Annotated in this window: 120 protein-coding genes (1 of these 120 running past the window's edge); 104 read left to right on the forward strand and 16 right to left on the reverse strand. The window is 41.8% G+C overall.

Annotated elements, in window-relative coordinates; translation table 11 throughout:
• The first annotated feature begins 248 nt into the window (after window positions 1-248).
• From QM968_RS00005 to proC, 15 genes are all read left to right on the forward strand, one after another.
• On the forward strand, window positions 249-995 hold the full coding sequence (locus QM968_RS00005) for a DeoR/GlpR family DNA-binding transcription regulator (protein ID WP_195623166.1): 747 nt from the start codon (window positions 249-251) through the stop codon (window positions 993-995).
• A 166-nt stretch (window positions 996-1,161) separates the two neighbouring features.
• Window positions 1,162-1,587: a galactose-6-phosphate isomerase subunit LacA gene (gene lacA / locus QM968_RS00010; RefSeq protein WP_003007724.1), complete on the forward strand. Its 426-nt coding sequence runs from the start codon at window positions 1,162-1,164 to the stop codon at window positions 1,585-1,587.
• A 16-nt stretch (window positions 1,588-1,603) separates the two neighbouring features.
• Window positions 1,604-2,119 (forward strand): galactose-6-phosphate isomerase subunit LacB, encoded by a 516-nt coding sequence (gene lacB / locus QM968_RS00015; RefSeq protein WP_414381185.1) that lies wholly within the window; start codon window positions 1,604-1,606, stop codon window positions 2,117-2,119.
• A 10-nt stretch (window positions 2,120-2,129) separates the two neighbouring features.
• Complete coding sequence (locus QM968_RS00020; RefSeq protein ID WP_324737720.1) at window positions 2,130-3,059, forward strand: tagatose-6-phosphate kinase; 930 nt, start codon at window positions 2,130-2,132, stop codon at window positions 3,057-3,059.
• 1 nt (window position 3,060) lies between these two features.
• Window positions 3,061-4,041, forward strand: coding sequence for a tagatose-bisphosphate aldolase (lacD, locus tag QM968_RS00025; RefSeq protein WP_009731213.1), 981 nt, complete (start codon window positions 3,061-3,063; stop codon window positions 4,039-4,041).
• Window positions 4,042-4,493: 452 nt separating this feature from the next.
• Window positions 4,494-5,327 carry a PRD domain-containing protein gene (locus QM968_RS00030; RefSeq protein ID WP_371610957.1) on the forward strand — a complete coding sequence of 278 codons (834 nt, stop codon included), beginning with the start codon at window positions 4,494-4,496 and terminating at the stop codon, window positions 5,325-5,327.
• Window positions 5,328-5,361: 34 nt separating this feature from the next.
• Window positions 5,362-5,679: a PTS lactose/cellobiose transporter subunit IIA gene (locus QM968_RS00035; RefSeq protein ID WP_003007713.1), complete on the forward strand. Its 318-nt coding sequence runs from the start codon at window positions 5,362-5,364 to the stop codon at window positions 5,677-5,679.
• Window positions 5,679-7,379, forward strand: coding sequence for a lactose-specific PTS transporter subunit EIIC (locus tag QM968_RS00040; protein ID WP_414381188.1), 1,701 nt, complete (start codon window positions 5,679-5,681; stop codon window positions 7,377-7,379). Before QM968_RS00035 ends, QM968_RS00040 begins: the two co-directional genes overlap by 1 nt.
• A gap of 102 nt (window positions 7,380-7,481) precedes the next feature.
• Entirely contained in the window at window positions 7,482-8,888 is a 1,407-nt protein-coding gene (gene lacG, locus QM968_RS00045) for a 6-phospho-beta-galactosidase (RefSeq protein WP_414381191.1), read from the forward strand.
• Window positions 8,889-9,015: 127 nt separating this feature from the next.
• Window positions 9,016-9,918 (forward strand): LysR family transcriptional regulator, encoded by a 903-nt coding sequence (locus QM968_RS00050; RefSeq protein WP_371610954.1) that lies wholly within the window; start codon window positions 9,016-9,018, stop codon window positions 9,916-9,918.
• Between the two features lie 3 nt (window positions 9,919-9,921).
• Window positions 9,922-10,383 (forward strand): signal peptidase II, encoded by a 462-nt coding sequence (gene lspA / locus QM968_RS00055; protein ID WP_414381194.1) that lies wholly within the window; start codon window positions 9,922-9,924, stop codon window positions 10,381-10,383.
• Window positions 10,373-11,263, forward strand: a complete 891-nt coding sequence (locus QM968_RS00060; protein ID WP_414381197.1) for an RluA family pseudouridine synthase — start codon at window positions 10,373-10,375, stop codon at window positions 11,261-11,263. The genes lspA and QM968_RS00060 overlap by 11 nt, the downstream gene beginning before the upstream one ends.
• Before the next feature lie 73 nt (window positions 11,264-11,336).
• On the forward strand, window positions 11,337-12,446 hold the full coding sequence (gene proB, locus QM968_RS00065) for a glutamate 5-kinase (protein WP_414381200.1): 1,110 nt from the start codon (window positions 11,337-11,339) through the stop codon (window positions 12,444-12,446).
• Window positions 12,447-12,456: 10 nt separating this feature from the next.
• Window positions 12,457-13,704 carry a glutamate-5-semialdehyde dehydrogenase gene (locus tag QM968_RS00070; RefSeq protein ID WP_414381203.1) on the forward strand — a complete coding sequence of 416 codons (1,248 nt, stop codon included), beginning with the start codon at window positions 12,457-12,459 and terminating at the stop codon, window positions 13,702-13,704.
• Window positions 13,705-13,707: 3 nt separating this feature from the next.
• Window positions 13,708-14,523, forward strand: a complete 816-nt coding sequence (proC, locus tag QM968_RS00075; RefSeq protein ID WP_414381206.1) for a pyrroline-5-carboxylate reductase — start codon at window positions 13,708-13,710, stop codon at window positions 14,521-14,523.
• Between the two features lie 287 nt (window positions 14,524-14,810).
• Here proC and QM968_RS00080 read toward each other — a convergent pair whose 3' ends face one another.
• Window positions 14,811-16,334 (reverse strand): ATP-binding cassette domain-containing protein, encoded by a 1,524-nt coding sequence (locus QM968_RS00080; protein ID WP_414381209.1) that lies wholly within the window; start codon window positions 16,332-16,334, stop codon window positions 14,811-14,813.
• A 318-nt stretch (window positions 16,335-16,652) separates the two neighbouring features.
• Here QM968_RS00080 and hemW point away from each other — a divergent pair, with 318 nt between their 5' ends.
• The 20 genes from hemW to ldcB all read left to right on the forward strand — a co-directional run bounded on the left by hemW (window position 16,653) and on the right by ldcB (window position 35,435).
• Window positions 16,653-17,783: a radical SAM family heme chaperone HemW gene (gene hemW, locus QM968_RS00085; protein ID WP_414381212.1), complete on the forward strand. Its 1,131-nt coding sequence runs from the start codon at window positions 16,653-16,655 to the stop codon at window positions 17,781-17,783.
• Window positions 17,784-17,786: 3 nt separating this feature from the next.
• Window positions 17,787-18,542, forward strand: a complete 756-nt coding sequence (locus QM968_RS00090; protein ID WP_414381215.1) for an acyl-ACP thioesterase domain-containing protein — start codon at window positions 17,787-17,789, stop codon at window positions 18,540-18,542.
• The gene (locus QM968_RS00095) at window positions 18,532-19,218 is read left to right on the forward strand and encodes a hypothetical protein (RefSeq protein WP_414381218.1); all 687 of its coding nucleotides are present in this window, start codon (window positions 18,532-18,534) and stop codon (window positions 19,216-19,218) included. Before QM968_RS00090 ends, QM968_RS00095 begins: the two co-directional genes overlap by 11 nt.
• Window positions 19,219-19,989 carry a TIGR01457 family HAD-type hydrolase gene (locus tag QM968_RS00100; protein ID WP_195623170.1) on the forward strand — a complete coding sequence of 257 codons (771 nt, stop codon included), beginning with the start codon at window positions 19,219-19,221 and terminating at the stop codon, window positions 19,987-19,989.
• Window positions 19,982-20,602, forward strand: a complete 621-nt coding sequence (locus QM968_RS00105) for a TIGR01906 family membrane protein (protein ID WP_414381221.1) — start codon at window positions 19,982-19,984, stop codon at window positions 20,600-20,602. The genes QM968_RS00100 and QM968_RS00105 overlap by 8 nt, the downstream gene beginning before the upstream one ends.
• The gene (locus QM968_RS00110; protein WP_414381223.1) at window positions 20,599-21,582 is read left to right on the forward strand and encodes a lysostaphin resistance A-like protein; all 984 of its coding nucleotides are present in this window, start codon (window positions 20,599-20,601) and stop codon (window positions 21,580-21,582) included. The genes QM968_RS00105 and QM968_RS00110 overlap by 4 nt, the downstream gene beginning before the upstream one ends.
• Window positions 21,583-21,787: 205 nt before the next feature.
• Window positions 21,788-22,258: a hypothetical protein gene (locus tag QM968_RS00115; protein ID WP_254732425.1), complete on the forward strand. Its 471-nt coding sequence runs from the start codon at window positions 21,788-21,790 to the stop codon at window positions 22,256-22,258.
• Window positions 22,259-22,394: 136 nt separating this feature from the next.
• Window positions 22,395-24,227, forward strand: coding sequence for an excinuclease ABC subunit UvrC (uvrC, locus tag QM968_RS00120; protein ID WP_414325718.1), 1,833 nt, complete (start codon window positions 22,395-22,397; stop codon window positions 24,225-24,227).
• A gap of 549 nt (window positions 24,228-24,776) precedes the next feature.
• Entirely contained in the window at window positions 24,777-25,517 is a 741-nt protein-coding gene (locus QM968_RS00125; RefSeq protein WP_320909117.1) for a hypothetical protein, read from the forward strand.
• A complete protein-coding gene (locus QM968_RS00130; RefSeq protein WP_024054867.1) occupies window positions 25,514-25,921 on the forward strand; it encodes a hypothetical protein in 408 nt (135 codons plus the stop codon). Before QM968_RS00125 ends, QM968_RS00130 begins: the two co-directional genes overlap by 4 nt.
• A 172-nt stretch (window positions 25,922-26,093) precedes the next feature.
• Window positions 26,094-26,891, forward strand: a complete 798-nt coding sequence (gene imm47 / locus QM968_RS00135; protein ID WP_414381225.1) for an Imm47 family immunity protein — start codon at window positions 26,094-26,096, stop codon at window positions 26,889-26,891.
• Between the two features lie 108 nt (window positions 26,892-26,999).
• Window positions 27,000-27,842: a metallophosphoesterase family protein gene (locus tag QM968_RS00140; protein ID WP_414325716.1), complete on the forward strand. Its 843-nt coding sequence runs from the start codon at window positions 27,000-27,002 to the stop codon at window positions 27,840-27,842.
• Window positions 27,843-27,991: 149 nt separating this feature from the next.
• Window positions 27,992-28,597: a nitroreductase family protein gene (locus QM968_RS00145; RefSeq protein ID WP_414325715.1), complete on the forward strand. Its 606-nt coding sequence runs from the start codon at window positions 27,992-27,994 to the stop codon at window positions 28,595-28,597.
• Between the two features lie 35 nt (window positions 28,598-28,632).
• Window positions 28,633-30,039 carry a dipeptidase PepV gene (gene pepV, locus QM968_RS00150; RefSeq protein ID WP_414381228.1) on the forward strand — a complete coding sequence of 469 codons (1,407 nt, stop codon included), beginning with the start codon at window positions 28,633-28,635 and terminating at the stop codon, window positions 30,037-30,039.
• A 51-nt stretch (window positions 30,040-30,090) separates the two neighbouring features.
• Window positions 30,091-30,684, forward strand: a complete 594-nt coding sequence (locus tag QM968_RS00155) for a uracil-DNA glycosylase family protein (RefSeq protein WP_414381231.1) — start codon at window positions 30,091-30,093, stop codon at window positions 30,682-30,684.
• A 33-nt stretch (window positions 30,685-30,717) separates the two neighbouring features.
• Window positions 30,718-31,209, forward strand: coding sequence for a prolyl-tRNA synthetase associated domain-containing protein (locus QM968_RS00160; protein ID WP_414381234.1), 492 nt, complete (start codon window positions 30,718-30,720; stop codon window positions 31,207-31,209).
• 21 nt (window positions 31,210-31,230) lie between these two features.
• The gene (locus QM968_RS00165; protein WP_414381237.1) at window positions 31,231-31,515 is read left to right on the forward strand and encodes a rhodanese-like domain-containing protein; all 285 of its coding nucleotides are present in this window, start codon (window positions 31,231-31,233) and stop codon (window positions 31,513-31,515) included.
• Window positions 31,516-31,678: 163 nt separating this feature from the next.
• A complete protein-coding gene (locus QM968_RS00170) occupies window positions 31,679-32,782 on the forward strand; it encodes a DUF6574 domain-containing protein (RefSeq protein WP_414381239.1) in 1,104 nt (367 codons plus the stop codon).
• A gap of 66 nt (window positions 32,783-32,848) precedes the next feature.
• Window positions 32,849-34,645 carry a TcaA second domain-containing protein gene (locus QM968_RS00175; RefSeq protein WP_414381242.1) on the forward strand — a complete coding sequence of 599 codons (1,797 nt, stop codon included), beginning with the start codon at window positions 32,849-32,851 and terminating at the stop codon, window positions 34,643-34,645.
• Between the two features lie 10 nt (window positions 34,646-34,655).
• Window positions 34,656-35,435: an LD-carboxypeptidase LdcB/DacB gene (gene ldcB / locus QM968_RS00180; RefSeq protein WP_414381245.1), complete on the forward strand. Its 780-nt coding sequence runs from the start codon at window positions 34,656-34,658 to the stop codon at window positions 35,433-35,435.
• Window positions 35,436-35,749: 314 nt separating this feature from the next.
• On the opposite strand, the gene QM968_RS00185 is transcribed toward ldcB, so the two are convergent.
• The 3 genes from QM968_RS00185 to coaA form a co-directional block, all read right to left on the reverse strand.
• Window positions 35,750-36,259, reverse strand: coding sequence for a DNA topology modulation protein (locus QM968_RS00185; RefSeq protein WP_414381247.1), 510 nt, complete (start codon window positions 36,257-36,259; stop codon window positions 35,750-35,752).
• 65 nt (window positions 36,260-36,324) lie between these two features.
• Window positions 36,325-36,573 (reverse strand): 30S ribosomal protein S20, encoded by a 249-nt coding sequence (gene rpsT / locus QM968_RS00190; protein WP_023023719.1) that lies wholly within the window; start codon window positions 36,571-36,573, stop codon window positions 36,325-36,327.
• Window positions 36,574-36,669: 96 nt separating this feature from the next.
• Window positions 36,670-37,590, reverse strand: coding sequence for a type I pantothenate kinase (gene coaA / locus QM968_RS00195; protein ID WP_414381251.1), 921 nt, complete (start codon window positions 37,588-37,590; stop codon window positions 36,670-36,672).
• Window positions 37,591-37,680: 90 nt separating this feature from the next.
• Here coaA and QM968_RS00200 point away from each other — a divergent pair, with 90 nt between their 5' ends.
• From QM968_RS00200 to QM968_RS00265, 14 genes are all read left to right on the forward strand, one after another.
• Window positions 37,681-38,274, forward strand: a complete 594-nt coding sequence (locus QM968_RS00200) for a class I SAM-dependent methyltransferase (protein ID WP_414381254.1) — start codon at window positions 37,681-37,683, stop codon at window positions 38,272-38,274.
• Window positions 38,271-39,548 carry a pyrimidine-nucleoside phosphorylase gene (locus tag QM968_RS00205; RefSeq protein WP_414381257.1) on the forward strand — a complete coding sequence of 426 codons (1,278 nt, stop codon included), beginning with the start codon at window positions 38,271-38,273 and terminating at the stop codon, window positions 39,546-39,548. Before QM968_RS00200 ends, QM968_RS00205 begins: the two co-directional genes overlap by 4 nt.
• A gap of 18 nt (window positions 39,549-39,566) precedes the next feature.
• On the forward strand, window positions 39,567-40,229 hold the full coding sequence (gene deoC, locus QM968_RS00210) for a deoxyribose-phosphate aldolase (protein WP_414381260.1): 663 nt from the start codon (window positions 39,567-39,569) through the stop codon (window positions 40,227-40,229).
• Window positions 40,216-40,605: a cytidine deaminase gene (locus QM968_RS00215; RefSeq protein ID WP_009731166.1), complete on the forward strand. Its 390-nt coding sequence runs from the start codon at window positions 40,216-40,218 to the stop codon at window positions 40,603-40,605. Before deoC ends, QM968_RS00215 begins: the two co-directional genes overlap by 14 nt.
• A 75-nt stretch (window positions 40,606-40,680) precedes the next feature.
• Window positions 40,681-41,742: a BMP family lipoprotein gene (locus QM968_RS00220; protein ID WP_009731165.1), complete on the forward strand. Its 1,062-nt coding sequence runs from the start codon at window positions 40,681-40,683 to the stop codon at window positions 41,740-41,742.
• Between the two features lie 129 nt (window positions 41,743-41,871).
• Window positions 41,872-43,407, forward strand: a complete 1,536-nt coding sequence (locus tag QM968_RS00225; RefSeq protein ID WP_414381263.1) for an ABC transporter ATP-binding protein — start codon at window positions 41,872-41,874, stop codon at window positions 43,405-43,407.
• The gene (locus QM968_RS00230; RefSeq protein ID WP_414381265.1) at window positions 43,400-44,461 is read left to right on the forward strand and encodes an ABC transporter permease; all 1,062 of its coding nucleotides are present in this window, start codon (window positions 43,400-43,402) and stop codon (window positions 44,459-44,461) included. The genes QM968_RS00225 and QM968_RS00230 overlap by 8 nt, the downstream gene beginning before the upstream one ends.
• Entirely contained in the window at window positions 44,461-45,417 is a 957-nt protein-coding gene (locus tag QM968_RS00235; RefSeq protein WP_009731162.1) for an ABC transporter permease, read from the forward strand. The genes QM968_RS00230 and QM968_RS00235 overlap by 1 nt, the downstream gene beginning before the upstream one ends.
• Before the next feature lie 120 nt (window positions 45,418-45,537).
• Window positions 45,538-46,140, forward strand: a complete 603-nt coding sequence (locus QM968_RS00240) for a hypothetical protein (protein WP_414325701.1) — start codon at window positions 45,538-45,540, stop codon at window positions 46,138-46,140.
• A gap of 21 nt (window positions 46,141-46,161) precedes the next feature.
• Window positions 46,162-46,797 (forward strand): copper homeostasis protein CutC, encoded by a 636-nt coding sequence (locus QM968_RS00245; RefSeq protein WP_414381268.1) that lies wholly within the window; start codon window positions 46,162-46,164, stop codon window positions 46,795-46,797.
• A 101-nt stretch (window positions 46,798-46,898) separates the two neighbouring features.
• Window positions 46,899-47,564 carry an MmcQ/YjbR family DNA-binding protein gene (locus QM968_RS00250; protein ID WP_414381270.1) on the forward strand — a complete coding sequence of 222 codons (666 nt, stop codon included), beginning with the start codon at window positions 46,899-46,901 and terminating at the stop codon, window positions 47,562-47,564.
• A gap of 1 nt (window position 47,565) precedes the next feature.
• Entirely contained in the window at window positions 47,566-49,320 is a 1,755-nt protein-coding gene (locus tag QM968_RS00255; protein ID WP_414381273.1) for an ABC transporter ATP-binding protein, read from the forward strand.
• Window positions 49,307-51,061: an ABC transporter ATP-binding protein gene (locus QM968_RS00260; protein ID WP_414381276.1), complete on the forward strand. Its 1,755-nt coding sequence runs from the start codon at window positions 49,307-49,309 to the stop codon at window positions 51,059-51,061. The genes QM968_RS00255 and QM968_RS00260 overlap by 14 nt, the downstream gene beginning before the upstream one ends.
• Window positions 51,062-51,307: 246 nt before the next feature.
• On the forward strand, window positions 51,308-51,556 hold the full coding sequence (locus tag QM968_RS00265) for a hypothetical protein (RefSeq protein ID WP_414381278.1): 249 nt from the start codon (window positions 51,308-51,310) through the stop codon (window positions 51,554-51,556).
• Window positions 51,557-51,575: 19 nt separating this feature from the next.
• Here QM968_RS00265 and QM968_RS00270 read toward each other — a convergent pair whose 3' ends face one another.
• The 3 genes from QM968_RS00270 to QM968_RS00280 all read right to left on the reverse strand — a co-directional run bounded on the left by QM968_RS00270 (window position 51,576) and on the right by QM968_RS00280 (window position 54,032).
• The gene (locus tag QM968_RS00270; RefSeq protein ID WP_414381280.1) at window positions 51,576-52,880 is read right to left on the reverse strand and encodes a PLP-dependent aminotransferase family protein; all 1,305 of its coding nucleotides are present in this window, start codon (window positions 52,878-52,880) and stop codon (window positions 51,576-51,578) included.
• Window positions 52,881-52,942: 62 nt separating this feature from the next.
• A complete protein-coding gene (gene trhA / locus QM968_RS00275; protein WP_414381282.1) occupies window positions 52,943-53,590 on the reverse strand; it encodes a PAQR family membrane homeostasis protein TrhA in 648 nt (215 codons plus the stop codon).
• Window positions 53,565-54,032 (reverse strand): DUF1836 domain-containing protein, encoded by a 468-nt coding sequence (locus QM968_RS00280; protein WP_414381284.1) that lies wholly within the window; start codon window positions 54,030-54,032, stop codon window positions 53,565-53,567. Before QM968_RS00280 ends, trhA begins: the two co-directional genes overlap by 26 nt.
• Before the next feature lie 99 nt (window positions 54,033-54,131).
• Here QM968_RS00280 and yaaA point away from each other — a divergent pair, with 99 nt between their 5' ends.
• Complete coding sequence (yaaA, locus tag QM968_RS00285) at window positions 54,132-54,857, forward strand: peroxide stress protein YaaA (RefSeq protein ID WP_414325695.1); 726 nt, start codon at window positions 54,132-54,134, stop codon at window positions 54,855-54,857.
• A 271-nt stretch (window positions 54,858-55,128) separates the two neighbouring features.
• Here yaaA and QM968_RS00290 read toward each other — a convergent pair whose 3' ends face one another.
• Entirely contained in the window at window positions 55,129-55,575 is a 447-nt protein-coding gene (locus QM968_RS00290) for a MarR family winged helix-turn-helix transcriptional regulator (protein WP_009731151.1), read from the reverse strand.
• Between the two features lie 209 nt (window positions 55,576-55,784).
• Between QM968_RS00290 and QM968_RS00295 the strand changes: the two genes are divergently transcribed.
• Together QM968_RS00295 and QM968_RS00300 are read left to right on the forward strand one after the other, a co-directional pair.
• Window positions 55,785-56,282, forward strand: a complete 498-nt coding sequence (locus QM968_RS00295; protein ID WP_009731150.1) for a DUF5590 domain-containing protein — start codon at window positions 55,785-55,787, stop codon at window positions 56,280-56,282.
• A 16-nt stretch (window positions 56,283-56,298) separates the two neighbouring features.
• Window positions 56,299-57,477, forward strand: coding sequence for a pyridoxal phosphate-dependent aminotransferase (locus QM968_RS00300; RefSeq protein WP_414325694.1), 1,179 nt, complete (start codon window positions 56,299-56,301; stop codon window positions 57,475-57,477).
• A gap of 59 nt (window positions 57,478-57,536) precedes the next feature.
• Here QM968_RS00300 and QM968_RS00305 read toward each other — a convergent pair whose 3' ends face one another.
• Window positions 57,537-58,559: a cell surface protein gene (locus QM968_RS00305; RefSeq protein WP_414381286.1), complete on the reverse strand. Its 1,023-nt coding sequence runs from the start codon at window positions 58,557-58,559 to the stop codon at window positions 57,537-57,539.
• A 317-nt stretch (window positions 58,560-58,876) separates the two neighbouring features.
• On the opposite strand from QM968_RS00305, the gene asnS reads away from it, so the two are divergent.
• From asnS to QM968_RS00325, 4 genes are all read left to right on the forward strand, one after another.
• A complete protein-coding gene (gene asnS, locus QM968_RS00310) occupies window positions 58,877-60,220 on the forward strand; it encodes an asparagine--tRNA ligase (RefSeq protein ID WP_037616614.1) in 1,344 nt (447 codons plus the stop codon).
• Between the two features lie 118 nt (window positions 60,221-60,338).
• Complete coding sequence (locus QM968_RS00315) at window positions 60,339-61,538, forward strand: MFS transporter (RefSeq protein ID WP_414381288.1); 1,200 nt, start codon at window positions 60,339-60,341, stop codon at window positions 61,536-61,538.
• 167 nt (window positions 61,539-61,705) lie between these two features.
• Window positions 61,706-63,433 (forward strand): ABC transporter ATP-binding protein, encoded by a 1,728-nt coding sequence (locus tag QM968_RS00320; RefSeq protein ID WP_414381290.1) that lies wholly within the window; start codon window positions 61,706-61,708, stop codon window positions 63,431-63,433.
• A complete protein-coding gene (locus QM968_RS00325; protein ID WP_414381292.1) occupies window positions 63,430-65,172 on the forward strand; it encodes an ABC transporter ATP-binding protein in 1,743 nt (580 codons plus the stop codon). Before QM968_RS00320 ends, QM968_RS00325 begins: the two co-directional genes overlap by 4 nt.
• Window positions 65,173-65,554: 382 nt before the next feature.
• Here QM968_RS00325 and QM968_RS00330 read toward each other — a convergent pair whose 3' ends face one another.
• Complete coding sequence (locus QM968_RS00330; RefSeq protein WP_009731143.1) at window positions 65,555-66,295, reverse strand: amino acid ABC transporter ATP-binding protein; 741 nt, start codon at window positions 66,293-66,295, stop codon at window positions 65,555-65,557.
• Window positions 66,295-68,478, reverse strand: coding sequence for an amino acid ABC transporter substrate-binding protein/permease (locus QM968_RS00335; RefSeq protein WP_414381295.1), 2,184 nt, complete (start codon window positions 68,476-68,478; stop codon window positions 66,295-66,297). Before QM968_RS00335 ends, QM968_RS00330 begins: the two co-directional genes overlap by 1 nt.
• Window positions 68,479-68,740: 262 nt before the next feature.
• Between QM968_RS00335 and QM968_RS00340 the strand changes: the two genes are divergently transcribed.
• Window positions 68,741-69,673: a CPBP family intramembrane glutamic endopeptidase gene (locus QM968_RS00340; protein ID WP_009731141.1), complete on the forward strand. Its 933-nt coding sequence runs from the start codon at window positions 68,741-68,743 to the stop codon at window positions 69,671-69,673.
• 109 nt (window positions 69,674-69,782) lie between these two features.
• Here the strand turns inward: QM968_RS00340 and QM968_RS00345 are convergent, their stop codons facing one another.
• Complete coding sequence (locus QM968_RS00345; protein ID WP_251457417.1) at window positions 69,783-70,859, reverse strand: sensor histidine kinase; 1,077 nt, start codon at window positions 70,857-70,859, stop codon at window positions 69,783-69,785.
• Window positions 70,844-71,515: a response regulator transcription factor gene (locus QM968_RS00350; RefSeq protein WP_251457420.1), complete on the reverse strand. Its 672-nt coding sequence runs from the start codon at window positions 71,513-71,515 to the stop codon at window positions 70,844-70,846. The genes QM968_RS00345 and QM968_RS00350 overlap by 16 nt, the downstream gene beginning before the upstream one ends.
• Before the next feature lie 158 nt (window positions 71,516-71,673).
• Between QM968_RS00350 and QM968_RS00355 the strand changes: the two genes are divergently transcribed.
• The 18 genes from QM968_RS00355 (at window position 71,674) to QM968_RS00440 (ending at window position 86,466) form a co-directional block, all read left to right on the forward strand.
• Entirely contained in the window at window positions 71,674-72,384 is a 711-nt protein-coding gene (locus QM968_RS00355) for an ABC transporter ATP-binding protein (RefSeq protein ID WP_251457423.1), read from the forward strand.
• 1 nt (window position 72,385) lies between these two features.
• A complete protein-coding gene (locus QM968_RS00360) occupies window positions 72,386-73,219 on the forward strand; it encodes a hypothetical protein (protein WP_251457426.1) in 834 nt (277 codons plus the stop codon).
• Entirely contained in the window at window positions 73,179-73,868 is a 690-nt protein-coding gene (locus tag QM968_RS00365; protein ID WP_251457428.1) for a hypothetical protein, read from the forward strand. The genes QM968_RS00360 and QM968_RS00365 overlap by 41 nt, the downstream gene beginning before the upstream one ends.
• Before the next feature lie 289 nt (window positions 73,869-74,157).
• Window positions 74,158-76,146, forward strand: coding sequence for an excinuclease ABC subunit UvrB (uvrB, locus tag QM968_RS00370; protein ID WP_140814053.1), 1,989 nt, complete (start codon window positions 74,158-74,160; stop codon window positions 76,144-76,146).
• 9 nt (window positions 76,147-76,155) lie between these two features.
• Entirely contained in the window at window positions 76,156-76,719 is a 564-nt protein-coding gene (locus QM968_RS00375) for a GNAT family N-acetyltransferase (RefSeq protein ID WP_414381300.1), read from the forward strand.
• Complete coding sequence (locus QM968_RS00380; RefSeq protein ID WP_414381303.1) at window positions 76,685-77,182, forward strand: N-acetyltransferase family protein; 498 nt, start codon at window positions 76,685-76,687, stop codon at window positions 77,180-77,182. Before QM968_RS00375 ends, QM968_RS00380 begins: the two co-directional genes overlap by 35 nt.
• Before the next feature lie 92 nt (window positions 77,183-77,274).
• Window positions 77,275-77,898 (forward strand): NAD(P)H-dependent oxidoreductase, encoded by a 624-nt coding sequence (locus QM968_RS00385; protein ID WP_414381306.1) that lies wholly within the window; start codon window positions 77,275-77,277, stop codon window positions 77,896-77,898.
• Between the two features lie 30 nt (window positions 77,899-77,928).
• Entirely contained in the window at window positions 77,929-78,459 is a 531-nt protein-coding gene (locus QM968_RS00390) for a hypothetical protein (RefSeq protein WP_414381308.1), read from the forward strand.
• Window positions 78,456-78,887: a hypothetical protein gene (locus tag QM968_RS00395; protein ID WP_414381310.1), complete on the forward strand. Its 432-nt coding sequence runs from the start codon at window positions 78,456-78,458 to the stop codon at window positions 78,885-78,887. Before QM968_RS00390 ends, QM968_RS00395 begins: the two co-directional genes overlap by 4 nt.
• Before the next feature lie 26 nt (window positions 78,888-78,913).
• Window positions 78,914-79,381, forward strand: coding sequence for an 8-oxo-dGTP diphosphatase (locus QM968_RS00400; protein ID WP_414381313.1), 468 nt, complete (start codon window positions 78,914-78,916; stop codon window positions 79,379-79,381).
• A 122-nt stretch (window positions 79,382-79,503) separates the two neighbouring features.
• A complete protein-coding gene (locus QM968_RS00405) occupies window positions 79,504-79,908 on the forward strand; it encodes a PaaI family thioesterase (RefSeq protein ID WP_009731129.1) in 405 nt (134 codons plus the stop codon).
• Entirely contained in the window at window positions 79,883-80,635 is a 753-nt protein-coding gene (locus QM968_RS00410) for an HAD family hydrolase (RefSeq protein ID WP_414381315.1), read from the forward strand. The genes QM968_RS00405 and QM968_RS00410 overlap by 26 nt, the downstream gene beginning before the upstream one ends.
• A 117-nt stretch (window positions 80,636-80,752) precedes the next feature.
• The gene (locus QM968_RS00415; protein WP_009731127.1) at window positions 80,753-81,088 is read left to right on the forward strand and encodes a zinc ribbon domain-containing protein YjdM; all 336 of its coding nucleotides are present in this window, start codon (window positions 80,753-80,755) and stop codon (window positions 81,086-81,088) included.
• A 43-nt stretch (window positions 81,089-81,131) separates the two neighbouring features.
• Window positions 81,132-81,767 carry a Pr6Pr family membrane protein gene (locus QM968_RS00420; RefSeq protein ID WP_009731126.1) on the forward strand — a complete coding sequence of 212 codons (636 nt, stop codon included), beginning with the start codon at window positions 81,132-81,134 and terminating at the stop codon, window positions 81,765-81,767.
• Between the two features lie 262 nt (window positions 81,768-82,029).
• A complete protein-coding gene (gene pyrR, locus QM968_RS00425) occupies window positions 82,030-82,551 on the forward strand; it encodes a bifunctional pyr operon transcriptional regulator/uracil phosphoribosyltransferase PyrR (RefSeq protein WP_009731125.1) in 522 nt (173 codons plus the stop codon).
• 39 nt (window positions 82,552-82,590) lie between these two features.
• Entirely contained in the window at window positions 82,591-83,514 is a 924-nt protein-coding gene (locus QM968_RS00430) for an aspartate carbamoyltransferase catalytic subunit (protein WP_009731124.1), read from the forward strand.
• 124 nt (window positions 83,515-83,638) lie between these two features.
• Window positions 83,639-84,730, forward strand: coding sequence for a carbamoyl phosphate synthase small subunit (locus QM968_RS00435; protein ID WP_414381319.1), 1,092 nt, complete (start codon window positions 83,639-83,641; stop codon window positions 84,728-84,730).
• Window positions 84,727-86,466, forward strand: a complete 1,740-nt coding sequence (locus QM968_RS00440; RefSeq protein ID WP_037613872.1) for an ATP-grasp domain-containing protein — start codon at window positions 84,727-84,729, stop codon at window positions 86,464-86,466. Before QM968_RS00435 ends, QM968_RS00440 begins: the two co-directional genes overlap by 4 nt.
• A 36-nt stretch (window positions 86,467-86,502) precedes the next feature.
• Here QM968_RS00440 and pepT read toward each other — a convergent pair whose 3' ends face one another.
• Genes pepT through QM968_RS00455 form a run of 3 tightly spaced genes read right to left on the reverse strand, consistent with a single transcriptional unit; the run spans window position 86,503 to window position 89,299 of the window.
• Window positions 86,503-87,723: a peptidase T gene (gene pepT, locus QM968_RS00445; RefSeq protein ID WP_414381322.1), complete on the reverse strand. Its 1,221-nt coding sequence runs from the start codon at window positions 87,721-87,723 to the stop codon at window positions 86,503-86,505.
• A gap of 2 nt (window positions 87,724-87,725) precedes the next feature.
• The gene (locus QM968_RS00450) at window positions 87,726-88,547 is read right to left on the reverse strand and encodes a Cof-type HAD-IIB family hydrolase (RefSeq protein ID WP_414381325.1); all 822 of its coding nucleotides are present in this window, start codon (window positions 88,545-88,547) and stop codon (window positions 87,726-87,728) included.
• Entirely contained in the window at window positions 88,544-89,299 is a 756-nt protein-coding gene (locus QM968_RS00455) for a LexA family transcriptional regulator (protein WP_414381328.1), read from the reverse strand. The genes QM968_RS00450 and QM968_RS00455 overlap by 4 nt, the downstream gene beginning before the upstream one ends.
• Window positions 89,300-89,494: 195 nt before the next feature.
• Between QM968_RS00455 and QM968_RS00460 the strand changes: the two genes are divergently transcribed.
• The 29 genes from QM968_RS00460 to QM968_RS00600 form a co-directional block, all read left to right on the forward strand.
• Window positions 89,495-89,932, forward strand: coding sequence for a GNAT family N-acetyltransferase (locus QM968_RS00460; protein ID WP_414381331.1), 438 nt, complete (start codon window positions 89,495-89,497; stop codon window positions 89,930-89,932).
• Window positions 89,933-89,998: 66 nt separating this feature from the next.
• On the forward strand, window positions 89,999-91,825 hold the full coding sequence (gene lepA, locus QM968_RS00465) for a translation elongation factor 4 (RefSeq protein WP_009731117.1): 1,827 nt from the start codon (window positions 89,999-90,001) through the stop codon (window positions 91,823-91,825).
• Between the two features lie 162 nt (window positions 91,826-91,987).
• A complete protein-coding gene (locus QM968_RS00470; RefSeq protein WP_009731116.1) occupies window positions 91,988-92,632 on the forward strand; it encodes a hypothetical protein in 645 nt (214 codons plus the stop codon).
• Window positions 92,633-92,745: 113 nt separating this feature from the next.
• Complete coding sequence (locus QM968_RS00475) at window positions 92,746-93,390, forward strand: hypothetical protein (RefSeq protein ID WP_009731115.1); 645 nt, start codon at window positions 92,746-92,748, stop codon at window positions 93,388-93,390.
• Window positions 93,391-93,474: 84 nt separating this feature from the next.
• Window positions 93,475-93,969 (forward strand): YkgJ family cysteine cluster protein, encoded by a 495-nt coding sequence (locus tag QM968_RS00480; RefSeq protein WP_009731114.1) that lies wholly within the window; start codon window positions 93,475-93,477, stop codon window positions 93,967-93,969.
• Window positions 93,969-94,655, forward strand: coding sequence for a YjjG family noncanonical pyrimidine nucleotidase (locus tag QM968_RS00485; RefSeq protein WP_009731113.1), 687 nt, complete (start codon window positions 93,969-93,971; stop codon window positions 94,653-94,655). Before QM968_RS00480 ends, QM968_RS00485 begins: the two co-directional genes overlap by 1 nt.
• Window positions 94,656-94,705: 50 nt before the next feature.
• The gene (locus QM968_RS00490) at window positions 94,706-95,446 is read left to right on the forward strand and encodes a hypothetical protein (protein WP_414381336.1); all 741 of its coding nucleotides are present in this window, start codon (window positions 94,706-94,708) and stop codon (window positions 95,444-95,446) included.
• Between the two features lie 123 nt (window positions 95,447-95,569).
• Window positions 95,570-95,842 carry a 30S ribosomal protein S16 gene (rpsP, locus tag QM968_RS00495; protein ID WP_006596292.1) on the forward strand — a complete coding sequence of 91 codons (273 nt, stop codon included), beginning with the start codon at window positions 95,570-95,572 and terminating at the stop codon, window positions 95,840-95,842.
• A 19-nt stretch (window positions 95,843-95,861) separates the two neighbouring features.
• Window positions 95,862-96,101 (forward strand): RNA-binding protein KphA, encoded by a 240-nt coding sequence (gene kphA, locus QM968_RS00500; RefSeq protein ID WP_009731111.1) that lies wholly within the window; start codon window positions 95,862-95,864, stop codon window positions 96,099-96,101.
• Between the two features lie 42 nt (window positions 96,102-96,143).
• The gene (locus QM968_RS00505) at window positions 96,144-96,476 is read left to right on the forward strand and encodes a MazG nucleotide pyrophosphohydrolase domain-containing protein (RefSeq protein ID WP_009731110.1); all 333 of its coding nucleotides are present in this window, start codon (window positions 96,144-96,146) and stop codon (window positions 96,474-96,476) included.
• 53 nt (window positions 96,477-96,529) lie between these two features.
• On the forward strand, window positions 96,530-97,048 hold the full coding sequence (gene rimM, locus QM968_RS00510) for a ribosome maturation factor RimM (RefSeq protein ID WP_009731109.1): 519 nt from the start codon (window positions 96,530-96,532) through the stop codon (window positions 97,046-97,048).
• A complete protein-coding gene (gene trmD, locus QM968_RS00515) occupies window positions 97,038-97,754 on the forward strand; it encodes a tRNA (guanosine(37)-N1)-methyltransferase TrmD (protein ID WP_009731108.1) in 717 nt (238 codons plus the stop codon). Before rimM ends, trmD begins: the two co-directional genes overlap by 11 nt.
• A gap of 413 nt (window positions 97,755-98,167) precedes the next feature.
• Window positions 98,168-100,489 (forward strand): CAP domain-containing protein, encoded by a 2,322-nt coding sequence (locus QM968_RS00520; RefSeq protein ID WP_009731107.1) that lies wholly within the window; start codon window positions 98,168-98,170, stop codon window positions 100,487-100,489.
• 230 nt (window positions 100,490-100,719) lie between these two features.
• The gene (locus QM968_RS00525; protein ID WP_414381342.1) at window positions 100,720-101,463 is read left to right on the forward strand and encodes a DeoR/GlpR family DNA-binding transcription regulator; all 744 of its coding nucleotides are present in this window, start codon (window positions 100,720-100,722) and stop codon (window positions 101,461-101,463) included.
• Window positions 101,460-102,371 (forward strand): 1-phosphofructokinase, encoded by a 912-nt coding sequence (gene pfkB / locus QM968_RS00530; protein ID WP_414381344.1) that lies wholly within the window; start codon window positions 101,460-101,462, stop codon window positions 102,369-102,371. The genes QM968_RS00525 and pfkB overlap by 4 nt, the downstream gene beginning before the upstream one ends.
• Complete coding sequence (locus QM968_RS00535) at window positions 102,368-104,335, forward strand: fructose-specific PTS transporter subunit EIIC (RefSeq protein ID WP_414381347.1); 1,968 nt, start codon at window positions 102,368-102,370, stop codon at window positions 104,333-104,335. The genes pfkB and QM968_RS00535 overlap by 4 nt, the downstream gene beginning before the upstream one ends.
• A gap of 275 nt (window positions 104,336-104,610) precedes the next feature.
• Window positions 104,611-105,048 (forward strand): hypothetical protein, encoded by a 438-nt coding sequence (locus QM968_RS00540; protein WP_009731103.1) that lies wholly within the window; start codon window positions 104,611-104,613, stop codon window positions 105,046-105,048.
• A 57-nt stretch (window positions 105,049-105,105) separates the two neighbouring features.
• Entirely contained in the window at window positions 105,106-105,330 is a 225-nt protein-coding gene (locus tag QM968_RS00545) for a hypothetical protein (protein ID WP_414381349.1), read from the forward strand.
• 495 nt (window positions 105,331-105,825) lie between these two features.
• Entirely contained in the window at window positions 105,826-106,185 is a 360-nt protein-coding gene (locus QM968_RS00550; RefSeq protein ID WP_414381352.1) for a hypothetical protein, read from the forward strand.
• Window positions 106,186-106,246: 61 nt separating this feature from the next.
• Window positions 106,247-107,269 carry a hypothetical protein gene (locus QM968_RS00555; protein ID WP_414381354.1) on the forward strand — a complete coding sequence of 341 codons (1,023 nt, stop codon included), beginning with the start codon at window positions 106,247-106,249 and terminating at the stop codon, window positions 107,267-107,269.
• Between the two features lie 195 nt (window positions 107,270-107,464).
• Window positions 107,465-107,845 (forward strand): hypothetical protein, encoded by a 381-nt coding sequence (locus tag QM968_RS00560; RefSeq protein ID WP_414325783.1) that lies wholly within the window; start codon window positions 107,465-107,467, stop codon window positions 107,843-107,845.
• A gap of 224 nt (window positions 107,846-108,069) precedes the next feature.
• Entirely contained in the window at window positions 108,070-108,444 is a 375-nt protein-coding gene (locus QM968_RS00565) for a DUF1149 family protein (protein WP_009731099.1), read from the forward strand.
• Between the two features lie 3 nt (window positions 108,445-108,447).
• Entirely contained in the window at window positions 108,448-109,296 is an 849-nt protein-coding gene (locus tag QM968_RS00570) for a DegV family protein (protein ID WP_009731098.1), read from the forward strand.
• A 10-nt stretch (window positions 109,297-109,306) separates the two neighbouring features.
• Window positions 109,307-110,074: a 4-hydroxy-tetrahydrodipicolinate reductase gene (gene dapB, locus QM968_RS00575; protein WP_414381357.1), complete on the forward strand. Its 768-nt coding sequence runs from the start codon at window positions 109,307-109,309 to the stop codon at window positions 110,072-110,074.
• The gene (locus tag QM968_RS00580; protein WP_414381360.1) at window positions 110,071-111,282 is read left to right on the forward strand and encodes a CCA tRNA nucleotidyltransferase; all 1,212 of its coding nucleotides are present in this window, start codon (window positions 110,071-110,073) and stop codon (window positions 111,280-111,282) included. The genes dapB and QM968_RS00580 overlap by 4 nt, the downstream gene beginning before the upstream one ends.
• A complete protein-coding gene (locus tag QM968_RS00585; RefSeq protein WP_414381363.1) occupies window positions 111,279-113,147 on the forward strand; it encodes an ABC-F family ATP-binding cassette domain-containing protein in 1,869 nt (622 codons plus the stop codon). The genes QM968_RS00580 and QM968_RS00585 overlap by 4 nt, the downstream gene beginning before the upstream one ends.
• Window positions 113,148-113,156: 9 nt before the next feature.
• Window positions 113,157-113,675: a hypothetical protein gene (locus QM968_RS00590; protein ID WP_414381365.1), complete on the forward strand. Its 519-nt coding sequence runs from the start codon at window positions 113,157-113,159 to the stop codon at window positions 113,673-113,675.
• Between the two features lie 86 nt (window positions 113,676-113,761).
• Window positions 113,762-114,721 (forward strand): ROK family glucokinase, encoded by a 960-nt coding sequence (locus QM968_RS00595; protein ID WP_414381368.1) that lies wholly within the window; start codon window positions 113,762-113,764, stop codon window positions 114,719-114,721.
• Between the two features lie 78 nt (window positions 114,722-114,799).
• On the forward strand, window positions 114,800-115,343 hold the 5' portion of the coding sequence (locus QM968_RS00600) for a thymidylate synthase (protein ID WP_414381371.1). Its footprint extends 296 nt past the window's final position; the window shows 544 of its 840 coding nt (coding positions 1-544); the start codon lies at window positions 114,800-114,802; the stop codon falls past the right edge of the window.

A 115,343-nucleotide genomic window follows, 5' to 3' on the forward strand; every position in this document is an offset into this window, starting at 1 on the left:
AAACAAGTTTCTGTTTACCCAATCGCAAAATAAAAAGGTTCTGTGAACCTTTTATTCCGAGTCTTGAAATAGTAAGGCAAGGAAGCTAGGAATAGCAAAAAGTAAAGCTTTCTGATTTATCAGAAGGCTTTTTTCTTTTATTTATTTAAAAATATCATGTTTACTCCTGTTAATATAATGTTTGAATTTGTGTTTTTTGTAAAATGTAGTATAATAGAGACAAATATAGTAGGAATGGAAGTAGTACCATGAAAGATAGCAGACATGTTGAAATTCTTCAGGAACTGGATCGAAAAAGTGTGGTATCAGTCAAAGAACTCAAGGAACTCTTTGGGGTGACAGACATGACCATTCGTCGCGATCTGATCGATCTTGAAAAACAAGGTCTTTTAGTTCGTGTACATGGTGGAGCCCACAAAAAGGTAAAAGATAGCTTGTTAGAGGCTTCTCACAGTGAGAAAAATCTCATCAATATTGATGAAAAACGAAGCATTGCAAAAAAATGTGCAGAGTTGATCGAAAATGGGGATACCGTCTTTATTGGGTCTGGTACGACAACAGATTTTATCGGCGACTATTTAGAAGGAAAGGAAATCAGTATTGTCACCAATTCCCTCCCCATTTTTGAAAAGCTAAAGGATTTTCCAAATTATGACTTGATCTTAGTTGGTGGTCGCTATCGTGTGAAGACACAAACTTTTGTCGGTCAATTTGCCAATAAACTCTTGAAAGAAATAAAGGTTTCTAAAGCTTTCATCGGGGTCAATGGCATCGATGGGCATCATGTTTCCACAGCCAATGAAGAAGAAGGAAATGGTAATGCCATTATTCTAAACAATGCAATTGAGAAATATGTGGTTGCTGATAACAGTAAGTTTGATAGCTATTCTTTCTATAGTTTCTATCGAGTGGAAGACCTGAATGCCATTATTACTGATGATAGTATTCCAAAGAAGATCAAAGACAAATATGCCTTGTATACGAAAATCATATAAAACAAAATATGGTGTTTTTATTTTTAAAAAATGTTCGAAAATAAACAATTTAATGTTGACTTTCGTTCGAAATAGGTGTAATATAATATCAAAAGTAAGAAAATGTTTCTTTGTGAAAAATTAACAACAGGGATATTTGCTGAAACAAACAAAAGGAGGACAGGACATGTCTATTGTAATTGGTGCAGATGCTGCAGGATTAAGATTAAAAGATCTCGTGAAAGAATTTCTTGTAAAAGAAAACTTCGATGTTGTAGATGTAACCGCTGAAGGTCAAGATTTTGTAGATGTGACACTTGCAGTTGCGAGCGAAGTGAACAAAAACGATCAAAATCTTGGAATCGTGATTGATGCTTATGGAGCTGGTCCATTTATGGTTGCGACTAAAATCAAAGGAATGGTGGCAGCAGAAGTTTCAGATGAACGTTCTGCTTATATGACACGTGGACACAACAATTCTCGAATGATTACCATGGGGGCTGAAATTGTTGGGGATGAATTGGCGAAAAACATTGCCAAAGGCTTCGTCAATGGTAAATACGACGGTGGCCGTCACCAAATCCGTGTAGATATGTTGAATAAGATGTGCTAATGAGAGGAGAATTCAAATGAGAATTGCAATTGGTTGTGATCACATTGTGACAAATGAAAAAATGGCTGTTTCTGATTTTTTGAAATCAAAAGGATACGAAGTGCTCGACTTTGGGACTTATGACCATACACGTACCCACTATCCAATCTTTGGTAAGAAAGTCGGTGAAGCCGTAGCAAGTGGCCAAGCAGATCTTGGTGTTTGTATCTGTGGTACTGGTGTTGGGATTAACAATGCTGTTAACAAAGTACCTGGCGTCCGTTCTGCCTTGGTACGCGATATGACAACTGCTCTTTATGCAAAAGAAGAATTGAACGCGAATGTCATCGGGTTTGGTGGTAAAATTACGGGTGAATTACTCATGTGCGATATCATTGAAGCATTCATCCACGCTGAATACAAACCAACTGAAGAAAATAAAAAATTGATCGCTAAGATCCAACATGTGGAAAGCCATAATGCTCATCAAGCGGATGCTGATTTCTTTGCAGAATTCCTTGAAAAATGGGACCGTGGTGAATACCACGACTAAGAGGTGACGTATGATATTAACGGTCACGATGAACCCTTCGATTGATATTTCTTATCCTTTGGATGTACTCCAGTTGGATACAGTCAATCGTGTGGCTGAGGTGAGTAAGACAGCTGGTGGGAAAGGTCTTAACGTTACTCGTGTACTTTCTGAGATAAAGGATCCAGTGGCAGCGACTGGCCTACTTGGTGGTCGAACGGGGCAATTCATTCTCGATCATTTAGGAGAAGGGATAGAGGAACGTTTCTTTGAAATTGCTGGAGATACACGTAATTGTATCGCCATCCTTCACGAAGGCAAGCAAACAGAAATCTTAGAAAAAGGTCCAACCATTTCTGAGAAAGAAGGGCAAGACTTTCTCGACCATTATCGTCACTTGGTTGACCAAGTAGAGGTTGTTGCCATCTCTGGAAGTCTTCCTGCTGGTTTACCAGTGGACTACTATGCTAGCCTTGTCAAGATTGCAAAGGATGCTGGGAAACCAGTCGTACTCGATTGCTCGGGAGCTTCTTTAGAAGCTGCCATTCAAGAAGCTGTCAAGCCTACGGTCATTAAACCAAACAATGAAGAATTATCACAGTTGTTAGGAAAAGAAGTGAGTAAGAATGTGGAAGATTTAAAAGAAGTTCTTCAGGATTCTCTCTTTGATGGCATCGAGTGGGTAATTGTCTCCCTTGGTGCAAATGGCGCTTTCGCTAAGCATGGGGATGTCTTCTATAAGGTAGATATTCCTAAGATCGATGTCGTCAATCCAGTCGGATCTGGTGATTCGACTGTTGCAGGGATTGCATCTGGTCTCTATCATCATGAGAGTGACGCAGACTTGCTCAAGAAAGCAAATGTTCTTGGAATGTTAAATGCGCAAGAAGCACAAACAGGACATGTCAACATGGGGCACTATGATGCCTTGTATCAACAATTAATCGTAAAAGAGGTATAAAATGGTATTAACAGAACAAAAACGCAACTATTTGGAACGTCTTAGTACAAAAGACGGTGTCATTTCAGCTTTGGCCTTCGACCAACGTGGGGCTTTGAAACGCTTGATGGCCAAATACCAAGACACTGAGCCAACTGTAGCACAAATGGAAGAATTGAAAGTCCTTGTAGCAGATGAATTGACAAAATATGCTTCATCTATGTTGTTGGACCCAGAATATGGTTTGCCAGCTACGAAAGCCTTGGACAAAGATGCTGGTCTCTTACTTGCCTATGAAAAAACAGGTTACGATACATCAAGCACAAAGCGTCTACCAGACTGCCTCAACCTTTGGTCAGCAAAACGCATCAAAGAACAAGGCGCAGATGCTGTGAAATTCTTGCTCTACTATGATGTAGACAGTGCAGATGAACTCAACCAAGAAAAACAAGCTTATATTGAACGCATCGGTTCTGAATGTGCTGCAGAAGATATTCCATTCTTCCTTGAAATCTTGGCTTATGATGAAGGAATTGCGGATGCTGCGTCAGCTGAATATGCGAAAGTGAAACCTCGTAAGGTGATTGAGGCTATGAAAGTCTTCTCAGATCCTCGTTTCAATATCGATGTCTTGAAAGTGGAAGTTCCAGTTAATGTGAACTTCGTGGAAGGATTTGGAGAAGGAGAAGTAGTCTATAGTCGTGAAGAAGCAGCTGCTTTCTTCAAAGAACAAGAAGAAGCAACTAACCTTCCATACATCTATCTCAGTGCTGGTGTATCTGCAAAACTCTTCCAAGAAACCTTGGAATTTGCGCATGAGTCTGGTGCTAACTTCAACGGTGTTCTTTGTGGACGTGCGACATGGGCAGGTTCAGTAGAAGCCTACATCAAAGATGGAGAAGCAGCTGCTCGTGAATGGCTTCGTACAGAAGGTCGACAAAATATTGAAGAATTAAATGACGTCTTGGCTAAAGTAGCGACACCTTGGACAGAACGCGTATAAGATTCAAATGATGATTGCCTCCTAAAGCAACAGTTAGAGAGTGGGACAGAAATCGGTAATTCGTTAGAATTCTATTTTGTCGTCCCACCTCCGCACAGTTGAGTAGGGCTGTAAAAGCTGATGAAATCAGCGTAGTAGAGCCCACTCAACCACTGCGTCTTGCTCGACAATCCAAAGATGATTGAGAGGCTAGGACTTTTGTCCCAGCCTCTTCATTATTTTAAGGTCTTGTTTCTTTTTTATAAAAAAATGTTTAAAAATTTTCGCTGTAAGGGTTTACAAAACAAAAAGCTTATGATAGAATAAGTTTATAAAGTTGAATAGCAGTGAGCGTTACTAAGTTAGATTAGGCGTGACCACAAGTAGACTGAACAATTAGTGTAGGCTAATTTTTTCAGTTGCTTCGTGGTCATTTTTATTTGCTTTTAACAAATTTTACAAAGGAGAGCCTCATGTATCGTATTATCCATCCAATGAACAATAATGTTGCTTTGGTTCAAAATGAACTACAACAAGAGTTAATTGTTGTTGGGAGTGGGATTGCTTTTGGGAAAAAGAAAAATGATCTAGTAGCTGATGATAAGGTCGAAAAAGTATTTCGTTTAAACACGGATGAGTCAAGAGAAAACTTTATGGCCCTTCTAAAGGATGTTCCTCTTGATTTCATTACAACCACTTATGAAGTGATTGATACCTTGTCTAAGAAATATGCCTATCCTGTTCAAGAATATATCTATGTGACATTAACAGATCACATCTTTTGTTCTTACCAGGCAGTTCAACAGGGAAGATACAAACACAGTGACCTTCCTGATGCGTCTGCTATGCATCCAATTCCCTATAAAATCGCAAAAGAAGCGATTGAGATCTTTCGAAAGCGACTCTTGGATCAATTTCCTGACGATGAAGTGAATCGCATCGCTTATCATTTCATTAATGCACAAGGGGAAATGATTCATGAGCAAGATCCAGATGTCCAGGACCGACAAGTTATTTTGAAAGCTGTAGAAGAAAAACTAGCTCAAAATGGATTGAAACGGAAAGAAGAAAACAGTCATTTCTATGATCGCTTTATGATCCATCTCAATTATTTCCTAGATTCGCTAGATAAGGGAAGAGAAGATCCAGAAGGTTTGAGCGAGATGGAACAACTGATCCAGCTAAGTTATCCAAAGGCTTATGAGATTAGTCATCAAATCTACCAAACCATCGCTGAACAGACAGGAGCCAAGATATCTCCTAATGAAAGAGTCTATTTAGCCCTTCATATTCAACGTCTATTATAAAAATTTTCAAAAGGTATCATAAGGAGGAACCAACATGAATAAAGAAGAAGTCCAATTACTTGGGTTTGAAATTGTCGCTTATGCCGGTGACGCTCGATCAAAATTAGTGGAAGCCTTAAAAGCTGCTGAAAATGGTGATTTTGCTAAAGCAGAATCCTTAGTAGAAGAAGCAGGGTCTTGTATCGCTGAGGCTCACAAATCTCAAACGACCATGCTAGCGCATGAAGCAGCAGGAGAAGAAATCCCCTATAGCATTACCATGATGCATGGTCAAGACCATCTCATGACAACAATCCTATTAAAAGACGTGATTCACCATCTGATTGAACTATATAAAAGAGGAGCGAAATAATGAATAAACTGATTGAACTGATTGAAAAAGGGAAACCATTCTTTGAAAAGATTTCTCGAAACAAATATTTGCGAGCGATTCGGGATGGTTTCATTGCAGGGATGCCTGTAATCTTATTCTCATCTATCTTCATCCTAATTGCGTATGTACCAAACGCTTGGGGATTCCATTGGTCTAAAGATATTGAAACTCTCTTGATGACTCCATATAGCTATTCTATGGGCATCTTGGCCTTCTTCGTTGGTGGGACAACGGCTAAGGCTTTGACTGATTCAATGAACCGTGACCTCCCAGCAACCAACCAAATCAACTTCATTTCTACAATGTTGGCTTCTATGGTTGGCTTCTTGCTCATGGCTGCTGAACCTGCTAAAGATGGCGGATTCTTAACAGCATTCATGGGGACTAAAGGGTTGCTAACAGCCTTTATTGCAGCCTTTGTTACCGTTAATGTTTACAAGGTCTGCGTGAAAAACAATGTGACGATTCGCATGCCAGACGAAGTTCCACCAAATATCTCTCAAGTATTTAAAGACTTGATTCCATTCACTGTATCAGTGGTTCTCCTTTATGGACTTGAATTGATTGTTAAGGGCGGTCTCGGTGTAACAGTAGCTGAATCTATCGGTACGCTTCTTGCTCCTCTCTTCTCAGCAGCAGATGGTTATGTTGGAATTACGATCATTTTCGGTGCTTTTGCATTCTTCTGGTTTATTGGTATTCACGGCCCATCTATCGTTGAGCCTGCGATTGCAGCGATCACTTATGCAAATGCCGAAGTCAACTTGAACCTCCTTCAACAAGGTATGCACGCTGATAAGATCCTTACATCTGGTACACAAATGTTCATCGTCACTATGGGTGGTACTGGTGCAACTCTTGTTGTTCCGTTCATGTTTATGTGGTTATGTAAATCAAAACGAAATCGTGCTATTGGACGCGCTTCAGTAGTTCCTACATTCTTTGGTGTAAACGAACCAATCTTGTTTGGTGCACCACTTGTTTTGAACCCAATCTTCTTTATCCCATTCATCTTTGCACCAATTGCAAACGTATGGATCTTTAAGTTCTTTATTGAAACACTTGGCATGAACTCATTTACTGCCAACCTTCCATGGACTACACCAGGACCTCTTGGTATTGTTCTTGGTACAAACTTCCAGTTCTTATCATTCGCTCTTGCAGCATTATTAATTGTAGTAGATATTGTTATCTACTATCCATTCCTCAAGGTTTATGATGAACAAATTCTTGAAGAAGAACGTTCAGGTAAATCAAACGATAGCTTGAAAGAAAAAGTTGCTGCAAACTTTAACACTGCAAAAGCAGATGCTATTCTTGAAAAAGCTGGTGTTGAAGGTGAACGAGTTCAAAACAATATCACAAAAGAAACTAACGTATTGGTTCTTTGTGCCGGTGGTGGAACTAGTGGACTTCTTGCCAACGCTTTGAATAAAGCTGCTGCAGAATACAATGTTCCTGTGAAGGCTGCTGCTGGTGGCTACGGTGCTCACCGTGAAATGTTGCCAGAATTTGACCTTGTTATTCTTGCTCCTCAAGTAGCTTCAAACTATGAAGATATGAAGGCTGAAACAGATAAACTTGGAATCAAATTGGCTAAGACTGAAGGAGCTCAATACATCAAGTTGACTCGTGATGGTAAAGGCGCTCTTGCATTCGTTCAAGAACAATTTCAATAATAAATACATTTACTGTTGATTAAAGTGAGATGGAGAAGGATTGCTCACTTACTCCTCTCCATCTTGCTTTGTTTTTATTTTATGATTGAGAAGGGGAAACTTATGTCTAAAACATTACCTAAGGATTTTATTTTTGGTGGGGCAACGGCTGCCTATCAAGCAGAAGGAGCTACCCATACTGACGGAAAAGGACCAGTTGCATGGGATAAATACTTAGCAGACAACTATTGGTATACTGCTGAACCAGCGAGTGATTTCTACCATAAATATCCAGTAGACCTACAGTTGGCGGAAGAATATTGCGTAAACGGAATTCGTATTTCTATTGCTTGGTCACGTATTTTTCCAACTGGTCATGGTGAAGTCAATCCAAAAGGGGTTGAATTCTACCACAATCTATTTGCGGAATGCCACAAACGTCATGTAGAACCATTCGTAACTCTTCACCACTTTGATACTCCGGAAGCTCTTCACTCAAACGGAGACTTCTTGAATCGTGAAAATATCGAACACTTCGTAGATTATGCTGCCTTCTGTTTTGAAGAATTCCCAGAAGTCAACTATTGGACAACCTTCAATGAAATCGGCCCAATCGGTGATGGTCAATACTTGGTTGGTAAATTCCCACCAGGTATTCAATATGACCTTGCCAAAGTCTTCCAATCTCACCACAATATGATGGTTTCTCATGCACGTGCTGTGAAATTGTATAAAGACAAAGGGTATGAAGGTGAAATCGGGGTTGTTCACGCCCTTCCAACTAAGTATCCATTGGATCCTAAAAATCCTGCAGACGTACGTGCTGCTGAATTGGAAGATATCATCCACAACAAATTTATCTTGGATGCGACTTACCTTGGACACTATTCAGATGCAACCATGGAAGGTGTAAACCACATTTTATCCGTCAATGGTGGTAGCTTGGATCTTCGTGACGAAGACTTTGCAGCACTTGAAGCAGCTAAAGATTTGAATGACTTCCTTGGAATTAACTACTACATGAGTGACTGGATGGAAGCCTTTGATGGTGAAACTGAAATCATCCACAATGGTAAAGGGGAGAAAGGAAGCTCTAAATATCAAATCAAAGGTGTTGGACGTCGTGTAGCTCCTGACTATGTCCCACGTACGGACTGGGACTGGATCATCTACCCTCAAGGTTTGTATGATCAAATCATGCGTGTCAAGAAAGATTATCCAAACTACAAGAAGATCTACATCACTGAAAACGGACTTGGATACAAAGATGAATTTGTGGACAACACTGTTTACGATGATGGCCGGATTGATTATGTGAAACAACACTTGGAAGTCTTGTCTGATGCGATTGCCGATGGTGCAAACGTCAAGGGCTACTTCATCTGGTCCCTGATGGACGTCTTCTCATGGTCTAATGGTTATGAAAAACGTTACGGACTCTTCTACGTTGATTTCGATACACAAGAACGTTATCCTAAGAAATCGGCTCATTGGTACAAGAAATTAGCTGAAACTCAAGTAATTGAATAAGGATCAACTGGAACTGTTTTAGTTCCAGTTTTTTTAATTTCACGAGAAGAAGGTCTCTTAAACCCATCTCTTCTTTCAGTCTCTAATTTATGGTATAATAGGACGATACTGTAATAAGGAAAATAGAATGAATATACAACAATTACGATATGTAGTGGCGATTGCCAATAGTGGTACTTTTCGTGAGGCTGCTGAAAAAATGTATGTGAGTCAGCCGAGCCTGTCTATTTCAGTACGTGATCTGGAAAAGGAACTGGGCTTTAAGATTTTTCGTCGGACCAGTTCGGGGACATTTTTGACCCGTCGGGGAATGGAATTTTATGAAAAAGCGCAGGATGTGGTCAAAGGGTTTGATATTTTTCAAAATCAATATGCTAGTCCTGAAGAAGAGAAGAATGAATTCTCCATTTCTAGTCAACACTATGACTTCTTGCCACCATTGATGACGGAATTCTCGATCCGCTATCCGGAAAATAAAAACTTCCGCATCTTTGAGTCAACGACGGTTCAAATTTTGGATGAAGTGGCTCAAGGGCATAGTGAGTTGGGGATTATTTATCTCAACCGTCAAAATACCAAGGGGATTATGCAACGGGTCGATAAATTAGGACTTGAAGTGGTGGATTTGATTCCTTTTCAGACTCATATTTACCTTCGCAAGGGACACCCTCTGGCTAAGAAGAAAAAACTGGTCATGGAAGATCTGGCTCAATTACCAACTGTTCGCTTTACCCAAGAAAAAGATGAGTATCTCTATTATTCAGAGAATTTTGTCGATACCAGTTCGAGCTCCCAAATGTTCAATGTAACCGACCGGGCTACCTTGAATGGGATCTTGGAGCGGACAGATGCTTATGCGACAGGATCAGGCTTTTTAGATAGCCAGTCAGTGAATGGCATTACTGTGATTCCTTTAGAAGACAACTTGGACAATAAGATGGTCTATGTCAAACGCGAAGAGGTGGATCTCTCACCTGTAGCAGAGAAGTTTGTCGAGGTCATGGTAGAGTATTTTGATCAAAAGAGGTAAGAAATGAAGAGAAAAACAATGGTTCCGGTAGCAATCGTGCTATTGGTCCTACTGGATCAGTTGGTCAAATGGTATGTAGTCAAGAACATTCCACTGGGTGTCATCAAATCCTTTGTCCCCCATGTGGTCAGCCTGACCTATCTTCAAAATACAGGTGCAGCCTTTTCGCTTCTTGAAAATCAGCAATGGTTCTTTACCATCATCACGCTCCTAGTGATGGCGGGAGCCATTTACTATCTCTATAAGCACCTCAAAGGATCGCTTTGGATGGTGACTGGCTTGACCTTGGTGATTGCAGGTGGCTTGGGGAATTTTATCGATCGCCTGCGTCAGGGCTTTGTGGTCGATATGTTCCACCTGGATTTTATGAATTTTGCCATTTTTAATGTGGCGGATAGCTATTTGACAGTTGGAGTTTTCTTGCTCCTGATCCTGATGTTGAAAGAGGAAATGCATGGAAATTAAAATCGAAGTAGCCGGTGCGCGACTGGATAAGGCTTTGGCGGATTTGACTCCCTTGTCACGAGCTGTAGCCAATGAGCAGATCAAAGAAGGAAAAGTTCTGGTCAATGGAACTGTGAAAAAGGCTAAGTATACGGTCAAAGAAGGAGACATCATCCAGTATGAAGTCCCAGAAGTGGAAGAGGTCAGCTATGAAGCAGAAGATCTGCCCTTAGACATCGTCTATGAGGACCGGGATGTCGTCGTCGTCAATAAACCCCAAGGCATGGTCGTTCACCCCAGTGCCGGCCACACCAGTGGAACCTTGGTCAATGCCCTTTTATACCATGTCAAAGACCTTTCAGGAATCAATGGGGAATTGCGTCCAGGAATCGTCCACCGGATTGACAAAGACACGTCAGGCCTCTTGATGGTCGCAAAAAATGACCAAGCCCACGTCGCCTTAGCAGAGGAGTTGAAAGACAAAAAATCTCTCCGGAAGTATTGGGCCATTGTCCATGGCAATCTTCCTAACGATCGGGGCATGATCGAAGCACCAATTGGTCGCAGTGAAAAGGACCGGAAAAAACAGGCGGTGACAGCGAAAGGCAAGCCTGCTGTGACCCGTTTTCAAGTCTTGGAACGCTTTGGGGATTACACGCTGGTAGAGTTGCAACTGGAGACCGGTCGGACCCACCAAATTCGGGTGCACATGGCCTATATTGGCCATCCAGTAGCTGGAGATCCTGCTTATGGTCCTAAGAAGACACTTAAAGGACAAGGGCAGTTTCTTCATGCACGAACACTTGGCTTTACTCACCCTCGCACAGGAGAGACTTTGGAATTTACAGCAGAAGTGCCAGCAATCTTTGAGAAAACGCTGGAAGACATTCGAAAAGGATAATGAAGATGGCTGAATGGAGATTCAGTCACTTTCATTACATACGAAATAAATAGTATTAGAAAGAAACATAGAGATGAAAGCAAAACGAATCGTCTTTAAAGTAGGGACCTCGTCTTTGACCAATCCCGATGGGAGTCTCTCCAGACAGAAGGTCAAGGTCATTACCCAGCAGTTGGCTCTCTTACACGAATCGGGTTATGAGTTGATCTTGGTCTCATCGGGGGCGGTTGCTGCTGGGTTTGGTGCCCTTGGTTTTAAGAAACGGCCGACTAAGGTGGCAGACAAGCAAGCCTCTGCGGCAGTTGGTCAAGGCTTATTGATGGAAGAATATACCTCTAATCTTCTTTTACGCAACATTGTTTCTGCACAAATTTTATTAACCCAGGATGACTTTGCGGATCAACGTCGCTATAAGAATGCCCACCAGGCCCTTTCTGTCTTGCTCAACCGTGGGGCGATTCCGATTATCAATGAAAATGATACGGTCTCTATCGCTGAGCTAAAAGTTGGTGACAATGATACCTTGAGTGCGCAGGTTGCGGCCATGGCCCAAGCGGATCTTTTAGTGCTGTTGACGGATGTGGATGGCCTCTATACAGCCAATCCTTCTCAGGATCCAACAGCCAAGCGTTTGGAGCGGATCGAGCACATTTCTCGCGAGATGATCGAGATGGCTGGAGGTGCGGGTAGTAGTAATGGAACTGGCGGAATGCTGACCAAACTCAAGGCAGCGACCCTGGCGACAGAGTCAGGAGTTCCCGTCTATATTTGCTCGTCTCTCAAGCCTGATGCCTTGATCGAAGCGGCGCAAGAACAAGCAGATGGCAGTTACTTCCTAGCAGAGGACAAGGGGTTAAAAACCCAGAAGCAATGGCTAGCCTTTTATGCAGAAAGTAAAGGAGCTCTTTGGGTGGATGCTGGAGCGGCTGAGGCCTTGTTGCAATACGGAAAGAGTTTATTAATTTCTGGTGTGACCAAGGCAGAAGGGGATTTTTCTTATCAAGACATCGTCAGTGTCTATCATCAAGAGTCAGGACAATTACTAGGGAAAGGGAAAGTTCGTCTCGGCCAGTCGGCTGTGCGCGATATGCTCCAATCTAAAAAAGCCAAGGGAATCCTCATCCACCGGGATGATTGGATCTCGGTAACTCCTGAGATTGACTTACTCTTTACAGAATTCTAAAGGAAAATGTATGGAAACAACACAAGAACAATTTGCCTTAGCGAGATCGGCTAAGAAAAGCATCAATACGGCCAGTACAGCTCTTAAAAATCAGGCCTTAGAAGCTATGGCCAGCCAGCTTCTGAAAGCGACGGAAGCCATTTTAGCAGCCAATCAAATCGATATGGAAGCGGCACGCGGGAAGATCTCTGAAGTCATGCTAGATCGCCTATTTCTTGATCAAGAGCGGATTGCAGGGATGGCACAAGGGATCCGTGCTTTAATCGATCTGCCAGATCCGATTGGGGAAGTGCTGGATACTGAAGTTTTGGAAAATGGCCTTGAAATCCAGAAAGTTCGAGTCGCTATGGGCGTCATTGGGATCATTTATGAAAGTCGTCCAAATGTAACGTCAGACGCTGCAGCGCTTGCCATCAAGAGTGGAAATGCAGTGGTTCTTCGTACTGGAAAAGATGCCTTTCATTCTGCCCAAGCGATCGTGACCGCTCTTAAGGCTGGATTGGAAGAAGCTGGACTCAATCCAGACCTTCTCCAATTGATCCAAGATACGAGTCGAGCTTCCAGCCTTGCTATGATGAAGGCTAAGGGCTACCTGGACTTGCTTATTCCACGTGGTGGTGCTGGCTTGATCCAAGCAGTGGTTGAAAATGCCATTGTCCCCGTGATCGAGACAGGAACTGGTATTGTCCATGTCTATGTGGACAAGGAGGCTAACTTCCAGAAAGCCATCGCTATTATTGAAAATGCTAAGACCAGTCGCCCATCCGTCTGCAATGCTATGGAGGTCTTGTTGGTCGATCAAGAGATTGCGTCTGATTTCTTACCCTTGGTCAAAGAGCGCTTAGTGGATGAGCGGGAAAGATCGGTTGAGTTGCGTCTAGATGAGGACGCACAGGCTATTATTTCGGGGACTGCAGCGCAGGAGCAGGATTTTGATACCGAATTTTTAGATTATATATTAGCAGTCAAGGTCGTTGATGGAGTCGAGGAAGCGGTAGGTCACATAGAAGCTCATAGCACACATCATTCGGATGCCATTGTGACTGAAAATCCTGAGACAGCCGCTTATTTTACCAAGCAAGTAGATTCAGCAGCCGTTTATGTCAATGCTTCTACACGCTTTACAGACGGGGGTCAATTTGGCCTAGGTTGTGAAATGGGGATCTCGACCCAAAAACTCCATGCGCGTGGACCAATGGGACTGCGGGAGATGACTAGTTACAAGTATATCGTCAGTGGAAATGGTCAAGTGAGGTAAGTCATGAAAGTAGCATTTATCGGTCTTGGAAATATGGGAGCTAGTCTGGCCAAAGCGGTCGCAAAAGAAGTAGCTGCCACAGACCTGCTCTTGGTCAACCGTTCCCCTCAAAAGGTGGAAGAGTTTATCAGCCAATATGGGGGAACAGCATCTGATCTTGAACAAGTCTTTCAAGAGGCGGAGGTCATCTTCTTAGGTGTCAAACCCTACCAAATCAGCCCTTTACTTGAAGAGTACCAGGACATTTTGGGCCAACGTTCCAATCTCCTGTTGGTTTCTATGGCAGCAGGTCTGGACCTGGAGCAAATGGCAAGTGTGGTAAAAAATGAGCGGGTGGGGCTCATCCGCATCATGCCTAATACGCCCGTAGCCATTGGTCAAGGTGTCATCAGTCTGACCCGCTCCCAAGCAGTGACAGATCAGCAACTAGCCCAAGTCAACCAGCTCTTAGCAGGAGCAGGGACTCTCTACGAAATCGAAGAAAAATTGATGGATCCTGCAACTGCTGTTGCAGGTTGTGGTCCAGCCTTTGTCTATCAGATGATTGAAGCCATGGCGGATGCAGGGGTTGCCATGGGATTGCCACGTAGTCAGTCTCTTCAGATGGCGGCTCAGACTTTCAAAGGGGCCGCCAGTATGGTCTTAGAGACGGGGCAACATCCTGGAAGCTTGAAGGATGCAGTTTGTAGCCCAGGTGGCTCAACCATCGCAGGAGTCAATCGCTTAGAACAAGTCGGCCTACGGGGCGACATCATTGCAGGTGTGGAAGCTGCCTACAAACGCACCCAAGAAATGGGACAAGAGGCAGGACAAAATTAGATAGAATAATTGGTCAAAACCAAGTTTGGAGAACGTTTACGAACTGTTCTTTTATACAAATCTAACAAATTCAGAGTTATCCAATACTCTATTGAAACTTTTCGCTGTGAGAAAAGTGCCTGAAACTTAATGGTTTCAGGCACTCGGGAGTTTTGAAACCTTAGGTTCAAAACTAAGTCATGGAACTTCTATGAAGTTCGCTGACGTCCGTTCTCACCTAAGGAAAGTTTCTAAGAGGACTTTATTTTCAATGTAAAAGATTGGTTTTTTGGCCAATCTTTTTTACGTTAGAGCGACTCTATTTCTACCAAACCATTTTCAGTCAGACGATAGATTTTTTGGCAGACTTCTTTGAGGAAGGTCCGATCGTGGGAGACTGTAACCAGTCCGCCTGGGTAGTCTGCGAATAGGCGACGAATTTCTGGTTGGGAAGTGGGGGAAAAATTGCGAGTAGGCTCGTCCAAGAGCAGAAACTGGGGACTTGTGAGTACTAATTGAAGGAGAAAGAGTTTGCCTTGCTGGCCACCAGAAAGTTCAGAGATAGGATGGTGCATTTCAGAATAAGTAAAGTTGAGGGAGGCTAAATGCAATTGAATGGTGTTGATTTCTTCGCGATCGCCTGAATGCTGTAGAAATTGAACCGGTGTCTGAGTCAAAGGAAGGCGTTCAGTGTAATCTTGAGGCATATAGGCAGTGCGAATACTTTCATTCTTCCGTAAGATCTCCCAGATCATTTTTAGAAAAGTGGATTTCCCTACACCGTTGGAACCGATAATCCCTATTTTATCCTGTCCTAGAAGAGTAAGGGAGAGGTTCTTAACCAGGACACGATCCCCAATTGCGAGCTCTTCCTGATCTAAGAGAAGGACTCGTTTTTGAGGAGACAAGGGAGTGAGGGAAGGGAAATGCAGATTAATGATTTCCTCATCATAGGGTTGGGAAGTCATGGATTGGAATTCTCGCTCGTAACGCTTTTCTTGTGAGAGGAGGGACTTCATTTTCTTTGCCAGGAGACGTCCAGCAGTGCTATCCTTAGTGTTTCGTAAGGATGTTTCGACTTGCTGACGGACGCGACGGTGCTTCTCCATTGTTTTTTGGTAGGCTCGTTGATCGTTGGCCGCTTGCTGAGACTGTTGCTTAAATTGTTGTTCCCTCTGGCTACTATAGTCTTGATAACCTAGGTGCTCTACAATGGTTTCAGCTTCCTTGCGGTGTTTGATCTGTCTGAGGTGAATGATGGTATCCGCCGTCTGAGTCAAAAAATCCTCATGATGGGAAATAAATATGATGGTTTGGGGACTCGTTTGGATCATCTGCTGGAGCCAGTCCAAGGTCTCCAAATCCAGATCATTTGAAGGTTCATCTAAAAATAGCAATTCATGAGGACAACAAAGTTCGTGAAGCAGTTGGACTTTGAGGGCTTCTCCTCCAGATAGACTTCCGATAGCTTGGTCGCTTGCAAATCGGTCGCTATTAAATTGCAATTGATCAGCCAGTCTGTAGAGGCTGGCATAGTCTAGCTCGTCCTCTCCAAAAAAATATTCTTCCAAGGTTTTCCTCTTCAATGTTTCCGGCAAAGTCTGGGGAATATAGGCATAGGAGTGAAAGGAAGTGGTGATTTCTCCTTCCGTGATCAGATAATCTGGTAGGGATTTTGGGGACATAAGGACCTGAAGCAAGGAAGATTTTCCATTCCCTTCTTCGCCAATAATGGCAACTTTTTCCCCTTCATGAATGGTTAGGGACAGATCGCGAACCAAATCTCGTAAATCTTTTGTATGGCGGATGGTAAGGTGGGATAGTTTTAGCATAAGATTCCTTTCTACTGGGGCAAAAAAACAGCTCTACCTATTTAGTAGAGCTGTATTCAAGTGGAACCCAGGCAGAAAAAGACCTTATTTAGCCAAAAAAAGTTGGAAAATAGGCAAGAGGGTACACAAAAAGAGATAGAACAAGCAGTCCACTAAATAAAGTATTTTATTTAACGAAACTTAGTTGTTCATATCTCCTTACCTCCGAATATGATTAGATTTATTCTATTCCTTTTATTCGTTATTGTCAAGGAATTCCTTGCTTCTTATTCCCTTTTCTTTTCGGACTCGGGGGGATTTTATGGTATAATTAAAGGTATGCATACAAAACCAACGTCCGCTTATGTCCACATCCCATTTTGTACCCAGATTTGTTTTTATTGTGATTTTTCGAAGGTCTTTATTAAGAACCAACCGGTCGATGCTTATCTAGATCATTTGATCCAAGAATTTCGTCGGGAAGAAATTACAAACTTACGGACTCTCTATATCGGGGGTGGGACACCGACGGCCTTATCTGCAGATCAGCTAGCCTATCTGCTCAAGGAGCTGACCATGTCGCTTGATCTCTCTCAGATGGAAGAGCTGACTATCGAGGCCAATCCTGGTGATTTGGATCCGGATAAGATTGCGGTTTTGAAGGATTCGCCAGTTAATCGGGTTTCATTGGGCGTGCAGACCTTTGATAATCGTTTGCTCAAGAAGATTGGTCGAAGCCACCAAGAGCAGGACATTTATGACAATATCGACCGTCTGAAACTGGCTGGTTTTGACAATATTTCGATTGACCTCATCTACGCGCTTCCGACACAAACCATGGAGCAGGTCAAAGAGAATGTCGCTAAGGCTCTTGCCCTTGACATTCCCCACATGAGTCTTTATAGCTTGATTCTGGAGAATCACACAGTCTTTATGAATCGCATGAGAAGGGGCAAGCTTCCTCTACCTAAAGAGGAGTTGGAAGCAGAGATGTTTGAATACATAATTCAGGAGTTGGAGCGTGCGGGCTTTGAGCATTATGAAATTTCCAATTTCTCCAAGCCTGGTTTTGAAAGTCGGCACAATCTCATGTATTGGGACAATGCCGAGTATTATGGATTGGGAGCTGGAGCATCCGGCTATGTCGATGGGATTCGCTACAAGAATCATGGGCCTATCTGTCACTATATGCAGGCTGTTGACGAGGGAAATGCGCGTGTCCAAGAAGAGCACTTGAGTCAGACAGAAATGATGGAAGAAGAGATGTTTCTAGGACTCCGTAAGAAAACAGGCGTTTCCAAGAAGCGTTTTGAAGAAAAGTTTGGTGTGAATTTTGACCAACAATATGGACCAGTGGTTGAGGAATTGACCCAGCAGGGCCTTTTGGTCCCTGACAAGGACATTGTTCGCATGACCAAGAAAGGTCTCTTTTTAGGAGACACTGTAGCAGAGAAGTTTATTTTGGAGTAGAAGATGGCAAAAACATTTGAATACAGCATGAAAATTCCGTTTGATATGAGCGATGTGAATGGTTATATTAAGATTCCCCAATTGATCTTGCTGTCTTTACAGGTATCGGGCATGCAATCGATTGAGCTGGGTATGAGTGATATGTACATTTTAGAGAACTACAACCTGGTCTGGATTATCACGGATTACAATATGAAGATCGAGCGTCTCCCTGTATTTGATGAAAAGATCACCATCGAAACCTATGCCAAGAGTCACAATCGACTCTTCTGCTACCGCGCCTTTAATATCAAGGATGAAGCAGGAAATACCATCATTGAGATGGTCGCGACCTTTGTCTTGATGGATCGTGATACGCGCAAGGTTCATCCTGTTATGAGCGAAATCACGGATGCCTTTGACTCTGAATTTTCAAAAACCATGATCCGTGGTCCCCGTTTCAAAGAATTAGAGGGGGGCGTCGAACAAGAATATCGGGTTCGCTTTTACGACTTGGATATGAACGGACATGTCAATAACAGTAAGTACTTGGACTGGGTTTTTGAGGTGACGGGAGCAGACTTCTTGACCCATCATGTCCCTAAAAAAGTTCATCTGAAATATGTCAAAGAAGTGCTGGCAGGAGGTGCCATCACCTCTCAATATGAACAAGAGGGCTTGAAAACTCAGCACCAAATTACTTCAGATGGTCAGATCAATGCCCAAGCTGAAATTGAGTGGGAAGAAGTAGAAGAAAAGGGTTGGATTTATGGAAAGTAGAAGATTAAAAAATAAAAAACAGGAACTTGAAAGCTATCAAAAACGGGTTGTGGCCTATGCCAAGCGTCAAAAGAACCCTTTGTACATGTTGGGAGATTGGCTCTTGACTCTTTGTGCTTTGGGCATCATCCTGGTGGAAGAAATTTACAAATTTTTCCGCTACCGTTTGAATTTAGAGAGTTTTAGCCGTTTCTTGAAAGAAGATGTACGTTGGTATCGGGTCTGGATCCATTTCACCCTGGCCTTTCTCTTACCTGTCGTGATCTTTTCGGTCGGCATTACCAGCCAATCAGGCTCTTTCTGGTCTAATTTCTATCATCGTTTGTCTCAAGGCGTGCTCTTTAGCACTACTGTCAGCCTCGCTGCGACCTTGGTGACTGATTTTGTAGAAAATTTGCAACCAGAAACCAAGTCAGACGGCCGGAACCGGAGCACCAAACGCACGGTTTATCAAATCAGTGTTGACCAAGCGACGGTCATTGGTCTCTTATTGACCATTGTGATTCTCATGGTGGCTTCCTTCTTGTTTACCCAATCAGGAAGTCAAGGGATCAATTTTACAGGGTTGATTTTACAATTTGTCCTCTATGCTGGAGCCTTGCTCTTGTATGGATCTGGTGGACGAGTCGATACAGAGAAGTTGCATAAAGAAGCTAACACAGAAAGGGAAGAATAAATGCACTACAAGGGCTATTTAATTGATTTGGATGGCACCATTTACAAAGGAAAATCACGAATTCCAGCAGGAGAAGCTTTTGTTCATGAATTACAGGCGCGTGAAATTCCCTATCTCTTTGTCACCAATAACACAACCCGCACACCAGAGACTGTTCGGGATATGCTGGCGACTCACTTCAATATTGAAACCCCAGTGTCGACCATCTATACAGCTACCCTTGCGACCATTGACTACATGAACGACCAAAACTTGGGCAAAAAGGTCTATGTGATTGGAGAAGCGGGGCTCAAAGATGCTATTGAAGAAGCTGGCTATATTATCGATGAAGAAGCACCTGATTATGTGGTGATTGGCCTCGATTGGCAAGTGGATTATGAGAAATTTGCTAAAGCAACCTTGGCGATTCAAAAGGGAGCGCACTTTATAGGGACCAACCCTGACCTTAATATCCCAACGGAGCGTGGCTTGCTGCCAGGTGCAGGATCCCTGATTGCCCTTGTTGAAGCAGCGACACGGGTCGAGCCTGTGATCATTGGCAAACCAAAGGCCATCATTATGGATAAGGCCATTGAACACTTGGGGCTTGCAAGAGAAGAAGTGGTCATGGTCGGGGACAATTATTTAACAGATATTCGTGCAGGTATTGACAATGGGATTCCAACCCTTTTGGTAACGACAGGTTTTACCAAACCAGAAGAAGTACCGACCTTACCAATTGCACCGACACATGTTGTTGCCAGTCTAGCGGAGTGGGATTTTGATGCTTAAAAGTTTGAAATCAATCAACCTATTTTTCTTTATCTTGTCAGCTACGATCCTTCTCACCATCGCTCTAGCTTGGGTCCTCTATCCCATGGAGATTCATTGGTTGGGGATTCAAAGCCGGACTGGTTTTTCGGCATCTGTCATCATGAAGAATTTTAATGTCTTGATGAACTACTTGACCAATCCTTTTCAATGGGTGTTGAAGATGCCTCAATTCCCCTCTTCAAAAAATGGCTTGCACCATTTCGAAGCCGTCAAGTACCTGTTTCATTTGGTGACGGTCGTTTTCTTGGTCACTCTACCTGGTTTTATCCAGTTTCTACGAACAGTTGTCAAAAAAGGCTATCTTGCCCTGTACCGTGGTCTATTTTTTTGGATGATGCTCCTACCGGTAATGGTTGCGGTGATGGCTATCATCATTGGCTTTGATCAATTCTTTACGCTCTTTCATCAGGTCTTATTTGCTGGGGACAATACCTGGTTGTTTGATCCGCGCGTGGATTCGATTATTCTAGCTCTACCAGAAGACTACTTTATGCATGCCTTTTTGATCTTCTTTGTTCTATATGAAGGAATATGTGCGAGTTTTTATCTATTATCTAGGAGAACCAAATGAATCAATACAACCGATTATTAGACCCCAAAAAGGATCTAGGAAAATTTTCTGGGACGCTTGCCATTTATCTCTTGGTGATGACCTTGGTGACCGTGCTGTGGGAAGTGCTCCTAGGCCTGATCCTTTCAGGTTCGCTCAGAAAAGATCCAAGTAAAATAGCGGAGAGAATGACTAGCCTGAATGTTTGGGCAGGAGTTCCCTATTTTATCTCCATTTTTATTGGTCTCTTTATCTTTAATGCCTATCGCAAAAAAGCCCTCTTTAAGTTTGATCTCAAGCATAAGGGACGCAAGATGACACCTTCTGTCTTCTTTATCCTTCTCGCCTTTTTAGGCTTCTCCCAAGTCTTCTCATCTGTCATGACGCAAGTGATTGAGCGCATGTTTGAGACCATTGGCCTTTATTCACCAAGTCCAGATATTGGCGATACCATTGAGCGGTCTTGGACCATGCTCTTGTATGCTGGTTTCTTGGGGCCGATCACAGAAGAGTTTTTCTTCCGTGGTGCTGGCTTGCGAGGCTTGGAGCGATTTGGAAAAATCTTTGCTATTGTCATGACGGCTATTTTATTCGGCCTCTTCCATGCCAATTTTGACCAGCTCTTTTTTGCAAGTATCATTGGTCTAGGATTTGGCTACATTGCTTTTGAATACAATATCTGGTGGGCGATTTTCTATCACATATTCAACAACTTTGTCATTTCCCAAGGCTTGCACTATGTGGCTTATCACGTGGATGAAGGATTAGCAAGTTGGCTCCAAATCGGCGTTTTAGCTATTGGATCCATTGTCATGCTTGTGGTTCTTGCGACCAAATGGCCAGCTATCAAGGCCTATATTGAGGATAATAAACCTCAACCGGGAGTTTTCCAGCGTGCCCTCGCTTCCTTCTGGTTCTGGTTCTTCGTGCTATTCACTATCCTGATGTCTATTGTTCCTTATGTGATTCCGATCTTCCAAATGGCAAATTTCAAAGGATAAGTATTATCAAAGGGGGATCCTTTTAGATCCCTCTTTTCTGCTATAATAGAGAGAGTAGAACACAAGGAGAGAAATTGTTTGATAGCTGGACTGGGCGTATAGTGCTCTTCGGCGATTTGTGACATGTAAGAAACTAATTAAAATCTCAGAGTAGTGGATTAGAAATTACAAATCTAAAAGATAAGGTAATTGAAAGGGGATAAATATGAAGATCTATGATGATGTGATCAATGCACTAAAAAATATAGACTTTTTGAAAGAGGAAAGAGCTATAAATTTACCAATCATTCAGTTAAAGACTCTCAAAGATGCGGAGAAGAGTATCAATAGTTTGAAGTGGGAGAATTTTGTATTAGAGAAAGATGGGGATTTTAGTGCTTATCTTTCTAAAAATCATAGTGATATGTATAAACACTGGAATTCACTGGCAATAAGTGCAAAAGAGGAAATTATTCCTCAAATTGAAGCACGATTAGATAACCTGATTGCAGATAGCAAACTGCTAGAATCCATGAAAGATCAGATAAAATTTGATATTGTTGGCTTGGCAATTTACTTAACCATCAAAAAAGAGATACCTCAAGCTAAGTCACAATTTTTCGATGAGTTGTATGCTTTATACCAAGCAGGCTACATTCCTTGCGGTTATGCCAAGGGGTGCTATAAGGTTTTATAAGAAGAATGAAGAATACAAGTTCAATTTGGATCGGTCATTTTTAAGATCTTATTTTGTTAAAAAAATCAATTAATTTAGTAGATTATAGAGAGGTTGGCTAAGTGCTAGACCTCCCTTTTTTGCTATAATAGAGAGTATGAATAACTTGATTAAATCCAAGCTCGAGCTCTTGCCGACGAGTCCGGGCTGTTACATTCACAAAGATAAGAACGGAACCATCATCTATGTAGGGAAGGCTAAGAATCTTCGCAATCGGGTGCGGTCCTATTTTAGAGGGAGCCACGATACTAAGACCGAAGCCCTGGTATCTGAGATTGTGGATTTTGAATTTATCGTCACTGAGTCTAATATTGAGGCCTTGCTTCTTGAGATCAACCTCATCAAGGAGAACAAGCCCAAGTACAATATCATGCTCAAGGACGACAAGTCCTATCCCTTCATCAAGATTACCAATGAGCGCTATCCGCGCCTCATCATCACGCGCCAGGTCAAAAAGGATGGCGGTCTCTATTTCGGTCCCTATCCGGATGTGGGAGCGGCCAATGAGATCAAGCGGCTTTTGGATCGGATTTTCCCTTTCCGCAAGTGTACCAATCCGCCTTCCAAGGTCTGCTTTTACTATCATCTAGGACAATGTATGGCCCACACAGTCTGCCACAAGGACGAGGCCTATTTCAAGGGCATGGCCCAGGAGGTTTCTGATTTCCTCAAGGGACAGGACGATAAGATTATCGATGAGCTCAAGCTCAAGATGAATACCGCTGCGCAAAACATGGAATTCGAGCGGGCGGCTGAGTACCGCGATCTGATCCAGGCCATCGGGACCCTGCGGACCAAACAGCGGGTCATGGCCAAGGATTTGCAGAACCGGGATGTCTTTGGCTACTACGTGGACAAAGGCTGGATGTGTGTGCAGGTCTTCTTTGTCCGTCAGGGTAAGCTGATCGAGCGCGACGTCAACCTTTTTCCTTACTACAATGATCCGGACGAGGATTTTTTGACCTATGTGGGGCAGTTTTACCAGGAGAAATCCCACCTGATCCCCAATGAAATCCTGATCCCTCAGGATATCGATGAGGAAGCGGTCAAGGCCCTAGTGGATACCAAGGTCCTCAAGCCCCAGCGTGGGGAGAAGAAGCAGTTGGTCAATCTGGCCATCAAGAATGCGCGTGTCAGTCTGGAGCAGAAGTTCAATCTCCTTGAAAAATCGATGGAAAAGACTCAAGGTGCCATTGAAAACCTTGGAAAACTCCTGCAAATCCCAACCCCTGTGCGCATTGAGTCCTTTGATAACTCCAACATTATGGGGACCAGTCCCGTATCTGCCATGGTGGTCTTTGTCAATGGGAAGCCAAGCAAAAAGGACTACCGTAAGTACAAGATCAAGACCGTCGTGGGGCCAGATGACTATGCCAGCATGCGGGAAGTCATTCGCAGACGCTACAGCCGGGTCATGCGGGATGGCCTGACGCCACCAGACCTGATCGTCATCGATGGGGGTCAGGGCCAGGTCAATATCGCTAAGCAAGTCATTCAAGACGAGTTGGGGCTGGATATTCCTATTGCAGGCCTACAAAAGAATGACAAGCACCAGACTCATGAATTGCTCTTTGGGGATCCTCTCCAAGTCATCGAACTCTCTCGAACCTCGCAGGAATTTTTCCTCCTCCAACGGATCCAGGATGAAGTACACCGCTTCGCCATCACCTTCCACCGCCAGCTTCGTTCCAAGAATTCCTTCTCTTCCCAGCTGGATGGCATCGAAGGTTTGGGACCAAAACGCAAGCAGTTGCTGATGAAACACTTCAAGTCACTGACCAAGATCAAAGAAGCTACTGTGGAAGAGATCGTCACAGTTGGCATCCCACGAGCAGTCGCGGAGGCGGTGCAAGCCAAGCTCCATCAAGGAAAGCAGGAAGAAGCAAGTCCATTGATGGAAGTGGCGGAGTCCGCAAAAGACTTGCAGTAAAGATAGGACACCAGAGGGTCAAGAGCTTGATTATTTATTGGAAATCGTAGAGTCATTGGGCTATGAAGTTCAATATGATAAGCGAGAACGATTTTTCCATATTAACTTGCAGCAAGTTGAGAATTTTCGTTTTGGTTTTTATTTTGTTTTTGAACATGGTAGATTGGAATTGATTTGGGTCATATATGAAGGAGATAAAGTCATCATGGGTAGTCCCTTTGAAATGGCTAATTTCTAGAGAGTATATTATTCTAGATCCAGTTATTTCTGATTATATTGATTTTCGGGATGTTATGAAAATTGCTTTTGAAATGTATGAGGATTTTAAACAAGCATTTATAAAGATTGCTAAAAATCAATAATTTAAAAATTTCAATTGGCCATCAGGCTCGTTCCATGCCAAAATGTGGTAACTAAGGTGTTATCGCATTTTTTATTTTTGTGAGTTTTTGTTATACTTGATTTAAACTTCTAACACTTTTTTACCAGTCAGCTACTGGTCACCTCGGGAATAAATACAAATCCTATAGAGCAAGTCAAGCAGCTAATGTGAACATCCACAGTGGGGAAGCGACTAGCTTTAAGGCTAGTATTAAAGATCGTGTCAAAACAACTTGGACGGAAGTTAAGACCAAGGTGGGTGATGTCAAGGTTCAAGCTGGAGAAGCTTTTGATAACTTCAAGAACCGTGTTTCAAATGTGAAGAACAAAACTGTTGCAGCAGGAGCAGAAGCGCTTCCAATAAAGTTCGGAACTTCAATGATTCGGAACTTCAATGATGCGATGGAAACAGGTCGACAAAATGTTCAAAACATGATGGATTCCATTGGAAATCAACGTCAACCTGCCTTTGCTCTTGCAGGGGATGGAAATGTTAATCTACCAAAGTCTAACGTCTCAACGAAGATAGATGATTTCGCCGATCGCATCCAACAAATCTCAGTCGATCACAAACAGAAGATTGCAGCATTCGAAGGTAGAGGTGGGGGAAGATCGATTCCTACACCAGTTAATAATATGCAAGAATTTTTTGAGACGGATTTTGGTGAACAGTTAAAAAGTTCGGTGAGAAAGACAAAGAAGCGATATGATGGACAAACTATTTATGAAGTAGTAGATAAGAGTATTCCTGGGCTTAAAAAAGGTGATCAGATATATTTAGATGGTATGCATAAAGACCATTTGGAAGTATTTAAGTCGAATGGAGAATTTAAAAAAGTAATAAATATTGACGGTACAATAAACAAAATGAAGACCAAATTAGGAGCAGGGCGGAGACTAAATAAATGATTGAAGTAAGCAAACTAATAAGACAATATATCGATTTTTTTGAACAATTAAATATTAAACAGCATATAGATAATTCTGAATATCTTATTGATTTAAAAACTTGTGAGAATGAAATAGAAGACTACTTGGAGCAATTAAAAAATGGAATTACCTTGTTAGACAAAAAGAAAGATAAGATTTCTTCATCAAAAGATCAAGATTATACAACTGGTTTTGTAGATGTCTTTTTGGCTCTAGACGGATTAGCAGATAGCTTTTCAGAGTTTAAGCAAATGTCCATAAAATTAAATAAGCAATTTATGTATCATAGCGGTGAAATCACTCATGAAGAATACCTAGATAATGGTTACTTGAATGTAGAGGTTGTAGAGGATGAAGAAGCCGATGATGAAGGGAATATCTAGTTCATTCTAGAACCTTATTATAATATAGTCTAAACCATTCATATTCATGTGGATGGTTTTCACGTTTTGTACTCGTTTTTGTTATACTAGTTTTATTGTATGCTGATTTAGGCGGGGCGAGATGTGATCACACGTCTTAAAATACAATAGGAACGAATGGATTTTAGGTTTGATGGAAAATAACTTACTACTGACAGGAGTAGATTTTGGTGGGGTTAGTCCTTTGTCTCTTAAAGAGTTGAAAACTAGTCTAGAGTCTATTTCTGATGAAAAAGAATGTATTTTACTGATTGCAGAGATATTAAAAAAGGGGGATTTTTCAGTTAAACCATTGTTGATTGAACTGATGAATCAAACGAAAGATGAATCTGTCTTAAATTTGTGTATTCGATTGTTTTGCTCGGTATGCACCAATGAAGATTTAAGGGATGTTTCAAATCTTAGATGTTTATCCGATGCGTCGGAATTTGCTATTTTTACATTTATCACGGGTGCTGTGGACACGATGTCCTATGAAGTAGTTCCTTATTTGCTTGCACTTTGGGACGAGTGGGAAGCTAGCAACACTGACATTGAATATGCGATCAAAGATGCATTGGATAATTATTTTTATGATCAGAAATTATCGATGGAGGAAGCGACCAAAGAAGAGGTTGAAGAATTATGGATGTTAGTAGGTGATCAGAAAGAGCTAGATAGCTATTACTATAAGGGGTATCCGGTCTTTCTAGGAATGTTTGCTAAGGAAATTATGACCTCATTGTATGTAGGTATCCAAGCAGAGGGTAAATTTCATAAATACCTTCAGTCTGCTCTTCTTTCTACATATACTGGTAAAAGGGTTCCAGTAAAAGTCAACGAAATAATTTCAAGAAGAGATATTGATTCTATGATTGACTACATTGAATATGTTTCCAAACGAGACTGGGTCGAAGGAAGAAAATATTTTTATGGTTTTGAAATCAAATGATGACCGGTCGTTTAAAATGTGATATCCAAGTGTGATCACATTTTTTATTTTTGCTCGTTTTTGTTATACTTAAGGCACACAGATTTTTCAATCCAAAAAGGAGTAGTTATGAACCATCGAATCGCCATTTTATCTGATATACACGGAGATACGACAGCCCTGGAGGCAGTGATTGCGGATGCGCGTGCTCAAGGCGCGACGGAATACTGGCTTTTAGGGGACATTTTGCTACCGGGACCTGGACGAGAGGACCTTTTTGACTTGCTGGATGCAATTCCGATTACAACAGCTGTTCGTGGAAATTGGGACGATTGTGTCCTAGAGGCTTTGGATGGAGAGTACGGGCTTGAGGATCCGCAGGAGATCCAGATGCTTCGTCTCACTCAGTATATCATGGAGGGACTGGATCCTAAGCGGATCGATTGGCTTCGATCCCTTCCTTTGGTAGATAAGAAGGAGGTCAATGGTATTCGCTTTTCACTGACCCACAATTTGCCAGAAAAGAATTACGGTGGAGACTTGCGTCCAGCAAATAGAACGGAGAACTTTGACCAACTGCTGGATGACCAGACGGATATGGCCATCTACGGTCATGTCCACAAGCAGTTGCTTCGCTATGGCAGTCAGGGCCAGCAGATTCTTAATCCAGGAACCATTGGCATGCCTTATTTTGACTGGATGCCCCTACAAAACCATAGGGCCCAGTATGCGCTGATCGATGTCGAAGAAGATGGGGTGACCAACCTGCAATTTCGGAAGGTAGCCTATGACTATGAAGCAGAGCTCCAAGATGCCAAGGACAAGGGCCTTCCCTTTATTGAAATGTACGAAGAATTGAGACGAGAGGATAACTATCGGGGTCATAATAGTGAGTTGCTAGCTAGCTTAAATGAGAAATACAACTATGCAAAGGAAGTAGCTGCCTATTTTGACCTTTCCAATGAATCCTAGGTGGATCTCTTGTGTATTTAACCTATCCAAAAAGAGGTGGATCTTCAAAATGTCCGCTTCTTTTTTCACAATCTTGGGCTGTAAAACCCTGCAAGCTCTTTCATTTTGTGTTAAAATAGAGGTAATAGAATTAGAAAAGGAAGTTGACTATGAAATTCCTAGAACTCAACAAAAAACGTCATGCGATCAAGCATTTTACAGACCAGCCGGTCGATCCAAAGGATGTACGGACAGCTATCGAAATTGCGACCTTGGCACCAAGTGCGCACAATAGCCAACCATGGAAATTCGTGGTCGTTCGTCAGAAAAATGCGGATTTGGCAAAAGTAGCCTATGGTGGGAACTATGACCAAGTCATGGAAGCACCGGTAACTATCGCTCTCTTTACGGATACCGATTTACAACGTCGGGCTCGCAAGATTGCACGTGTCGGTGGGGTTAAGAACTTCTCAGATGAGCAGTTGCAATACTTTATGCAAAACCTTCCTGCTGAATTTGCGCGTTACAATGAGCAACAAATCAGTGATTATCTGGCTTTGAATGCTGGATTGGTGGCCATGAACTTGGTATTGGCCTTGACTGACCAAGGGATCGGCTCTAACATCATCCTTGGCTTTGACAAATCAAAAGTCAATGAAGTCTTGGAAATCGAAGAGCGTTTCCGTCCAGAACTCTTGATTACTGTCGGCTATGCTGCTGAGAAGGTAGAACCTAGCTACCGCTTGCCAGTAGACGAAATCATTGAAAAACGCTAATCCATCTAGCGAAAAAGAAGAACGAGGAGGAATGCATGACAACAGTTGATTTTAAAGCAGAAGTAGAAAAACGTCGCGATGAGATGATGGCTGACCTATACAGCCTCTTGGAAATCAATTCAGAACGGGATGACAACAAGGCAGATGCAGAGCATCCATTTGGACCTGGTCCTGTAAAAGCTCTTGAAAAATTCTTAGAAATTGCCAAGCGTGATGGCTATGAAACTAAGAACGTTGACAATTATGCTGGCCACTTTACCTTTGGTGAAGGAGAAGAAGAGCTTGGGATCTTTGCCCATATGGACGTGGTCCCTGCAGGTAGTGGCTGGAAGACAGATCCATACAAACCTGAGATTATCGATGGCAAGCTCTATGCGCGTGGCTCATCAGATGATAAAGGACCTACAGTAGCTTGTTACTACGGTTTGAAGATTATTAAAGACCTAGGACTTCCTGTTTCTAAGCGCGTGCGTTTTGTAGTCGGAACAGATGAAGAATCAGGCTGGGGGGACATGGATTACTATTTCAAACATGTCGGTCTTCCAGAACCAGATTTTGGGTTCTCACCAGATGCGGAATTTCCAATCATCAATGGAGAAAAAGGAAATATCACGGAGTACCTCCATTTTGGAAATGACAATACAGGGAGCGCCCATCTTCATAGCTTTACGGGTGGCCTTCGTGAAAACATGGTACCTGAGTCAGCGACTGCAGTCGTTTCTGGGCAATTACCAGATCTTGCAGGCCTCCTAGATGCCTTTGCTAAGCAACACCAGCTTCAGTATGAAATCTCAACAGTTGATGAAGAAACCTATACCATCACTATTGTAGGGAAATCTGCTCATGGCTCAACTCCGGAAGATGGGATTAACGGTGCGACCTATTTGGCTCTCTTGTTGAACCAATTCGATTTTGGTGGCGCTGCAAAAGGGTATCTTCATGTCGCAGCTTCACTTCTTCACGAAGATTTTGCCGGTGAAAAATTAGGTATTGCCTATACAGATGCCAAAATGGGTCCATTGAGTATGAACGCAGGTGTCTTCCATTTTGATGACAGCCAAGCAGATAATACCATTGCCCTCAATATCCGTTACCCTCAAGGAACAGATCCTGAAACCATCAAATCCATTCTCGAAAAAATTGACGGTGTAGCAATTGTGAGCTTGTCAGCCCATGGTCACACCCCTCACTATGTTCCGATGGATGATGAGTTGGTATCCACCCTCTTGCGTGTTTATGAAAAACAAACTGGCCTCAAAGGACACGAACAAGTTATCGGTGGTGGGACCTTTGGTCGCCTTTTGAAACGTGGGGTTGCCTTCGGTGCCATGTTCCCAGACTATGTCAATACCATGCACCAAGCCAATGAATTCGCAGATGTTGAAGATCTCTATCGTGCAGCGGCAATTTATGCCGAAGCCATCTATGAATTAATTAAATAATCCATACTCGGCCAGTTTTTCTGGCTGAGTTTTTTCTTAGAAGGAGTGCCCATGTCAAAGATTGAAACCATTAAGCAAGCCATTATGATGGATCCTCAAAATAAAGCTTATACGGATAGAGGGATTGAGCCACTCTTTGCGGCGCCAAAAACAGCTCGCATCAATATTATCGGACAGGCTCCTGGTCTCAAGACTCAGGAAGCGGGACTCTATTGGAAGGATAAGAGTGGTGACCGCCTGCGCGAATGGTTAGGAGTTGACGAAGAGACCTTTTATCATTCGGGTCTATTTGCGGTCATTCCTATGGACTTTTATTTCCCAGGGCATGGAAAATCTGGTGACCTGCCACCTCGCAAGGGTTTTGCAGAAAAGTGGCATCCTCAACTCCTCAAGGAGTGTCCGGATATTGAGTTGACCCTCTTGATCGGCCAGTACGCTCAAGCTTACTATCTCCATGAGAAGGTCAGTGGAAAGGTGACAGAGCGGGTGCGTCGGTACAAGGACTATCTGCCCGACTATTTTCCACTGGTACACCCTTCACCTCGCAATCAGATCTGGATGGCCAAGAATCCTTGGTTTGAGGCAGAAGTGGTGCCGGTTCTCCGGTCTCGAGTCCAGCAGATTATAGCCGAACATACAAAATAATAGTTAGTGATAATTGTAAAAGGAGGTATTTCCATGGATCCATATCAAAAAGTCAAAGACAAATTAGACGAACTCGGGATTGAATTTGATGTGGTGGAACACCCACCAGTACTAACTACTGAGCAGGCCGATTCCTATATTGAAGGTCTCGAAGGGGTCCGGACAAAGTCCATGTTTTTGACCAACAAAAAGAAAACCCAGTACTATCTGCTCATCATGGATGACCAGAAACTCTTAGACATGGATGACTTCAAAGAGCAAGTAGGAGCCAATCGGATCCGTATGGCTTCAGCTGCATCTCTGGCAGAAAAAATGCAATTACCAGCTGGGACAGTATCCCCATTTGGCTTGTTAAACAATGCAGAAAAGGATATTCTCGTCTATTTTGATCAGGACATTGTGTCAGAGGAGATCATGACCTTCCACCCTAACACCAATGAAAAGACCATCTTTATCAAAACCCAAGACCTATTCCGCTTTTTAGAATCCATTGATTTTAACTATGAAATACTAATCTTGCCATAGTGGCAACAAAAAGGAGAAATCATGAAAGAAATTTCATTTAATGAATTTTTAGCAAAGTACCAGGCGGGAGAAATCCAAGTCCTCGACGTCCGTGAGCAGGAGGAATATGATGCCCTCCATCTGGATGGAGTGACCTTGCTTCCCTTATCAGTGCTAGCAGAACAGTACGCAGAACTAGACAAGGAGCAAGCCTATTATGTCATCTGCAAGTCAGGTCGACGCTCGGCTCGCGCCTGCCAATTTTTGGCAGAAGAGGGCTATGATGTGACCAACGTCCAAGGTGGCATGGATGCATTTGAATCTTAATCAAACGACCTCTGAAAAGAGGCGTTTTTTATAAGTTTTTAAAAATAAAGAGAATTTGTATGTTTTTCAAAAGATAATGCAGGGATTTTCCAGTCTTTCATTGAAAATGGCCTAAAAATTTTGTATAATACCCTAGTATTAAGAATTTATAAGGAGATTAATTATGTCAAAACAAGATTGGCTGGATTATTTTGAAGCTGTCAATGGTCGTTCTGCTAGTGCGGAAGAAATTGCTCAAGCACTTGCTGCTGGTGAATTTCAAGAAGAAGTAGTGGCTACAGAAGCTCCAGAATTTGTCGCAGCCCCAGTTCAAGAACCAGTTTCAGCACCACAAGCACCAGAATTTGTGGCTGCTCCTGCAGCGCCACAAGAACCAGTTTCAGCGCCACAAGCCCCAGAGTTTGTTGCAGCACCACAAGAACCAGTTTCAGCGCCACAAGCCCCAGAGTTTACCGCAGCCCCAACTGCCCCAGTTGAAGCGCCTGCTCAAGGACCTTCGCCTCAAACTGCTCCAAATAATGGGCCTGCCTTCCAGCAAGCACCACAACAAGCTTACCAACAACCAACTCAAGCTGCCTACCAACAAACGCCTTTCCAAGGGCAACCTGGTCAACCTTACCCAGCACAACCAAGTCAATTTGGTGTAGCCGTTGGTGGTTATTGGAATTGGTTCCTCTCAGCTTTGAAACGTCCAACAGCTGTAAACCAACCAAAAGCGCTCAACGGTATTTTACAATATGTTTTGACTGCTTTTGTAATGAGCTTGGCTACATTCTTTACTGCTAGTGGATATACAGGTGGTTATGGTGCAGATTTCCGTGCCTTTCTGATCATCTTGATCATGGCTTATTTCAATATCTATGCCTTCCAGGTAGCAGGTTTCTTTGTCCGTCGTATCGTTCTTCAAGATAAAGAATATTCATACGGCCGCTCATTTGAAGAGTTTGGACGTTTGTCTGTTTACGCCTTGCCTGTTTCTCTATTTGCATTCTTAGTTGGACTTGTAAAAGCTTATGAATTCTATGGATTCCTAAATTTTTTGATCTTCTTCTTGTATACAGTTGGAACCTTGTATGTTGTATACCAAGCCTTGAACAACACAAAATTTAAAGCAGATAAATTCATATTGCTTGTAGCATCCATTGCGATTTTAATTGTGTTTGCAGCTCTTGTTGTTTACTTGGATCGTCAAATTTTGGAACAAGCTATTATGGGATCTATTACAAATACTCCAAATTTTGGAGACTTGGGTAATTTTGGATACTAAACATATCACAAAAAGGAAGGTGGGAATACCCACTTTCCCTATTTTATAATGAGGGAGATGAAATCCATGCAAAAGAAATGGGTTGAATTATTTGAAAAAGTGATCGGTCGCAAACCGTCACCAGAAGAGTTTATGGCTGGGAAAGCCTGTGGATTTGATTTAAAACAAATTCGGTCTATCGCAGGGAATACCCCAGTAGAGGAAGTAGCTCCTGTAGAGGAACTAGAGGTTAAGCCTGTTGAAGAAGTAAAGAATGTCGATCCACTTCTAGCAGCTCGTCAGGCTTGGTTGCAACATTTTGAAGAAACCTATGGTCGTAAGCCAAGTGCGGAAGAATTTACCGCGGCTAAAAGTCAAAACTTCGAGTTTTTTGTAGGACCTGTGCCTGAAGCAGAATTTGCAACCCCAGATTCAACAGAAGAAACACAGGAATATGTCGCTCAAGAGCCGACTCAAGAGTATACGGCTCCACTTGCTACTGAGCAAACGCAGGTCTATCCTGAAGCAAACTTTACAGAAGCTCTTCCAGCTCAGGAAAAACAAAAGGCACCTAAAAAGCAAAAAACAAAGAGTTGGAAGAAAGGTTCCAAGAAGAAAATTGGGATTATTGCTGCTCTTATCCTTCTTGTCATCGCATTAGTAGCCACTTTCTTTTACTTCCAGTCTACGACACGGGTCGAAGTCACAGCTGATCAATTTATTAAGGCTGTTGATACCAAGGACTATCGAGAAGCAGCGGACTTGCTTTCAACCGATAGCGATAAGTGGACAAAAGACGAAGCTGAGAGCTTTATCACCAGTATGGAAGATCAAGGCATCGATATTGGTACAGAGTTAAACAAGATCATTGATGATGGTGGTGAAGGCACCTATACGGATAAATCTGGAAACAAGATCTTTGGTCTGGAAAAGGCCGACAAGAAATTCGGGATCTTCCAAGAATACCGTGTGTCTAGCTATCCGATCCACGTTAAGGTCAAGACCAATTTGGATCAGGCTAAACTCAAAGTAGCAGATAATAAAACATTGACCTTGAAAAAAGATGAGGTCACAGATTTAGGTTCTTTCCATTACAATGCAAAAGAAATGGAGTTGACCGCGAAAACAGAGGTTGGAAATGTTACTTCTAAGATCCACCTCAATCCTAAGAAAGCCACTAAGAATGCTTTAGAATTGCAACTGAATTCTGAAAAACGCAATTTAGAAGTTGAGTTTCCAGAAGAAGTTGAAAATCCAACGGATGTGAAGGTTGTGGTCAACGGCAAAGAAGTCGGAATCAGCACGACCTTTGAAGTCGATAGCATTCCTTATCAAGAAATTGAAGTGCATGCTGTCTTCAACATGAATGGGGAAACCTACACAACTGAAAAGGCTAAGGTGACGATTGAAGAGGGTGAAAACGATCCGATCGAACTCAAACTAGCCAAAGATACTTTAAAACGCATCAAGAGTGCTCAAGATGCTAAGAAAGCGCAAGCAGCCAAAGAAGAACAAAATCGGACCTTGGCAGAAGAGTTCTTGAAAGAGTACCGCGACGCTGTCTTTAGCTCAGTTTCAAATCGAAATAACACTTACTCTAAATACTATGACACACAAAGTCAAGCCTACAAAGACATGGTTGAATTCACAACGGGTGATGGTGTTCGAAAGGCTAAAATTGACTACTATACTCCAGGAGCTTTGGATATTCAAAGTGTCACTGAAGAAAATGGTGTGGTGACCATCAAGACTTATGAAGACTTTACCGTGCATTATACAGATAGTCATCCAGATTCACAAAACCGCAAGTACAAGACTTACACCTTGAAAAAAGTAGGTGCAAGTTATGTGATCACGGATATTGTCGTAACAAAAGAATCATAGGAGATTCCCCATGAAAGCAAGATTTTCCAAATTAACGTTGGTGACAGTTGCCTTGTTAACCCTGACAGCTTGCTCCCAATCTCAATCCACTAGTTCTAAATCTTCTGCAAAAGAAGAAAGCAAACAAACGCAAACCAAGTCTTCCAAAGAAACGTCTTCAGTAAAAGATCCATCTAAAGAGACAGGGAAAGAGGAGTCATCAAAAGCAAGCAAGTCAGATGTCAAAGTGGACTCTGGTGTCAGCTACAATGGTTCTTACTATAGTGTTAAAGGGAAATATGGTGAGGTGATGATCGCCAACAAACATTATCCTTTGGCGCCGGACTTTAACCCAGGTGAAGACCCTGAAGCTGTTTCGGCCCTTCATGAATTGATTGCAGCCATGCAGGCAGAGGGCTATCCGATCAGTGACCAATATAGTGGTTTTCGTAGCTACGATACCCAGGTGGAACTCTACCAAAACTATGTCAATCAAGATGGTCAGGAAGCAGCCGATCGCTATTCAGCAAGACCTGGTTACAGTGAGCATCAGACGGGTTTAACTTTTGATTTGATTGATACTAGTGGGAATTTACTGACAGAGCCTGCGTCAAGTAAATGGTTGCTCAAGAATGCTGCAAAATATGGCTTTGTAGTTCGTTACCAAGAAGGAAAAGAAAAGGTGACAGGTTATATGCCAGAAAGCTGGCATCTTCGCTATATCGGAAAAGAAGCACAAGATATCGCAGATTCAGGCTTGAGTCTGGAAGAATACTATGGCTTCACCGGTGGCGATTACGTTGATAAATAAAAAGATTGGGGATTGTACCCCTAACCTCAGATTGAAGACAAAGTCAAATTAAAAACTTTCCTTAGGTGAGTACGGACGTCAGCGAACTTCTTCGAAGTTCCATGACTAATTATTGAGCCTAAGGTCTCAATAATTCCGAGTGCCTGAATCGTTATTGTTTCAGGTACTTTACTCACAGCGGAAAGTTTAGGTATTCTCTTGATTCAATCTAAAAATTGGAACTCATTTTTATTTCTTAGCAGAATCGTTTAATTTATTTTACTTTAAAATAGTTTGTCTACATTTTAAGGTTGGGTTTTTAATCCCAACCTTTTTTATTGTATTGTTTTTAGAAATGCATCTAGTTCCTTTTGGTTTTTGAGAGTGATGAATTTATCGGGATAGGTAGAACGGATATTTCGATACCTTTCTTTGGCATTCTTAGTTCGACCGTCCCAGAGAATCCAACGGATGAATTCCCAGTCAAAGCGTTCAGGGCAGCCTGTTGCCATACTCTCGCGAACGCGTCCCTTATAACGGCGGTATCGTTTCCATCCTCTATAGAGGCAGTTCCAACGGGAGAAATTGAGGAAGATAATCTGGTCGGCTTGCTCCATTCTCTCCTCATAGCAGCACCAAGAGTAATTGCCGTCAATGACCCAGTCTCTATGAGCGCTGAGAAACTGCTTCATCTCTTGCTCCATCCAATCCCGGTCACTGTCTATCCAACCCGGTTGAAATTGAAGGGTGTCCATATGTAGCTTGGGAATGGAGTAGTAGCGGGCTAAGGTTTCAGCCAAAGTTGACTTGCCAGATCCTGAATAGCCGATAATCGTAATTTTCATCTCTTCTCCTCATATCGAAGCAACAAAAAAAGCTCCGGAGAGCTCATTTTGTATGCAATTCTTGATTAACCAAGTTTCGCTGCAAGACGTGCTTTATCACGGCTAGCTTTGTTTTTGTGGATCAAACCTTTAGTTTCTGCTTTATCGATAGCTGAGCTAGCAGCGCGGTAAAGTTCTTCAGATGGGTTTGCTTCAAAAGCTTTGATTGCAGTACGCATAGCTGATTTTTGAGCTGAGTTTTTTTCGTTTTGTTTAACGTTCAATTCAGCGCGTTTGATAGCTGATTTAATGTTTGCCAATTTTTTCACCTCCAATGATATTCTAACTCTCTTATTATATATGAAAAGTTTCCTTTTGACAAGCCTAAAATAGTTTTTCCTAAAAAAAGTCCCGTGAAAAGGCGATATTCATTATCTCTTGAGATAAATTTCGTCGATCTCATGGTTGTTTGCCTTATGGAGAATCAAATCAGCTCGGTTACGAGTTGGTTGAATGTAGTGCTGAAGGTTCACTAAATTAATGGATTCCCAGACTTGATGGGCCATCTTTAAAACATCTTCAAGTGATTGCTTTGTAAAACGATAATAGTAGTTATTGGGATCATTCTGTGCTAAGTCCAGGAGTTTTTGGAAGCGATCGATATACCAGGACTCAATATCGTCTACCGCAGCGTCTACATAGATCGAAAAATCAAAGAAATCTGTCATATAAAGACTGTCATTTTGAGGATTTTGGAAAACATTAATCCCTTCTACAATGACAAAGTCAGCTGGCAATATTGTTTGCTTTTGATCGGGAACAATGTCATAAATTTCGTGAGAATAGACTGGAATCTCTACGCTTTTATTATTCTTGATTTGGTTAAGAAAATGGAGGAGTAATTCCATATCATAACTTTCTGGAAATCCCTTTCGATTGAGAAGCTCCTGTTCTTTTAAGACAGCGTTGGGATAAAGAAAGCCATCCGTTGTTACCAATTCAACAGTAGAGCCTTCAAAGGTCCGAGAAAGAAGGATTTGGAGGAGACGGCTAGTGGTTGATTTTCCTACAGCCACACTTCCTGAAACTCCAATGATGAAGGGTTGGCGCTCACTGTTTTTTTGAAGGAAAATACTTTTAGAGAAGGCTAGATCTTCCTTGGAGCGTTTGTAGATTCCGATCAAGTTTGTCAAAGGTAGATAGACATCACGTACATCCTGAAGGTTGATGCGGTCGTTAAAACTCTTGATCGAATTGAGTTCAGTTTGAGAGAGGGGTGGGGTGGTTTTACGGTGCAGATTTTGCCAGGTTTCCCGATTAATTTTTTCGAAATGTAGAAATTCTTTGTCCATTTGGTACTCCTATTGTAGTCTTTAGTATACCAATTTTTAGAGGTCATGTAAACGATTTAAAAATAGAATAAATTATGATAAAATAAACATATGAGTAAAATGTATTTCGATGTAAACCCAGACGCAGAACATGATATTCATGATTTGTCTGTCGTTTTATTGGGACAAAAGATGAACTTCTATACAGACGCAGGTGTCTTCAGTAAAAAAATGATCGATTTTGGAAGTCAGGTGCTCTTATCAACCTTGGATTTTCAAGAAGGAGATAGCGTCCTTGATGTGGGCTGTGGCTATGGCCCGATTGGATTGTCTCTAGCCAAAGCGCAGGGAGTTGCCGTGACGATGGTTGATGTCAATGAGCGGGCACTGGAATTGGCTAAGAAAAATGCAGCCCGCAATCAGGTAGAAGCCCAAATTTTTTCTTCGGATGTCTATGAAGCAGTAGAAGGGGTCTTTGACCATGTCATAAGCAATCCACCGATCCGAGCTGGTAAGAAAGTGGTTCACCAAGTGATTACCGGTAGTTTTGAACATTTGAAACCAGGTGGCGACTTGACCATTGTCATTCAGAAAAAACAAGGTGCTCCAAGTGCTAAAGCCAAAATGGAAGAGACATTTGGTAATTGTGAGACTGTGAAAAAGGACAAGGGTTATTATATTTTAAGAAGCGAGAAAGTATCATGAGAGCAGTAGATATCATTCAGAAAAAACGAGATGGCCTTGCCTTAAGCAAGGAAGAAATTGAATGGTTGATTGAAGGCTATGTGGCTGGAACCGTTCCGGATTACCAAATGTCTGCTTTTGCCATGGCCGTATATTTTAAAGGGATGACAACGGAAGAAATCTCTTATATGACCATGAAGATGGTGGAAACAGGGCAACAGTTTGACTTATCAGCGATTCCAGGGATTAAGGTTGATAAGCACTCGACTGGCGGTGTCGGCGATAAGGTAACCTTGATCTTAGTGCCTTTGGTAGCAAGTTTCGGAGTTCCGGTTGCCAAGATGAGCGGCCGTGGCTTGGGTCACACTGGTGGAACCATTGATAAATTGGAATCCATTAAAGGATTCCAAATCGAACGGAGTCAAGAGGAATTTATCCAGCAAGTACAGGAAATCGGCTTGTCGGTCATTGGGCAATCCGACCAACTTGTGAAAGCAGACAAACTCTTGTATGCTCTTCGTGACGTGACGGCGACAGTGGATACCATTCCTTTAATTGCTAGCTCCGTCATGAGTAAGAAAATTGCATCTGGTGCAGATGCCATTCTTTTGGACGTGACAGTGGGCGAAGGAGCCTTCATGAAGAATATCGAAGATGCTCGTCGTCTAGCACGCACCATGGTGGATCTTGGAAATGCAGTGGGACGGAAAACCATCGCTGTCATTACAGATATGAGTCAGCCTTTAGGAACCAGCATTGGTAATCGTTTAGAAATTTTAGAAGCCTTGGATATTCTTAAGGGGCAGGGCCGAGCGGACGTAACGGAGTTTATTTGTGAGTTAGCGCAAATCATGTTGAAATTAGCTAATGTAGATCAATCGATTGAAGCCATACAGGAGCAGTTGACTAATGGACAAGCCTTGGCAAAATTCGAAGAAATGGTTCTTGCCCAAGGTGGCGACATCGAAGATTTGCATCGGCCTGTTAAAGTGGATCAGGTCATTGAAGTAACAGCGGATCAAGATGGTTTCATTGCAGCCTTGCCAGCCATGGAGTTTGGGCTATTTGCCATGCGTTTAGGAGCGGGACGTGCTGTCAAATCAGATCCTCTGGATTATGAAACAGGAATTGTGTTTGATAAAAAAGTGGGAGAGCAGGTCAAAAAAGGTGAACGAATCGCGCGCATCTATATGAATGAAAAAAATTCACAAGAAAGCGTTACAGAATTCAAAAAAAATGTTAAAATACTAGAAAGAGCTGAAAGCGTTACAGAGATTATTGAAATCATATCTTGAGGACCTTTAGGAGATTATATGAATTTAAATAAATATATTGATCACACTCTTTTAAAACCAGATGCCCAACAAGAACAAATTGAAAAGCTGATTGAAGAAGCTAAGAATTATGATTTTGCAAGTGTCTGTGTCAATCCTACATGGGTAAATTTTGCTGTTGAAGGCTTGCGTGAGTCAGACGTCAAAGTTTGTACCGTGATTGGCTTTCCTTTGGGAGCAAATACACCATTTGTCAAAGCGTGTGAAACAAAAAATGCCATTCAAAATGGGGCCGATGAAATTGACATGGCCATTAACATCGGAGCTCTTAAGTCTAAGAATTTAGCACTAGTTGAGGAAGATATTCAAGCAGTAGTGGAAGCGAGCGGTGATAAGCTTGTCAAGGTCATTATTGAGACCTGTCTCTTAACAGATGATGAAAAGGTCCTTGCTTGCCAAATTGCTAAGTCAGCTGGAGCAGATTTTGTGAAAACCTCAACTGGTTTCTCAACTGGAGGAGCGACTGTAGCAGATGTAGCCTTAATGCGCCAAACAGTAGGACCAGAAATGGGTGTCAAAGCTTCTGGTGGGGCTCGATCTTATGAAGATGCTCTTGCTTTTATCGAAGCTGGAGCGACCCGTATTGGGACTTCTTCTGGTGTAGCGATTGTGGAAGGGAATCTAGCTGATGGCGACTACTGATTTGATCGAATTAGCAGTTGAAGTGAGCAAGCAGGCCTATGTACCTTATTCTCATTTTCCGGTGGGAGCTGTACTGTTAACAAAGAATGGGGACATCTATACAGGTGTCAATATTGAAAATGCTAGTTTTGGATTAACCAATTGTGGGGAGAGGACAGCGATTTTTAAGGCTGTCTCTGAAGGGGCTCGCGATTTTAAAGAGCTCATTGTCTACGGGCAAACAGAGAAACCAATCTCACCATGCGGGGCCTGTCGTCAGGTGATGGCTGAATTTTTTGAGCCGGACCTTCCTGTAACCTTGGTATCTCAAAATAAATCGACGGTCGTGATGACGGTCAAGGATTTACTTCCATATTCCTTTACAGACCTTACTTAGAGAGTCTGTGAGGCGGTCTGTTGACCCTTTCAATACTTCGCAACAATGTTGCACAACAATTTAGGAGGTTCAGTAATGAACAAGAAACAATGGCTAGGTCTTGGTCTAGTAACTGTCGCTGCTATCGGACTTGCAGCATGTGGTAATCGTGCGTCTAAAAAAGATAGCGCTAACTCAGAATCTAAAACAGATTTGAAAGCTGCTATCGTTACCGATACTGGTGGTGTGGATGACAAATCATTCAACCAATCTGCTTGGGAAGGTTTGCAAGCATGGGGGAAAGAAAACGGTCTTTCTAAAGGAAATGGTTTTGATTACTTCCAATCAACAGATGAATCACAATATGCAACAAACTTGGACCAAGCTATTTCTGACGAATACAAATTGATCTTCGGTGTTGGTTTTGCCTTGCGTGATGCAGTAGAAAAAGCAGCTTCTGACAATGAAGACACTAACTTTGTTATCATCGATGACCGTATTGAAGGTAAAAAGAATGTAGTATCTGCAGTATTTGCGGATAATGAAGCTGGTTACCTTGCTGGTGTTGCTGCTGCGAAAACAACAAAATCAAAACAAGTTGGTTTCGTAGGTGGTATGGAAGGTGAAGTTATTTCACGTTTCCAAGCTGGTTTTGAAGCTGGTGTTAAATCTGTTGACCCATCTATTAAGGTTCAAGTAGACTACGCTGGTTCATTTGGTGACGCTGCTAAAGGTAAAACTATTGCTGCTACTCAATACGCTGCAGGTGCAGACGTTATCTACCAAGTAGCTGGTGGTACTGGTGCAGGTGTCTTCTCTGAAGCAAAAGACTTGAACGAGAAGAAAAATGAAGACGAAAAAGTTTGGGTTCTCGGTGTTGACCGTGACCAAAAAGCTGAAGGTGAATATACTTCTAAAGATGGTAAAAAATCAAACTTTGTATTGGCTTCTTCTTTGAAACAAGTTGGTAAATCAGTACAAGACTTGGCTAAATTAGCTTCTGAAGGTAAATTCCCAGGTGGTGAAGTGAAGACATTCAGCTTGAAAGATGGTGGTGTTGACTTGACAACGGACAACCTTTCTGCAGATGCTAAAAAAGCTGTTGAAGATGCAAAAGCTAAAATCCTTGATGGTTCTATTAAAGTTCCTGAAAAATAATATTTGATTGGACCGGCCCTGCCTTATAGGGCCGTTTCTTTTAAAGTGAGACTTTTTTGTCTCAATAAAATTTGTTAGTGTGATCTAATAGATTTTATTGAAATAAAAATTTTTGAAAGGAAACAGCACATGACACATCAATATGTCATCGAAATGCGTGAGATTACCAAAAAATTTGGTGAATTTGTAGCAAATGACAAGATTAACCTTCAGTTGCGCAAAGGTGAAATCCATGCACTTCTTGGAGAAAACGGTGCAGGAAAATCTACCCTGATGAATATGCTAGCTGGTTTGTTGGAACCAACGAGCGGAGATATCTTGGTAAATGGAACAACTGTTAACCTAGACTCACCTTCAAAAGCAGCTTCTTTAGGAATTGGAATGGTACACCAACACTTTATGTTGGTTGAAGCCTTTACTGTTGCTGAAAATATTATCCTTGGTTCTGAAACCACTAAACATGGTGTTTTAGACCTTAAAAAAGCCAGTCAAGATATTCTTGAATTATCTAAAAAGTATGGTTTGGCAGTAGATCCCTATACGAAAGTTGAGGATATTTCTGTTGGTGCTCAGCAACGTGTAGAAATCCTAAAGACGCTTTATCGTGGAGCCGATATCCTGATCTTCGATGAACCAACTGCGGTTCTAACTCCTTCTGAAATCGAAGAATTGATGACCATCATGAAAAACTTAGCCAATGAAGGTAAATCGATTATCTTGATTACGCATAAGCTAGATGAAATTCGTGCTGTCGCAGACCGCGTAACAGTTATTCGTCGTGGTAAATCCTTTGAAACAGTTGAAATTGCAGGTGCTACGAACCAAGATTTAGCTGAAATGATGGTCGGTCGTTCTGTTTCCTTTAAAACAGAGAAAGGTCCTTCTCAACCGAAAGAAGTGGTCCTATCTATCGAAAACTTAGTAGTTAACGAAAACCGTGGTGTGCCTGCTGTTAAGAATCTATCTTTAGAACTTCGTGCAGGTGAAGTTGTCGGGATTGCGGGGATTGATGGAAATGGTCAGTCTGAATTGATCCAAGCTATTACTGGTCTTCGGAAGGTGAAATCTGGTTCGATTAAGATTAAAGGCAAGGATGTTGTCGGACTTCGTCCCCGTCAAATTACGGAGATGAAGGTGGGACACGTTCCAGAAGACCGTCACCGGGATGGATTGGTTCTTGATATGATGATCTCTGAAAACATTGCCTTGCAAACTTATTATAAGGAGCCACTCAGTAAGAATGGGATTTTGAACTATCCAAAAATCACTTCTTTTGCTAAGAAACTGATGGAAGAATTTGACGTTCGTGCAGCCAGTGAAGTGGTTCCTGCTAAAGCCCTTTCCGGTGGTAACCAGCAGAAAGCCATTATCGCTCGTGAAATCGACCGTGACCCAGATCTCTTGATTGTCAGTCAACCAACACGTGGCTTGGACGTTGGAGCGATTGAGTACATTCACAAACGTTTGATCCAAGAACGGGATAATGGGAAAGCTGTCCTCGTTGTCAGCTTTGAACTAGATGAAATTTTGAATGTTTCTGACCGTATTGCGGTTATTCATGATGGGAAGATCCAAGGGATTGTAACCCCTGAAACGACGAATAAGCAAGAACTTGGAATCCTGATGGCAGGAGGAAAGGTTGAGAAGGGAGCATCAAATGAATAAGAATGTAAAACAAATTGCTGTTCCATTGGTGTCTGTCTTTCTAGGTTTGATCTTAGGGGCCATCATCATGTGGATCTTTAGCTATGACGCGCTTTGGGGATACGAACTTCTCTTCAATAAGGCCTTTGGCTCAGTGAAAAGTTTGGGACAAATCTCTCGTGCTATGGGGCCACTTATCTTAATAGCCCTTGGATTCTCGGTAGCTAGCCGTGCCGGCTTCTTCAATGTCGGCCTTCCAGGACAAGCCTTTGCAGGATGGATTATGGCGACTTGGTTTGCTTTGTCCTTCCCAGATTTACCACGTATTGTCATGATCCCGATGACAGTTTTAGTGGCAGCTATTGCAGGAGGATTTGTTGGATCGATTCCAGGTTTCCTTCGTGCTTACCTCGGTACTAGTGAAGTCATCATCACCATCATGATGAACTATATTGTTCTCTTCTCAGGGAATGCCCTCATTCACAGCTTCCCAGCAAGTATTATGAAGAACAAAGACTCGAGTATTGATGTTGGAGCGAATGCTGTTTATCAAACACAATGGTTGAGAGAATTGACCAACAAATCACAAATGAATATCGGTATTTTCTTTGCCCTTATTGCAGTTGTAGTGATTTGGTTTGTAATGAAGAAAACGACCCTTGGATTTGAAATTCGTGCCGTAGGTTTGAATCCGAATGCTGCGGATTATGCAGGGATGTCTGCTAAACGGACTATCATCCTTTCAATGATCATTTCTGGAGCCCTAGCTGGTATTGGTGGGGTTGTAGAAGGATTGGGTACTTACTCAAATGTTTATGTCCAAGGTAGCTCAATGAGCGTTGGATTTAACGGAATGGCAGTAGCCCTTCTTGCTATGAATTCACCTATTGGTATTCCATTTGCGGCCTTCTTGTTTGGAGTTCTTCAAGTTGGTGGTGTCGGAATGAAGCCAGCGGCTATTCCGGAAGAAATTGTTCAAATCGTAACAGCTTCTATCATCTTCTTCGTATGTGCTCACTACATTATTGAAAAAATGATTTCGATGCGTTCAGCTAAAAAAGGAGGAGCAAACTAATGAGTATTGTAACGATTTTAAGTATTCTTGTTTCCTCTATGATTGTGTATGCAGCGCCGCTCATCTTCACAAGTATTGGAGGAGCTTACTCAGAACACGCAGGAGTTGTCAACGTTGGTCTTGAAGGAATCATGGTGATGGGAGCCTTCGCAGGGATTGTCTTTAACTTGACTTTTGAACCTACTTTAGGAAGTTGGACACCTTGGGTTTCCTTGATTGTCGGAGCAGGTATCGGAGTTCTCTTCTCTTTGATTCACGCGGTCGCAACGGTGCATTTTCGTGCAGATCATATCGTCTCAGGAACAGTCTTGAACTTGATGGCAGCACCATTGGCAGTCTTTCTTGTTAAAGCGATGTACAACAAAGGACAAACGGATAATATCAAAGTTGCCTTTGGGAAAACATCGATTCCATTTCTATCCAAAATTCCAGTCATTGGCGATATCTTTTTCAATAATGCTAGTATTATCGGCTGGATAGCCATTCTCTTCTCATTCTTTGCTTGGTTTGTTATGTTCAAGACAAAATTTGGATTGCGTCTTCGTTCAGTTGGGGAGCACCCACAAGCAGCGGATACCTTGGGAATTAACGTTTATAGAATGCGTTACCTGGGAGTTATGATTTCTGGAGCCCTAGCTGGTATTGGAGGAGCCATTTATGCGCAATCCGTTTCAGTTAACTTCGCAGTAACAACCATCGTAGGACCTGGATTTATCGCCCTTGCAGCTATGATTTTTGGTAAGTGGAATCCTATTGGTGCTATGTTGGCTAGTCTTTTCTTCGGAGCTTCACAAAGTTTGGCGGTTATCAGTAACCAATTAGCCTTCCTTAAAGGAGTTCCAACTGTTTACTTGCAAATTGCACCGTATGTCTTAACCATGATTGTCTTGGCAGCCTTCTTCGGACAAGCAGTTGCTCCGAAAGCAGATGGTGTCAACTATATTAAATCGAAATAATACAAAGAGAGACACGGGGTTTCCTCGGTCTCTTTTGCTTTCTAAAGGCGCCTCTTAGTCGCAATTTCTTTGGATTTAGGGTACAATAGGAATACAACTTTTCACGTATTGGAGAAACAAATGTTTAAATGGATCAGACGCCTAATTGGCTTGTTTATCGTTTTATTTATTTTATTAGTGGTCTTGTTGGTTCCTGGATCTATCCCTGAAGGGGAGCAATTAAGAAACGTGCAAGCAGGAAGCTCATTTATTGAACTAGCTCAAAATGCGGTTTCAAATGCCTCTGTGAGTACGGAGGGTCTTTCTACTGAGCTGACTCTTAATTCTGTGCAATTGAGCCAAGTCGTAAAAACTAGTGCAGGATCAGCTCTTGAAAATTCTGACTATGAAAAGATGGCTCTTGGGATGGATGGCAATGACCTTCATGTCAAAGTTCCAGTATCGCTTGGACCTGTTGATAGTTACCTGGATTTGACGATGACGGGACAAGTCGAGAATAATGTTATGAAGTTGACTGTAACAGGTGCTAAATTAGGGAAAATGCCTATTCCGAAATCCTTGGTTCTCAACTATTTGAAAGATCAATCCAGTCAAGACGGATCAGCCTTGACAGTGAGTGGGGATCAAATTTTGCTAGAGATTCCTCAGGCTGGTTATAGCATTCCAAAAGCGAGAGTAGAAAATGGCAATGCTAAAGTGACAATTCGTATATCGTTATTTTAAATCTTTGAAGATGGAGTTGTGATGGTTGTCTTTGAATTTTGTGCGGAGAATTTAACCTTGCTTGACAAGGCGATTGCTGCCGGTGCTAGTCGCATTGAACTATGTGATAACCTTGCAGTAGGAGGGACTAGCCCCAGTCTGGGCGTGATCAAAGAAGCGCTCAAACTCACAAGCGAGAAGTCTGTGGATCTTTGTGTCATTATTCGTCCGCGTGGAGGAGATTTCGTCTATACAGCTTCTGAAGTCGATGCCATGTTGACAGACATTGGTGCGGCAAAAGAATTAGGGGTGTCTAGTTTTGTGCTTGGGGCGCTGTCCGAGGATGCTCAGTTGGATCGGTTAGTCATCCAGAGATTACTGGCTGCATGTGGGGACTCAGAAGTTGTCTTTCATATGGCTTTTGACGAGCTAGCAGTTGAGGATCAGCTAGAGGCAATTGACTGGCTCGCTAGCCAGGGTGTGGCTCGCATTTTGACACGTGGTGGCAGTCTAGACGCAACACTTGAGCAACGCTTTGCCCACTATCATCGTTTACTGGCTGTAGCCAAGGGAAAGATTCAGATCCTACCAGGTGGGGGCGTAACGCTAGAGAAGCGTCAGCTTTTTTTGAAGCAATTAGGCGTTCATCAACTGCATGGGACACGCATCGTGTTTTAAAGGATTAGATCACTAGCTTAGGCCGTTTTATGGTTGAGTTATCAAGGTTGGGCACATTGTTCCCAGCCTCTTCTCGTTCAGTCATGCATAAGGGAGAGTAGATGTTTTTAGAGCATTATTTTGACAAATATAGCTTTCAGCCAGATAAAGCACAGGCATATGGTTTTAAGAAAATGGATGGCATTTTCGAATACCAATGCCCAGTCTTGTCTGGTAGTTTTTTCTTAAAGATGTGGATTAAGGCTCAGGAGGTTTCCTTTAAGGTCTATGACCAGGATACGGGTGATGAATATATCCAGATCCATCTGGAACAACTTCAAGGAGATTTTGTCGGCCAAGTTCGCGAAGCTTGTCAGGAAACCCTGGCAGCCATTCGACAGTCATGTTTTGAGGTGGAAGATTTTCTCTACCCACAAGCAAAACGTCTCATGAACTATATTTCCCAACGCTTCCAAGGAAGGATTGAGTATTTATGGGAAAGATCTCCAGATTCAGGTGCTATTCGTCATCGAGACACTCTCAAGTGGTATGGGGTGTTTATGGCCATTGATTGGAAAAAATTGGATGCTGGGAAATCTGGAAATATTGAAGTCTTAAATGTCAAGACCAATCAAGCTGCGGATTTAACACATGAGAAGGGGATTTATCCGGCTTTTCATATGAATAAAAAATATTGGGTGAGTATCCCATTAGACAATACATTAGCTGATGAAGAGCTATTTTCACTAGTGGATCGGAGTTGGCAGCTCACAAAAAAGGGGAAATAAAATGAACCTGTTAGGGAAACTTTCATGGTTTTTTAAAGAAGAAAAGAAGGGCTATTTGATTGGGATAGGGTCCTTGATTTTGGTCAGTTTTTTAAATCTCATTCCTCCAAGAATCATGGGAGTGGTGATCGATTTGATCGATAACAAACAGTTAAGGCCGTGGCAGTTATTTTTGGATATTGCGCTTTTAGTCATCGTGGCTCTTGCCATGTATGGACTTCGTTTTATTTGGCGTCGCTATATATTTGGAACCGCCAATAAGTTGGCCCGGATTTTACGTTATCGCTTGTTTAAACAATTTACACTCATGTCCCCTTCTTTCTACCAGCGCTATCGAACAGGGGATCTCATGGCGCATGCGACCAATGATATCAATGCTGTAACCATGTTTGCTGGTGGCGGGGTCATGTCTGCAGTCGACGCATCTGTGACAGCCTTGGTAACCCTGATTAGTATGTTTTTCATGATTGATTGGCGCCTAACCCTACTAGCGATTGTCCCCTTGCCGGTCATGGTCCTAGTGACTTCGGCTATTGGACGCAAAAATCATCAGGCCTTCAAGGAAGCCCAAGAAGGCTTTTCAGAATTGAACAACTTCGTTCAGGAATCAGTTTCTGGTGTCAGGGTAACCAAATCCTTTGGTTTCCAAGAAGACGAGATTCAAGCCTTTGAAAAGACCAATCAAATGGTCTTTTCAAAGAATATGACTTCAGCTAGTTATAATGCTTTATTTGATCCGACCACTCTTCTTTTTGTAGGTCTCTCCTATGTCTTGACCCTTTATTTTGGGGGCCTCTTTGTCCAGGAGGGGAGCTTGACGGTTGGACAAATCGTCACGTTTATCACTTATCTCAATATGTTGGTGTGGCCTCTTCAAGCCATGGGATTTTTGTTTAATATTAGTCAGAGGGCTAGCGTCTCTTATGAGCGAATTGAATCACTTTTAGCGGAAACACCTTCTATTAAAGATCCAGCTTATCCAGTCACACGCATTCAAAATGGAGATCTGGAGTATGCTATCGAAGAATTTTCCTATGAGAAAGAGCCTGTTCTTGATAAGGTTTATTTTCGCTTAGAACAAGGGCAAACTCTAGGGATTGTGGGACCAACTGGATCTGGAAAAACCACCTTGTTGCGTCTCTTACTTAGAGAGCACGACTTAGATCAGGGAGATATCTTTCTAAATGGAATCACCATCAAAAACTATCGGTTGGACGATTTGCGCAGCTTGATTGGCTATGTTCCTCAAGATCAGATCCTCTTTGCCATGACCATTCGCGAGAATGTGGCTTTTTCTGATCCACAGATCAAAGAAGAAGAGTTAATCGATGCTCTGAAAACCTGTGGAGTCTACGAGGATATCTTAGCCATGCCAGACCAGATGGAAACAGTCATCGGTGAGAGAGGAGTCTCCCTCTCTGGAGGGCAAAAGCAGCGGATAGCCATGAGTCGAGCCTTGGTCATGAACCCGGAAATTCTGATTTTAGATGATTCCCTCTCTGCAGTAGATGCTAAGACGGAGCATCAGATCATCGAAAATATGAAGCAGGAGCGCAAGGGGAAAACAACGATTATCACAGCCCATCGCTTATCAGCAATCGTTCATGCGGATTTGATCTTGGTAATGGAGAATGGTCAGATAAAGGAGCGAGGAAATCACGAGGAATTAATGGCCCAACAAGGTTGGTATTATGAAACCTACCAAGCGCAACAATTATCGGAAGAAATGGAGGGAAGGCTCAATGAAATCATCTGAAGCACCTGTCATGAAGCGTCTCTTGACATACATGTGGCGCTATAAGTGGTTGACGGCTTTGGCATTGGTCTTTACCTTTTTGACCAGTCTCTTGTTAACAGCGATTCCTCTTGCGGCGCGTTGGTACATTGACCACCTGGTGGATCCAAAAGAAGCAGATTCACCGGTTATGAATGCTTTTCAGTTTCTTATTCTTTATTATGGACTATTTATTGGGCGCGTGCTTGCAACATATCTGAGTCAATTGACCTTTTCACGGGTTTCCAATTCGATTGTAAGAGATATCCGGCTAGATGTTTTCCGCAATCTACAAGGGTTGGGCATGGCTTTTTACGACCAGACAGCAGCAGGTTCGATTGTTTCCCGTGTGACCAATGATACACAGGCAGTCGCAGATATGTTTTCCACAGTCTTCTCAAGTCTGGTTTCATCCTTGTTACTTTTTGTAGTGACCTTGGTGACCATGTTTAGTCTGGACTGGCATTTGACTATTTGGATTTTGCCTTTTCTTCCGATTATTTGGTTTTCTATTAGTCTCTATCGCAAGTTATCCAGTCGTCTGGTCAAGATGACCCGACAGAAATTATCAGATATCAATGTGAAATTATCTGAATCCATAGAAGGAATGCGGATCGTGCAGGCTTTCCGTCAAGAAAAACGTTTGACGGATGAGTTCGAACAGATTAATGGGGAACATTTGGACTATGCCAACCGGTCTGTAGATATCAATTCCCTCTTTTTAAGGCCAGCGATGACTCTGTTACAGGTGTTGGCCTATGCAGTTATTCTGACCTTTTTCGGCCTCAATTGGCAGTCCTCTGGCTTTACAGCGGGTCTTATCTACGCTTTTATTCAGTATGTCAGTCAGCTGTTCCAACCCTTGATTGATGTTACGCAGAACTTTGCTACCTTGCAGACCTCTACTATCTCTGCGGGGCGTGTTTTTGAAGTTATGGATCGATCAGATAAGGAACCCAAGCAAGCCGGCAGCCGAGAAGAAATCGAACGAGGAGATATTCGCTTTGAACATGTGTCTTTTTCTTATGATGGTAAACAAGAGGTCCTGAAAGATATTTCGTTTGAGGTCAAAAATGGAGAAACCATTGCCTTTGTCGGCCATACTGGTTCTGGTAAATCCTCTATCATCAATCTCTTTATGCGCTTTTATGAGTTTGATCGTGGTCAGATTTTGATTGATGGACACGATATCAAAGAATATAGTCAAGAAGCCTTGCGAAATGCTATAGGTCTAGTCTTGCAAGAACCCTTCCTCTATCATGGAACCATTGCTTCCAATATCCGAATGTACCATGAAGAATTGTCGGATGAGAAAATACAAGAAGCTGCGGAATTTGTGGATGTTGCAGACTTTATTGAGAGTCTTCCTGATGGCTATGACCATCCAGTAACTGAGCGAGGATCGACTTTATCCACTGGTCAGCGTCAGCTTCTTGCTTTTGCTCGGACCATTGCAGCCCGGCCAAAGATATTGATTTTAGATGAGGCGACTGCAAATATTGACCAAGAGACTGAAGAGTTAATTCAAAACTCTCTGAAGAAGATGCGCCAAGGTCGGACGACCATTGCCATCGCCCATCGACTCTCAACCATCCAGGATGCTACCTGTATCTATGTTCTTGAAAAGGGTAGAATCATCGAAGCGGGGAACCACGAACAACTCATCGCTTTTGGAGGAACCTATAAAAAAATGTACGACCTCCAAGCAGGCATGATGAAATAAAGACAAACAAGGAGAGTGGGACAGAAATCGGTCATTTGTTAGAATTCGATTTCGTCGTCCCACCTCCGCACAGTTGAGTAGGGCTGTAAAAGCTGATGAAATCAGTGTAGTAGAGCCCACTCAACCACTGCGTCTTGCTCGACAATCCAAAAACAATTGAGTGGCTAGGACTTTTGTCCCAGCCTCTTGTTTTTGTTGATGGAAAGCTGTAAAATAGATAAAAGAACAGAAAAGGAAGCAAAAGCTATGTCAAATGATCTTATCCTGATGGGGGTTGTCCTTGTCTTGTTTGGACTTTATTTCACTCTCCAAGTTGAGCTCAATAAAGTTAGAAGTCAATTTACCCATTATCTCCTTCAACCAGCTAGCATCCCCAAGGAACAAAAGGAAAAGTACCTCAAAGAATCTGAGATGGAAGCGATTCGCTTAATTCGCCTATACTATCATGTCGGTATTCAAAATGCTAAAATAATCTATGAGCAGTTGAAGAAATAGATGAAAACCTCGTATAGTTTTATACGAGGTTTTCTGTTTTAAATAGGGAGGAGAGTTCAGGTAAAACACGAGCAACATCAGCTGATTTGATCTTAACTAGTTGATAAGGACAGTTAGCAATATAGGCTGCTTCAAAAAAATCAAGAGGGAGGCCACTGTGTTTTAAGGCCGCAAGGGATCTAACGTGGCTGAGATCAACTAGGACCCCGTCGTGGGTCAGGGTGAGTTGAGATAGGAGTGAAGACTGAGAAATTAAGGTCTTCAGATTTGTCTCTTCCTCTTTTCTTCGAACTAGGAGTCTTTTTTTATTTGTTAGATACATCCCGTTATCAATATAGAGGCTCAAAGCCTTTTGCATGATAAGGTTGCTATCATAGTCTAGAATGGTCTTATAGGTTAAGACCGGCTTTAGGAGTTCCTTGGGAAGAATCATGGACGTGATTCGAAGGGCAGAAAAGAGATTGGTCGAAAAAGATTTGATATAAATGACCCGGTTGTTCCGATCCAGATAATGAAAAGAAGGAGCATTACTGGCATCGAGATCGGCCAGATAGTCGTCCTCGACTAGGTAGACATCATATTGATCCGCTAGTTGTAAAATAGCTTCTTTCTCCTTAGGGGAATAGCTATGACCGAGTGGGTAGTGAAAACGGGGGATGGTGTAAAAGAATTTGATATGGCCACTTTTAAAAATCTCCTCAAGGTTTTCGAGATCAATCCCCTTTAAGGTTCTCTCGATCGTCCGGTAGGGAAGTTGCTGAGTATCGAGGAGCTGGTTCATCCGATGATAAGTCGGTTGCTCGATCAAAATCTGCGATTTTTTATTGGGGAAGTCAATCTGGCTGAGGATATTAAGCGCTTGCTGAGTTCCAGAGGTCAATACAATCTGATCTGCAGTTGTATAGATACTTTCCTCCGCTAATAAAGCCTGAATAGACTGGCGTACCTCTTGCAAGCCCGCCTGATCTGAAAAATTATTAAATAAATAATTTTCACGACCGATTAAGGTTTCATTGATACAAGTCCGAAAATCTTCAAAAGCTTGGTTCCGGTCTTCCTCGAATTTAAGAGGGAGATCTTGGTGGCGACCCGGCTCTTGCTCCAAAACATAGAAGCCACTTTGAGGCTTGGCGTAAATCAAGTGCTGATAGGTTAAGTCTAGCAAAGCCCGCTGAACGGTATCCTTACTGCAAGTAAATTGACTGGCCAACTGGCGAACAGAAGGAATTTTCTGCCCGGTTTCGAGTTGGCCCTCTTGAATAGCTTCTTTTAAAAATGCGCTAATTTGTTGGTATTTGCTTGTTTTCGTCATAGCTGTCCCCATACAGTTTTTTCTATTATACAGGAAAAGACACAAAAAAACCACTCAAAAGAGTGGTGGCAGGATTACATAAAGTATACAATGGCTAAATACTGAAGAGCAGAAGCCGCAAGGATAAAGAGATGCCAAATCATGTGGAAGTATGGTTTTTTCTTAGCATAAAAGCCAGCTCCAACAGTGTAGCACAGGCCCCCCATGAGCATCAGTCCCCAAAAAACTGGTGTTGTTTGGCTAATGATTTGAGGAATGATAAAGACAACCAACCAGCCCATGACCAAGTAAAGAGCTAGGCTGAACTTCTCATTGACTTTTTTAGCAAAGATTTTGTAGAGGATACCAAAAATAGTAGTGCTCCATTGAATAAAGATAATGCTATAGCCCATCCAGTTGTTCATCAAGGTGAGGACAACAGGCGTGTAACTGCCTGCGATCGCAATGTAGATCATGGAGTGGTCGATAATGCGAAGCACATACTTTTGAGGAGAATCATAAGACATGGCATGGTAGATAGTCGAAGACAGAAACATCAAAAAGAGGCTAATGACAAAAATAGAAGTCCCAAAAGCACTAAGAAGACCGTGCTGCTCAAAGCTGTAGACTGCTGAGATCGGAAGCAGGATGAGCATAAGGAGGGCTCCAACAGCGTGGGTTACACTATTTGCGATCTCCTCACCAAAAGATAATTTTTTACTTAGTTTCATGGTATAATTCATCAGTTTCTTCCTCCTTGTTTGCTGGTTGTATATAAGATAGGGTTTCTAGATAAAGTTGAACTGTCTGACAGGCAGAGCGAATAATTGGAGCAAGTGGCTCTTTTTGCTCATTGAGATAATCAACAAAACTATTGTAGAGAAGATCGGAGCTAGCCTCTTTTTGTAAAAAATTCAGGGTAGAAGCGATCTCCTGGATCGAAAAGACCGTTTTTAAGGTTGTAATAGCGATCAAGCGAGCTACCTGTCTACGCTGGTATTTCTTCTTTTCTGGTTTTTCGATATAACCATGTTTTACGTAATTGTTGATCATGGCAGCCGTCAAGCCCTTGTCTGAAGAAGAGAGGACAGGTGCACAGGTTTTATTGACATAAAGCAGGACCTGATCGAGATAGAGGTCTAGCTCAGGCAGTTGCTCCCATGTTGGGTAGGAAAAAGTGGACACTAAATCTTCACCTTTCTTTTATCTAATTTTCATAACTAGATGATAACATTAATAAAAACTCCTGTCAAGAAAATTTGAAAAATATGGTACAATAGGACTATGAAACTATTAATTCCATCCGCTAAAGAACTGAACGAACAGGCTCGTACCGTCGAGGCAAAGCCCTTATCCGATCATACACAAACAATCCTCCAAACTTTAAAGGACTATTCGCTAGCAGATTTGGCTAGCTTTTACGGGATTTCAGAGGAAAGAGCCCAGGTAGAAAAGGAGAGGATTGAGTCTCTATTAAATGGGAGTGCCAAGTCCTATCCTGCGTTAGAACTCTTTGACGGCCTGATGTACCGAAGCATCCAGCGTCAGGACTTATCCAAAAAAGAGCAGGCCTATCTTCAGGAACATTTGTTGATCACCACTGCCCTTTATGGAGTTATCCCGGCCTATGAAGGGATTGCTCCCCATCGTCTAGACTTTATGATGAAGCTAAAACCTGCTGGGCAGTCTTTAAAGGTGCTCTGGAAAGAGGAGTACGATCGATCTATAGAAGAAGAGGAGCAGATCCTATCACTCTTGTCATCTGAGTTCGAAATGGTCTTCTCAAAAAGCATTCGAGAACGAATGATACAGATTAAATTTATGGAGAACCGTGGTGGCAAACTTAAAGTTCACTCGACGATTTCAAAAAAAGCACGAGGTGCTATGGTCACTGCTATGATGAAAGCAGGTATTAGCCAGCTAGAAGATCTGAAACTATTAGAAGTAGCAGGTTTCTCATATCGTGAGGATTTATCGCAAGAGAAAGAATGGGTATTTGTGAAAGAATAAATAAAAATGAGGCTGGGACAAAAGTCCTAGCCTCTCAATTGTCTTTGGATTGTCGAGCAAGACGCAGTGGTTGAGTGGGCTTTACTACGCTGATTTCATCAGCTTTTACAGCCCTACTCAACTGTGCGAAGGTGGGACGACGAAATCGAATTCTAACGAATGACCGATTTCTGTCCCACTATCATTTTTTTGATCTATCAGATAAAGAGAATGCACCACGAAAACTCCAAAATGAAGAATTTTGGAGTCAATACCGTCTTGATTTGTGCAATTAGGCGATGTGTTTGAATTTCTTCAAAAGCTCTGTCAATTCAGCTTGTTCGCCACTGTTAAAGACTTGCATCAAGCGTTGGATATTTTTGATATGATCTGGAAGTGCTTCCTCGATCTTTTGACGACCAGCATCTGTAATCGAAACAAGATAAGCACGACGGTCTTCTGGATCTGTTTCACGTGTAATCCAGCCATCACGAACCATATTACGGATTACAACTGTCATATTTCCGGAGGTCGCAAGGATGCTGTCGATCAAATCTTGAATGCGGAGATCGCCCTTAGTATACAAAGTCTCAAGTACAGAGAATTGAGTTGGTGTCAACTGGTGCTTTTTAAAGATATGCGCTTCAGATGCACGGATCAATCGTTCTGCCTTGTGGAAGACGATCATGGTTTTTAAATCTACGTTTGCTTCTTTGAATAATCTCTTTAAATTTTCCATATCTATATTTTATCAATAAATAGTGTTTCTGTCGTTTAATTTTATTTTCAAATTAGTTACAAAATTGTAACAAATTTATCCAACTATGAACAAATGGTGTTAAAGATGTTAATTTTACTTTGTTGCTCAAACAATTTTATACTAAAATATTATAAAAGAGATGAAATATTAGTAACAATTCTTTCTTTAAAAAATCTATAGAATTCTAAGTGGCTTTGGTGTATAATGGGGGAGTGAAACAGAAAAAAAATCTTTTTATCGTATGGCAACACGTTATAGGAATTTGTATCGTAATAGTGACGGTTCTCTTTTCTTGGCTATTTCTTGCTGAAAAAACTTCTGATCGCATGCACAATCAAATTGCGCAAGCAAGAAAAGTAGCTTTGTCTCACTCTTCCTTAGCCACAATTGATAGGGAGAGTTTCTTTCATGGTAAAGAAGCTTATGTTTCCTTTATCGGGAAGGACCAAGAGGGGCAAAAGCTGGCGGTCTTGGTCGCGCAGGCAAATGATCAGGTCTATACTTATCCTTTAGTAGAAGGGACTAGCCAGAAGGAGGCTATCGCGCTTGTGAAAGAGGAGAGTCAGGACGCGATTGATCGAGTAACTTTTGGTCGCTTTAAGGGAAAACCGATCTGGGAAGTTAAGTCTGGCAGTTCTTATTATGTGGTGGATTTTAAGACTGGGAAAGTAACTAGTGTTTTTTAAGATTTGAGGAGGAAATATGAAATTATCAAATCGTGTATTGGAAATGGAAGAAAGTGTGACCTTGGCAGCAAATGCGCGTGCTAAAGCTTTGGCAGCTGAAGGTCGTGATATCTTGAGTTTGACGCTTGGTCAACCTGACTTTGCGACTCCAAAAAACATTCAAGAAGCAGCAGTTGCATCTATCGAGGATGGTCGAGCTAGCTTTTATACGGTAGCGTCTGGACTTCCAGAATTGAAGGATGCAATTAGTGACTATATGAAAGAGTTTTATGGCTATGCTGTCAGCCGCAATGAAGTAGTAGTCGGTACAGGTGCCAAGTTTATCCTTTATGCTTTCTTTACTTCTGTTATCAATCCAGGTGATGAAGTCATCATTCCAACACCTTGCTGGGTCTCTTATGTGGATCAAGTCAAGATGGTTGAAGGAACACCCGTTACTTTCCAAACAACAGAAGAAAATCACTTTAAGGCAACAGTTGAGCAACTGGAAGCAGCACGGACAGACAAGACCAAGGTTGTCTTGCTAAATTCGCCATCCAATCCAACAGGAATGATCTACAGCAAAGAAGAACTCGAAGCGATTGGAAACTGGGCTGTTGAGCATGACATCTTGATTTTGGCAGATGATATCTATGGTCGTTTGGTCTATAATGGCAATACTTTCACGCCAATTTCTAGCTTGTCAGAAGCGATTCGCAAGCAAACCATCGTGATTAACGGCGTTTCCAAAACTTATGCTATGACCGGATGGCGTGTTGGGTTTGCAGTTGGAGAGCCGGAGATTATCGGGGCTATGGCCAAGGTGATCAGCCAAACAACTTCGAATTTGACGACGGTTTCCCAGTATGCTGCCATCGAAGCACTCACAGGAGATCAATCTTCTATTGAGACCATGCGTCAAGCTTTTGAGGAACGCTTGAATACCATTTATCCTCTCTTGAATGAAGTGCCTGGTTTTGAAGCTATCAAACCTCAAGGGGCCTTCTATCTCTTCCCAAATGTGAAGAAGGCCATGGAGATGAAGGGTTACACGGATGTGACAGAATTTACCACAGCGATTTTAGAAGAAGCGGAGGTGGCTCTGGTAACTGGTGCAGGCTTTGGTGCCCCAGAAAATATACGCTTGTCTTATGCGACAGATTTGGATACGCTAAAAGAAGCGGTTCGCCGTATCAAGGCCTTTATGGAGAAATAAAAGAAAAGACCTTTGTCTCAACTGACAAAGGTCTTTTTGATAGGCTAGGAAATTCCTGCTTATAAATAATCGACAGCAAGGATAGTATGTCCTTTTTTAACAGGAATACGTGTCTTTGCGCCATTGTTCCCTTTTGGAAGGCGGAATTTTTTCACTTCTGGACTGGCTGGTTTACTTTGAACTTTTTTACCAACTGGAACCCGTGTTTTTACTCCATTATTCCCTTTTGGAAGACGGAGTTTTTGACTAGGTTTTTCTGGTAGCTGAGGAGTTACAGGTTTTTCAACAACTGGTGTGGTGACTTCTTTATAGAAATAGGTTACTGTAACCAGGTTTGAAACACGAAGTTTATGGGAAGTTAATTCCCCTTTGTCAGCAGATTGGTAAGTATAAGTTTTTCCATTGGCTTGGATCTGAGCAGGTGCTTTAGGAAGACCAGCTTCATAAGCCAAATCAAGGCTCCGCTCGATGCTATTTTCTTGGGAAGGAGCAATTTCTTGTCCCTTATCGTCTAAAAAACGAGCACGTTTTACAACTTCAGGATTCAAATCGATATCATCATAGAGATGGATGACTTCAATGACGGGCGCGGTAGCAGTGCCTTTTTCAGGAGCGCTCTTGTAATGGAAGCCATCTTTAATATCAAGCTCAGAATAACGTACTCGATACCATGTTTTTCCATTTTCGTCTGTAACGGTTGCTGGTCCATTTCCAGATACGTCATATTCGGTAAAAGCACGTGCCTCAACTGTCTTGTAGACGACATCTGTTGAAGATGCAACTGGAGAATAGTCTGGTTTAAGAGTCCGACGACGATGGATAACACGAATTTCAGAGATTCGTGGATCTAAGGGAGCTTCTGTTGGAGTTTCTTCACTGGTACTGAGGCTTAAAGGTGCTTCTGGAGTGACTGGTGTAACAGTTTCTTCTGAAGCAAGCGGAGCTAGGGAAGGGGTTGCCTGTAGTTCAGTCATTGGTGCTTCGGCAGATGCAGTTTGCTCCTCTGCATAAGTGGTAGTAGCAAGACTGAGGGCTAAAACAGCAGCGCACAGTCCTGTTGTTAGTTGAATGTTCTTTTTCATATTTTCCTCCTTATTATGTAGTGATATTATAGCTTGAAAAAGTTTTCTCTGTCAAAAAAAAGCAAGTTTCATGACCTGAAATGCAAGGATTTCAGTTTGAAAAATCAAATAAGTGTGGATTTTTTAAAAAGTGGTTCAAGATTTTGAGAAAACAAGGGCTATTCAACAGATTGGGACGTGTGATCAATTAGAGAGTCATGTCATCCGTTAAAATTTTGATATTTCGACGGTAGAGGATAGCTATTAGCTTCTATTTGTGGTAAAATGAGAAATGATAATGTCTTCGGACAAGTACAATGAGAAAAGGAAGATGTATTATGACAAAACGGATTACCATCATCGAAGTAAAAGACTACGTCGGTCAAGAAGTGACTATCGGTGCTTGGGTTGCGAATAAATCAGGAAAAGGGAAAATTGCTTTCTTGCAATTGCGTGACGGAACGGCCTTCTTCCAAGGTGTAGCTTTCAAACCAAACTTTATCGAAAAATTCGGTGAAGAAGTAGGTCTTGAAAAATTTGATACCATCAAACGCTTGAGCCAAGAAACGTCTGTTTTTGTAACAGGTATTGTCAAAGAAGATGAGCGCTCAAAATTTGGTTATGAGTTGGATATTACAGACATTGAAGTCATCGGTGAATCTCAAGATTATCCAATCACTCCAAAAGAACACGGTACAGATTTCTTGATGGACAACCGTCATTTGTGGTTGCGTTCACGCAAACAAGTAGCAGTGATGCAAATTCGTAACGCAATCATTTATGCAACTTATGAGTTCTTTGATAAGAATGGCTTCATGAAATTTGATAGCCCAATCCTTTCAGGAAATGCTGCAGAAGACTCTACAGAACTTTTTGAAACAGACTACTTTGGAACACCAGCTTACTTGAGCCAATCAGGACAGCTTTATCTTGAAGCAGGTGCTATGGCCCTTGGTCGCGTCTTTGACTTTGGACCAGTATTCCGTGCGGAGAAATCAAAAACTCGTCGTCACTTGACTGAGTTCTGGATGATGGACGCTGAGTACTCATACTTGACACATGATGAGTCACTTGACTTGCAAGAGGCTTATGTTAAAGCGTTGCTTCAAGGTGTTCTAGATCGTGCTCCTCAAGCCTTGGAAACCTTGGAACGTGATACAGAGCTCTTGAAACGCTACATTGCTGAGCCATTTAAACGTATTACTTACGATGAAGCGATTGACCTCTTGCAAGAGCATGAAAACGACGAAGATGCTGACTACGAACATTTGGAACATGGAGATGATTTCGGTTCACCACACGAAACGTGGATTTCAAACCACTTTGGTGTACCAACCTTTGTGATCAACTATCCAGCTGACATCAAGGCTTTCTACATGAAACCAGTTCCTGGGAACCCAGATCGCGTGCTTTGTGCAGACTTGCTCGCGCCAGAAGGGTACGGAGAAATCATCGGTGGTTCTATGCGTGAGGAAGACTATGATGCACTTGTAGCGAAGATGGAATCACTTGGTATGGATCGCACAGAGTACGAATTCTACCTTGACCTTCGTAAATATGGTACAGTACCACACGGTGGATTTGGTATCGGTATCGAGCGTATGGTCACCTTCGCAGCTGGAACGAAACACATCCGTGAAGCTATTCCATTCCCACGTATGTTGCACCGTATCAAACCTTAATAACTATAAAAACGCCATCTGGCGTTTTTACTATAAATGAAAGAGGTGGAGAAAATGTAGGCAACTCTAAGTAAGTCTTTTAGAAACAGTCATACTACATATTGAAAGAGAGAAAACAATGTTTAAAAGAACTTACAAAGGCAATATTCCACTCCTAGCAGGACTGGAATTTACATCTTATTTTGGCATTACCAGTTTTTGGATTTTATTCTTTATTCAAAATGGTCTTTCCTTGCTTCAAATCGGTTTACTAGAAAGTATCTTTCATGGGACCAGTCTCTTGTGTGAAATCCCATCTGGTATGTTGGCAGATCGATTTAGCTACAAGGCCAATCTCTATTTGGCTCGCCTGGCCAGTATTGGATCCTCTATCTTGATCTTACTTGGTCAGGGGAATTTTTGGATTTATGCGCTTGCTATGATGGTCAATGCTTGGTCCTACAATTTTGACTCAGGGACCAGTACCGCTTTCTTATACGATTCTGCGGTAGAAGCAGGGCAAAAGGACCGATATCTTCAGATTTCTAGCTTTTTGTCTGGGGTGGCCGAAGTCACCCGAACTTTAGGTACCGTTGTGGCAGGCTTCTTTGTTCATGGAGCATTGGCTTGGACTTACCTGATTGCTATTGGACTCTCCTTGCTTTCCATTCTCTTGATTTTTCTGATGAAAGAGCCAGAGAGCAAGAGTAGTGAAAGAAATCATTTGACCTTAAAACGGATATTGGTAGTAGTGAAACAAGAATGGCAGGAAAAACCTGTCTTGTTTTACTGGATGCTCACCTATCAGCTGCTAGGAACCATCATGTGTATGTTTTATTTTTACTACCAACAGAAAATCAGTGACTTAGCCAGTTGGCAAGTTTCGCTCATTATGTTGATTGGCAGTGGATTCAATCTCCTAGCGGTTTATCTGGCCAGTCAAATCGGGAAAAAATGGAATAGTAATCAAGTCTTTCCAATTCTGGTTGCGTTGACAGGTTTGGCCTTGCTTTTGGTAGCTTTCAAGACTCCATTTGCCTATCTGAGTGTCTATCTTTTGACCAATGCACTATACGCAGTTTATCAACCCATTTACTACAATGAGCTACAAGCTTATTTACCTTCTAGTGTACGAGCAACCATGCTGAGTATCAATTCCATGATGTTTAGTCTTTCCATGATTGTGATCTTCCCACTTACTGGTTGGTTGATCGATACTTGTGGATTTGTAGTTGTTTTTCTTGTGCTAGGCCTGATAACACTCCTTTCTTTCCCACTCTTACTGATTGGATTGAGGAAAATGGGCAAGATCTTAAATAAGGGGACAAAGATGGAATAACATTCCTGGCCTTCATTCGTCTAAACAAGTGCAAATGAAACAAGAGCATGCTGAATAAGCTGGTCAAGAAAAACCGAACGAACTCTCTCTGCTTTGCAGGGAGAGTTTTTTTATCTTTAAAAATTGTGATAAAATAGGTACATCTCTTACAATTAGAATCGAGTAGTATGAAATCTTTATTGAAGTATTTTAAGGGCTATCTAAAAGAGACTATATTAGGTCCTGTGTTCAAACTATTAGAAGCCATTTTTGAATTATGTGTCCCCTTAATCATGGTCCACTTGGTCGATCAGGTCATTCCGAAAAAGGAAACGAGCGGAGTTGTGATGATGGTCGGTGCTTTATTTTTATTTGCTAGCCTTGGTGTCGTCGTTGCTATTACGGCTCAGTATTTTTCATCTAAAGCAGCTGTCGGATTTACCCGTGAGATGACCAAGGATTTGTATGATAAGATCTTGTCCCTTCCAAAGGACAAGCGCGATAAAATCGGTACTTCTAGTTTGGTAACCCGTCTGACTTCTGATACTTATCAAATCCAGGTTGGGATCAATCTCTTCTTGCGCCTCTTTTTGAGGGCGCCGATCATTGTCTTTGGCTCTATCATCATGGCCTTCACCATCAGTCCTAAACTAACTCTTTGGTTTTTGGGGATGGTGGCGATTTTAACCCTGATTATTGTTATCATGTCTCGGATTGTCAATCCGCTCTTTGCTAAGATTCGGAAAATCACAGACCGAATGGTCACAGTAACTCGTCAGCAATTTCAAGGGATGCGAGTGATTCGGGCCTTTGGACAACAGGCTAGTGAATTAGAAGATTTTAGAGAGGTCAATCAGGACTACAAAGTCTGGCAAATTCGCGCTGGTATCTGGTCTAGTTTGGTGAGTCCCTTGACCTTCCTTGTGGTCAATACGACCTTAGTCTGTGTTATTTGGCAGGGACAGTTGACTATCTCTGCTGGTCTTCTGACTCAAGGAATGTTGGTCGCTTTGGTCAATTATTTATTGCAAATTTTAACAGAATTGATCAAGCTGGCTATGCTGGTCACGTCTTTAAATGTCAGCTATATTTCAGCCAAGCGGGTACAAGAGATCTTTGATTTGAAAGAAGAAGACCTCCTAGAAGCTTTGACAGAGGAAACCGCAAGAGAACAAGAAGCGATCAGTGCAGAGGAAGTTTCTTTCACCTATCCAACGGCTTCAAGCCCAGCCCTAGAGGGAATTTCCTTTGATCTTGACCAAGGACAGATGCTGGGAATTATCGGTGGTACAGGATCTGGGAAGTCCACCCTTGTTCAGTTATTGAGTCATTTGTATGCTGTTAGTCAGGGAAAATTAGCCCTCTATCATCAAGGTCACTCTCCTAGAACTCTCAAGGAATGGCGGGAGTGGATAGCTGTAGTCCCACAGAAGGCAGAGCTCTTTAGAGGGACCATTCGCTCGAATCTCTTACTAGGAATGGAAGAAAATGTGTCGGAGGATGATTTGTGGTGGGCACTAGAAACGGCTCAGGCGGCTGATTTTGTCCGTGAAAAAGAAGGACAGCTGGATGAGCCGGTTGAAGCCTTTGGTCGAAATTTTTCAGGTGGCCAACGCCAGCGGTTGACCATTGCGCGTGCTCTTTTGAAAAAGGCCCCTTTCTTGGTTTTGGATGATTCGACTTCTGCCTTGGATTATTTGACGGAGGCTCGTCTCTTAAAATCGATTAAAGAAGAATTGCGTAATACAAGTTTGATCCTAGTATCTCAACGAACCAATAGTCTCAAGTCGGCTGATCAGATTTTGGTCTTGAATAAGGGACATCAAGTTGGACTGGGAAATCATGATTTCCTCTTGTCCACGAATGAGATTTATCAAGAGATTCACAAATCACAACACGGGAGGGAGGAAGCATGAGTCAAAAACGTTCCAGTTATTTAAAACGTCTCTTTAGAGATTTTGCTGACCATCCCGGGCTCCTGATTCTAGCCAGTATTGGAACTATCGTTCAAGTTGGCTTAACGGTTTGGTTACCGATCCTGATCGGACATGCGGTTGACTTGGTCATGAATCCTCAAGGGATGAAAGTCTTATGGCCTGTTTTGATCCAGATGCTTCTAGTCATTGTGGCCAATACCTTGATCCAATGGATCAATCCTCTTCTCTACAATCAATTGGTCTATCGGTTTAGCCAAACCCTAAGAGAAAAAGTAATGGAAAAAGTGCATCGCTTGCCCTTGTCTTATCTGGACAAGCAAGGAAGTGGGGATTTCGTCAGTCGTTTAACAACCGATGTAGAGCAACTTAATAGCGGTCTTCTCATGGTCTTTAACCAGTTCTTTGTGGGCCTCTTAACCATTCTTGTCACCATCGTGACCATGGCAGGATTAGATTTCTTTATGATGGTAGCAGTTCTGGTATTGACCCCATTGTCTCTCTTGACTGCTCGTTTCATTGCCAAGCGCTCCTATACGCTTTTCCAAGCACAAACCAAGGCGCGTGGCCTGCAAACTCAGTTGATCGAAGAGTCTTTGACCCAGGAAAGTTTAATCCAGTCCTTTAACGCTCAGGATCAATTCCGTAAGGCTTTTAAAGGAACGAATGAAAGCTATGCCAAGTATTCCCAATCTGCTGTCTTTTATTCTTCAACGGTCAATCCTGCAACTCGCTTTGTGAATGCCTTGATTTATGCGGTAGTGGCTGGATTTGGAGCCGTACGGATTATTTCGGGATCTCACTTTACTGTCGGTCAATTAGTGACCTTCCTCAATTATGTCAACCAATACACCAAACCCTTTAATGATATTTCTTCTGTCTTGTCAGAACTCCAAAGTGCTCTTGCCTGCGCAGAGCGCCTGTACAGCGTATTGGATCAAGTTGAGATCGAAGAGACGGGACATCGTGTTAAAGAAACTCAGGATGTCAAAGGAGCGATAGGTTTTGAGCACGTCGCATTTGGCTATGATTTAGGGAGGACCTTGATCAAAGATTTAACCATTCAGGTTCCAGCCGCTAGTAAGGTAGCGATTGTAGGGCCTACAGGAGCAGGGAAGTCGACCTTGATCAATCTACTCATGCGTTTCTACCCTGTGAACTCTGGGATGATTACGATTGATGGGGTGCCGATTACGGACTACACCCGTGCTTCCTACCGCCAACAGTTTGGTATGGTTCTACAAGAAACCTGGCTCAAGGTCGGGACGATTCATGAAAATATCGCTTTTTCTCGTCCAGATGCGACCAGAGAAGAAGTGATAGAAGCAGCCAAAGCGGCCAATGCGGATTTCTTTATCAGGCAGTTGCCACAAGGGTATGATACTTATCTTTCAGATGCTGGAGAGTCTTTGTCTCAAGGACAACGTCAGCTCTTAACGATTGCGCGTGTTTTCCTTTCCGTTCCTAAGATTTTGATCTTGGATGAAGCGACATCGTCCATTGATACTCGGACTGAGGCCTTGATTCAAGATGCCTTTCATCAACTCATGAAGGGACGGACCAGCTTTATCATCGCCCACCGCTTATCGACCATTCAAAATGCCGATATGATCCTTGTCATGGTGGATGGCGATATTGTCGAGCATGGCACTCATGAAGAGCTAATGCAAGCACAAGGTGTTTACTACAAGATGCAAACAGCTCAGCAACAGATTCGTTAACATGAAAAGCATTTTCAGATTTGAAAATGCTTAGATTGAAGATAAAGACATATTCAAAACTTTCCTTAGGTGAGTACGGAAGTCAGCGAACTTCTACGAAGTTCCATGACTTAGTTTTGAACCTAAAGTTTCAAAACTCCCGAGTGCTAGAAACTGATTTGTTTCTAGCACTTTTCTCACAGCGGAAAGTTTCAATATTTTCTTGATTCATTTTAAAAATTGAAAATCATTGTTGTTCCTTTTAGAAACGTTTTACTTATTTTATTTTAAAATAGTTAGTCCACATTCTAAGCATTTTCAGGTTTGAAAATGCTTTTTTAGTCTAAAAAAAGCATCTAGCAATTTTGCTAGATGCTTCAGGAACCACTCGTTTTTATCTCAATTAAACGTTTAAAACCTTATCCAAGAATTCTTTCAAACGTGGGTGTTGGGGGTTATCGAAAATTTGGTCTGGTTTGCCGTCTTCGAGGAATTCACCATCTGCGGTGAAGATGACGCGGTTGGCCACTTGGCGGGCAAATCCCATCTCGTGGGTGACGATAATCATGGTCATCCCTTGCTTGGCCAAGTCCTTCATAACGTTCAATACATCTCCAACCATCTCAGGGTCAAGGGCAGAAGTCGGTTCGTCAAAGAGCATAATATCTGGATTCATGGCGAGTCCACGGGCAATGGCCACACGTTGTTTTTGACCACCGGAAAGGCTGTTTGGATTGGCATCGGCTTTATCTGCGAGACCAACTTTTTCTAATAATTCCATCCCGACTTTTTGAGCTTCTTCGCGAGTCATCAGTTTGTGCTCTACTGGCGCAAACATAATGTTTTCTAGGACGCTCATGTGAGGGAAGAGGTTGAAGTGTTGGAAAACCATCCCAATATTTTCACGGACCAAATCAACATTGGTTTTTGGATCGGTTAGATCATATCCATTTACGGTAATTTGACCTTTTGTAACTTCTTCGAGGAGATTGAGACTCCGAAGGAAAGTAGATTTACCAGAACCGGACGGTCCGATAATACAGACCACATCCCCTTCGTAGAATTTCGTTGAGATTCCTTTTAAGACCTCATTTTCACCATAGTATTTGTGGAGGTCATGGACATCAATTTTTAATTTAGCCATTAGTTAACCTTCTTTTCTAATTTTTTTGCAAATCGTGTTAGCAAGGTGATAATCACGAGGTAGAAGACGGCAAGGATAGCATACATCTTGAAACTTTGGTAGTTTCGAGCAATGATGATCTTACCAGTTTGGAAGAGTTCTACCAATCCGATTGCAGACACAATAGTCGTATCTTTCAGGGCAATGACGAATTGGTTAACAAAGTTTGGAAGCATGAGTTTGGTTGCTTGTGGCAAGATGATCTTGCGCATGGTCTTGCCATAAGAGATCCCAAGGCTTCGGCTGGCTTCCATCTGTCCAATCGGTACAGCTTGGATCCCCCCACGAACAATTTCTGCGATATAGGCAGCAGCATTGAGAGAGAGGGCGATGGTACCTGCGACAAAGTCGTTGATTGGGGATTGATGACCTGTGACCGATTCAATCAAGTTTGGAATTCCCCAGAAGATGAAGGCAGCGAGGATCATGAGTGGGATCCCACGAATAACATCGACAAAGATTTCTGCTGTCCAGCGGAGCCACTTATAAGGGCTAACACTAAACATCCCAAAGATAACACCGATCACCATAGCAATCGCGAAAGAGAGAAGTGCAAGGGCAAGGGTTACACCCAAACCACTTAACAATTGTTTGTAGTTGTTTTGAAGTAAGCCCCAGATCGTTGTTTCATCTGCTGTTGTACTTGAAGTACTTGATTTGCTATCTGACTTAAGATATTTATCGAGAATCTTTTGGTATTGGCCATTTTTCTTTAAGTTTGCAAGACCGTTATTGAACATCTCGATCAATTCAGGATTTTCACCTTTTTTAACGGCAAATGCTAGTTGACCACTTGGAGTTCCTTCGATAGGTGTTTTGAATTTACGTCCTTGTTTAATAGCGTATTTGATGACGGGTTCGTCATCCATAATCGCAGCGACAGAACCTGAGTTCAAGCTGTCGTACATAGAAGCCCCGTCAGAGAAAGTTTTGATCTTGTAGCCATATTTATTTTTATTCTTTTCAAGGAAGGTCTGCGATGCAGTTCCGTTTTTAACACCGACCGTCTTACCTTTTAAGTCATCGTAAGAATCAATCTTACTATCTTCTTGGACTGCAAGAATAGAGTTAGCAGTATAATATGGTTCAGAAAAATCAAATGTTTCTTTCCGAGCATCGGTCACGGTCATCCCTGCGATCATTCCTTGCGCATGACCAGATTGGACATCACTTACCGCAGCGTCAAATCCAGGGTTATCAATTTCAATGGTAAATCCTTGGTCTTTGGCAATGGCCTTGATCAAGTCCATATCGATCCCTGTATACTTATTTTTCCCATTCTGGAAAACGAATGGTGCAAAAGATGAGTCACTTGAAATTACATATTTTGACTTTTTAGGCGTTGCTTTTTGTCCAGCAGGAGTAGTTGTTGTTGGAACAGCACTGTTAGCAGTTGATTGGCTTTCACCGGTCCATTTCTTGATGATCTCATCAAGTGTTCCATCAGCTTTCATTTGAGCGAGGGCCTTGTTAAATTCAGTGATCAACTTTTCATGATTTCCACCTTTTTTAACACCAAAGGCAAAGCCACCGACTGCTTCCCCGTCCATATTTATCGCTAGGTCCTGACCCTTTTGGATGGCATATTGAATGACGGGTTGATCATCCATGACTGCATCCACTGCACCAGTTGATAAACTGTTGTACATGAGATCACCCGTATCAAAAGTCTTGATCTTGTAGCCGTATTTGTCCTTGTTTTTGTCGAGGAAGCGTTGGGCTGCAGTACCGTTTTTGACACCGACTGTCTTCCCTTTTAATTGGCTGTACTTCGTGATTTTGTCGGCTTTTGTAGTTGCAATGACAACCTTTGTATCGTAGTAAGTATCAGACATGGTGAAGACTTTTTCACGTTCAGTTGTTTTGGTCATTCCGGCCATAATGGCATCCGCTTGACCAGCTTGGACAGCATTAACTGCAGCATCAAATCCAGGGAAGGATTTATCTAAATCCCAGCCATTGATTTCAGCGACCTTGTCCAAGATTTCTACGTCAATTCCTTTATAGATTTGATCTGAATCCTTAAATTCAAACGGAGCATAAGCTGTGTCGAAAACGACCTTGATCGTCTCAGCATGAGCATGACCAGCGAATGCTACCAGTGGAAATAAGAAAAGCAAATAGGCTAGTAATTTTTTCTTCATTTCTGTCTCCTTTTTCTTCATTTCTCTTTGGGTGTTTGACCCATGAGTGCATTGACCAAAGGATGGCCTGAAAAAACAAAACATTCATACCAAATAGAGTATGAATGATCTTATGTTTTTCTATAAAAGCTATTATATCAGAAAAGTATCAGTTCAGCAAGAAAAATCAACTTTCGATGTTAGGTTTTCTGACATGAAGTGGTGTTGCAGGTCTGGATTTTCTTTGCTACAATGGACCTATCAGATAAATGGAGGTTATTAGATGAAGAAAGGGATGATCATTCAAGGTATCAAAACGAAAGCTTCTGTGCCAGTTTTCGTTTCTACACTATTCTACGTGTTTTTAGCTTCCTTCTTTATAGAAGGAGGACTATGGATCAGTAGTGAATTGGTGGGACCATTTTCCATTGCAATAGGTACTCTAACAGAGTTCTTCTCACCAGGAAATGGGGTTGCAAGTATTCAAGAGTTTTTCTACCATTATATTCTCTATTATGAGCTCTTCAGTTTTGTATTTATTCTCTTACTCTTTATTTTTTGGGTGAAGTTCATTGAGAAGAATCCCTTATCGACTTTAGGTTTTGTAAAAAAGAACTGGCTAAAGTATCTAGGTTGGGGAATCTTGATTTCACTGCTTCAAATGGGTGTGATTGCCCTTGTCTACCAAGTAAGTGGAATTGGGTCTTTTGAACTGAATGAATTAAGTTTAGAACCCATCCTCTTTATTCTAGGTTTATTCCCATTTTGGCTCCTTCAAGGTGGGACAGAAGAAGTAGCGACGCGGGGTTGGCTCCTGACTCGGATTGCTGCAAGAACCAATCTTCCCTTAGCAATCGGGATTTCTAGTAGTCTCTTTGGCATTCTTCATCTGGGAAATGCAGGAGTGACCTTCTTATCCGTTCTGAATATCATCCTCGATGGAGTGCTGGCTGCTCTGCTTTTTATCTATACGGATAGTATTTGGCTAGTGGTCGCCCAACACGGCACCTGGAACTATGTACAAGGCAATCTCCTTGGTTTTCAAGTCAGTGGGACGGGGGCAGATGCCTCTATCTTTACCTTTACCATGGGGTCAGGACCTGACTGGTTGACTGGAGGGGAATTTGGAGCGGAAGGATCGATCATCACAACTCTGGTTCTTCTAGTATCCGTCGTGATTGTTTATCGTTTAGGGGAGAGGAAAGAAAGAGTTTAATGACTAACTTCTGTGTAATGTCTGAAAGTCATATATGAAAAAGACAAACACCAAAAATGACGTTTGTCTGTATTCTGAGTCGAACACATATTGATGAGTTCGGCTTTTTCTATATAATAATGGGAATGATTAGCTTGACTTGTGCACCATCATGAATATTTTCTAAATGCATCGTTCCATTATGAAGTTTCATGACGCGTTTTACGAAAGATAAACCAAGTCCATAGTGACTTTCTTGAGAGGATGTTCTTGCTTGGTCATCTTTATAGAAAAGATTTCCAGCATTCTGTAATATATTTTTTGAAAAAGTAGATTGATTATTCCATATGGTTAGAACTAATCGATTATTTTCTTGTGACATTGTTAGCTGGATCTTTGCATCATTATCTTTTTGATGTTGTATTGCATTATTAATAACATTTGTGATTGCTCGAAAAAATAAATTGGAATGAATAGCAATTTGTGCCGATGAAGTTACTGTGTTATTAAAAACAAAATGTGTATTTCTCGGGAGTAAAGGTGTGATATATTCCTTCAATTGATGAGTTACTTGTTGAATCGATATATTTTCAAGTTGAATATCATGGTCGTAAAAGGTTTTGGAGTATTGGATGAAGTGGTTGAAATAATCGTTTAATTGAATACTTGCTTGCTCAAGATCTTTTAGACATTCCATTGTTTGAGGTGTTTGCTTGGTAGATTGTAGGAATTCAGCATTTCCTCTGATGACAGTTAGAGGGCTACGAAGATCATGTGCAGCGCTAGATACTTGAAACATGAGTTCTTTTTTTTGTTCTTTTTCATGTTCAATCCTATTTTTTATATCAGATTGCATTTTTTCGATTAGTTCATTTGTTTCAATGAATTCTTTAATCTGCAAATGGTGATGTTCATTTTTGGTGAAATATAGACCACTATGATAAACCATGTTCATTTCTTTTTGAATCTTGGTTAATAATTGTCTAATATTTATTACAATGATAAAAATCAAAATGATGCAAAGATAAATCCAAGAACTGACGCTAAAAAATAAAGCAAAGCGATTGGCATTTCTCTCATTTATTCCAGATACAGAAGATAGAAGAGCTGGAACTATGTAAAAAAGTATCAGACATAGAAGAAATTGCCAAATGATTTTAAGGTAGGTACGCTTAATGAGTTGCTTGATTGTCAATTCTTTTTCCATTTGTATCCTCCTCCCCATACTGTTTTGATAGGATCAATTTGATGAGCCTTGAATTTTTGTCTAATTTGATAGATGTATTCAGTGATTGACCGTAGTTGAGCATCAGAGCTTACGGGATAGAGGTAATCGTAAAGTTCCTCTACGCTAAATATTCGGTTCTCATTTTTAGCTAAAAGATAAAGTAAATCAAACTCTCGCTTAGTTAATGAAATTCTCTTTGAATGATAATAAACTTCTTGACTATCTCGATAAAAAGTTATATTTGACTCCATCTCTTCTTTAGAGGAATGGTGTGATCTTTCTTCTCTACGAAGATGCATTTGAATTCTTGCAATCAATTCTTTAATGCTGAATGGTTTTGTGATGTAATCATCGGCTCCGGCTTGTATTCCTTTTAATAAATCTTCTTCAAAATCTTTAGCGGTTAGAAATAAGATTGGAGTAGCAATTTGTGAACGAATGGAACGACAAATTTCTATACCAGAAATAGGCATCATGACGTCAAGTAAAATTAGATCAAATCCAGTAAAGTCACAGATATTGATCTCCTCTATATTTTTACGAGTTTCCACGTGAAAGTTGTTTGCTTCTAATGCATTCCCTATTAATCGTAAGATTTTTTCATCATCGTCAATGGCTAAAATTTTATACTTCATAGTTCCTCCAATTATATGAGCATATTATAGCAAATATAGAATGTAATTTGTTGAAAATAAAAAAAATAATTATTCTGAGAATTTCCTGATTTTCTCCTGTTATACTTGCTCCAAGTGAAGGTGGAATTTCACTAAAAGTCAGAAGGGAAAAAGAATGAATGATAACAATTCAAAAGCTACATAAGGAATATAATAATAAAATTGTCCTTCAAAACGTGTCTTTCAAAGCTAAGAAAGGTGAGATTACTGGATTGATTGGACCGAATGGATCTGGAAAATCAACTTTAATCAGAATTTTACTTGGATTAGAAAATAGTCAAATGGGAATGACGTTGATCGATGGCAAAAAATACTCTCAATTGGGAGATAATCCTTTTTGTATTGTTGGATCGTTCCTTGACAGTTGCCAACCTTACCCAACCAGAACAGGATTTCAGCATCTTCGTTGGATTGGCTTGGCTTGTGGGGTTGATAGAAATAGGTGCAAGGAATGTTTAGAGTTGGTGGGGTTAAGTGAAGCTAAAAATAAAAAAGTAAAAGACTATTCATTAGGAATGAAGCAACGTCTTGGTTTAGCAACAGCCTTATTAGCAAATCCTGACATCTTAATTTTAGATGAACCAATCAATGGACTAGATCCAGAAGGAATTCGCTGGGTACGTAATTTTTTACAATCTTTTGTCAATGAAGGTAAAACTGTCTTAATGACAAGTCATTATATGAGTGAGTTAGAATTAACTGTAGATCATTTGGTTGGTATTTCTAATGGCAAAATTGTTATTGATGCTTCTACAAAGGATATTTTGAAACAGTTTGGCTCTTTTGAGGAAGCATATTTTAAGTCACTCGAAGGGAAAGAAGGTGAATAATATGTTGAAGCGTTCCTTTTTTAGTGATCTCTATAAATATTGTAGTTTACCTACTTTTAAATTCACTTTTTTTCTTATTTTGGGAGTCAGCATATTTTTTACAATTCAAAATATCCAGGTGATAAATGCCTTAGTAGAAGGAAATGGCCAAGCAGTTAACCTTGATCCGTCCATGTTATCATCGAATCCAGTTTATACAGTCAGGGATGCCCTCTTATCCTCCCCCTACCAAGCAAGTGTCATTTTCTTGCCAATCTTGGTTTCGCTTGTTTATTCAACCCATTACCAATTTGGTGATGATTATTTTAGCCAGTTATTGATTCCTAACTGGAAAGTTCGTCTTACTGGGTTTATTGCAAGTTCGATTGTCCTATCGTTACTCTCTACTTTAATATTTTCTATAGTAAACGTTGTTATTTTATTCGTTTTTCTAGATTCAACTCTAAAGAATTTTTTAGAATTGACATTGTTTTTAGATGTCACGGTAAGAGTTATGATATTTGCAATCGTTCTTACTTTATTAGCTTTACTTTTCGTAATCGTAACGAAAAAATCAATGACTGCATTAATTGCAGATGTTTTATTATTGGTTATCAGTTTATCAGGTATTCTAAGAGGAATTTCCTCTAAAATAGAAAATCTATTGCCTTTGATTGGAGCAAAGTCATTTGCATTTGGTCGAATTGAAGGGACTCAAACGAGCCAATTGTATGGAATTACACTTTTAATAGTAGAAGGGATCTTGTTCTTGGTGTTCATAATGGTTGTAGAAAAGATTCGAATGGGGAGGAAGAATGGCAAAAGTATTTTTCAGTCTTATCGTCAAAAAATATAGTTTAAAACCCGTAAAGTACCAGATAGGCATACAGTCTCTTTTAATAGGTTTTGTGTGTCTATTGGGTGTGTTACCAGTTGCAATTAATGGTGCAATTGTAGAATTATCTTTAAAGCAAGCTCTTGTTTTTGCATCAATGCTCTCTGTTGGTATTGGGTGTGTTAATGCATTTGTTGAGTTACAATCACACGAAACAAAGCTAGTTTACTTGGTAAGTGGAAAAAGGATCTTAAGTTCAATTAGGATCCTGTTCATAGAGTTATTTGATGTAGTACTACAATCAACCTTGTATTTCATTGTACTGCTTATATGGTTTCAATTTTATAGGAGCGAAAATGGTGTCAGTTTAGAAATCTTCAGTTTCTATTTGTTTGGCTCCATCCAATACTTTTTGATTTCTTACTTCTTAAGTTATTTTTTCAAAAGTCCAATGGGGAGTTTAGCTATTTTGCTGCTATTTCCTATTTTGGTACAACCATTCATAGAAAGAGTAGTGGAACCATTGACTAGTTATCTATTTTATAATATTGTTGCGGATACAATATTAGGGAGAGCTTCCTATCTGCAACTCTGTATTTACGTTATTGGACTGGTATGTTTACTTGGAGCAACACTCTACTTCTTGGTAAGGAATCAAGAAGTTAAGTAGTAAATAAAAATGATACTGATGAGCAAACCTTGCTAATTTTGTAAATCAATGACATTGATGTTTATTACGTATTTCATGGTTTTAGAATAAAAGACAAGACTTCCGAAGTAATTGCGAGAGTCTTGTTTAGTTTTTATGCTAATGCGTGTCCAATTAATTAGATTGTAATTCGCTCATGTACCAATTTAATGGATCGTTCTGTAACATGTTGTTTCTCTCTTCATTCCTCATCTCAGAGAATTCTGGTGATTTATGGTAAAATAAGGTCTATATATGTGAGGACAAAGAGATGATTAATCGAATTACAGATAACAAATTTAAACTAGTATCCAAATACCAACCGTCTGGGGACCAACCGCAGGCCATCGAGCAGTTGGTGGATAACATCGAGGGAGGCGAGAAGGCCCAAATCTTGATGGGGGCAACTGGTACGGGGAAGACCTATACCATGAGCCAGGTCATTGCCCAGGTCAATAAGCCGACCTTGGTCATCGCCCACAATAAAACGCTGGCGGGACAGCTCTATGGGGAGTTCAAGGAATTCTTTCCAGAGAATGCGGTCGAGTATTTCGTCTCTTACTACGATTACTACCAGCCAGAAGCCTATGTGCCATCGAGCGATACTTATATCGAGAAAGATAGCTCGGTCAATGATGAGATTGACAAGCTTCGTCACTCAGCAACCTCCGCTCTTTTAGAACGAAATGACGTCATTGTAGTCGCGTCTGTTTCGTGTATCTATGGGTTGGGTTCGCCGAAGGAATATGCCGATAGCGTGGTGAGCCTGCGTCCAGGTCTGGAGATTTCTCGTGATAAACTGCTCAATGACCTGGTGGACATCCAGTTTGAGCGCAATGACATCGACTTTCAACGGGGGAAATTCCGTGTTCGTGGAGATGTGGTCGAGATTTTCCCAGCTTCGCGTGATGAACATGCCTTCCGGGTGGAGTTTTTCGGGGACGAGATTGAGCGGATTCGGGAGATTGAAGCTTTGACAGGCCAGGTTCTGGGAAATGTGGACCACTTGGCAATTTTCCCAGCCACTCACTTCGTGACCAATGATGACCATATGGAAGTGGCCATCGCCAAGATTCAGGCGGAACTAGAAGAGCAGTTAAAAGTCTTTGAAAAAGAAGGTAAGCTCTTGGAAGCCCAACGCTTGAAACAACGGACAGAGTATGACATCGAAATGTTGCGAGAGATGGGCTACACTAATGGGGTGGAAAACTACTCTCGTCATATGGACGGACGGAGTGAAGGAGAGCCACCCTACACCCTTCTTGACTTCTTCCCAGAAGATTTCCTCATCATGATCGATGAAAGCCACATGACCATGGGACAAATCAAGGGTATGTACAATGGTGACCGCTCACGCAAGGAGATGTTGGTCAACTATGGCTTCCGTTTGCCGTCGGCCTTGGACAACCGTCCACTGCGTCGGGAGGAGTTTGAAAGCCATGTCCACCAGATTGTCTATGTGTCTGCGACACCAGGCGACTATGAGATGGAGCAAACGGATACTGTCATTGAGCAGATCATTCGTCCGACAGGTCTACTCGATCCTGAGGTCGAAGTGCGTCCGACTATGGGACAAATGGACGATCTCTTGGGTGAGATCAATGCGCGTGTAGAACGTGGAGAGCGGACCTTTGTCACCACCCTGACCAAGAAGATGGCAGAAGACTTGACCGACTACTTCAAAGAAATGGGTGTCAAGGTCAAATACATGCACTCGGATATTAAGACCTTGGAGCGAACGGAGATTATTCGTGATTTGCGTCTTGGCGTTTTTGATGTCTTGGTCGGGATCAACCTTCTTCGTGAAGGGATTGACGTACCAGAAGTCAGTCTAGTTGCTATCCTTGATGCGGATAAGGAAGGTTTCCTCCGTAATGAGCGAGGACTCATTCAGACCATTGGCCGTGCAGCCCGTAATAGTGAGGGTCACGTCATCATGTATGCGGACACCATGACCCAGTCTATGCAAAAAGCCATCGATGAAACGGCCCGCCGTCGTCAGATTCAGATGGCCTATAATGAAGAGCATGGCATTGTGCCACAAACCATCAAGAAGGAAATCCGTGACCTGATCTCTGTTACCAAGGCTGTGGCCAAGGAAGAAGACAAGGAAGTGGATATCACCAGTCTCAACCGCCAAGAGCGTAAGGAACTGGTCAAGAAACTGCAAGGCCAAATGCAAGAAGCCGTCGAAGTGCTTGATTTCGAATTGGCAGCACAGATCCGCGATATGATGTTGGAAGTCAAGGCCTTGGATTGAGGGATAAATATGATCGATTTAAGAAAACTAATAGAAGAAGATTTGGTGCCTTTGTGGGAAATTGCTTATTCACAATCTAATCCAATTTGGAAGCAGTATGACGCTCCCTATTATGACGATTATCAGTATTTTCCTAATTTTCAAGAATTTAAACTACAAAAATTAGAATCCACTCTAAACAACTCAAATCGTCTTGGTATTTTTGTTGATGATAAACTAGTTGGGACTGTTTCGCGCTACTGGATATGTAAAGAAACAAGATGGATGGAATTGGGAATTTGTATTTATGATAACAAATTTTGGAACTCTGGAATTGGAAAAGCTGCTATGCTACAGTGGATAGATCGGACATTTCAGGATTACTTGGAGTTGGAGCATCTTGGTTTAACAACTTGGTCAGGAAATTTTGGTATGATGAAATTGGCTGAAAAATTAAGAATGAAAAAAGAAGCTCATATTCCAAAAGTTCGTTATTATCAAGGTGTTTATTATGATAGTGTTAAATACGGCATTTTGAGAGAAGAATGGGAGGAAGCAAATGGTCATCACTGTCAAACAGATGGAAACTCCTGAAGAGATAGAAGGCAAGTCCCTCGTTCACTGGCATACGTGGAGAGAGGCTTATGACGACCTTTTGCCTGCAGAATTTCAGGAGACGATGACATTAGATAGATGTCGTTTCTTTAGTCAAAAATATCCAGAAAATACCTTGATTGCGATGGATGGAAAGAAGGTCGTTGGATTTATTAGCTATGGAAATTTTCGTGATGAAGCCATTCAAGCTGGTGAAATCATTGCCCTATATGTTTTAAAAGATTACTATGGAAAAGGTGTGAGTGAACAGTTAATGCATGCTGCATTTGTTGCTCTTGATCAATTCTCTGAAATTTATTTATGGGTATTGAAAGATAATAAGCGAGCCATTGCTTTCTATCAAAAAATGGGTTTTACTTTTGATGGCCAAGAACAAATAATTAAACTTGGAAAACCTGTTAAGGAATTGCGGATGATGTGTTCTTCAAATAAAAATTCCTAAAGGACGTATCTATCAATCTTTGAACCATTATCAATTAATCTAGTAAAAAATAAAAGAGATAGAATGAACCAAAGAAATGAAGGAGAAGACGAATGAAAATTCTAGTCATCAACGGGCATCCGGATAAGGAAAGTTACTGTCAGGCTATTTTTCAAACCATTGTCGAAACTATTGACTCAAATCGCCACGAGCTTAAAGTGATCAATCTCAATGAAGAGGACTTTGATCCAGTTCTTCGCTACGGCTATCGAAAACGGATGGAGGAAGATCCCTTTATCCTTCGTTCACAAGAATGGATCCAGTGGGCGGATCACCTGATCTTTGTCTATCCCATCTGGTGGAGTAGTATGCCGAGCCTCATGAAGGGCTGGATCGATAGGGTCTTTACACCGGGGATTGCATACTCGGCCAATGATCAAGGAAGCTTCATCTGGAATTACCTTAGAGGCAAGCAATTTAAGAAGTTGCTTAAAGGTAAAACAGCTAGTATCTATGCGACCTCCATGGCGCCTACTTGGTGGTACAAGATCTTTTCAGGTTCTCTCAACATTCCGGATAGTTATGGTATCTCTGTTTTGAAAAATGCCGTCTTGAACCACTGTGGGATCAAAACCAAGCGTGTCTGCATCTTTGGAGAAGTCGGACGGGATGTGAATACCGCTAGTATGCGGGAACAGCATCTCCGAAAGGTAGCAGCAGAAGTGAAAAAACTCTGAGTAAATCCTTAACGTTAGGAAATGAGGGTAATGAAGCAGAAGAAAAATACTGTAAAGAAGGTCAACCATCAAAATAGAATAAAGAGTAAAAGAAGCTGGTTAGATCGCTTAAACCTGTGGCTTGAAAAGCATTCAGGTATTGGTATGCTTTTAGATTTTTTCATGTTTTTGGCAATGGGAGCGGCCCTAGGTGTCTTTCTTTTTGACAATCATCTAATCCCAAGGACTTACCGTGATTTTAATTATCTATTTCCCTTATTCATGAATCTATATTTAGTGCTGAATGGATTGTATTTTAATGTCTTTCGAGTGCAGAAAGAAGACCGAGCTTCCATTGAATATTTCGCAACCGTCTTTTTGTACGTGAATGCAATTACGTCTGTTGTGCATATTGGGTTTGGGATCAAAGGGCGACGCATGGGAGATTATATTCCACCGCTTTACACTTTGAATCTGAAATACATCTGGTTTCCTATCGTGACCTATGCGATATTCTTCATTATAGCGGCCTTGATCTTGTTCATAATAAAATTGAGGAAAAAGAAGAGAAATAAGGAATGATTAAACTCATAAAAGTATTTCAAATTGTTTATATTCTTTTACTGACTTTCATGTTTGCTAACGTCCTTTTAGGTTTCTATGGCTACGCATTTACGCCGCTTCTGTGGAATCCTTGGCTGTATCTTGGAGCTGTGACGGCTTTTAGTCACAGCTGGTATCGCTTCTATCGAAATCATGCTACAAATTGGAAGAATCTTGTTAGTGTTCTTTTGAGTCTCTTTGCTATGCTGATTCTAGTATTTTTCATTGAGTTGGTCCTTAGCTTCGATGGTCATGGTTCGGTAACGATTCACTCGGAGTATTATTTAAAAGAGAAGTCAATTGTCTTTCAGAGAGGTTCCCTTTTAGATTCCTTTGACGAATACCATGAGCTGGTAAATCCCTTTGTGATGAAAAAAGAGATAAAGAAAAAAGTTTATATTGATTAATTGTCAATATCATAGAAAGGAAATATATGTCACGTACAACGCCTACTATACTGTGCAATCTTTGCATGGTCGAAGATCTTGAAAATGGGAAGGTGGTCCTTCAATACCGCTCACCTGAAAAGACTCACTGGGCTGGTTATGCCTTTCCTGGAGGCCATATTGAAGAAGGAGAAAGCCTTGTAGAATCCGTCATTCGTGAAGTTTACGAAGAGACAGGCCTTACGATCGTAGATCCAAAACTCGTCGCAGTCAAAGACTGGCCACTAGACGATGGAGGCCGCTATATTGTCTTTTGCTACAAAGCAACAGAATTCACCGGCCAGCTCAGATCGTCTGATGAAGGAGAAGTTTCTTGGGTTGAGAAGGACCAATTAGAAAAGTTGGACTTGTCCTACGACATGCTTCCTCTACTGGAAGTGATGGAAGACCCGGATTTATCGGAGTACTATTACCGCAAACGGACAGACGATGGCTGGGAAAAATTAAGATTTTAAGCAAAGAGCTAGAACTATCTAGTTCTTTTTTAGCTCTAAGGAACTGCCCCTTTTCTTGTATCTAGTCCTTAATTGTAGTATGATAGAGGAGTTGAAAAGATGCTAGAAAAGGTGGCAAATAGATGAAAGATTTTCACTTCGATGCGATTGCTGCATTTGAAAATTATGATATTAAAAAGATGAGAGACGGCCATGTCATTGTGACAACCAAGGTCGTGGAATCGTCTCTCAATTATTATGGAAATGCGCACGGTGGCTATCTCTTTACCTTGTGTGACCAGATTAGTGGCTTGGTCGTGATTTCTCAGGGGGTAGACGGGGTAACCTTGCAGTCTTCGATCAATTACTTGAAAGCAGGTGCTCTGGGGGATGTTCTGACCATTCACGGGGAATGTGTCCACAGTGGGCGGACGACTCGTGTTGTAGATGTCGATATTACCAATCAAGACGGTACCAATGTCTGCAAGGCAACCTTTACCATGTTTGTTACGGGAGTGAGAGATGAATCCGCGCAAGTACGCATTTAAAAACTATATTTTTGATTTTTATGGAACTTTAGTCGACATCGAAACTGATGAGTCGAGTCCAGTCTTATGGGATACCATGGCTCAGATCTACCAATCCTACGGGGCAAGTTACACAGGAGAAGGTCTGCGCCTGCGTTATAGAGAGTTGGTGCAACAAGCCGAAGAAGACTTGGCTAAGGAAAAACAAGTTGCCTATCCTGAGATTGATCTGACGGTTATTTTTGTGCAATTGTATTTAGAAAGTCATCCAAGTGGAAACAGTGTTGCCCACCTCAAAGAGTGGGGACGTTTGATTGCACGGACTTTCCGTGTCCTTTCTCGCAAACGATTGGAGCTTTATCCTCACACGAAAGAAGTATTAGAGGATATGAAAGCTGCAGGTTGCCGGATCTATCTCTTATCCAATGCCCAAGCAGAATTTACCAATCCTGAGATTGATTTAGTAGGCTTGAGAGAACTTTTCCATGCCATTTACTTGTCATCAGATGCAGGTATTCGCAAACCTCAGCCAGAGTTCCTCTTGGAAGTCATCAAAGAACACCAGTTGAACCCTGAGAAAACGGTCATGGTAGGGAATGACTTCACTACAGATGTGGCTGTAGCGAAAAGCATCGGCATGCAAAGTATCTTGATCAATACCTTCCCATACTCTGAAGCTGAACTGCGCGAGAAGAGTCAAGCAGGCGTGCGCGTGATTCAAGACATTCAAGAATTGCAAGAAGATTGAAAGATATTATCTATGTAAGGAGGCCAAGTCGCCTCCTTTTTATACAGTCGAGCAGGATTTGTCAAATGTTCGCTTTCATGGTATACTATGAAAGTTAATTTGAATAAGGAGATAGAAATGAATAACTTACCAAACTGTCCAAAATGTAACTCTGAATATGTCTATGAAGATGGAGCCCTCTTGGTTTGCCCAGAGTGTGCTTATGAATGGAACCCAGCTGAAGTCGTAGAAGAAGAAGGTGTCGTAGCCATCGATGCCAATGGAAATAAATTGGCTGATGGCGATACCGTGACCTTGATCAAAGACTTAAAAGTCAAGGGGGCACCAAAAGATTTGAAACAAGGAACGCGCGTGAAAAACATCCGTATCGTCGAAGGCGATCATAACATCGATTGTAAGATTGATGGCTTTGGCGCAATGAAACTCAAATCAGAATTTGTAAAGAAAATCTAAGGATAAGAAGAAGGGCCCAGCCCTTTTCTTTCAGGAGAATACTATGAAATTCAAACTATTGTTTAGCTATCGTTTTCTATTGTTTATCTTGAGTGTCATCGGCGTTTATCTGCAACTGACCAAGCATGGTGGTTTTGGGATGATGCTTTATTACACTATTTTGTCCAACATGTTGGTCATGTTCTTCATGGGAGACATGGTCTGGCGCATGCTTCGGGGTCGATCAACCCAGACCCAAGGTTACCTTCGCATAAAGGGGGCGGTCACCATGTCCATTATGATCACCTGTGTCATCTACCACTTTATGCTAGCTCCCATCGCGACACCTGAGAAGTTTTACCGCTTGGAAAACTTCCTCTGTCACTATATTGTTCCCTTGATGTTCTTCTTTGACACTCTAGTGATTGATAAGCCCAAGCAATACCGTAAGCTGGATCCTTTGGCTTGGACCTTGCTTCCTGTAGCTTATATGCTTTTTGCTCTTCTCAATGGTTTGGTTCTTAAGTGGCCGATTCCAGGTGCTAAAGATAGTCCCTTTGCCTATTTCTTTATCAATGTCAATAAATACGGCTGGGCTTTTGTGGGCAAATGGGTGGTGATCATCTTTATCGCCTACCTTTTAGCGGGCTATGTGCTCTATGGGATCAAAAATATCAAGCGAAAATCGTCTGTTTCTTAGTAAAAACCGAACGTTCTTTCATGTAAAAGTGCAGTTTTTAAATTTTTTTGAAAAAAATTGCGTTTTTTCTTGCATGTCGTTTGAAACTGTGATATAGTTATCTCAATTAAATAAATCCTTTAATCCTGTCCCGTGAGGCAGGCAAGGAGACTGTGAAAAACAATGGCTAGGACCATAGGGCGAGACTCTATCCTCTTAGACCATTCATTTGCTGAACCTCCTTGAAAAAGGAGGTTTTTCTTTTACCACTAAGGAGGACTGAATGAAAACCAAAGAAGTCGTTGATGATTTGACGATGAAGCGGGCCATTACCCGCATCACCTACGAAATCATTGAACGAAACAAAGATTTAAGCCAGATTGTGCTGGTGGGGATCAAGACGCGCGGTGTTTACATTGCTCGCCGGATCCAAGAACGCCTCTCTCAGCTGGAGCAAATTGATGTTCCTGTTGCAGAACTCGATACCAAGCCTTTCCGAGATGATATGAAGGCAACAGAAGATACGACAGTGTTACCAGTTGATATCGCTCACAGAGAGGTCATCTTGATCGATGATGTCCTCTATACAGGTCGCACGATTCGCGCTGCCATTGACAATCTGGTCAGTCACGGTCGTCCTGCTCGAGTAAGTCTTGCGGTTCTAGTCGACCGTGGGCATCGGGAGTTACCGATTCGTCCAGACTTTGTTGGGAAAAATATCCCGACAAGTAAGTCAGAAGAAATCATTGTCGAGATGGTGGAGCTAGACGGTCAAGACCGCGTCCTCATCAAAGAAGCTAATTAATTTGTAACCATCTACATCCAAACTAAAAGGAGAATCATCATGTCTGAAAATCAAATCGCTCTTAAAAACCTTGTCTCAATGGAAACTCTTACCAACGAAGAAGTAATGGCTTTGATCAAGCGTGGGATTGAGTTCAAAAACGGAGCTAAAGTAGCCTACGAAGACCAACATATCGTCTCAAACCTTTTCTTTGAATCTTCAACTCGTACCCATAAAGCCTTTGAAGTAGCAGAGTTGAAATTGGGATGTGATCTCCTTGACTTTGATGTGAAGACAAGCTCTGTAAACAAAGGGGAAACACTCTACGATACCATCTTGACCATGTCTGCTCTTGGAGTTGATGTCTGTGTCATCCGTCACCCTGAAGTGGACTACTACAAAGAATTAGTGGAAAGTCCAACCATTACAGCTTCAATTGTCAATGGTGGGGATGGTTCAGGTCAGCATCCAAGCCAAAGCTTGCTAGATTTGATGACCATCTATCAAGAATTTGGTCACTTTGATGGCTTGAAAGTTTGTATCGCTGGAGATTTGGACCACTCACGTGTGGCAAAATCTAACATGCAAATCTTGAAACGTTTAGGAGCAACGCTTTACTTCGCTGGTCCAGACGAATGGAGAAGTGAAGAATTTGAAGAGTATGGAACCTTTGTCACTATCGATGAAGTGATTGAAGAAGTAGATGTGATGATGTTCTTGCGTGTGCAGCACGAACGTCATGATTACGAATCACTCTTCTCTAAAGAAAACTACCACCGTCTTCATGGTTTGACACAAGAACGTTATGACCGTATGAAAGATACTGCGATCTTGATGCACCCAGCACCAGTCAACCGTGACGTTGAAATTGCGGACCACTTGGTAGAAGCTCCTAAATCACGCATCGTAGAACAAATGACCAATGGTGTCTTTGTCCGTATGGCTATCATTGAAGCCGTCCTTAAAGGTCGCGAAGCAAAATAAGATAACTGATAATCCATTGAAAGGAAAGAAAGAGGACAGAGTAGATCGCTACATGGAATCTGACTTTCCTTTTTTTGAGGAACTGTGATAAAATTGGATTAGTGTAAAAGAAGGGAGGGGTTCGATGAAACGATTATTGGTCCTAGAGGATGGGACTGTATTTGAAGGAGAAGCCTTTGGTGCAGATCTATATGTGACTGGAGAGTTGGTCTTTACCACAGCCATGACAGGTTATCAAGAATTGCTCACGGATCAGGCTTTTAGTGGCCAGATTCTCTCCTTTACCTTCCCGGTTATTGGCGCAGCAGGGATCAATCGGGATGATTCTGAATCCATTACACCCACTTGTTTAGCAGTAGTGGTTCAGCATTTGGTGGAGATGCCGAGCAATTGGCGGCAGCAGATGACCTTGGATGAGTTCTTAAAGCGAAAAAAAATCCCAGGTATTGTAGGGATTAATACCCGCCAGGTTGCAAAAATTGTCCGCAAGTATGGACGGATGAAAGCGACTGTGATTAACAAGGGGGATTCGATCGAGCATATCTTGGATCAGTTGCGAGCGACAGTCCTTCCAAAAGACAAAGTACGTCAAGTCTCGACCAAAACAGCCTATGCTGTACCTGGTTTTGGAAAGAGTATTGCCTTGATTGATCTAGGGGTCAAGCACTCTGTCTTACGCCAGCTGAGTCAAAGGGACTGTAATGTGACAGTTTATCCCTATGATATCTCTTATTTTGAGCTGATGGAGCAACAACCAGATGGGGTTATTTTATCCAGTGGGCCAGGCGATCCCCATCAGGTAAAGAAACTCTGCCGCTTGATCAAAAAAATAAATGGTCAAATTCCGATCTGGGGCATGGGCTTGGGAGCACAGGTGTTAGCTCAAGCTTATGGAGCAGAACTAGCCCCTATGGAAGTTGGTCACTTCGGATTGAATATTCCTGTTCGTGAAATAGCAACAGGAAAAATTGAGTTGACCAGCCAAAATCACTTGTATAGTATAGCGAGGGACAGTCTGCCCCATGATTTATTGGTCACACATGAAAATGTCAATGACCATAGTATTGAAGCTTTTCGTCATCGTTACCAACCAATTTTAGGGGTCCAATTCCAAGTAGATGCTAGTCCAGGTCCAAGAGAAAATCTCTATTTTTACGATGAATTTTTAGAGTTGATTGATGCCAAAATTCACGAAAGTAGAAGGGAGAAGGAATGATGAAACAAAACCAGAAATTGCTTCTCCTGTGTGGAGATTCTTATCAGGATATTAGCCTCTTGGCTGCGGTAAATGAAGCACAAAAACTCAATGCCAAGGATGGGAATGCTCTTGTCCTTTACTTGGGCGAAGAAAATGCTATCACCCAAGAAGCTGCAGATATAGTTGTAGTTAGTAAGCTCAAGCTGGATGCTCTTAGGACGACTCTTCTTTCTTATACTGGATCTCGCTTGCTCTTAGCTTTCGCGGACAAACAGATTTTGAATCTCTTGTTTCGTTTGGAAGAAACTGGATTTTTCAAAGATGCATCGATCATGATTGTCGGACCAAGCCTCCAACGCTACCGTAGCTTTTATCAGCAGGCAGATCAACGACGTCTCTTTCAAGAGCTGGGCTATCAGGTACCGGCTTCGGCACTGGTGAGCTCAGTTCGAGAAGCTATCGAGTTTTCTGAAGGCATTCAATTTCCTATTATGATCTGGCCCGTAGCGAGTAAGCAAGGGCAAGGGCGAAAGATTGCTCATAATCTGGATGATCTGTGCGAAGCTGTAGAAATGGGACTTTCGGTTTCTCCAAGTCAGCAGTGTTTGCTGGAGTTTTCGACCTATGGCTTTAAGGAACTGGATTTTGTAGTCATGCGGGATCGTGAAGACAATCACTACTTGGCGGCCTCTATTGAAAGCATTGATCCTGTCGGGATCCACTCCAGTGACTCTTACCAATTCATGCCAGCGATCACTCTGACTGACCGGGAGTTTCAAAATCTTCGTGAAGCTGCTATTCATATCTGTCGGTATCTGAAGTTGACAGGAGCCATCTCCATTAAGTTTGCCTTGGATCCGATGAGCTATGCCTTCTACATCTTAGAGGTTAATCCATTTGCTTCAGATAGTATCTCGATGGCCTCTATGGGATTGGGCTATTCCTTGTTTGAGCAAGGCGTGCAGCTACAATTTGGGCGCTCTCTCGAGCATTTGCCTCACCCCTTATTACAGGATCTAAAGGCCGTCTATGAACCGAGTTTGGACTATATATTCTTTAAGATCCCGATTTTTTCAGATACTGCACAGAATGCTCGTCTCAATACCCAAATTCACTCTTATGGGGCAGTTTATGGATTTGGAAAGAGGATCGATGAAGCTTACCAACAGGCCTTAGAAACCATTAAAGATAAAAAACTGCTGACTGTCTTTCCTGAAGAAATGAGCGATGATGAATTAATTCAGAAAATTGCTCGTCATATGCCCCATCGGCTCTTCTATATCTTAGAGGCTCTGAAACGTGGTTTTGAGTTTGAGGAACTCTTGGATTTAAGTAAATTATCCCCTATTTATTTGCAGGTCTTGGCCAATCTTGTAGCGATGGAAAAAGCAGCAGAAGTTGCAACAAGCCCAGCCTTTCTTCCGGTTGAGCCATCAGCTGGCTTATATGAGGTCAAAGCAGGAGCAGCCTATTATCTGACCCAAAATGGGACCAATGAATCATTCGGTTTGGATGCTGCGTGTGTCTTGGTGGATGATCTAGAAATTCGGGACCCGAGTTTTTACCAAAAGGTACGAAAGAAGGGACAAGAGTTAAAAGAAAAAGGACAACAGGTGATCTTAGTCACCAATCGTCCTTTTACAGAATCTTTGGCAGATAAAGTCTATTATCTTCCTATCAATGAGACAAGCCTTAACTTAATTCAGTCCATTGATCAGGTAAAAGATATTGTCAAGCTTTCTAACCTACAATAAAGGATCCGGACAATCTATCCGAATCCTTTTTGTTTCTTATTTTTTGGTCACAATACCGATAATGGTATCAACAGCGCGTTCCATGGTTTGGAGGCTAACGTATTCAAAGCGACCGTGCATATTTTCTCCACCGGCAAAGATGTTTGGTGTAGGAATTCCCATAAAGGAAATTTTAGACCCATCTGTACCACCGCGGATCGGTTCAATGATTGGAGTGATGCCAAGATCTTCCATGACTTCCTTAGCAAGGGTAATCGGCGTCATATCTTTTTCAATCACTTGCTTCATGTTGTAGTACTGATCTTTGAGGGTGAGGAGAACGCGTTCGCTACCGAGTTCTGCATTCATCTGATCCGCAATAGATGTCATGAGGTCTTTGCGTTTCTCAAAGCTTTCAGTTTCAAAGTCCCGAATGATGTAACTGGCACTTGCTTCCTCAACAGTTCCTTCAATGTTCATCAAGTGGTAGAAGCCTTCATAGCCTTCGGTTAATTCAGGACGTGCTCCTTCAGGTAGTTTGTTATGGAAATCAATGGCCAATTGAAGGGCATTGATCATTTGACCTTTGGCTGTACCTGGGTGGACATTGCGTCCTTTGAAGGTGATTTCAGCTCCAGCTGCTGAGAAGGTTTCGTATTGAAGCTCCCCAAGGGGACCGCCATCAACCGTATAGGCGAAGTCTACATCAAAATCTTCTGCATCAAATTGATCTGCTCCGACGCCGATTTCTTCATCTGGACCAAAGCCGACACGGATCTCTCCGTGTTTGATTTCAGGATGCGCTGTCAGATATTCGATAGCCGTCATAATTTCAGCTATACCAGATTTATCATCTGCTCCCAGAAGAGTAGTACCGTCCGTCGTGATCAAGGTTTGTCCCTTGTAGTTGTTCAAATGAGCAAAATCAGCTGGATCCAGTGTGAAACCAGAATCCCCTAGAGCAATGACACCCCCATCATAATTCTCAACGATTTGTGGATTGACATTTTCTGCATTGAAGTCAGCGGTGTCCATGTGAGAGATAAATCCAATCTTGCGTGTAAAGCTTGGATCATTAGCTGGAAGTGTCCCAATGGCATAGCCGTTTGGTAGGTAGTAGACATTTTGAAGACCCACGCGTTTCATCTCAGGAATCAAGACCTTGGTTGCAAAATCAACTTGTGATTGGGTACTTGGAGTGGTTGTAGAGTTTTCGTCTGAACGTGTGTTGACCTTTACATAGGTAATAAAACGGTCCAACAGATTTGCGTATTTCATAATCATTCTCCTTTTTCAGTTTCAATTAATTTGTGAATAGCATAGGCTACGCCATCCTCATCATTGGTCAGGGTGATGAAGTCAGCTATTTCCTTGACAGCAGCATTGCCATTTCCCATAGCGACGCTATAGCCAGCAAAACGAAGCATTTCAAGATCATTATTGGCATCTCCAAGAGCCATAACCTGGTCTCGACTGTAGCCTAATGTTTGGCTCAATGCTTGAAGAGCAGATGCCTTGCTCGCACCTTTTGGAAGGATTTCAAATAAGATATCCTGTGAACGAACAGTGTTAAAATCGGTTTCTAACGCAGCCTCGTGCTGAGATTGGAAGGCATCAATAGCAGAAGGATCTCCTACGTACATGGCTTGAAAAATAGGAACAAGGTTGGGCAGATCCTCTTCTGAGACAGGTGTCGGTTTACTATTAACAATGCCCGCATCCATCGTAACCAGTTCACTGGCTTCAGGTGCGACCACTAAGTAGTGATCCATGTCAAATAAGGTCAGCTGGATGTCAGTATCTTCCGTCAATACTTGCAACTGGTGCATATCCTCAAGGCTTAATTCTTCCTTACCAATGATTTCCCAATTCTGAGTAGACAAGGTTGTACAGCCGTTATTGATAATCATATAGTAGTTGCCATCCGGAAGGCCAATCTCTTCAAAAATAGGACGGACACCCGCTAAGGGACGTCCCGTACAGATCACAATATCATAGCCTGCTTCATGGGCTTTATGAAGAGCTTCGATATTGCCTTTAGACAGTGACTTATCTTCATGCAAGAGAGTTCCGTCCAAGTCAATCGCGATTAATTGAATCATTTGATCTCCTCCAAATTGAGAGGAACAAAGCCATCTATAACCTTACCAATCACACCAGGTTCCTCATCCAGTGGAATGATCTGATCACTATATTTCTTATTGAGGGAAACGAGTCGTACCCCGTTGGCCTCACGAAAGACACGTTTGATCAAAGTTTGCCCATCAAAATCAATGGCATAAATAGCCCCTGCCTGATCGTAGTAGGTTTGCTTGATTAGCACAACAGCTCCCTTTTCATATTTGGGCTCAAGGGAGTCCGTATGAATCCAAAAAGCCAAATCGTAAGGAATCTTTTGATCAAACCAAACGATATCAGCTTGCTTCTGATTTTGATATGCTGCAAAAGAATCATAGACAGAATAAGAGTGGTATTGCTTTTCAATTTTCTGTCTTTCTTTTTGATGGGTCAAGAGACTCTTTCCATAAGAAAGAAGATTTTCTTGATTTCCTTCATCGAGCTGTTTATACAATCGTTCGATCTCTGAATCAATGACCACAAAATCATTGCGCAATCGAGGGTCAATTTCAGAAACGGCTACCTGGAAAAAGGCTGCAATCTTCTCTAAATTTTCAGGAACGGGAAGAGAAGTTCCTTTTACATATCCAGTCAAGGTACTGGCAGGGATTCCAGTAATACGAGATAATTCGATCTGTTTTTTCCCTTGTTCTTTCAGTAATTCTCTGATTTTTTCCGATATAATCCGTAATGCCTCTTTGTCTTGAGGGCTTGCTTTTCCACGACCTCTGGCCAACGTACTCACCTCCTTGTATTTACCTTTTCTATTATAATGAATTAAATCGAAAAAGTAAATAGAAATCACCGATAAATGCGAAAAAAGATGAATTCGATATAAATCAGATTTTTAATTGAAATTTTATTTGCATTTCCTTTACTTTTTGAGGGAAAAGTTCTAATATGAAAGCAGATAATTCATGGAGGTTGGAGTATGATTCGTACTGTTCAAGTCAAAGATGCAGGTCAAATTAGAGATTTATGTCACCAAGCATTGGGGTATGATTCTACCCTTGAGAAAGTGGCGGCTCAGATCGAAAAATTCAATCTGCCAGACTCGGGTCACTTTTGCTTTGTTTATGAAGAGGAGCAAACAGGTAATATTCTTGGTTATGTCGAAGCAGTAGCCTATGAGAGTGTATATAGCGATTCGGGTTTAAATGTTTTAGGACTTGCTGTTTTTCCTTCTGCTCAAGGACGTGGGATTGGTCGCCAATTGATGGAGCGCGTTGAAGAATTTGCCAAAAGCAGCCATTATGCTTTTATTCGTTTAAATTCTGCATCTCATCGAAAAGAAGCCCATGTTTTTTACGAACGAATAGGCTATGAGGGAAATAAAACGCAGAAGCGATTTTTGAAAATAATGGATTAAGATAGGCAAAGGCCTATCTTTTTTGTTATAATGAAGAGTACGATTAATTTTACTAGGAAGATGATTATGCCAAATTTTGAAGAATTAAAGAAACGACAAGAGAAGATTCGGAACTTCTCGATCATCGCCCATATTGACCACGGAAAGTCAACCTTGGCCGATCGAATCTTAGAAAAAACCGAAACCGTGTCTAGTCGGGAGATGCAAGCCCAACTCCTAGATAGCATGGACCTGGAACGGGAACGTGGAATCACTATTAAGCTCAATGCCATCGAGTTGAACTACACGGCTAAAGATGGGGAAACCTATATTTTCCACTTGATTGACACTCCGGGACACGTGGACTTTACCTATGAGGTTTCGCGTTCACTTGCTGCCTGTGAGGGTGCCATTCTCGTAGTGGATGCCGCTCAAGGGATTGAAGCCCAGACTCTAGCCAATGTTTACCTTGCTTTGGACAACGATTTGGAGATTCTGCCAGTTATTAACAAAATTGACTTACCAGCTGCAGATCCAGAACGTGTGCGCACAGAAGTAGAAGATGTCATCGGCTTGGATGCCAGTGAAGCAGTCCTAGCTTCTGCCAAGGCTGGTATTGGGATTGAAGAGATTTTGGAGCAGATCGTTGAGAAGGTTCCTGCTCCGACAGGTGATGTTGAAGCGCCACTTCAAGCCTTGATCTTTGATTCCGTCTATGACGCCTATCGTGGGGTTATCCTTCAGGTACGGGTTGTCAACGGGATGGTCAAACCAGGCGATAAGATCCAGCTCATGAGTAATGGAAAAACCTTTGATGTGACTGAGGTTGGGATCTTTACTCCTAAAGCAGTTGGTCGTGATTTCCTTGCGACAGGAGATGTTGGTTATATTGCAGCCTCTATCAAGACCGTTGCAGATACCCGTGTCGGGGACACTGTGACCTTAGCGACCAATCCAGCAAGTGAGCCACTACATGGATACAAGCAGATGAACCCAATGGTCTTTGCAGGTCTCTATCCGATCGAATCCAATAAATACAATGACCTTCGTGAAGCTTTGGAAAAATTGCAATTGAATGACGCTAGTCTTCAATTTGAACCGGAAACTTCTCAAGCTCTTGGGTTTGGTTTCCGTTGTGGTTTCTTGGGACTTCTTCATATGGACGTTATCCAAGAGCGCTTAGAGCGTGAGTTCAATATTGACTTGATCATGACAGCACCGTCTGTTATCTACAAGGTCAATTTGACAGATGGCGAAGCACTAGATGTGTCTAACCCGTCTGAGTTTCCAGATCCAACCAAGATCGCTTCGATCGAAGAACCTTATGTTAAAGCACAAATCATGGTGCCACAAGAGTTTGTCGGAGCTGTCATGGAATTGGCCCAACGCAAACGTGGGGACTTTGTGACCATGGACTACATCGATGAAAATCGGGTTAATGTCATCTATCAAATCCCACTGGCGGAAATTGTCTTTGATTTCTTTGATAAATTGAAATCCTCTACTCGTGGCTATGCTAGCTTTGACTATGAGTTGTCTGAATATCGTCCATCTAAATTGGTTAAGATGGATATTCTCCTCAATGGAGATACCGTCGATGCCCTCAGCTTTATCGTTCACAAGGACTTTGCCTATGAACGTGGGAAGTTGATTGTTGAGAAGCTCAAGAAGATTATCCCTCGTCAACAGTTTGAAGTGCCTATCCAAGCAGCCATCGGTCATAAGATCGTAGCCCGTACAGATATCAAGGCTCTTCGTAAGAACGTCTTGGCCAAGTGTTATGGAGGGGACGTCTCACGGAAACGCAAGCTTCTTGAAAAACAAAAAGCCGGTAAGAAACGGATGAAAGCTATCGGTTCGGTAGAAGTACCGCAGGAAGCCTTCTTGTCAGTTCTGTCAATGGATGAAGAATAAGAAAGAAAGTGCCCCCCTAGAGGGCACTTTTGTTTTATGTTTGATATTAAAAAGAAATGAACGGGATTAGTGGGCTTGGATCAGATGTGACACTTTTCCTATTTTAAAATACCCTCATTCATGGTAGACTAGAAGTAGAAAACGTTCTCAAGGAGGTTGATCATGAAACATAAATTACTAGTCCCATCCCTTACGATTCTTTCTGCCTGCACACTAATGGCCTGTAGTCACACCACTAAAAAAGATACAGCAGTTTCTTCTGCAAAAGAAAGTAGCAGCAAAGTCGAAAAGAAAACAAGCAGTTCTTCATCAAAGGATGCTCCATCTAAAAAGGAAAGCAAGTCAACTCAGGAAACCAAGCGGATTGGAAATGCCGATTATGGATATATCGATATTCCAAGTAAATGGATCAAGTTTACGGATCTTAGTGGGGTTGAGGGGGTCCAATACACAGATGGAAGTGCCTATAACATTGTCACCTTGAACAGCTTTACGCGGGAAAAAGCCAAAGCTCCTGCTGATATCGAGTTTAATGCTGAATTTCTAGCCAAGAAACTGGCCGTTATGTGGCAAGATAACCAGGATGTTGATAAGATGACGGGAGCGCGGACTAAAGTCGCAGGTCTGGACGCTTACCAGCTTCAAATTGTCATGAAATCTGGTCAATACCTGATTACTTGGATCTTCCAGAAGGGTGAAAAAGTTTATACCATTTCTTTTGAAGGGGATGCAGAAACGTTGAAAACCTTTATCCCATACATCGAAGACACTTGGAGTCTGGATGGAACAGGTGCCGTAACGGATTGATGAAGTGAGGCTAGAATCATTTCTAGTCTCTTTATACTATAGAAATCGCACTTTCAAATCCTAAAAAATCATGGTAGACTAGAGGAAAGAAAATTCATCATTGAGGAGAGAATATGAAAAATAAGTTCTTACTCGCGTCTGTTACGTTTTTGTCTGTTGTAAGTCTTTCTGCTTGTACTAGTCCGAAGAAAGTGTCTAAAAAATCATCATTGGATACTAGTTCCACTCATGTGGTGAAAGAGACTACAAAATCAAGTAGCAAGGTAGAGAAAGAAATATCGGATAGTGATAAGGAGGATGTGAAAACTAAACGAATCGGTTCAGCAGATTATGGTTACCTCAATATCCCGAGTGACTGGAAAAAGAATGATAGTATCCAAGTCGGAGATAATATTCAGTATACAGATAAAAACGCCTTCAATATTATTGTTTTAAATGCTGCCAATAGAGAAAAAGCAAATGTCCCCGAAGGAGTGAAATTTAATGCCGAGATGATGGCCCAAAGATTTGAGACTAGGTGGAATGACCCTAAACTTGTTGAGAAAATGATAAAATCTACAACGACCGTTGGAGGAAATGAGTCGCTTAAAATACATATTTTTCTCAAGTCAGGCTTGCAGGTTGCTGGTTGGGTATTCCAAAAAGATGATAAGGTTTATTTGATTGTTGTTGAAGGATTTGAGAAAACAATAACTCAATTTACACCTTATGTCGAAGACACTTGGAGCTTAGACGGAACAGGTGCTGTAACGGATTAATCAAGTGAGATAGATCGCTGGATCTATCTTTTTTCATAGTCTTTGTGGTATAATCTTTCTATTGTTTAGAAGAGGAAATAGAGGATGACACAGGAAATTGACTTAGAAAAATACCATCAGTTAGCGCTCCAAAAGCAAAAGGAGCATCGTAAGGTATTGGCGAATCTGAAAAAGAAGCCACCTAAGAATTTAGATAAAATAGCGCAAGAAATTCACGATGAAGTCTTTCAAGAAATTGATTGTACGGCTTGTGCCAATTGCTGTAAGACCCTAGGACCCGATTTTAAGGAAGCAGATATCACGCGCATCGCCAAGTATTTCAAAATGAAACTGCCTGCTTTTGAGGCGGAATTTCTTCAAGTGGATGAAGATGGCGACAAGGTTTTTAAATCCATGCCATGTCCTTTCTTGGGTGGTGATAATCTCTGTTCTATCTACGATGTTCGTCCGAAAGCCTGTCGGGAATTTCCTCATACAGATCGCAAGAAGATCTACCAGATCAACCATCTGACCATCAAGAATACGCTGACTTGCCCAGCAGCTTATTTATTTGTAGAAAAATTGAAGGATCGTTTGTAATGGCATACACATTTTTACTATTTGACCTAGACCACACCTTGTTAGATTTTGACACAGCGGAGGAAGTGGCTTTAACGCAATTCCTCCAAGATCAGGGGGTTCAAGATATTCAAGCCTTTAAGGATTACTACAAACCCATGAACCAAGGGCTCTGGAAAGATTTGGAGCAAAAGAAGATTAGCAAGAAAGACTTGATTAACAGCCGGTTTGCCATCGCATTTGCTCATTTTGGTAGAGAGGTAGATGGTGAAGAGATGGCCTTGCGCTACCAGGACTACATTAGTCAACAGGGACAGAGTTTTCCAGGAGCAGAAGACTTACTGGCCAAATTAGTAGAAAAAGGTTACCTGCTCTACGGTGCTACCAACGGCGTTACCGCTATTCAGCAAGGGCGTTTAAAGAAATCTGCCATCACCCCTTATTTCAAAGAAATCTTTATCTCTGAACAATTAGGGACTCAAAAACCGGAACCGGCCTTTTACGAAAAGATCGGTAACTTGATCCCAGGATTTGCCAAGGAGCAAGCACTCATGATTGGGGATTCTTTGACGGCGGACATCGCTGGAGGGAATGCTGCGGGGATTGATACTGTCTGGTACAATCCAGATCATAAGGATAATACCAGTCCAGCCGTTCCGACATATGTTGTTTCTGACTATCAAGAACTACTGGCTATCCTTAAGTGAAGATTTATTTTAAACTAGCTCTCAAGCTGGTTTTTTGTTATTATGGAATAATGAATATAATAAAGGGTAACATCAAAAAATGGTTTCTCTATCTGCTTCGTGCATTGTTCACAGGGGTCGCTCTCTTGATTTGTTTTCTCTTTTATTTTACTAATCAAGAAGAAAAAGAAATCCAAGAGCAAATTTCTGGTTTTTATCAGGAAGCGGGATTTAAAGGAGACCTACATTTTAAAGCAGCTGAACTCCATGGGATGTCGACCAAATATGCCTATAGCTATCAAGAAAGGGTTGAGGGAAAGACGGTCCAGTTTGACTTTCCCTATGCGACTCATCTATCAAAAGAAGAAACTGGGAAAAACTATGACACGGCAGGAGAACTGGCTCAACATTACAACAGTTGGTTAGTAGCCCCGTTTTTTGAAAGAGGCTTTACGGAATCTCAAGGGTTTCAACAATTAAAGCAAGAGATAAAAGAGCGATTTCATCAACAAGGCCTCGAGGTAAGTGAGGTTGATCTCAACTTACCAATCCAAAATCCCGATTTTGAAGATCAATTGGCAACAGACTTACTGGCTGCTGAAAAAGCTGGAGAAACAGAACTTCGAGGGATTCTGAACTTGGATTATGCTACCTACCGCCAAATTAAGGGATTTTCCTTTACCATTACAGTGACTTCCCTCGCCAAAGAATTTGAAGGGAAGCACTTGGATGTATCTGGTCTTCCTCCTGGGAACTATGTGATTGAATCGGCTTCCAAAAATGAAGAATCTTATTACTTTGAGATCAATTAAAAAATTTTTAATAGTGTCAAGTTTTTTTCTTGACAGGTCTATGAAATGTGTTATAATAGATCATGTGCTAAATAGCTTGTCTATTTCACCGAAAATTAAAATATAGAAAAGAGACTTATAAAAATGGCAGTTAAAATTCGTTTGACTCGTATGGGTTCTAAGAAAAAACCTTACTACCGTATCAACGTAGCAGATTCACGTTCACCACGTGATGGACGTTTCATCGAAACAGTTGGAACTTACAATCCACTTGTTGAAGAAAACCAAGTAACTTTGAAAGAAGACCGCGTTCTTGCATGGTTGGCTGATGGAGCTCAACCTTCAGATACAGTTCGTAACATCCTTTCAAAAGAAGGTGTTTTGAAGAAATTCCACGATTCTAAATTCTCAAAATAATCATAAAGTAGGTTGATGTATGGATACGATTGAAAATCTTATTATTGCAATTGTGAAACCTTTGATTTCACAACCGGATGCCTTAACCATCAAGATCGAAGATACTCTGGAATTCTTGGAGTACCACCTTGACCTTGATCCTAGCGATGTTGGTCGTGTAATCGGTCGAAAAGGTCGCACCATTTCTGCGATAAGAACGATTGTCTACTCTGTCCCAACTGAAGATAAAAAAGTAAGAATCGTTATTGACGAAAAATAAAAAGGCGGGACTTGGTCCTGTTTTTTATTAGAAGGAGAAGGAATGAAAGAAGTGACCATTCAGCAATTACAAGCCTATTTAAAAGAATATTACAAAGATAGTCGTACGGAAGAAGGTCTGTTTATCAAGCTCGTCGAAGAGGTTGGGGAAGTTGCCGAGGTCTTAAATGGTCGTTCTGGACGAAAAGAAGGGGTTCAGGACTCAAATGAGGAATTGGCCAAAGAACTGGCTGATATCATTCACTATACAGTCGCTATCGCAGCTATCAATGACATCGACCTCACTAAAACCATCTTTGAAAAGGATAAAACAGCAGCTGTCAAATACCAGCACGAGAAGGATTTGGAGCAGTTTCTAGCAGAAAAGAGCATTTGAGAAAATCCCTTGAACGTGATAAAATAGAGTGAATAAACTACACTGGAGAAATCATGAATTATTTTAACGTTGGGAAAATTGTCAATACCCAAGGCTTACAAGGTGAGATGCGGGTCTTGTCTGTGACAGACTTTGCGGAAGAGCGCTTTAAAAAAGGAGCAGAGTTGGCTCTCTTTGATGAAAAGGATCGTTTTGTCCAAACGGTAACCATTGCTAGTCACCGCAAGCACAAGAACTTTGATATCATCAAGTTTAAGGATATGTACCATATCAATGCCATCGAGAAATTCAAAGGCTTTAGCCTCAAGGTTGCGGAAGAAGACTTGACGGATTTGGAGGAAGGCGAGTTTTATTACCATGAGATCATCGGCCTTGATGTATACGAAAATGACCACCTGATCGGTCAGATCAAGGAGATCCTGCAACCAGGTGCCAATGATGTCTGGGTAGTCAAACGAAAAGGCAAACGAGACCTTCTTTTGCCTTATATCCCACCTGTGATCCTCAATATTGATATTCCAGGAAATCGGGTGGATGTAGACATCTTAGAAGGGTTAGACGATGAAGATTGATATTTTAACACTCTTTCCAGAGATGTTTTCGCCTTTGGAGCATTCCATCGTCGGAAAGGCGCGTGAAAAGGGACTTCTCGAGATCAACTACCATAATTTCCGTGAAAACGCGGAGAAGTCACGTCATGTGGATGATGAACCCTATGGTGGCGGGCAAGGCATGCTCTTACGTGCTCAGCCCATCTTCGATGCCTTTGATGCCATCGAAAAAAAGAATCCGCGCGTGATTTTGTTGGATCCTGCTGGTCGGACTTTTGACCAAAGTTACGCAGAAGAATTAGCTCAAGAAGATGAATTGATCTTTATCTGCGGTCACTATGAGGGCTACGATGAGCGGATCAAGACCTTGGTAACGGATGAGATTTCACTGGGGGATTATGTACTGACAGGTGGGGAACTTGCGGCTATGACCATGATTGATGCGACAGTCCGCTTGATTCCAGAAGTGATCGGCAAAGAATCCAGCCACCAGGATGATAGTTTCTCGTCTGGTCTTCTAGAATACCCTCAATACACACGGCCTTATGAATACAGAGGAATGACAGTTCCAGATGTTCTCATGAGTGGACATCATGAAAATATCCGTCAGTGGCGCCTCTATCAGAGTTTGAAAAAGACCTTGGAGCGTCGCCCTGACCTGCTAGAAAACTACGAATTGACAGCAGAAGAAGTGAAGATGTTGGAACAAATTAAACAAGAAGACTAACAGCCTTAGCTATTTTAGATTGAAGACAAAGTCATATAAAAAAACTTTCCTTAGGTGAGTACGGACGTCAGCGAACTTCTTAGAAGTTCCATGACTAATTATTGAGCCTAGGGTCTCAATAATTCCGAGTGCCTGAAACATTATTGTTTCAGGCACTTTTCTCACGGCGGAAAGTTAAGGTATTTTCTTGAATCGATTTAAAAATTGGAACTCATTTTTTTTGCAAAATCGCTTAACTTACTTTACTTAAAAGTAGTTTGTCTACATTCTGTAGCAGCCTGTGCTGTTTTTCTTTTGCCCTAAAATTTTATTAAAAAATCTCTTTCAACCTACTAGTTATTAGTACCAAAATGTGGTATGCTAAGGGGAGATAAACTTCAAGAAAAAAGATCAGGTTTTGGGGGTGAGTTTCATTGGGAAAGAAGTTAGGAAAATCGGTTTTTACGACAGGAGTTGCGGCGACAACGGTACTGTCTGGAATGTTTCATCATAAGGCTAGTGCGGAAGAGGTCAAGCAAAATGAAAATGCTGAAACCAATAGCACTGAGGTAGTTGAGAAACCTATTACAGTCGATGAATTGAAGCAAATTACGGCTCAAAAAGGTCAAGTAGTCAAAGATGTCCACTACCAGGAGCAAAAAGTGATTGACGCTCAGATGGATGTCAGGGCAGCCGGTCAAGAGCTAGAAGAAAAGAAAGAAGAAGTGACGGAGGCGGAAAACCTCATCGCAACGACTTCAGATGCACAAGTTCAAAATGCAGAAAATGGGGTTAAGGTAGCCCAAGCTTATGTCACCATCGAAGAAAATAAGGTTCGAGAAGCAGAACTTGCACATGATCAAGTCTTAGAGGCCGTTCGTCAGCAGGAAAATCAAGTCACCGCTCAGGAATCTTTGGTCGATGTGGCAGAGAATGAGTTAAAGCAAGCCAAGATGCCGATTTCTAATGATGAGAACGTCCTGGCCCAGGCCTTGGTGGAGCAAAGTCAAGTCGAGCAAAGTATTCGAGAATCTCAATATTATCTGGCAACCTTGCAAGAGAGTCAGCAGAATGGGTCTGACACAGTGGCTCAAATTGAGAGTGACATCCAACTCGCCCAAACGCGACTCACAGATTTGAAGGCCGTCATTGCGACAAAAGAAGCGGAGTTGGCAGCCTTAGAGCAAGCAGCGGCTAATAGTCCAGTTCAATTGAGCCAAGCGACTTACGAAGGCTACTTGCAACACTTAGCAGACAATGGCAATGAAGCTGCAGCAAGTGCCTTAGCCTTCTATAAACGTGGGCGGGAAGAAGATGGCATAACAGTGGGAGACTCTGGTTCACTCCAAGCCAATTTGCGGGCTCTTGAAATCGCAGATGCTATCAATGCATATCGTCGCAACGCAGGTCTTGCTGAATTAGAGCTGGATCTCTATTCCCTCCCTGCTAGCCAAGTGCAGCTGGAATACTTTAAAAAGGCCAACTGGCATATGTTTAAGTATTTGCCAAACGAAAACATCGCTTATGGCTTCTCGCCTGCTGGTGCAGTTGACTTTTGGTACAATGAAAAAACGGCTTACCAAGAGGTAGCAGCTCAATACGGTCTGCCAACAGATGAAACACAGATTGATGCCAATGACATCTATATGAAGATCGGAGCTGAAGCCTTTGCTAAGGTTGGTCATTACCTGCAAATGATGGACAACAAAGCCACTGCTTTATCAGTCGCTTATGATCCGAGCAAGGCTATGTCAGAAGCGGCTTTCATACACAGCCCAGTCACCTCAGCTGTATCAACAAGTGCTCTTGCTTACCAGTTGCGCCAGGGAGCTGGTGCTACGACGACGAGAGCAGATGTCAAAGCGAAGTCCGATGAAGTAGCCAATCTTAAATTGGACAAGGCCAATCTAGAATCTCAAATCATCATCTTGCAAGGGAAGTTAGAGGATACCCGCCATTCCAATTCGAATGTGGAAGTCGAAGTGGCCAATGTACAAAAGGCCATCCAAAATTACAAACTTCTTCTTCTTAGCAAGGACCATGCGGTCGAAAAAGCGAAAGCTACACTGGAAGTATCTCGAGGTCGGATTGAGTCGACCATTCATCCGAAAGAAGTCGCTCTTCAAAAAGCGCAAGACCTGTTAGCAGCTGCGCGTGAGAAATTGAATCTTTTGAAAGCAGAAGAAGCAGAAAAAGCACAAATTGTTGAGGAAGCTCACGAGGGCTTAAAGGCAGCTCAAGAGCGTCTGGTTGCTGCGGAAAAACGTCTTTCTGACGTCCAAAATGCTCCAGACTTATTGGTGAAAGCCCAGTCTGTTTTGGCAGCTGCGGTGGCTAATCTTGAGCATAAAAAGGATAAATTAGAAGCAGAATTCAACACCCTTCAATCCTATCAAGGTATGGTTGAACACTTGAATTCTCAATATGAAGATTTGGCGTCACGTATGGATCCAGCTATTTTAGAAGCAGCAGATATGCCGATGGATATCCGATCAAGCAATCCAACAACCTTCTCAGATAGACCTGCAGTTCTTCCAACTCACACTAATAGTCCGCAAGTGCAAGCACCAAAAGCTACTCCGGCTCCAAAACAAGAAGCCAAAGTAGAAGAAATCAAACCCAAAAAAGAAAACAGCCAAGCTGTCACAGGATCGGATTCATCCAAATATGCAGCAGCAACAACAGGTGTAGTCGTTGGGCTACTTGCCGGATTGTTTGGTTTCAAGAAAAAGAAACAATCTTCAAATAATGATTAAGACATACTGAGAATAGAGTGGATGCTTAGACACTTTATTGCTTAAAATCTTCAAAGAAAATTTATGAGGGTGGGAAAAGAACTCTTTTAACAAAATGAGTTCTTTCCTGCTCTTTTTTTATACGCTTTTGGAATTTTTGAAAGAAAATGATAGAAAATGATAAAAAAGTGTTGACATTTTTTGAAGAAAGAGTATAATGGTTCTTGTAATCGATTGCAAAAGGAGGAGAAATGCTCAAGTCTGAACGAAAACAATTTATCCTCGAAAAGGTATTAAAGGAAAAATTTGTTTCCTTAGAAACCCTTGTACATGAGTTGGGGACGTCTGAATCAACCGTTCGGCGAGACTTGGATGAGCTAGAAGCTGAAAGCAAACTTCGCCGGGTTCACGGCGGTGCGGAAAGCCTGCATTTTCTTCAAGAGGAAGAAAGTAATAAAGAAAAATCTATCAAAAACATTCAAGTTAAGTCAAAGATCGCTGTAAAAGCGGCGGAATTGATCAAAGATCATGATGTGATCTTTATCGATGCTGGGACGACCAATGAACTTTTGGTACAAGAAATTGTCAATCCAACGGTAACTGTGGTGACCAATTCGATTCACCATGCGACCAAGTTGGTCGAGCGAAATGTTCCGACGGTCATCATAGGTGGAATGGTTAAATCTTCTACAGATGCTAGTATCGGAGGAATCGCGCTCAATCAAATCGGTCAGTTAAATTTTGACAAGGCCTTTCTTGGAATGAATGGAATCGATGATGAGTTTTACAGCACTCCAGACCTGGAAGAAGGATCTGTCAAGCGTGCGATTATCGAAAATGCAAAAAAAACCTATATCCTAGCGGATGATTCGAAAATTGGCGTGACATGCTTTGTCAAAGTGGCTCCTATCAAGCGAGCCATGATTATCACCAATCAATGTGAACCGCAACGATTAAAGGTTTTAAAAGAAAAAACGGAGGTTATAGAGGTTTGATTTATACAGTAACACTGAATCCAGCCATTGACTATATTGTTCGACTCGATCATGTAGAGACGGGAGCGGTCAATCGGATGGCTTCGGAAGATAAATTCGCCGGTGGTAAAGGGATCAATGTCAGTCGTGTGTTGAAGCGTCTCGATATCGAGAACACAGCGACTGGATTTATCGGTGGTTTCACAGGGCGCTTCATTGAAGACGTACTGACCAGCGAAGCCATTTCAACCAACTTTGTGACAGTGGACCAAGATACACGGATCAATGTCAAGATCAAAGCTGATGAGGAAACAGAGATCAATGGGAATGGCCCAGAAGTAACAGAAGCTCAGTTGCAAGAATTGCTCAATATCTTATCGAGTTTATCATCAGATGATGTGGTAGTCTTTGCAGGATCTGCTCCATCTTCGCTTGGAAATGCCGTATACAAAGAATTGATCGCAGCAACTCGTGCGACAGGTGCACAAGTCGTTTGCGACTTTGAAGGGCAAACCTTGATTGATTCCTTGGAGTTTAATCCGCAATTGGTTAAACCAAACAACCATGAGTTGGGAGATATTTTTGGCGTAACCTTGACGGAATTGCCAGAAATCGAACGCTATGCCAAGGAAATCTTGGCCAAAGGAGCACAAAACGTCATTATTTCCATGGCGGGTGATGGTGCTCTCCTTGTCAGTCCAAGCGGTACTTACTTCGCAAAACCAATCAAAGGTCAAGTGAAGAATTCGGTCGGGGCTGGAGATTCTATGGTAGCAGGCTTCACTGGGAAGCTCGCAACGACAGGAGATGTCATCGAAGCTTTCAAATGGGGCGTGGCTTGTGGCACAGCGACCACCTTCTCAGATGATTTGGCGACAGCGGACTATATTAAAGAAACTTATGAAAAAGTAGAGGTAGAAAAACTATGAAAATTCAAGACGTTTTAAATAAAAACGTGATGTTGTTTGATCTTCAAGCAACAGATAAAGAGGGCGTGATCAATGAAATGGTCCAATCGCTCGTTGACAATGGTGTGGTGACAGATTTTGACACCTTCAAGACTGGGATTATGAACCGTGAAGCACAAACTTCAACTGGTTTGGGTGACGGAATTGCTATGCCCCACAGCAAAAATGAAGCTGTCAAAGAAGCAACGGTCTTGTTTGCAAAATCAAACAAGGGTGTGGATTACGCCTCACTGGATGGGCAACCGACTGATTTGTTCTTCATGATCGCAGCTCCAGAAGGCGCAAACGACACTCACTTGGCGGCCCTTGCTGAACTGTCTAAGTACTTGATGAAACCAGGATTTGCGGATAAACTTCGCCAAGCAAGCACACCTGAGCAAGTGATCGCAGACTTTGATGCGGAAGAGCAAGTAGCTGCAGCAGAAGAAGCGAAAAAAGCAGAAGCAGTCAAAGAAGCAGCTTCATCTGACAAACCTCTCATTGTTGCTGTTACAGCATGTACATCTGGTATCGCCCACACTTACATGGCAGAAGAAGCCCTCATCAAAAAAGGTGAAGAAATGGGTGTTACGGTCCGCGTTGAAACAAACGGTGCATCCGGTGTCGGCAACCGCTTGACAGCTGAAGAAATCGCCAAAGCTGAAGGAGTGATCATTGCAGCTGATAAGGCAGTTGAAACAGCTCGTTTCGATGGCAAAAAATTGATCTCTAAACCTGTTGCAGCCGGTATCCGTCAGACAGAAGAATTGATCCAAACCATCTTGGATGGCAAAGCAGATGTCTTCCACGCTGAAAATGCTGCACAAGCTAGCGCTAGCCAAGAAAAATTGAGCTTGGGTGGAGCCTTCTACAAACACTTGATGAGTGGGGTTTCTCAAATGCTTCCATTCGTTATCGGTGGTGGTATCTTGATCGCCCTTGCCTTCTTGATTGACCAAGTTATGGGTGTACCTCAAGATCAATTGTCTAGTCTTGGTTCTTATCATGTATTAGCAGCACAATTTAAAACAATTGGTGGAGTAGCCTTTGGCTTCATGCTTCCTGTACTTGCAGGTTACATTGGATTCTCAATCGCTGAAAAACCTGGTTTTGTAGCAGGGTTTATCGCTGGATCTATTGCTAGCTCAGGTTCAGCATTTGGAAATATCGCCTACGGTGCTGCTAAAGGTGAATTACCAGCAGCCGTATCATCTGGTTTCCTTGGAGCCTTAGTTGGTGGTTTCCTAGCAGGTGGAGTGATTCTAGTTCTTCGCAAAGCCCTTGCAGGTCTTCCACGTTCACTCGATGGTATCCGCTCTATCCTTCTCTTGCCATTACTTGGTGTTGGTTTGACAGGATTCTTGATGTTCCTCATCAATATTCCAATGGCTGCTATCAATACTGGTCTTAACAACTTCCTTTCAAGCTTGTCAGGTAGCTCAGCTGTCCTTCTTGGACTTCTCGTCGGCGGTATGATGGCTGTCGATATGGGTGGACCAGTTAACAAAGCCGCTTATGTCTTCGCTACAGGTACACTTGCTGAATCTGTATCTTCAGGTGGTTCTATTGTTATGGCAGCCGTTATGGCAGCTGGTATGGTTCCTCCATTGGCAGTCTTTGTAGCAACTGTCTTGTTCAAAGACAAATTTACTGAAGAAGAACGCAACTCAGGTTTGACAAACATTATCATGGGTCTTTCCTTCATCACAGAAGGTGCCATTCCATTCGGTGCAGCTGATCCAGCGCGTGCGATTCCAAGCTTCATCGCAGGTTCGGCTTTGACAGGTGCCCTTGTTGGTCTTGCAGGCTTGAAACTGATGGCTCCTCACGGAGGAATCTTCGTTATCGCCCTTACATCAAATCCACTTCTATACATCGTGTTTGTATTGATCGGTGCAGTCGTAAGTGGTATCTTGTTCGGATTGCTTCGCAAACCTAAAAACTAATCCTATCTAAAAGAGGCTGGGCAAAAATCGTCCAGCCTTTGAAGTCTGATAGAAATAAATATATGACGCAGTGGTTGATTGGCATCTTTGTTCACTTTACAAGCTCCAAAGATGACCTAATCAACTGTGCGGGGGTGGGAATACGAACTCTTTTAATTCGTCAGAGTTCTTTCCCACTCCCTTTTTTGTTGCGCAAAAACACCAACTAGTGATGAAGTTGCTTATCTCTATAGATTTCGATATGATAGTAGAAAGCAATTTTTATTGGAGGAATAATGAGAAAAATGAAGAAAGTTCTCATTTTGGGAATAACAGTAATTGCCTTATCAGGACTAGCAATCATCAGTTCTCAATATCCAAACTTGTTTTCTATTAATAGCCATACAACAAAGAAATTCGGTCGTAAGGAACAACAGTTAGAAGATGTAAAGAAGCACGGGCAAGAAATCGAAGATTTTGTAAAATCGTTAAGTCCTAAAGTTGAATCTGTCCAGATTGCTTGGGATGAAACGCAATGGGATGAGATAGGAAATGGTACGCCACAAGGAGGTGGCGAAATTGTTATGGTCTATGGAGGATTTAATCATATTCAAAATTCAAGTTGGAGTGTTTTGGTCTATTTAAAAGACGGTAAAAATGGCGAGAAAGATTTAATCGAAGGAATTGGTAGCGGTAGTCCACTGCGTGTAGAAGGAAAACTTTTTGACGAGTAGCCTTCTAAAAAATTTTAGCAATTTATTAGATTTATAATAGAGATGGAAAAAAGATAAATGAAAAAGAAAATAATTATTGCTGCTTCGTTAGTTTTATCAATTGCAGTCGCTGTTTTTGGACTTTTTACCTATCAACACCACCAGAAACAAGAAAAAGCTAAGCAGGAACGTGAAAAATATGAGAATTATTTTTATTATACTGGTCAATGGGAAATTGATTCCTATCAATTTTTGGAGGATGGACGAGGAGTTGTGGTTCATTGGAAGTCTTTAACTCCTTAGGAAGATAAGTTATTTGCAAAGTACTACCGACATTCAAGTGAGAACCTTTTAAATGCCCATGGTGCATCGAATCAGAAATATATTGTTAGAGAATTTCTAAAAAAATTAAAGGATATACCTGACTATCAGTGGCCAAAAGATGAATCAGAGGGATATTATAAACTTTCGATTAATACAATTCAAAATAAGCATATTAAAAAGGAGGAAGTAGATCTTTATCGGCTTGTAAGACATTACAATAGAAATTATTTTCCAGCAGAGACTGGAGATATCCAGGAAATAAATGGGAAAGATTATCTCCCAATAAAGATCTATATAACTACTGATAACAAACGTGTTAGTAAAAATTTATGGCTCAATCTTGAAACGAAGAAAATCGAATGGGAGGATTCGAAAGAACTGAGAGGAATAGAAACTCCTTTAGTTGATTTAGGAAAATTAAAAGTTATTCTTAAAAATCGTGGCCCAGTAGGAATCACTAATATATATGATGATATGAATCAGAATCAACTAACATTCTTCCCTAATAATTTAAAGGGAAGTGTTCTAGAAAAATCTGATCCAAAAGCCTATCAATTACTTCGTAAAAAAGATTCTCAATTATATATTTTGCTTGATGCTAAATTAACTAATAATGTTGTCTTCGGCAATGTCCAAGAGTTTATCAACTTGTACCAACTATTTGTCCCAGCGAACACCAATCTCTATGAAGGAATGACAATTCCGGCAGAATTGAGTAAAGATGGACAGGTTCATCAAGTTAATACTAAAGAAGAGTTTGAAGCTTATTTTGATGTAGAAAAAGGTATCGCCTTAAATAAAGGACGCCTAGTATTGGTTGAAAAGGAAAAATGATAAATGAAAAAGAAAATAATTATTGCTGCTTCGTTAGTTTTAGCAATTGCAGTGGCTGTTTTTGGACTTTTTATCTATTCAATATCACCAACAGTTGGAAAAAGCCAAACAGGAGCGTGAAAAATATGAAAGATCGCGCTATTATACTGGAAAATGGGAAATTGATTCCTATCGTTTTATAGAAGATGGTAAAGGAGTAGTAGTTCATTGGAAGTCTCTAACTCCGGAAGAAGATAAGCTATTTGCTAAGTACAATCCAAATGTAAGTGAGAATTTATTGGGTGCTCATGGAGCATCTAACAAGCGTTATATTGTTCGTTACTATTTTTATAATTCAACTCATCGGTATTCGCAAAAATTACCAAAAGAGGATCCGGATGTGTACTTTAGTCTTTCTATTTATCGAATCAAATATAAAGAATTAGAGGAGAGTCAGGTAGATCTTTATAAGTTAGTAGGAGATTATAATTCTAAATACATACCAGAAAAAACAGGCGGTATTGAGGAGATAAATGGTAAAGATTATTTACCTATAAAAGTTTACGAAAGAGATTGGGAACTTTCGAAGAGTAAAATTTTATGGCTAAATCTTGAAACGAAGAAAATTGAGTGGGAAGATTCAAAAGAACAAGGTGGATCTGATATGCCTTCTGTTGCTTTAGGACAATTAAAGGTTATTCTAGACAATGCTACGGAACTCTTTAGAACTACTAATGCATATGATGACTCATATCAGAATCAACTAACATTCTTTCCTAATAATTTAAAGGGGAGTGTTCTAGAAGGGTCTGATCCCAAAGCTTACCAATTACTCCGTAAAAAGAATTCTCAATTATATATTCTGCTTGATGCTAAATTGAATTATGATAGAGTCTATGGTAATGTTCAACAGTTTATTGATTTATATCAACTCTTTGTTCCAGCTAATACAAATCTTTATGAAGGTATTACAATTCCGGCAGAATTGAGTACTGATGGACAAGTACATCAAGTAAATACCAAGGATGAGTTTGATAGATATTACGATATACAAAAGGATAATGAGCTAAACAAGCAACGTCAGGCTTTGGTCGAGCGGAACTAGGTATTCTTTGTTTAGAGAAATGTCGGGTCTCCGGCCTTTCTTTTTCTCAACCTCACAAACTAGTAAAGACGATTGCCAATCAAATCAGATTTCGTTATAATTGGAACAACTTTTCCTTTTCAAGGAGGACGGATCGTGAAAAAAGGGAAACTGGTCATTCTTTTAGCTATTGCCTCTGTAATAGCAGGAGGTGTGATTATCGCTAGTCAAAAACAAGATATCTTTTCAAATGGTACTCAACAGAACAAACACCATAGTCCCAAAGAGAAGCAACTGGCTTATTTAAAGGATCACGAAAAGGATATGGCTGATTTTGTAAAATCTTTGAGTCCTAAAGTTGATAGTGTTCAGTTTAATTGGGATAGTATGGAAGTTGGTGAAATAGGAAACGGAACTCCTCAAGGTGGCGGGTATATGTTAACATTGGACGGTAGAATCAATAATAATAAGGATACTAAATTTACATTAGGGATTCCTCTAAAACGAGATTCTAATGAAGTTCCTGAGGAACTGGTTATTTATGAAATGCAACCCATAAGAATTTTAAGAGATGGTGGGTGGTTTTTATATGACTAATCGTCATTCAAAAGCCTTTATCTTGTTTTTTCGAGCATGACAAAAGGATAATAAGCCAAACAAGCTAATAATTGATCAGAATTCGTTATCCTCTGTCTAAAGAATGGTCTGGCTTCCCCGGCTTTTTCTTCTTGTACCAACGAAAAAATCACCTCATTCGACATTGGTATCTTGCTCCGAATTATGATATAATAAGCCTATCGCATATTTTTAGGAGAATAAAAATGGATATTCAACGTGAAAAAGAATTTGTCAGCCAATACCACTATGACGCTCGTAATTTTGAGTGGGAAAAAGAAAATGGCATTCCCGAAACAAAAGTAGATGTAAACTTTCAATTAATCAATCGTGATCAACAACAAAACACAACGTCTTTGATTGTGATTTTGAGCTACATGATTGTATTTGACGGCTTTGTGATCAGTGGAACCATCACTCAAATTAACCACTTGTTTGGTCGTTATGTCAATGAACCAAGCGAATTCAGCAAAGACGAAGTGGAAGAATTGGCTCGTCCTTGCTTGGATATGCTCAACCGTTTGACTTATGAAGTTACAGAAATTGCCCTCGATTTACCGGGTATTAATTTGGAGTTTTAATCAATGAAATTAGCAGTGATTACGGATTCGTCTGCCTATTTACCGCAGCACCTTCTCCATCACGACGACTTATTTATTTTAGACATTCCGATCTATATCGATGGAGAATCCTATGTGGAAGGGAAGAATCTGACACACGACGAGTTCTACCAAAAGATGGCTGCGTCTAAGGAATTACCAAAGACTAGCCAACCGAGTGTGGCAGCGTTAGAAGAACTCTTATCTGGTTTGACAGCTAAAGGTTATACGCATGCTCTTGGTCTGTTCTTGTCATCAGGCATTTCTGGATTCTACCAAAATATCCAATATTTGAAGGACGAATTTGAAGGCTTGACCGTCGAATTTCCTGACTCAAAAATCACTAGCGCTCCATTAGGAATGATGGTAGAAGATTGCTTGAAATGGGCTGGTGAAGGTCGTTTGTTTGATGAGATTGTGGCCAATGTCCAACACCAGATTGATGGGACCACTGCCTATATTATGGTCGATGATTTGAATCACTTGGTCAAGGGGGGACGCCTGTCAAATGGCGCTGCCATCATTGGCAATCTCTTGAGTATCAAGCCGATCCTTCACTTTAATGACCAAGGTGTCATCGAAGTTTTTGAAAAAGTCCGGACGGAAAAGAAAGCCATGAAACGTTTGGTGGAAATCGTTGATGAAGGACTCACTGGAGGGCATTACCAAGTCTTTATCATCCATGCTAATGTACCTGAAAAAGCTGAAGCGCTTCGTCAGATGTTGGTGGCTGAAGGAGTGGAAGGAGAAATTCCTTTTGCTACCTTTGGAGGCGTGATTGGGACGCACTTAGGTGACCATAGCTTAGCAGTTGGATATATCCCTATCGTTTAAGGAGAATTTTATGTCAATTAAAGTCATTATCGCAGGTTTCAAGGGGAAAATGGGACAAGCGGCCTACCAGATGGTTTCTGAAGATCCTGAGCTAGAATTAGCTGGCTTGATCGATCCATTTACTGATGAGACAGAGGTTGCAGGGGTCCCCGTCTTTAACCGCAAAGAAGATGTCGTAGGTCTTGAAGCAGATGTTTGGGTGGACTTTACCATGCCAAAGGTTGCTTACGAGAATACTCGCTTTGCAATTGAAAGTGGCTTTGCGCCTGTTGTAGGGACAACTGGCTTTACGCCTGAGCAGATTCAGGAATTGACAGAGCTTTCTCGTAAAAAGGATTTGGGTGGCTTGATTGCTCCGAACTTTGCTATTGGAGCTGTGCTCTTGATGCAATTTGCAGCACAAGCGGCCAAGTATTTCCCAAATGTGGAAATCATCGAACTGCACCACGATAAGAAAAAAGATGCACCGAGTGGAACAGCGATTAAGACAGCTGAGCTGATCTCTGAGAAGCGCGAGAAAATCCAGCAAGGTGCACCAGATGAAGAAGAGTTGATGCCTGGAGCAAGAGGGGCAGATTTTGAAGGGATGCGCATCCATTCGGTTCGATTGCCTGGCCTAGTGGCTCACCAAGAGGTGATTTTTGGTAGCCAAGGCGAAGGGGTGACTCTCCGTCATGATTCCTATGATCGTGGTTCCTTCATGACAGGAGTAAATCTAGGGATTAAAGAAGTTGTCAAGCGTCATGAGCTTGTCTATGGTTTGGAACACTTACTATGAGATTAAAAAAGATGCCTTCTGAGTTTCAGGAGGCTTTACCAATATTAGAGAAGATTAAAGCAGCTGGTTTTGAGGCCTATTTTGTGGGAGGATCTGTCCGAGATGCTCTCTTAGATCGTCCGATTCACGATGTCGATATCGCTTCCTCCTCTTATCCAGAGGAAACAAAGGCGATTTTTGATCGAACAGTAGATATCGGTATCGAACACGGGACCGTCTTGGTTCTTGAAAATGGTCAAGAATATGAAATTACGACCTTCCGGACGGAGGATGTCTATGTCGATTATCGCCGTCCAAGCTCCGTGTCTTTTGTCCGCTCACTAGAAGAAGACTTGAAGCGCCGTGATTTCACCGTCAATGCCTTTGCCTTAAATGAAAAAGGAGAGATTGTTGACCTCTTTCAGGGGTTAGAAGATTTAGAAAACAAGGTCCTTCGGGCCGTTGGACTTCCTCATGAACGCTTTCATGAAGATGCGCTCCGCATCATGCGAGGCTTTCGTTTTCAAGCCAGTCTTGGCTTTGAATTAGAAGCAGCAACCTTTGATGCTATGAAGGAGTGTGCTCCTTTGCTAGAGAAAATCTCTGTTGAGCGCACTTTCATCGAGTTCGATAAGCTCTTACTTTCTCCATATTGGAGACAAGGCTTGGAGGCCATGCTTTCAAGCAAAGCCTATCACTATCTACCAGAAATGAAGGATCGCAAAGAAGCACTTGAGCGTTTGTTTGACATAGAAATTGAATTTACCTTTTCAACTTCTGAGCAAGCTTGGGCTGCTCTGGTTTTAGCACTAGACATCCAAGACATTCCAAAATTCTTTAAGAAATGGAAGACCTCAAGAGACTTTGCCAAGACGGTGGAGCAGATCGTGGAGATTCTTAAGCTTAGAGAAAAAGGAAGTCTAGACAAGCGTGCATGTTACAAGTATGAGAAGCGCTTGTTGCTAGTGGCTGAAGAGCTCCGTGAAGCGTATGCCTTGAGTGTGGATTATTTGGCCATCGAGCGCGTTTATGATAGCTTGACCATTCATGATAAGCATGAAGTCGTTGTCAATGGCGGTATGCTGATCAAAGAATACGGCTTTCAACCTGGTCCAGCCTTGGGAGAGATTTTGACAAAGATCGAATACGCCATTGTAGATGGGGAGCTGGCCAATGAAAAAGAAGCCATCATTGCCTATATCCAGCAAGTAAAAGAGGAGGAAAAATGAGCGATTTTATTGTCGATAAATTAACCAAATCTGTCGGAGATAAGACCGTCTTTCGTGAGATTTCCTTTATTATTCACGACTTGGATCGGATCGGATTGATCGGGGTCAATGGGACTGGAAAAACCACTCTGTTAGATGTGTTGTCTGGTCGCTCTGGATTTGATGGAGATGTGAGTCCTTTTTCTGCCAAGAGTGATTATACGATTGGTTACTTGACGCAGGAGCCAGACTTTGATGATCATAAGACAGTTCTGGATACAGTATTGTCCAGTGATTTGCGTGAAATGCAGCTGATTCGTGATTATGAATTCTTGATGGCGGATTACCGAGAAGAGAACCAAGCACGGCTTGAAAAAGTCATGGCAGAGATGGATTCGCTCAATGCTTGGGAAATCGAGAGTCAAGTCAAGACAGTCCTTTCAAAACTTGGGATTGAAGACTTGAATGCAAAAGTTGGGGATCTATCTGGAGGCTTGCGTCGTCGGGTTCAACTGGCCCAGGTATTGCTTTCTCACCACGACCTGCTCTTGTTAGATGAGCCAACCAACCACCTAGATATTGATACCATCGAATGGCTTACTAATTTCTTGAAGAACTCTAAGAAAACCGTGCTCTTCATTACCCACGATCGTTATTTCTTGGATAATATTTCAACACGGATCTTTGAGTTGGATCGGGCTAGTTTGATTGAGTATCAAGGTAACTACCAGGATTATGTCCGCTTAAAGGCTGAGCAAGATGAGCGGGATGCAGCCCTTCTTCACAAGAAGCAGCAACTCTATAAGCAGGAGTTGACCTGGATGCGGAGGCAACCCCAGGCGCGTGCGACCAAGCAACAGGCGCGGATCAATCGTTTCCATGATCTTAAGCAAGACTTGTCTGGTCAAAGCAACCAGATGGATCTAGAGATGAACTTTGAGACCAGCCGGATTGGAAAGAAAGTCATCGAGTTTAAAGATGTCAATTTCGCTTATGAAAACAAATCCATTCTCCAAGGATTCAACCTCTTGGTGCAAAACAAGGACCGCATCGGGATTGTCGGAGATAATGGCGTCGGTAAATCGACCTTGCTCAATCTGATCGCCGAGCGACTCCAGCCTCAGTCAGGGCAAGTGATCATTGGGGAAACCGTGCGGGTGGCCTATTTCTCTCAACAGATCGATGGCTTGGATGAGAGCAAGCGCGTGATTAATTTCCTCCAGGAAGTTGCGGAGGAAGTGAAGACGACTGTCGGAACAACTTCGATCGCAGATCTCTTGGAGCAATTTCTCTTCCCACGCTCTATGCATGGAACCTTGATCGAAAAACTCTCCGGTGGGGAGAAGAAGCGCCTCTTTCTCTTGAAACTCTTGATTGAAAAACCCAATGTGCTTCTCCTCGATGAGCCAACCAATGACTTGGATATCGCTACCCTGACGGTTTTGGAAAACTTCCTTCAAAACTTTGGTGGACCAGTCATTACCGTCAGTCACGACCGTTATTTCCTAGACAAGGTCGCTAGCAAGATCCTGGCTTTTGAAAATGGGGGCATTCGTGAGTTCTTTGGCAATTATACGGATTATTTAGATGAAAAAGCCTTTGAAGCAGCCCAGGTAACGGCTAGCCAGAAGATTGAAAAAGAGAAGCCTGTCAAGCCAAAAGAAGAGAAGAAGCGCATGAGCTACATGGAGAAGCAAGAGTGGGCAAGTATTGAGGCAGATATCGAAGCGATTGAAAATCGAATTGCAGAGATTGAAGTGGAGATGAATGAAAACGGCTCTGACTTTGGCAAGTTGTCAGCCCTTCAAAAAGAACTAGATCTGGAAAATGAGCGTCTACTTGAAAAGTATGATCGTTATGATTACCTAAGTGAATTAGATGAATAAGGAGGCCCTATGAATCAATTGAATCGCATATCTCTTGGAATTTCAGCTACTATGTTTACCATTATTGGTATTGTCTTGTTTATCAATCCAATTGAGCACATCGGCTCTTTTAGCTGGTTGATCTCCTGTGGCTTCTTTTTAATTTCATTTTCACGTTTTTCACGCTATTACCGATTGCGTCAGTCAGGTATTATCAAGCAGCAACAGCTCTTTCACAGTATGGTTGCCTTGGTGTTTGCAGTTTACTTGCTACTATATGGCTACCAGACCTTACCGATTGTCTTCCCAGTCACCTTAGGGATTTGGCTGATCTATCGCTCCATTTTAAATTTCCGAAAAGCCAACTTCTATTCCAAGAAGATTGAAGAGCTTTCCAAGCGCTATATTTTCTTTGCCTTGGTGCAGCTCTTTATCGGCTTGTTCTTAATTGTCAGTCCATTATCAATCAGTGTCATTCTCCTGAATATTATTGGTTTGATTTTCCTGCTTCTAGGATTTCAATCCTTCAGCCTCTTGTTAAAAAGTTAAGAAAAGTTACGTGCAAACCTTTGCGTTTGATAAAAAGTCTGATATAATAGAACTGTAAGTGTATACAAGTTTGAAAGGAGTTACAGATGTCTAAAAAAATTATCGGTATTGACCTTGGAGGAACTTCCATCAAGTTTGCTATCCTCACTTTAGATGGGGAAGTTCAAGAAAAATGGTCTATTAAAACAAATATTTTGGATGAAGGAAGTCATATTGTAGATGATATGATCGAATCGATCGCTCATCGTTTGGAGATGCTTGGGCTTGATGCCTCTGAATTTCAAGGAATCGGAATGGGATCGCCTGGTGTTGTTGACCGTGAAAAAGGTACAGTTATCGGGGCCTACAACTTGAACTGGAAGACCCTTCAACCCGTTAAAGAAAAGATCGAAAGTGCCCTTCATATTCCATTCTTCATTGATAACGATGCCAACGTTGCTGCTTTGGGTGAACGTTGGAAAGGGGCTGGTGAAAACCAACCAGATGTTGTCTTCATGACACTTGGTACAGGTGTTGGCGGAGGTATCGTCGCTGAAGGTCGTCTCTTGCACGGTGTGCGTGGAGCTGCTGGGGAACTTGGTCACATTACGGTTGACTTTGATGATCCAATCAAATGTACCTGTGGTAAAAAAGGCTGTCTTGAAACGGTTGCATCAGCAACAGGGATCGTCAACTTGACTCGTCGTTATGCAGATGAGTACGAAGGGGACTCTCAATTGAAAGTCTTGATCGACAATGGTGAAGAAGTAACCGCTAAAACTGTCTTTGATCTAGCAAAAGAGGGTGACGCTCTTGCTTTGATCGTTTATAAGAACTTCTCACGTTACCTTGGACTTGCTGCAGCCAATATTGGTTCAACCTTGAACCCATCTAAGATCGTTATCGGTGGTGGGGTATCTGCTGCTGGAGACTTCCTCTTGGATGGCGTGCGCAAGGTCTTTGAAGAAAACTCATTCCCACAAGTACGTGAATCTACTCAATTGGCGCTTGCTACATTGGGAAATGATGCGGGTGTCATTGGTGCCGCATCTCTAGTATTACAATAAGATTAAAAGGAGATTTGTCTCTCCTTTTTTCTTTATCCTGTGATATAATGTAGGCAATAGTAGATTAAAGGAGGAGATATGACAAAAGCAGATACGATTTTTAAAGAGTATATTCGGAAAATCATGGAAGAAGGTGTTTGGTCGGAACAGGCCCGACCTAAATACAAGGATGGTAGAACTGCCAACTCCAAATACATCACAGGTGCCTTTATGGAGTTTGATCTTGCAAAAGGCGAGTTTCCCATTACGACCCTTCGTCCTATCGCTATTAAATCAGCTATCAAAGAGATGCTCTGGATTTACCAAGACCAGTCCAATCGTTTAGATGTCTTAGAAGAAAAGTACAATGTCCATTATTGGAACGACTGGGAAGTGGGGGATAGTCGGACTATCGGTCAGCGCTATGGTGCAGTGGTCAAAAAGCATGACATTACCAATAAAATTCTCAAGCAATTAGAAGACAATCCTTGGAATCGCCGCAACATCATCTCGCTTTGGGATTATGATGCCTTTGAAGAGACAGAAGGTCTTCTGCCATGTGCTTTTCAAACCATGTTTGACGTGAGGCGCGTGGATGGAGAAATCTATCTGGATGCGACCTTAACCCAACGTTCGAATGATA

It is taken from the genome of Streptococcus sp. OMI870, from assembly GCF_047460295.1.
Lineage (GTDB): Bacteria > Bacillota > Bacilli > Lactobacillales > Streptococcaceae > Streptococcus.

Bases quoted from the DNA above. Each gene is read 5' to 3' on its own strand.
- QM968_RS00240 (WP_414325701.1), top strand. From the start codon at position 45,538: ATGTTTAAATGGATCAGACGCCTAATTGGCTTGTTTATCGTTTTATTT.
- QM968_RS00410 (WP_414381315.1), top strand. From the start codon at position 79,883: ATGAATCCGCGCAAGTACGCATTTAAAAACTATATTTTTGATTTTTAT.
- QM968_RS00365 (WP_251457428.1), top strand. From the start codon at position 73,179: ATGGCAAAAGTATTTTTCAGTCTTATCGTCAAAAAATATAGTTTAAAA.
- lacB (WP_414381185.1), top strand. From the start codon at position 1,604: ATGAGAATTGCAATTGGTTGTGATCACATTGTGACAAATGAAAAAATG.
- QM968_RS00490 (WP_414381336.1), top strand. From the start codon at position 94,706: ATGAATATAATAAAGGGTAACATCAAAAAATGGTTTCTCTATCTGCTT.
- QM968_RS00175 (WP_414381242.1), top strand. From the start codon at position 32,849: ATGCAAAAGAAATGGGTTGAATTATTTGAAAAAGTGATCGGTCGCAAA.
- QM968_RS00035 (WP_003007713.1), top strand. From the start codon at position 5,362: ATGAATAAAGAAGAAGTCCAATTACTTGGGTTTGAAATTGTCGCTTAT.
- lacD (WP_009731213.1), top strand. From the start codon at position 3,061: ATGGTATTAACAGAACAAAAACGCAACTATTTGGAACGTCTTAGTACA.
- QM968_RS00260 (WP_414381276.1), top strand. From the start codon at position 49,307: ATGAAATCATCTGAAGCACCTGTCATGAAGCGTCTCTTGACATACATG.
- QM968_RS00345 (WP_251457417.1), bottom strand. From the start codon at position 70,859: ATGGAAAAAGAATTGACAATCAAGCAACTCATTAAGCGTACCTACCTT.
- dapB (WP_414381357.1), top strand. From the start codon at position 109,307: ATGTCAATTAAAGTCATTATCGCAGGTTTCAAGGGGAAAATGGGACAA.
- QM968_RS00170 (WP_414381239.1), top strand. From the start codon at position 31,679: ATGTCAAAACAAGATTGGCTGGATTATTTTGAAGCTGTCAATGGTCGT.
- proC (WP_414381206.1), top strand. From the start codon at position 13,708: ATGAAAGTAGCATTTATCGGTCTTGGAAATATGGGAGCTAGTCTGGCC.
- rpsP (WP_006596292.1), top strand. From the start codon at position 95,570: ATGGCAGTTAAAATTCGTTTGACTCGTATGGGTTCTAAGAAAAAACCT.
- hemW (WP_414381212.1), top strand. From the start codon at position 16,653: ATGCATACAAAACCAACGTCCGCTTATGTCCACATCCCATTTTGTACC.
- lacG (WP_414381191.1), top strand. From the start codon at position 7,482: ATGTCTAAAACATTACCTAAGGATTTTATTTTTGGTGGGGCAACGGCT.
- QM968_RS00315 (WP_414381288.1), top strand. From the start codon at position 60,339: ATGTTTAAAAGAACTTACAAAGGCAATATTCCACTCCTAGCAGGACTG.
- proB (WP_414381200.1), top strand. From the start codon at position 11,337: ATGAAAGCAAAACGAATCGTCTTTAAAGTAGGGACCTCGTCTTTGACC.
- QM968_RS00235 (WP_009731162.1), top strand. From the start codon at position 44,461: ATGAGTATTGTAACGATTTTAAGTATTCTTGTTTCCTCTATGATTGTG.
- QM968_RS00005 (WP_195623166.1), top strand. From the start codon at position 249: ATGAAAGATAGCAGACATGTTGAAATTCTTCAGGAACTGGATCGAAAA.
- trmD (WP_009731108.1), top strand. From the start codon at position 97,038: ATGAAGATTGATATTTTAACACTCTTTCCAGAGATGTTTTCGCCTTTG.
- QM968_RS00230 (WP_414381265.1), top strand. From the start codon at position 43,400: ATGAATAAGAATGTAAAACAAATTGCTGTTCCATTGGTGTCTGTCTTT.
- QM968_RS00165 (WP_414381237.1), top strand. From the start codon at position 31,231: ATGAAAGAAATTTCATTTAATGAATTTTTAGCAAAGTACCAGGCGGGA.
- QM968_RS00115 (WP_254732425.1), top strand. From the start codon at position 21,788: ATGAAGATCTATGATGATGTGATCAATGCACTAAAAAATATAGACTTT.
- QM968_RS00300 (WP_414325694.1), top strand. From the start codon at position 56,299: ATGAAATTATCAAATCGTGTATTGGAAATGGAAGAAAGTGTGACCTTG.
- QM968_RS00060 (WP_414381197.1), top strand. From the start codon at position 10,373: ATGGAAATTAAAATCGAAGTAGCCGGTGCGCGACTGGATAAGGCTTTG.
- QM968_RS00305 (WP_414381286.1), bottom strand. From the start codon at position 58,559: ATGAAAAAGAACATTCAACTAACAACAGGACTGTGCGCTGCTGTTTTA.
- QM968_RS00070 (WP_414381203.1), top strand. From the start codon at position 12,457: ATGGAAACAACACAAGAACAATTTGCCTTAGCGAGATCGGCTAAGAAA.
- imm47 (WP_414381225.1), top strand. From the start codon at position 26,094: ATGGAAAATAACTTACTACTGACAGGAGTAGATTTTGGTGGGGTTAGT.
- QM968_RS00320 (WP_414381290.1), top strand. From the start codon at position 61,706: ATGAAATCTTTATTGAAGTATTTTAAGGGCTATCTAAAAGAGACTATA.
- QM968_RS00145 (WP_414325715.1), top strand. From the start codon at position 27,992: ATGAAATTCCTAGAACTCAACAAAAAACGTCATGCGATCAAGCATTTT.
- QM968_RS00525 (WP_414381342.1), top strand. From the start codon at position 100,720: ATGCTCAAGTCTGAACGAAAACAATTTATCCTCGAAAAGGTATTAAAG.
- ldcB (WP_414381245.1), top strand. From the start codon at position 34,656: ATGAAAGCAAGATTTTCCAAATTAACGTTGGTGACAGTTGCCTTGTTA.
- QM968_RS00130 (WP_024054867.1), top strand. From the start codon at position 25,514: ATGATTGAAGTAAGCAAACTAATAAGACAATATATCGATTTTTTTGAA.
- QM968_RS00160 (WP_414381234.1), top strand. From the start codon at position 30,718: ATGGATCCATATCAAAAAGTCAAAGACAAATTAGACGAACTCGGGATT.
- trhA (WP_414381282.1), bottom strand. From the start codon at position 53,590: ATGAATTATACCATGAAACTAAGTAAAAAATTATCTTTTGGTGAGGAG.
- QM968_RS00050 (WP_371610954.1), top strand. From the start codon at position 9,016: ATGAATATACAACAATTACGATATGTAGTGGCGATTGCCAATAGTGGT.
- QM968_RS00215 (WP_009731166.1), top strand. From the start codon at position 40,216: ATGGCGACTACTGATTTGATCGAATTAGCAGTTGAAGTGAGCAAGCAG.
- QM968_RS00110 (WP_414381223.1), top strand. From the start codon at position 20,599: ATGAATCAATACAACCGATTATTAGACCCCAAAAAGGATCTAGGAAAA.
- QM968_RS00405 (WP_009731129.1), top strand. From the start codon at position 79,504: ATGAAAGATTTTCACTTCGATGCGATTGCTGCATTTGAAAATTATGAT.
- QM968_RS00225 (WP_414381263.1), top strand. From the start codon at position 41,872: ATGACACATCAATATGTCATCGAAATGCGTGAGATTACCAAAAAATTT.
- uvrB (WP_140814053.1), top strand. From the start codon at position 74,158: ATGATTAATCGAATTACAGATAACAAATTTAAACTAGTATCCAAATAC.
- QM968_RS00100 (WP_195623170.1), top strand. From the start codon at position 19,219: ATGCACTACAAGGGCTATTTAATTGATTTGGATGGCACCATTTACAAA.
- QM968_RS00030 (WP_371610957.1), top strand. From the start codon at position 4,494: ATGTATCGTATTATCCATCCAATGAACAATAATGTTGCTTTGGTTCAA.
- QM968_RS00200 (WP_414381254.1), top strand. From the start codon at position 37,681: ATGAGTAAAATGTATTTCGATGTAAACCCAGACGCAGAACATGATATT.
- asnS (WP_037616614.1), top strand. From the start codon at position 58,877: ATGACAAAACGGATTACCATCATCGAAGTAAAAGACTACGTCGGTCAA.
- QM968_RS00395 (WP_414381310.1), top strand. From the start codon at position 78,456: ATGATTAAACTCATAAAAGTATTTCAAATTGTTTATATTCTTTTACTG.
- QM968_RS00185 (WP_414381247.1), bottom strand. From the start codon at position 36,259: ATGAAAATTACGATTATCGGCTATTCAGGATCTGGCAAGTCAACTTTG.
- kphA (WP_009731111.1), top strand. From the start codon at position 95,862: ATGGATACGATTGAAAATCTTATTATTGCAATTGTGAAACCTTTGATT.
- QM968_RS00420 (WP_009731126.1), top strand. From the start codon at position 81,132: ATGAAATTCAAACTATTGTTTAGCTATCGTTTTCTATTGTTTATCTTG.
- QM968_RS00540 (WP_009731103.1), top strand. From the start codon at position 104,611: ATGAGAAAAATGAAGAAAGTTCTCATTTTGGGAATAACAGTAATTGCC.
- QM968_RS00360 (WP_251457426.1), top strand. From the start codon at position 72,386: ATGTTGAAGCGTTCCTTTTTTAGTGATCTCTATAAATATTGTAGTTTA.
- QM968_RS00450 (WP_414381325.1), bottom strand. From the start codon at position 88,547: ATGATTCAATTAATCGCGATTGACTTGGACGGAACTCTCTTGCATGAA.
- QM968_RS00545 (WP_414381349.1), top strand. From the start codon at position 105,106: ATGAAAAAGAAAATAATTATTGCTGCTTCGTTAGTTTTATCAATTGCA.
- pepT (WP_414381322.1), bottom strand. From the start codon at position 87,723: ATGAAATACGCAAATCTGTTGGACCGTTTTATTACCTATGTAAAGGTC.
- QM968_RS00415 (WP_009731127.1), top strand. From the start codon at position 80,753: ATGAATAACTTACCAAACTGTCCAAAATGTAACTCTGAATATGTCTAT.
- QM968_RS00570 (WP_009731098.1), top strand. From the start codon at position 108,448: ATGAAATTAGCAGTGATTACGGATTCGTCTGCCTATTTACCGCAGCAC.
- QM968_RS00080 (WP_414381209.1), bottom strand. From the start codon at position 16,334: ATGCTAAAACTATCCCACCTTACCATCCGCCATACAAAAGATTTACGA.
- QM968_RS00470 (WP_009731116.1), top strand. From the start codon at position 91,988: ATGAAACATAAATTACTAGTCCCATCCCTTACGATTCTTTCTGCCTGC.
- pyrR (WP_009731125.1), top strand. From the start codon at position 82,030: ATGAAAACCAAAGAAGTCGTTGATGATTTGACGATGAAGCGGGCCATT.
- QM968_RS00245 (WP_414381268.1), top strand. From the start codon at position 46,162: ATGGTTGTCTTTGAATTTTGTGCGGAGAATTTAACCTTGCTTGACAAG.
- QM968_RS00255 (WP_414381273.1), top strand. From the start codon at position 47,566: ATGAACCTGTTAGGGAAACTTTCATGGTTTTTTAAAGAAGAAAAGAAG.
- QM968_RS00595 (WP_414381368.1), top strand. From the start codon at position 113,762: ATGTCTAAAAAAATTATCGGTATTGACCTTGGAGGAACTTCCATCAAG.
- QM968_RS00385 (WP_414381306.1), top strand. From the start codon at position 77,275: ATGAAAATTCTAGTCATCAACGGGCATCCGGATAAGGAAAGTTACTGT.
- QM968_RS00020 (WP_324737720.1), top strand. From the start codon at position 2,130: ATGATATTAACGGTCACGATGAACCCTTCGATTGATATTTCTTATCCT.
- QM968_RS00040 (WP_414381188.1), top strand. From the start codon at position 5,679: ATGAATAAACTGATTGAACTGATTGAAAAAGGGAAACCATTCTTTGAA.
- QM968_RS00325 (WP_414381292.1), top strand. From the start codon at position 63,430: ATGAGTCAAAAACGTTCCAGTTATTTAAAACGTCTCTTTAGAGATTTT.
- QM968_RS00205 (WP_414381257.1), top strand. From the start codon at position 38,271: ATGAGAGCAGTAGATATCATTCAGAAAAAACGAGATGGCCTTGCCTTA.
- uvrC (WP_414325718.1), top strand. From the start codon at position 22,395: ATGAATAACTTGATTAAATCCAAGCTCGAGCTCTTGCCGACGAGTCCG.
- QM968_RS00220 (WP_009731165.1), top strand. From the start codon at position 40,681: ATGAACAAGAAACAATGGCTAGGTCTTGGTCTAGTAACTGTCGCTGCT.
- QM968_RS00380 (WP_414381303.1), top strand. From the start codon at position 76,685: ATGGTCATCACTGTCAAACAGATGGAAACTCCTGAAGAGATAGAAGGC.
- QM968_RS00550 (WP_414381352.1), top strand. From the start codon at position 105,826: ATGAATCAGAATCAACTAACATTCTTCCCTAATAATTTAAAGGGAAGT.
- yaaA (WP_414325695.1), top strand. From the start codon at position 54,132: ATGAAACTATTAATTCCATCCGCTAAAGAACTGAACGAACAGGCTCGT.
- QM968_RS00590 (WP_414381365.1), top strand. From the start codon at position 113,157: ATGAATCAATTGAATCGCATATCTCTTGGAATTTCAGCTACTATGTTT.
- pepV (WP_414381228.1), top strand. From the start codon at position 28,633: ATGACAACAGTTGATTTTAAAGCAGAAGTAGAAAAACGTCGCGATGAG.
- coaA (WP_414381251.1), bottom strand. From the start codon at position 37,590: ATGGACAAAGAATTTCTACATTTCGAAAAAATTAATCGGGAAACCTGG.
- QM968_RS00440 (WP_037613872.1), top strand. From the start codon at position 84,727: ATGATGAAACAAAACCAGAAATTGCTTCTCCTGTGTGGAGATTCTTAT.
- QM968_RS00290 (WP_009731151.1), bottom strand. From the start codon at position 55,575: ATGGAAAATTTAAAGAGATTATTCAAAGAAGCAAACGTAGATTTAAAA.
- QM968_RS00265 (WP_414381278.1), top strand. From the start codon at position 51,308: ATGTCAAATGATCTTATCCTGATGGGGGTTGTCCTTGTCTTGTTTGGA.
- lacA (WP_003007724.1), top strand. From the start codon at position 1,162: ATGTCTATTGTAATTGGTGCAGATGCTGCAGGATTAAGATTAAAAGAT.
- QM968_RS00390 (WP_414381308.1), top strand. From the start codon at position 77,929: ATGAAGCAGAAGAAAAATACTGTAAAGAAGGTCAACCATCAAAATAGA.
- rimM (WP_009731109.1), top strand. From the start codon at position 96,530: ATGAATTATTTTAACGTTGGGAAAATTGTCAATACCCAAGGCTTACAA.
- QM968_RS00270 (WP_414381280.1), bottom strand. From the start codon at position 52,880: ATGGGGACAGCTATGACGAAAACAAGCAAATACCAACAAATTAGCGCA.
- QM968_RS00475 (WP_009731115.1), top strand. From the start codon at position 92,746: ATGAAAAATAAGTTCTTACTCGCGTCTGTTACGTTTTTGTCTGTTGTA.
- QM968_RS00340 (WP_009731141.1), top strand. From the start codon at position 68,741: ATGAAGAAAGGGATGATCATTCAAGGTATCAAAACGAAAGCTTCTGTG.
- QM968_RS00250 (WP_414381270.1), top strand. From the start codon at position 46,899: ATGTTTTTAGAGCATTATTTTGACAAATATAGCTTTCAGCCAGATAAA.
- lepA (WP_009731117.1), top strand. From the start codon at position 89,999: ATGCCAAATTTTGAAGAATTAAAGAAACGACAAGAGAAGATTCGGAAC.
- QM968_RS00580 (WP_414381360.1), top strand. From the start codon at position 110,071: ATGAGATTAAAAAAGATGCCTTCTGAGTTTCAGGAGGCTTTACCAATA.
- QM968_RS00375 (WP_414381300.1), top strand. From the start codon at position 76,156: ATGATCGATTTAAGAAAACTAATAGAAGAAGATTTGGTGCCTTTGTGG.
- QM968_RS00400 (WP_414381313.1), top strand. From the start codon at position 78,914: ATGTCACGTACAACGCCTACTATACTGTGCAATCTTTGCATGGTCGAA.
- lspA (WP_414381194.1), top strand. From the start codon at position 9,922: ATGAAGAGAAAAACAATGGTTCCGGTAGCAATCGTGCTATTGGTCCTA.
- QM968_RS00140 (WP_414325716.1), top strand. From the start codon at position 27,000: ATGAACCATCGAATCGCCATTTTATCTGATATACACGGAGATACGACA.
- QM968_RS00155 (WP_414381231.1), top strand. From the start codon at position 30,091: ATGTCAAAGATTGAAACCATTAAGCAAGCCATTATGATGGATCCTCAA.
- QM968_RS00565 (WP_009731099.1), top strand. From the start codon at position 108,070: ATGGATATTCAACGTGAAAAAGAATTTGTCAGCCAATACCACTATGAC.
- QM968_RS00105 (WP_414381221.1), top strand. From the start codon at position 19,982: ATGCTTAAAAGTTTGAAATCAATCAACCTATTTTTCTTTATCTTGTCA.
- QM968_RS00095 (WP_414381218.1), top strand. From the start codon at position 18,532: ATGGAAAGTAGAAGATTAAAAAATAAAAAACAGGAACTTGAAAGCTAT.
- QM968_RS00505 (WP_009731110.1), top strand. From the start codon at position 96,144: ATGAAAGAAGTGACCATTCAGCAATTACAAGCCTATTTAAAAGAATAT.
- QM968_RS00485 (WP_009731113.1), top strand. From the start codon at position 93,969: ATGGCATACACATTTTTACTATTTGACCTAGACCACACCTTGTTAGAT.
- QM968_RS00585 (WP_414381363.1), top strand. From the start codon at position 111,279: ATGAGCGATTTTATTGTCGATAAATTAACCAAATCTGTCGGAGATAAG.
- QM968_RS00090 (WP_414381215.1), top strand. From the start codon at position 17,787: ATGGCAAAAACATTTGAATACAGCATGAAAATTCCGTTTGATATGAGC.
- QM968_RS00355 (WP_251457423.1), top strand. From the start codon at position 71,674: ATGATAACAATTCAAAAGCTACATAAGGAATATAATAATAAAATTGTC.
- QM968_RS00480 (WP_009731114.1), top strand. From the start codon at position 93,475: ATGACACAGGAAATTGACTTAGAAAAATACCATCAGTTAGCGCTCCAA.
- QM968_RS00430 (WP_009731124.1), top strand. From the start codon at position 82,591: ATGTCTGAAAATCAAATCGCTCTTAAAAACCTTGTCTCAATGGAAACT.
- QM968_RS00535 (WP_414381347.1), top strand. From the start codon at position 102,368: ATGAAAATTCAAGACGTTTTAAATAAAAACGTGATGTTGTTTGATCTT.
- QM968_RS00330 (WP_009731143.1), bottom strand. From the start codon at position 66,295: ATGGCTAAATTAAAAATTGATGTCCATGACCTCCACAAATACTATGGT.
- QM968_RS00350 (WP_251457420.1), bottom strand. From the start codon at position 71,515: ATGAAGTATAAAATTTTAGCCATTGACGATGATGAAAAAATCTTACGA.
- QM968_RS00435 (WP_414381319.1), top strand. From the start codon at position 83,639: ATGAAACGATTATTGGTCCTAGAGGATGGGACTGTATTTGAAGGAGAA.
- deoC (WP_414381260.1), top strand. From the start codon at position 39,567: ATGAATTTAAATAAATATATTGATCACACTCTTTTAAAACCAGATGCC.
- QM968_RS00460 (WP_414381331.1), top strand. From the start codon at position 89,495: ATGATTCGTACTGTTCAAGTCAAAGATGCAGGTCAAATTAGAGATTTA.
- QM968_RS00335 (WP_414381295.1), bottom strand. From the start codon at position 68,478: ATGAAGAAAAAATTACTAGCCTATTTGCTTTTCTTATTTCCACTGGTA.